Here is an 85,900-nt window from a genome sequence, read left to right on the forward strand (position 1 = left end):
CCTGCTCCGCCACGCCGAACGCCTCACCCAGCCCGGCGTGGCCTCGCTCAACTCCCTGCTGGACCAGCACCCGGACGCCCGGCTGCTGATCACCTACACGCCCGGCGCGCCCGTCGGCCCCTGCCTCCAGCGCCTGCTGGACAAGCTGTCCGCCCGCTCGGTGACCCTTCCGCCCCTACGGGAACGAACCGAGGACATACGGGACCTGCTGCCGGCCCTCACCCCCCGCCCGGCGCCCGGGCAGCCGCCCCTGACCTGGACCCTGGACGCCCTGCGGGCGCTGGAGCGGTACCCCTGGCCGGGCAACGTCACCGAGCTGGCCCATGTCGTCCGGGCCCTGGCCGAGCACCGGCGGGTGACGGGTCCGGTGCCCCGGGCCGAGCTGCCGGACGCCGTCCGGGAGGGGCCGGCCACGCGCCCGCTCAGCCCGATGGAGCACGCCGAGCGCGCCACGATCCTGGAGGCGCTGCGCCGCCACGGCGGCAACAAGGCCCGAACGGCGAGCGCGCTGGGGATCGGCCGGGCGACGCTGTACCGCAAGCTGCGGGAGTACCGGCACTGAGGCACCGGGGACGCACAACAGCTCGGGCGGGCCGAGAAAGATCTCGACCCGCCCGAGCTGATCTGTGTCCGAGGGGGGACTTGAACCCCCACGCCCGATAAAGGGCACTAGCACCTCAAGCTAGCGCGTCTGCCATTCCGCCACCCGGACCAGGTGTCCGCCGCCTTGCCGGGGGTGTTCCCCGCGGCGACATGGACAACAATACCAAGCTTTCGGAGTGCCTTTCACCTGCGTTTCCGTCCGCCTGGCGGGGGTCCGGGACCTCGCGCCCCGATGCCTCTAGGGTCACACCATGAGTGACTGGATGGTTACGCGGAGCGCTTCGGCGGGACGCCGCCCGCGGGCCCTGTCGCCGCTCAGGGAGCATCTGCGCGACACGTTCTGGTTCGCCCCCACCGCGGCGATGGCGGGCGTCTTCGTGGTCTGGGTGGGGGCGAACCTGCTCGACACGGCCGTCGTCGACGCCCTCCGGGAGGACCGGGACTACGAGACGCTCGACGAGCTGCTGCGGTTCGCGGACGACGCGAAGGCCGTGGTGAGCGCGGTCGGCTCGGCGATGATGACCTTCATCGGGGTGGTCTTCAGCATCTCGCTGGTCGCCGTGCAGATGGCGAGCGGGCAGTTCACCCCGCGCGTGGTGCGGCTCTTCGTGCGCAGCCGGATCACCAAGGCGACCTTCGCGGTCTTCCTGGCGACGTTCGTGCTGACCCTGCTGGTCCTGACGAGCTTCGACACGGTCGACGACCCCCGCGCCGTCACGTCGGTACCGCTGGTGCAGTCGGTCCTCACCCTGTGCATGGTCGGGCTGAGTCTGCTGCTCTTCGTGCTGTACGTGAACGCGACCCTGCGGCTGATGCGGATCAGCCATGTGATCGCGCGGATCGCCTCGGAGTCGTTCCGCGTGGCCGCCTCGATGCCCGTGCCGGTGAGCGGCCCGGACGCCGCCGGTCTCGGTCCCGAGACCGCGTGGGTGGCGCACGAGGGCCCGGCGGGGGTACTGCGCGACGTGCACATCGCCCGGCTGGTGCGGGTGGCGCGCAAACACGGGGTGGTGCTGCGGCTGATCCCGCGGATCGGGGACTTCGTGGTGCCCGGGATGCCCGTACTGGCGGTGCACGGCGGGCCGGTCCCGCCCCGCAGGAGGCTGCGCCACGCGATCTCGGTGGGAGTGGAGCGGACCTACCACCAGGATCTCGGTTTCGGACTGCGGCAGTTGTCCGACATCGCGTTGCGCGCCCTGTCGTCCGCGATCAACGATCCGACGACCGCGGTGCAGGCACTGGACCGGATCGTCCAGTTCCTGGCCGCGCTGAGCCGGCGGCCGCTGGACGCCGCCCTGCACCGGGACCGGGCCGGTGCGGTACGGCTGGTGCAGCCCGTGCCGGGGTGGACCGACCTGGTGGATCTCGGGTGCACCGAGGTGCGGCTGTGCGCCGCCGAGAGCCCGCAGGTCTCCCGGCGGATGCTGGCCGGTCTGGACGATCTGCTCCTGCTCGCGCCCCCGGACCGCCGCGAGCCGCTGCTGCGCCATCGCGAACTGCTCCGCCAGGCCGTCGACCTGGCCGCGCCGACCCCGTCGGACCGGGAGTTCGCCCTGCGCCCGGACCGGCAGGGCATCGGCTGAGCGGCGGGTCGGGGCGGGCGGACTCCTCACGAGGGCCGGCCGGACCGAGCCGGGCGGGGAAGATGCCTGGCCCTCGGCTCAAGCCGGACAGCGGGGCAGGCCGGGCAGCGGCGCAAACCGGGTCGGCATTACGAGCACGGCCCGGCGCCGGCCGCGCCCCCCTCCTCAGGGCAGCAACTGGTACTCCGGGAAGTTCCCCGGCAGCCGCTCCCCCTCAGGGCCCCGAGTCACCGCGCGCACCAACAGGTCACCGCCGACGAACGCACCGCGCCAGGACCCGCCGAGCCCGCCGAACAGCTCGTCGCGGTCTCCACGGGAGCGGGGCGTGCCGTGACCGACCTTGAACGCGCGGATCTGCGGGGCGAGACGGTCGTAGGTCGCCCGGTCGTCCGTGGACAGCGTGGCGACCAGCGCACCGTTGGAGGCGTTCATCGCGGCCAGCAACTCCGCCTCCGTGTCGACCAGGACGATCGTGTCGACCGGGCCGAACGGCTCCGCGTGGTGCAGCGGAGAGGACGGGGGCGGATCGAGGAGCGTGACCGGCTGGACGTAGGCGGAGGTGTCCTGGCCGGGCAGGAACCGGGCCTCGTCGGGCGTGGCACGGTGCAGCGGTACGGCACCGCGTTCGATCGCCTCGGCGACCTGGTCGTGCAGTTCCTTCGCCTTGGCCGCGTTGATCACCGGCCCGAAGTCCAGCTGCGGGAACGGGTCGTCCGGCTGCTCCACGGCGAGCGGATGCCCGACCTGAAGCGTGCGCACCGCCGGGAGATACGCCGCGAGGAACGCGTCGAACAGCTTCCGCTGGACGACGAAGCGCGGGTACGCCGTACAACGCTGCTTGCCGTAGTCGAAGAGCTTGGGGATCACCGCGGTCAGGGTGTCCCAGTCCGAGTGGTTCCAGATGCCCCAGGTGTTGAGCCCCTCCTGTTCGAGGACGTGTCGCTTTCCGAGGTCGGCGACGGCCGTGGCGACGGCGGCGCCGGTGTCACGACCGCCGACGAAGGAGACGCAGCCGATCTCGGGCGCCCGCACCAACGCCTGGGACAGCTCGCCTCCGCTGCCGCTGACGAGGGTGACGGGAATTCCCTCGCGGGCGGCGAGGGCGCAGGCCAGGGTCAGGCAGGCGACACCGCCGTCGGTCGGGGTCTTGGCGATGACCGCGTTGCCTGCCAGTGCCTGGACCAGCACTGCGTGAACGAGCACGCTCATCGGGTAGTTCCAGCTGGCGATGTTGGAGACGGGCCCGTCCAGCGAGGAGCGGCCGGCGAGCATGGGTTCGATGCCGTCGACGTACCAGCGGACCCCGTCGATGGCGCGGTCGACGTCCGCCTGGGCGAGCCGCCAGGGCTTGCCGATCTCCCAGACGAGCAGCAGTGCGAGCAGGCCGCGGTGTTCGGCGAGGGCGTCCAGGGTGGCGGCGACGCGGGCCCGGCGCTCCTCCAGGGGGAGGTGCCGCCAGGCGCGGTGCTGGTCGAGTGCCGCGCGGACGGCCCAGTGGGCGGTGGTTCCGTCCAGGCGGGGCGGGCCGGCGATCGGGCTGCCGTCGACGGGGCTGACGGCCGGCAGGACCCGGCCGTCCTCCTGCCAGGCGCCGTTCCAGAGGTTGAGGACCCGGTCGTCACGGAAGGCCTCGGGCGCGACGGCGAGACACCGCCGCCACGCGTCGAGCCAGGACGTGCCGGTCTTGAGGGTGAGGGTGGGTGCCATGGGGTTGCTCCGCTCTCGGTGCACGGTCGGGGGCGGGAAATGCGGGGTGGGTGGCCCGGCGGTCGGGCGGGGGGCCACTGCGGGTGGGCCGGTGAGCGGCCGGGAAATCGACGTGGCTGGCCCGGCGGTCGGCCGGCAACCGGCGCAGGCAGACCGGCTATCGGCCGGGGACACCGACGCGGCTGGCCCGGCGACCGGCCGGCCAACCGGCGCAGCTGGCCCGTTGATCGTCGGCCCGCTGGCTGGCCCGGCGATCGGCCGGAAACCGCGCGGGTAGCTCGACGACCCGCCGAGGACACCCGCACGGCTGGCCCAGTGATCGTCAGCCAACCACCATGGCCGGCCCGGCGATCGGCCGGGAACTGGCACGGGTAAACCGGCGACCGGTCGGCCAACCGGCGCGGCTGGCCCGTTGATCGTCGGCCCGCTGGCTGGCCCGGCGATCGGCCGGAAACCGCGCGGGTAGCTCGGCGACCGCCCGGGGCACCCGCGCGACTGGCCCGGTGATCGTCAGCAACCACCGTGGCCACCCCGGCGATCGGCCAGGAACTGGCACGGGTAAACCGGCGACCGGTCGGCCAACCAGCGCGGCCAAGCTCGGCGACCGGCCGGAACCTGGGCGGCCGGCCCGGCTATCGTCCGTCGAGTCGCGCGAGCACCAACCTCGCCGTCTCCGTAGGAGTACTGCCCACGCTCACCCCGGCCGCCTCCAGCGCCTCCTTCTTCGCGGCGGCCGTACCGGACGAGCCGGACACGATCGCGCCCGCGTGTCCCATGGTCTTGCCCTCGGGTGCGGTGAACCCGGCGATGTAACCGACGACCGGCTTGGTGACGTGCTCGCGGATGTACGCCGCCGCGCGTTCCTCCGCGTCGCCGCCGATCTCCCCGATGAGGACGATCAGTTCGGTGTCGGGGTCGTCCTGGAAGGCGGCGAGGCAGTCGATGTGCGTGGTGCCGACGACGGGATCGCCGCCGATGCCCACGCAGGTGGAGAAGCCGATGTCGCGCAGTTCGTACATGAGCTGGTACGTCAGCGTGCCCGACTTGGAGACCAGCCCGATGCGGCCGGGCTTGGTGATGTCGGCCGGGATGATGCCGGCGTTGGACTGGCCGGGGGTGATCAGGCCGGGGCAGTTGGGGCCGACGATGCGGGTGCCCTTGCCCTGGGCGTAGGCGGTGAAGGCCACGGAGTCGTGGACGGGGATGCCCTCGGTGATGACGACCGCGAGGCCGATGCCGGCGTCGGCGGCTTCGACGACGGCCGCCTTGGCGAAGGCGGGCGGCACGAAGACCACGGTGACGTCCGCCCCGGTGGCGCGCATCCCGTCGGCGACCGTGCCGAAGACGGGCACGGCGCGCTCGTCGAAGTCGACCGTGCGGCCGGCCTTGCGTGGGTTGACGCCGCCGACGACATTCGTGCCGGCCGCGAGCATCCGCCGGGTGTGCTTCATGCCTTCGCCGCCGGTCATGCCCTGGACGAGGACCTTGCTCTCCTTGGTGAGGTAGATGGCCATGGCGTTCCTCTCCTCAGGCCGTGGCGGCGAGTTCGGCGGCACGGGCGGCGGCGCCGTCCATGGTGGTGACCTGCTGCACCAGCGGATGCGCGTGCTCGTCGAGAATGGCCCGGCCCCGGGCCGCGTTGTTGCCGTCGAGGCGCACGACGAGCGGCTTGGTCAACCGGACGGCTTGCAGCGCCCGCACGATGCCGTCGGCGACGGCGTCGCAGGCGGTGATCCCGCCGAAGACGTTGACGAAGACGGACTTCACGGCCGGGTCGGAGAGGATGACCGACAGTCCGTCCGCCATCACCTCGGCACTGGCACCGCCGCCGATGTCGAGGAAGTCGGCCGGTCGCGCGCCGCACCCCGCGACCACGTCGAGGGTCGACATGACGAGGCCGGCGCCGTTGCCGATGATGCCGACCTCGCCGTCGAGCTTGACGTAGTTGAGGCCCTTCGCGGCGGCGGCCGCCTCCAGCGGGTCGTCGTGCCCGGTGTCGTCCGCACCCCAGCGTGCCTGCCGGAAACGGGCGTTGTCGTCAAGAGTGACCTTGCCGTCGAGGGCCAGGATCCGGCCCTCCTTGGTGCGGACGAGCGGGTTCACCTCGACGAGCAGGGCGTCCTCGCGGACCAGGACGTCCCACAGGCGTACGAGGACCTCGACGGCCTGCGGCGGCAGTCCGGCCGCGTCGGCGATCTCGGTGGCCTTGGCCGAGGTCACGCCCTCGGCCGGGTCGACGGGGATACGGACGACCGCCTCCGGCCGCGTGGCGGCGACCGCCTCGATGTCCATGCCGCCCTCGGCCGAGGCGATCGCGAGGAAGCGGCCCGCCGCGCGGTCGAGTACGTAGGACACGTAGAACTCGCTCTCGATGTCCACGGGCTGGGCGAGCATGACCTTTCCGACGGTGTGGCCCTTGATGTCCATGCCGAGGATCTGGCGCGCGGTCAGCTCGGCGGCGGCCGGATCGGCGGCGAGCCTCACCCCACCGGCCTTGCCACGCCCACCGGTCTTCACCTGGGCTTTCACCACGACTCGGCCGCCGAGCCGGCGGGCGATCTCGCGCGCTTCCTTGGGCGAGTCGGTCACCTCGGCCCGCGGGACCGGGATGCCGTGTTCTTCGAAGAGTTCCCTTGCCTGGTGTTCGTACAGGTCCATTTCGGCTCCTGACTGAAAGTGCCGCACGCCCCCTGGACACCACCCACCGGATGCGGGATAACAAGCTTCATACAGTATTCGTCGACTGTATGCAATGTACCGCGAGCCGCTCCAACCCCCTACGAAGGGACAGGACTTCGCCATGCCCGACGACACCCAGGACTTGATTTCCGGTGGTCATCTCGTAGCCAAGGCGCTGAAGGCCGAGGGGGTCGACCGCATCTACACGCTGTGCGGCGGCCACATCATCGACATCTACGACGGCTGCGTCGACGAGGGCATCGAGGTCGTCGACGTACGCCACGAGCAGGTCGCCGCCCACGCCGCCGACGGATACGCCCGCATCACCGGCAAGCCCGGTTGCGCGGTGGTCACCGCGGGACCGGGCACGACCGACGCCGTCACCGGTGTCGCCAACGCCTTCCGCGCGGAGTCACCGATGCTGCTGATCGGCGGTCAGGGGGCGCTCACCCAGCACAAGATGGGGTCGCTCCAGGACCTTCCGCACGTCGACATGATGAACCCCATCACCAAGTTCGCGGCGACCGTGCCCGACACCGCCCGCGCGGCGGACATGGTGTCCATGGCGTTCCGCGAGTGCTACCACGGCGCGCCCGGCCCCTCCTTCCTGGAGATCCCGCGCGACGTACTGGACGCCAAGGTCCCGGCCGCCAAGGCGCGCGTGCCCCAGGAAGGCGCCTACCGCGCCTCGACCCGCTCGGCCGGCGACCCCGAGGCGATCGAGAAGCTCGCCGACCTGCTGGTGCACGCCGAGAAGCCGGCCATCCTGCTCGGCAGCCAGGTGTGGACGACCCGGGGCACCGCGTCGGCCATCGAACTCGTCAGGACCCTCAACATCCCCGCCTACATGAACGGCGCGGGACGCGGCACCCTCCCGCCCGGCGACCCGCACCACTTCCAGCTCTCGCGCCGGTACGCCTTCTCAGGCGCCGACGTCATCGTCATCGTCGGCACACCCTTCGACTTCCGCATGGGCTACGGCAAGCGCCTGTCCCCCGACGCGACCGTCGTGCAGATCGACCTCGACTACCGCACCGTCGGCAAGAACCGCGACATCGACCTCGGCATCGTGGGCGATGCCGGGCTGGTGCTGAAGTCGGTGACCGAGGCGGCCTCCGGGCGCGTCAACGGCGGTGCGTCCCGGCGCAAGGAGTGGCTGGACGAACTGCGGGCGGCCGAGCAGACCGCCCTGGAGAAGCGGCTGCCGAACCTGAAGTCCGATGCCTCACCCATCCACCCCTACCGCCTGGTCAGCGAGATCAACGACTTCCTCACCGAGGACTCCATCTACATCGGCGACGGCGGTGACATCGTCACCTTCTCCGGGCAGGTCGTCCAGCCCAAGTCCCCTGGGCACTGGATGGACCCCGGTCCCCTCGGCACGCTCGGCGTCGGCGTCCCCTTCGTGCTCGCGGCCAAGCAGGCGCGGCCCGACAAGGAGGTCGTCGCGCTCTTCGGCGACGGGGCGTTCTCCCTGACCGGCTGGGACTTCGAGACGCTCGTCCGCTACGACCTCCCGTTCGTCGGCATCGTCGGCAACAACTCCTCCATGAACCAGATCCGCTACGGCCAGGCCGCCAAGTACGGCAAGGACCGCGACCGGGTCGGCAACACCCTCGGCGACGTCCACTACGACAAGTTCGCCCAGATGCTGGGCGGTTACGGCGAGGAGGTCCGCGACCCCGCCGACATCGGCCCGGCCCTGCGGCGCGCCCGTGAGTCCGGCAAGCCGTCGCTGATCAACGTCTGGGTCGACCCCGACGCGTACGCCCCCGGAACCATGAACCAGACCATGTACAAGTGAGGTGCCCCCGATGACCCCTACGTCCACCAAGGCCCTCGAAGGCATCCGCGTCCTGGACATGACGCACGTCCAGTCCGGGCCGTCGGCGACCCAGCTGCTCGCCTGGCTCGGCGCGGACGTCGTCAAGCTGGAGGCGCCGACCGGCGACATCACGCGCAAGCAGTTGCGTGATCTGCCGGACGTCGACTCCCTCTACTTCACGATGCTCAACTGCAACAAGCGGAGCATCACCCTCAACACCAAGACCGAGCGCGGCAAGGAGATCCTCACCGAGCTGATCCGGCGCTCCGACGTCATGGTCGAGAACTTCGGCCCGGGCGCGGTGGACCGGATGGGCTTCACCTGGGACCGCATCCAGGAGATCAATCCACGGATCGTCTATGCCTCCATCAAGGGGTTCGGCGAGGGCCCGTACACCAACTTCAAGGCGTACGAGGTCGTCGCGCAGGCCATGGGCGGGTCGATGTCGACCACCGGTTTCGAGGACGGACCTCCGCTGGCGACGGGGGCCCAGATCGGGGACTCGGGGACGGGTGTGCACGCCGTGGCGGGCATCCTCGCCGCGCTCTTCCAACGGGAGCGCACCGGTCGCGGGCAGCGGGTCAACGTGGCCATGCAGCACGCTGTACTGAATCTGTGCCGGGTGAAGCTGCGGGACCAGCAACGCCTGGCACACGGGCCGCTCGCCGAATATCCCAACGAGGACTTCGGCGACGAGGTTCCCAGGTCCGGGAACGCGTCCGGCGGCGGTCAGCCCGGGTGGGCGGTCAAGTGCGCGCCGGGCGGCCCGAACGACTACGTGTACGTCATCGTGCAGCCCGTCGGCTGGCAGCCCATCAGCGAGCTCATCGGCCGGCCCGAGCTGGCCGCCGACCCCGAGTGGTCGACGCCCGAGGCGCGGCTGCCCAAGCTCGGCAAGATGTTCCAGCTGATCGAGGAGTGGTCCTCCACGCTGCCCAAGTGGGAGGTGCTGGAGCGGCTCAACGCGCACAACATCCCGTGCGGGCCGATCCTGTCCACCCGGGAGATCATCGAGGACCGTTCGCTGGTCGCCAACGAGATGGTCGTCACCGTCCCGCACCCCGAGCGCGGCGACTTCGTGACCGTCGGCAGCCCCCTCAAGCTGTCCGACTCCCCCGTCGAGGTGACCAGTTCACCGCTGCTCGGCGAGCACAACGAAGAGGTCTACGTCGGCGAACTCGGCCTCGGCGACGAGGAAGTGCGCCTGCTCAAGTCGAACGGGGTGATCTGACGTGATGGCGGAAGACCGGGTCCTGCGGGTGCGGTCCCTCCTGGAGGCCGTACGGGCCGAGGGACGGACCGCGCTGACCGCGCCCGAGGGAAAGGTGATCGCCGACGCGTACGGGATCGCCGTACCGGGCGAGGAGCTGGCGACGGACGTCGACGAGGCCGTGGCGTTCGCGGCGCGTTTCGGCGGGCCCGTCGTGATGAAGATCGTCTCGCCGGACATCCTGCACAAGACCGACGCCGGCGGGGTGGTCGTCGGGGTCGAGGGCGCCGCCGACGTACGGGCCGCGTTCCACACGATCATCGACAACGCGCGCGCCTACGACGCCGGTTCCCGTATCTCGGGCGTGCAGGTGCAGGAACTGCTGCCGAAGGGGCAGGAGGTCATCGTCGGGGCGGTCACGGACCCCACGTTCGGGAAGGTGGTCGCCTTCGGGCTCGGCGGGGTGCTCGTCGAGGTGCTGAAGGACGTCACCTTCCGGCTCGCGCCGGTGACCGCCGACGAGGCGCTGTCGATGCTCGACTCGATCCGGTCGGCGGAGATCCTGCGCGGGGTGCGCGGCCAGGCGGGCGTGGACCGGTGGGCCGTCGCCGAGCAGATCCGCCGGGTGTCACAACTCGTCGCGGACTTCCCGGAGATAGCCGAGGTGGACCTCAATCCGGTGATCGCGACGGCGCAGGGGGCCGTCGCGGCCGACATCCGGGTGATCCTCGCCCAGTCGCAGCCCGCGCCGCGCCGGAAGTACTCCCGCGACGAGATCCTCACCTCGATGCGCCGGCTGATGCAGCCGGGCTCGGTCGCCGTGATCGGCGCCTCCAACGAGCAGGGCAAGATCGGCAATTCGGTGATGCGCAACCTCGTGGACGGGGGCTTCGCGGGCGAGATCCACCCGGTGAACCCCAAGGCCGATGACATCCTGGGCCGCAAGGCGTACAAGAGTGTCACGGACGTTCCCGGCGAGGTGGATGTGGCGGTCTTCGCGATCCCCGCCAGGTTCGTGGCCGCCGCCCTGGAGGAGGTGGGTCGCAAGAAGATCCCGAACGCCGTGCTGATTCCCTCCGGGTTCGCCGAGACCGGCGAGCACGAACTCCAGGCGGAGATCGTGGCGATCGCCGAGCGGCACGGCGTACGGCTGCTGGGGCCGAACATCTACGGCTACTACTCGACCTGGCAGGACCTGTGCGCCACGTTCTGCACGCCGTACGACGTCAAGGGCGGGGTGGCGCTGACCTCGCAGTCGGGCGGCATCGGGATGGCCATCCTGGGCTTCGCGCGGACCACCAAGACGGGCGTGTCGGCGATCGTCGGCCTCGGCAACAAGTCGGACCTGGACGAGGACGACCTGCTGACCTGGTTCGGCGAGGACCCGCACACCGACTGCATCGCGATGCACCTGGAGGACCTCAAGGACGGCCGGGCCTTCGTGGAGGCCGCGCGGGCGACCGTGCCGAAGAAGCCGGTGGTCGTGCTGAAGGCCGGCCGGACGGCGGCGGGTGCCAAGGCGGCGGGTTCGCACACCGGCGCCCTCGCCGGTGACGACGCCGTGTACGACGACATCCTGCGCCAGGCCGGGGTGATCCGCGCGCCGGGGCTGAACGACATGCTGGAGTACGCGCGCGCGTTGCCGGTGCTTCCCGCGCCCAAGGGCGACAACGTCGTCATCATCACGGGCGCCGGCGGCAGCGGTGTGCTGCTCTCCGACGCCGTGACGGACAACGGACTGTCGCTGATGGAGATCCCGCCGGACCTGGACGAGGCGTTCCGGAGGTTCATCCCGCCCTTCGGGGCCGCGGGCAACCCGGTGGACATCACCGGGGGCGAGCCGCCGTCGACGTACGAGGCGACGATCCGGCTGGGCCTGGAGGATCCGCGCATCCACGCGCTGGTCCTCGGCTACTGGCACACGATCGTCACTCCTCCCATGGTCTTCGCGGAGCTCACCGCGCGCGTGGTGGCCGAGTTCCGCGAGCGCGGGATCGAAAAGCCGGTGGTCGCGTCGCTGGCGGGGGACGTGGAGGTCGAGGAGGCCTGCCAGTACCTCTTCGAGCGCGGGGTCGTGGCGTACCCGTACACGACCGAGAAGCCGGTGGCCGTGCTCGGCGCGAAGTACCGCTGGGCGCGGGAGGCGGGACGGCTGGGGGGCGGTACATGAGGTGAGTGAGCGGGGGGCCGGCCGACGGTGCGCGTCGGCCGGCCCCGGGACCCGCACGCGCACGAAAGGCATGGGACAGGGGGCGCTGGCCAGATCTTTCGACGCAAGGGGTGCGACACGACATGACAACGACCGATCTGCCCACCACGGTTCCCTACCGGGAGGTCACCGACGCGAACGGTCGCGTCTACCGGCTCGGTGAGACCGACATCGACATCATGGGCCGCAAGCGCAAGTGGATGGTGATCCTGCCCTGGATCGGCATGATGGGCATCTCCTCCGCCGAGTACGCGTTCGCGTCCGCCGAGGACACCCTGCACACGGCGCACAGCTGGAACAGCATGCACATCTTCTGGATGATGACCGTCTGGGTCTTCTTCCAGGCCGCGGTGGCCTTCCCCGCGGGCAAACTGCGTGAGAGCGGAAAACTGCCGGCCCGCTGGGCCATGATGCTCGGCGCGACGGGCACCCTGCTGGGCTACCTGTCCCTCGCCTTCGCGCCGCACGTGGTCTTCGCCTACATCGGCTTCAGCATGTTCAGCGGCATGGGCGCGGGCATGGTGTACGCCACCTGCGTCAACATGGTCGGCAAGTGGTACCCCGAGCGCAAGGGCGGCAAGACGGGCTTCGTCAACGGCGGTTTCGCCTACGGCTCGGTGCCCTTCGTCTTCCTCTTCAACGGCTACATGGACCTGACCAACTTCCGCTGGGTGCTGGTCTCGGTGGGTCTGTTCCTGGCCGGGATGGTCGCGTGCTCCGGCTACTTCTTCAAGGACCCGCCGAAGAACTGGTGGCCCTCGACGATCGACCCGCTGAACCCGCCGGACGACCCGCGCGCCGCCCGCTCCATGCGGATGAACCCGCCGGCGGTGCGCCAGTACTCCCCCAAGGAGGCCTGGAAGACCGGCCGGGTGGCCCTGATGTGGTTCTGCCTGGCCTGTACGTCCGGCGTGAACATCTTCGGTATCGCCTTCCAGGTGGACATCGGCGAGGAGGCCGGATTCGCCGGGGGGATCGTGGCCACGGCCATGTCCCTGAAGGCCGTCGTCAACGGCACCGGCCGCGGCGTCATCGGCTGGCTCTCCGACCTCTACGGCCGCAAGCGGTGCCTGCTCGTGGTCTGCCTCATCCTCGGCCTCGCCCAGTACGGCATCCTCTGGTCGGCCGAGAGCAAGAACCTGACCCTGTTCCTGATCTTCTCCGCGATCTCCGGGTTCGGCGGCGGCGCCATCTTCCCGATGTTCGCCGCGCTCACCGCCGACTACTTCGGTGAGAACAACAACGCGTCCAACTACGGCATGGTCTACAGCGCCAAGCTCGTCTCCGGCCTGGGCGCCGGCATGGGTGCGGTGGTCGTCGGCGCCTGGGGGCACTCCGGTGCCTTCATCCTGGCCGGCTCGATCTCGCTGTTCGCCGGCTGCGTGGCGCTGTTCCTCACCCCGCCGGGACGCGACAAGGAAACGCGCCGCATCTCTCCCAACCCACAACCGCTCGGCGAGGACACAGCCTGACATGACGGCAGATCCGTACGAAGCAAGCACCTCCCCCTTACCCTCCGGCGCCGCACACCGTCCCTACCGCGAGGTGACCGATCCGCACGGCCGCGTCTACCGCGTCGGCGAGACCGACCGCGACATCCTCGGCCACTCCCGCAAGATCATGGTGTATCTGCCGTGGACCGCCATGATGGCCATCAGCGTCTTCGAGTACGCGTACGGCTCCGCGGAGGACACCCTGTCCCACGCGCACGGCTGGACGCAGAGCAACACCTTCTGGATCCTCAGCGTCTGGGTGTTCTTCCAGGCCGGCATCGCCTTCCCGGCGGGCTGGCTGCGGGAGAAGGGCCATCTGTCGGCCCGCTCGGCCATGTACCTCGGGTCGGGACTGTGCCTGCTGGGGTTCCTGGCCCTGTCGCACCTGAGCAACGTGCTGTCGGCCATCCTCGGCTTCGGCGTGGTCGGCGGGATCGGCGCCGGGCTCGTCTACGCCACCTGCATCAACATGGTCGGCAAGTGGTTCCCGGAGCGGCGCGGCGCCCGTACCGGGTTCGTCAACGGAGGGTTCGCGTACGGGTCTCTGCCGTTCATCTTCATCTTCAACTACGGCTTCGACACGACGAACTACCACCGGGTCCTGGACCTCATCGGCTGCTACGTGATGATCGTGGTCGTGGCCTGCGCGTTCTTCTTCAAGGATCCGCCGAAGAACTGGTGGCCGGCGGACATCGACCCGCTGACCTTCTCCGGCGACCGGAAGAACGCCGCGAGCCTGGCCAAGAACCCCCCGGCGGTACGGCAGTACACCCCGAAGGAGGCCCTCCGCACGGGCATGCTGCCGCTGATGTGGATCTCGGTGGTGATGACCGCCGGCGTGTCGATCTTCGGCATCTCCTTCCAGGTCGACTTCGCCAGGGACGTGGGCTTCGGCCCGCTGGTGGCGGCGTCGTCGATGGGCGTGATGGCCGTCGTCAACGGCGTCGGCCGGGGCGTGGTGGGCTGGCTGTCCGACCGGTGGGGCCGCAAGCCGACGCTGGTGTTCGTCATCGTCGTGCTGGGCCTCGCCCAGTTCGGCATCATCTGGGCGGGTGACCTGAAGAGCGAGTGGCTGTTCCTGTTCTTCGCGTTCCTGTCCGGTTTCGGCGGCGGCGCGTTCTACCCGCTGTTCGCGGCGCTCACCCCGGATTACTTCGGGGAGAACTACAACGCCACCAACTACGGGCTGGTCTACAGCGGCAAGCTGATCAGCGGCCTGTTCGGCGGTGGGCTGGGCTCGATGGTGGTCGCGGCCTGGGGCTACAACGGCGCGTACGCGCTCGCCGGGGGCGTGTCGATGCTCGCGGCGGTGGTCGCGCTGCTGCTGCGCCAGCCGGGACGCGCGCCGGCACGGCCGCAGACGGTGGGCTGAGGCCCGGCCCACCCATGAGGAGGCCCCTCCCCGACCGGGGAGGGGCCTCCTCATGTTTGTACGTCCGTCAGCACTTCTCCCTCAGGGAGTGCAGGTGCGCGCTGGAGCGGCGGGCGAACGAGAAGGAGTCGGCCGGGTTGTCGTGCTCGGCCTGCCAGTGGTGGGCCAGACGGTGGCCCCGCAGCCGGGTCACGGCGGAGATGAACCGCCGGTAGTCGATGTCGCCGTCGCCGACGTCCGTCATGCGGTAGCCGTACGGGTTCGACGGGTCGCTCTCGCCGTCCTTGACGTGGAACAGCGGGTAGCGGTCGGGCCGTCGCAGGACGTAGTCCAGCGGCTCGAACGGTGCGGGGGTGCCGTCGGGCCGCTTGGAGAAGCGGAACTGGCCGACGTACGCCCAGTAGATGTCCATCTCCAGGTGGACCAGGTCCGGGTCGGTCTCCTTGAGCAGGAGGTCGTAGAGGCGGACCTTGGGGTTGTCGGTGGCGAAGGAGAACTCCTCGGAGTGGTTGTGCTGGTAGAACTTCATGCCGCGCGCCCTCGCCGCCGCGCCGTAGGTGTTGAAGTCCTCGGCGGCGCGCTTCCAGGCGTCGACGGTCGAGCCGTAGCGGAACGGGCCGGAGGCCGTGCCGATGTGCTTGAGGCCGAGGGCCTGGGCGTCGTCGAGGACCTTGGTGAGGTTCTGGGCGAAGGTGTAGGCGTTCGGGTCGTCGGAGTAGTAGCCGACGTGGCTGCCGATCGGGTTCAGGCCGTGGTCGCGGGCCAGCCGCTTGAGCTGGGCGAGCGTGATGGGGCCGGCCGCCCCCTGGGTGTACCCGGCGAACTCCACCTCGTCGTAGCCGTACCGTTCCAGTTCGGCGAAGACGGGGCCGAAGCCGAGGGTGGAGACCTTGTCGCGCAGGCTGTAGAGCTGGATGCCGAGGCGGCCGGGCGGCAGCACGGGTCGGCCCCGTCCCTTGGTACCGGACGCGGTGGCGGGCGTGGCGCTGCCGTTGGCGGCGGTGGTGGCGGCGTGCGCCGGGGTCGCGGCGCCGAGCAGGGCGGCGGCGGTGGCACCGGCGGCCACACCGAGCATGCCTCGTCTGCTCAGGCGCAGGCCGAGCTCGGGGTCGGGCCGGGAGAAGCGGCTCATGCGGGAACTCCTCGTGATCGCGGGGCGTTGTCAGTGGTGAGTGCTTCACTTGTGACCAGTCGGTGCCGAGGGCTGTGACCTCAGGCGAGACCGGCGAGTCGGAGCAGCAGTGACTTCACATCGGTGGCCGCGACGCGGTCGCCGACAGCACGGGGGGTGGAGCAGATGAGGAGCGGACCGTCGTCGTCGCTCTGCGGAAGGCGGCCGTGGCTGCCTCGAATAGGTGAGGGGTCCAGGGGCACGACCGCCATGCGGTAGCGCAGGCCGAGCTTCTTGCGCGCCAGGGCGGTGGCCGCCTTGACCTTGACGTAGGGGTCGAGGGGATCCATGAAGAGTTCGACCGGGTCGTAGCCGGGTTTGCGGTGGATCTCGACCAGTTGCGCGAAGTCGGGCGCGCGGTCGTCGTCGAGCCAGTAGTAGTACGTGAACCAGGCGTCGGGTTCCGCCACGGCGACGAGTTCGCCCGCGCGCGGATGGTCGAGGTGATGGCTCTTCTTGCCCTCGTCGTCGAGGAGTTGGGCGATGCCGGGCAGGCCGTCGAGTGCCGCTCGTGTGGCGTCGAGGTCCTCGGGGCGGCGCACGTAGACATGGGCGATCTGGTGGTCGGCGACCGCGAAGGCACGGGACGCCATCGGGTCGAGGTACTCCATGCCGTCCTGCGTGTGCACCTCCAGCAGCCCGGCCCGGCGCAGGGCGCGGTTGATGTCGACGTGCCGGTTCACGCGGGTGATGCCGTACTCGGACAGGGCGACGACGGTACGGCCCTCGGCGCGGGCGTCGTCCAGCAGCGGGGCGAGGGCGGCGTCCAGGTCGGTGGCCGCCTTCAGGGAGCGCGGGTCGTCGGGGCCGAAGCGCTGCAGGTCGTAGTCGAGGTGGGGGAGGTAGCAGAGCGTCAGGTCGGGGTGGCGGGTGCGGTTGATGTGGCGGGTCGCGTCGATGATCCACCGGCTGGAGACGAGGTCGGCTCCCGGACCCCAGAAGTGGAAGAGGGGGAATGTGCCGAACCGCTCGGTGAGTTCGTCGTGGAGTGCGGCCGGCCGGGTGTAGCAGTCGGGTTCCTTGCGGCCGTCGGCGTAGTAGACCGGGCGGGGGGTGACGGTGATGTCGGTGTCGGCGCCCATGGCGTACCACCAGCAGATGTTGGCGACGGTGTAGCCGGGGTGGGCGCGGCGGGCGGCGTCCCAGATCTTGTCGCCGGCCACCAGACCGTTGTGCTGGCGCCACAGCAGGACGTCGCCGAGTTCGCGGAAGTACCAGCCGTTGCCGACGATGCCGTGCTCCGAGGGCATGGTGCCGGTGAGGAAGGTGGACTGGGCGGCGCAGGTGACGGCGGGCAGGACGGTCCCGAGCGGGGCGTGGGAGCCGTTTTGGCCCAGCGTCTTGAGGTGGGGCATGTGGTCGAGGAGACGGGGGGTGAGGCCTACGACGTCGAGGACGAGGAGCGGTGTGGGGCGGTCCGTGGTGGCCGGTGGCGGGGAGGCCGGGTCAGCGGCGGCCGGGTCCGGGTGCTCCTTGGGGCCGGTGCTCATGGCAGCTCCTTCAGGCCGAGGTCCGTCAGCAGGTCGCGGGCGAGGGTGAGTTCGGCGGCGATGCCCTCGGCGAGCTGGGCGCGGCCCTTGGGGCGCAGCTCGGGTGGGAGGGCCTGCCAGGTGTAGGTCTCGACCTCCAGGTGGCGGGTGAGCGGGGCCGGGCCGCCGACGAGCCGGGTGAGTGCGGATTTCAGGACCGGGAGGGTGGAGGTGAGGGGCGCGGCGGGGGCCGCGTGCAGCGGGACGTGGAAGTGCGCCCGCCAGGGCGAGGCGTCCGGCAGGGCGTGGTCGGCGAGGGCCTCGTCGAGGTCGTCGGTGGCGCGCAGACCGGCGGCGGTGGCCGTGCGGGTCTGGTGCAGGAAGCGGGGTTCGGCGAAGGCGGCGAGCGCCTCACGCACCTCGGGGAGGTGGGGGTGTTCGGCGTGAAGGGCGGCGGAGAGCTGGGACTTGACGACGGGAACGCGGGCTGTGGTGAGCGCGTCCAGGGCGGTGTGCGGATCTTCGAAGGAGGTGGCGAGATGGCAGGTGTCGACACAGACGCCGATGCGGTCGTGGCCGATCGCGGTGAGCGGGGCGATGGCGTCGTGGGTGGTCTCGACGACGCAGCCCGGCTCCGGTTCCAGGCCGACGCGGATGGAGCGGCCGGTCAGCTCCTCCAGGGCGTCGAGGCGTTCGGCGAGGGCGCGCAGCGCGGTGTGGGCGGTCCGCGCGCGCTCGTCGTCGTACGCGGTGCGCCAGGCGAGGGGCAGGGTGGAGATGGTCCCGTCGGTGACGTCCTCGGGGAGCAGCCCGGCGAGGACACGGGCGAGGGCGGCGGTGTGGTCGAGGCGTTCCGGGTCGGCCCAGTCCGGCTTGTACACGCGGTACTTGACCTCCTCGGCGCCGAAGCCCTCATAGGGGAAGCCGTTGAGGGTGACGACCTCGAGGCCGCGCCGGTCGAGTTCGGTGCGCAGCCCGCGCAGTGCGGCCGGGTCGGTGACGAGGGCGTGGGCGGCGTCCTTGGCGAGCCACAGCCCGATGCCGAGCCGGTCGCGGCCCAGGCGCCGCCGGACGGGTTCGCAGTGGTCGCGGAGCTGGGCAAGGACGCCGTCCAGGGTCTCGGCAGGGTGGACGTTGGTGCAGTAGGCGAGGTGGACGGTGGAGCCGTCGGGGTGGCGGAAGCGCATGACTCACGCCTCCGCGGCGGGGACGCGGACCGGGGCGCCGGGATCCCTCTCCGGCACGTGCGGCTCCTTGGGGACGCCGCGGAGGATGGAGTTGCCCTCGTGGGTGGCCTCCGTGCCCGTGACGTCGAGGCGCAGCCGGCCGCTGAGCCCGTAGAAGGCGACGGGGTTGCGCCACAGCACCTGGTCGACGTCGTCCTCGTCGAAGCCCTCGGCCAGCATCAGGTCCCCGACCTTGCGGGTCTTGAGGGGGTCGCTCTTGCCCCAGTCGGCGGCGGAGTTCACCAGGATCCGCTCGGTTCCGTGGGCACGCAGGATCGCGACCATGCGCGCCTCGTCCATCTTGGTGTCCGGATAGACGGAGAAGCCCAGCCAGCAGCCGCTGTCCCTGGCCTCCTTGACGGTGGTCTCGTTGAGGTGGTCGACCAGGACCCGGTCCGTGGCCAGGGCGGACTCCCGGACGACGTCGAGGGTGCGACGCAGCCCGGCGAGCTTGTCGCGGTGGGGGGTGTGCACGAGGGCCGGCAGGCCGTGGTCGGCGGCGAGCTGGAGCTGCGCGGCGAGGGCGGTGTCCTCGGCGGGGGTCATGGAGTCGTAGCCGATCTCCCCGACCGCCACCACGTTGTCCTTGACGAGATACCGGGGCAGTTCGTCGAGGACGGGCGCGCAGCGCGGGTCGTTCGCCTCCTTGGGGTTGAGGGCGATGGTGCAGTGGTGGGCGATGCCGTACTGGGCGGCGCGGAAGGGCTCCCAGCCCAGGAGGGCGTCGAAGTAGTCACGGAAGGAGGCGGGCGAGGTGCGCGGCTGGCCGAGCCAGAAGGACGGCTCGACGACGGCGCGGACACCGGCGGCGTACATGGCCTCGTAGTCGTCGGTGGTCCGGGAGGTCATGTGGATGTGGGGGTCGAAGATGCGCATCAGGACTCCTTGCCGTGGGGGTGGTCCGGGCCCGGGGCGGGGGTCGCGGACTCGGTCAGGTCCAGGACGCGGTACAGGTCCTCGGGGACGGGCCGGCCGGCGGCGGTGCGCTCGGCGGCGTAGTCGCCCAGCATGCGGGCCAGTTCACCGTCGCCGCGGGCCCGTCGGGGCAGGTCCGCTACGTGGTCGGCGGACACGCCGGTGAACAGGCACTTCAGCACGGCGTGACGCCAGGCATGGGCGTCCAGGTGCCGGGCGGCGTAGGGGCCGACGGCGGCGCTGAGGAGGCGGGTGTCGTTGGTGCGCAGGGCGTCCTCGACGAGCGGGAGCGCGTCCGGGCCGGACACCAGGTGGGGTAGGGCGTGCAGCACGGCTCGGCGTTCGTCGGCGGTGCCCTGGAAGTACACCCGGGTCAGGGCGTCGGTGCCGGCGCGGGCCGCGTCGAGGATGAGCACGCGCGCGGCGTCGGCGTGCGCGGGCCCGCAGTGCCGGCCGGCTTCGGCCAGACGCAGCTCCCACACGGAGATGGGCCCATGGAGGCCGGGATGGGAGGCGGCCTCGTCGAGGGCGTGGTCGAGCCAGGTGCGGGCGGCCGGGTCGAGGTGGGTGGCGAGATGGTGGCGGAGGTCCGTGAGCGAGGGGGTGGGGCTGGTGTCCCGGAGGGAGGTGCGGGGCCGGGTCTCGCTCTGGGCCCGGGCGGTCCGGCCGGGGTCCTGGAGGTGGCGGGCGCTCCGGCTGCTGTCGGTGTGTTCCGTGCTCGCCGCTGGTGTGAAGCGGGGTCGGGTCATCTGGTGCTGCTCCCCTCATGGGTGGTGGAGGGAGCGCCGTGGGGTGGCGCGGCCTGCTGGAGGGCCGGAGCGGGGTGGGGCGGCTCGGCGGCCGCGGTCCGCTCGGCGTGGCGGAGGAACGGGAGGGAGTGTTCCGCGAAGCGGGGGCCGGCGTGGGAGTGACGGGGCAGTTCGACGACGGTCAGGCCCTGGTAGCCGGTGGCGGCGAGGGCCGCCAGGACCGGCGGGAAGTCGATCTCGCCGTCCCCGAAGGGGAGGTGTTCGTGGGCGCCGCGCCGCATGTCCTCGATCTGGACGTGCCGCAGCCAGGGTGCGGCGGCGCGCACGCAGTCGGCCGGCGGGAGGGGTTCGAGGCACTGGCAGTGGCCGATGTCCAGGGTGAGGCCGAGGGGTTCGGGGTCGCCGAGGACGCCGCGCAGCCGGTGGAAGTCGGCCAGGGTGGCCAGGAGGTGGCCCGGCTCGGGTTCGACGGCGAGCGGGATGTCCGCACGGGCGGCGGCGTCCAGGACGGGGGTGAGGGTCTCGGCGAGGCGCTTCCACGCGGTGTCCGTGTCGGTGGCCTCGGGGACGACTCCGCTGAAGCAGTGGACGGCGTGGGCCCCCAGGTCGGCGGCGACCCGGACGGCCCGGACGAGGAGGTCGACGCGGCGGGCCCGGTCGTCGGGGTCCCGGTCCAGCAGGGAGGGCCCGTGCTTGCGGCGCGGGTCGAGTACATAGCGGGCGCCCGTCTCGATCGTGACGCCGAGTCCGAGCGCGTCCAACCGGTGCGCGACATGGCGGGTGCGGGCGGCGAGGTCAGGGGCCAGCGGGTCGAGGTGCATGTGGTCGAGGGTCAGTCCCACCCCGTCGTAGCCGAGGTCGGCGAGGAGGGAGAGCGCGTCGTCGAGCCGGAGATCGGCGAGTCCGTTGGTGCCGTAGCCGAAGCGCAGGGAGGGGAGGGCGCCGGGTGGGGTGGAGGCGGGGTGAGGTGAGGCGGGGTGGGGCGAGGCGGTGGAGTGGGTGCCGGGTGCGGGAGCGCCTCCGGTTCGGCTCTCGGCGGCGCGGGCGGCGGGGATCATGTGACGCTCACCTTCTTCGCGAACCGCGCTCCGAGCGGGGCGAGGGCGGCGACGAGGAGGGCGGACGCCGTGGCCCGGGACCGCGCGGCGAGAGCGGCCTGGAGAGGGACGGTGGCGCGGATGCCGGCGCCGACGGCGTGTTGGGTGAGAGGAGGTGAGGGGTTCAGGGCGGCGTGGAAGCAGGGACGGGCGATCGTGGCGGCGTAGGCGGTTGCCAGGGCCGCGGTGAGCAGTGCTGCCGGCTCCTGCCGGGGATGCCCGGCGGCTCTGGGGCGCGTCGGCCCATGGGCCATGGCCTGCCGATGGTCGGTCGTCGCAGGGCTGGGGTGACGTGTCACCAGCCGGCTCAGCAGCGCGGTCGTCGCGAGGGCCGCCAGGGGAGGCAGGGGCGAGCCGCCCTGCGCCTCCTGGCGGGAGACCGTCGTGACGGCCAGGGTGTGGGTGCCGAGCAGGGCGGCGGAGGGCAGGGCCTTTCGGGTGCGGCCTGCGGTGGCGGCGGCCCCCAGGAGCAGATCGAGACCCCGGGCCGCGCCCATGGCCACGGGTCCGGCGGGCGTGTGCTTCAGACCGAGGTCGTACGCCCACACGGTCACCGCCAGGGGTGTGGCGACGGCCAGGGCCGGGCGGCCCGCGCGGGCGGCCAGGGCCAGTCCGGCCGTGGTGAGGTCGCAGGCCGCCGTGAGGGCGGCGGCGGGGCGGACTCGGCCGGAGGGCAGGGGGCGGTGGGGGCGTTCGACGGCGTCGACGTCCCGATCGGCCCAGTCGTTGAGGGCCATTCCGGCCTCGTACAGGCAGAGGGAGGAGGCGATGGCGTACAGCGTGCGCGAGTTGGGGGGCGTGCCGGTCGCGGCCGCGCCCGCCAGGGCGTCTCCCGGGACGCTGAACAGGGCTGGCAGGCGCAGGAGTTCGGCCCAGGCGCGGCCTCGGTGCGAGCGAGGGGTGCTCGGGCGGGGGGCCGTGTCCACCGTGGTGTCCTCAGGGGAGGTTGTGGACGCCCCGGCGGAGTCTTTGCACGTGCTCCGGCGCAGCGTCACAGGGTGTCTCCTGTCTCCTCGGCGCCCCGGACCGACCGCGTGCGCCTGCCTTCGGCGCTCCTCACCGACTCCGTACGCCTGCGCTCAATGTCCTCCACCGGACCCGCGCCCCTGCCTTCGGCGTCCCGCACCGACCCGTCGCGCCCGTCTTCGGCGTCCTCCACCGGACCCGTGCCCCCGCCCTCGGGGTCCCGCACCGGCCCCGCGCCCCTGCGCTCGGCATCCCCCACCGACCCCGCACCCCTGCCCTCGGCGGCATCCCCCACCGACCCCCTGTCGCTGCCTTCGCCGTCGGTGGCCCCGAGGCTCCGTCCGAACCGGAGCAGCGCCTCGTACTGCTCGGACAGACCCGAGGGGCCCTCCCCCACCGGGTCCTTGAAGTAGAAGCCGAGGGCGTCGAGGGGGCCGGACCGGCCCGTCGCGTGGGCGCGGGCGGTCAGGCGGGCCAGGTCCAGCACCAGGGGTGCCGCGAGCGCCGAGTCACAGCCCTGCCAGATGGTCTGGAGAATCATGCGGGTGCCGAGGAAGCCGTCGAAGGCGATGTGGTCCCAGGCGGTCTTCCAGTCGCCGAGGGCGGGGACGTCGTCGATGTGCACCTCGCCTTCGGGGACGGCGCCGAGGGTGTCGGCGAGGACGCGTTCCTTGCCGGCGTTTTTGGCCGCGGCGGCGGCCGGGTCGGCGAGGGCGGCGCCGTCTCCGCCGCCGAGCAGGTTCGTGCCGGACCAGGCCCGGACGCTCAGCGCCCGCTGGGCGAACATCGGGCCCAGCACGGCCCGCAGCAGGGTCTGTCCGGTCTTGCCGTCCCGGCCGGCGTGCGGCAGGCCGCTGCGTTCGGCCTCACGGGCGGCGACGGGGTGGTGCATGCCTTCGGAGGGGGTGAAGTTGACGTAGGGGCAGCCCGCACGCAGGGCGGCCAGGGCGTAGAGGGTGCTGGCCGGGAGCGGGGCGCCGGGGCCTTCGGAGGCGGGTTCGGTCGAGGCGACGTTCACCACCACGGCCCGCTCCAGTGCGTGGCGGCGGACGAAGTCGCGGATGTCGTGGGCGAAGGCCGCGATCAGGTCGGCCTCGCTCCTGGTGTCCCCGGGTGTGGGACCGCCGGGCCGGATCTCCCGGTCCGCTGCCGCGAGTTCGGCGGTGACGGCGGTGGCGAGGCCGGGGGGAAGGACGCCACCGGCGGTCAGCGTCTCGGCGCGTTTGGGCAGGGGGCAGTCGAGGGTGTCGTGGCCGCCGAAGACGAGGTCGGGCAGGGCGGGCAGGCCGCTGTCGGTGAAGGCGGGGGTCTCGGTCACCATGCCGGTGGGCGGGTGCAGTCCCGCGGTGACGGCGGCGCACCCCGTGACGACGGTGGTGGCGACGGAGCCGCGGGCTCCGATCAGCCACACCCCCACGCGAGGTCGGGGAAGGGACGCGGACATGGGCAGCCTCCTGGTCGTGCGCGAACCCGGGGGGAGGGGGGAGACGGCGGGCGGGGGTCCGGCGTCCCCCGCCCGCCGCCGTTCACTGGCCCTGGACGGGCAGTTCCTTGAGCTGGATGTTGCGGAAGGAGACCTGGTCGTCGGCGCCGTGGTTCTGCAGACCGATGTAGCCGTCGGTCAGGCTCCGCTGGGGGTCCTTGTTGGTGAAGTCGTTGATCTTGACTCCGTTGAGGAACACCTGGAGGCGTTCGCCCTGGACCTTGATCTCGTAGGAGTTCCACTGGCCGGGGGGCCGCAGAACCTGGTCACGGGCCTTGATGTTGGCCGACTTGAAGGAGTAGACGGAGCCCGTGGTGCGGTCGGGCGCGTCCGTGGCGTCGATCTGGATCTCGTAGCCCTTGTTCACCGCGGACCAGGGGTCGTCGGAGGCCGGGAAGCCCACGAAGATCCCGGAGTTGTCGTCGCCCCGCATCTTCCAGTCGAGCTTCAGCGAGTACGACTTGAGCTCCTTGGCCTGGTACCAGAGCAGGCCCATGCCGCCCTCGGACTCCATCACGCCGTCCTTGACGGTGAACTTGCCGGGTCCGGCCTGCTTCCAGCCGTCCAGGGTCTGGCCGTTGAAGATCTTCCGGTAGTCCTTGCTCGGCTTGCAGTCCGCCTTTACCTGGCCGGTGGCGTACCGCAGGCCGCCGAGCAGGTGGGCGCGGAAGGCCTCGTCGGCATAGGACTCCTTGGTGTGGCCGCCGCCGGTGTAGAAGGAGCGGCCGCCGCCGTAGCTCTGGCACCAGGCGATCGGGTGGTCGCCCTTCATGGTGCCGCCCTGGTAGGTGGTCTCGTCCAGGGTGGCCAGGACCTTGGCCTGCTCACGGGGGTTGGTGCGGTAGTTGTACCACTCGTCGGTGCGCTCCCAGGTGTCGCCCAGGTGCGCGGTGGACGGGTGGTCGTGGTCCTCGACGCGGACGGTGGCCTTCTGGATGGCCGGGTGCGAGTGGAAGTAGGCGCCGACGAGGCCGCCGTAGAACTCCCAGTCGTACTCGGTGTCGGCCGCCGCGTGGATGCCCATGTACCCGCCGCCGCCCGCCACATAGTCCTCGAACGCCTTCTGCTGCCCGGCGTCGAGCACGTCGCCGGTGGTGGACAGGAAGGCGACCGCGTCGTACTTGGCGAGGTTGGTGGTGGTGAACTGCCGGGCCTCCTCGGTGGCGTCGACCGTGATGCCGGCCGGGCCGCCGAGCTCCTTCAGGGCGGCGATGCCGGCCGGGATGGAGTCGTGCCGGAAGCCCGCGGTCTTGGAGAACACCAGGACCTTCTTGCCGCCCTTGAACGGCTCCTTGGAGAACTCGAAGTCGTCCACGTCGAACAGCGCGCCCTCGCCGCCCTTGAAGACCAGGTAGATGTCGGTGGTCTTCTTCGGCAGCGACCTCAGCGGCACGTCGACGTTCTGGAAGGTCTCCCAGCCGCCGGTCGGCGGGATGTACGCCGAGCCGTGCAGCGGTCCCTCCGGCGAGCCGGTGCGCAGCTCGACGAAGCCGCCCGCGCCGCCGGAGGAGGCCCGTACGGTCAGCTTCTTCTGCCCGTCGAACCGGTAGGGGGTGAAGGAGATCCAGTCGCCGTCGTTGATGTCGCCGACGGTCTTGCCGCCGTGGGCGCCGGTCTTGTCGATGACGGAGACGCCGGACTGGGTGGTGAAGTGCTCGCCCTGGCGGTGCAGCGGCTGCAGGACGGTGCGGGCGGTGCCGGTGAGCTCCTCCTGGCCGTTGGCGCCGCCGTCGGTGTAACTGGCGCCGACGACACCGTAGATGTTGGCGTTGGGGTCGTGGCCGCCGTCACCGGCGGGCGGCTTCAGGGTGCCCTCGCAGCCCATCTCGCTGGTCAGCTCGTGGGCGTGGGAGTCGTGGCCGAGGCTGTAGGTGACCTTGACCTTGGAACAGTCGACGCTCTCCTCGGGGTCGGTGACCTTCACCTTGAACGGGACGGGCTGTCCGAAGGCGGCCAGGGTGCCGTTGCCCGGGGTCTCGATCGTCACCTTGGGCTCGGTGTTGCCGACCACGATCCGGACGCTGGCGTTTCCCGTGTTGCCCTCGGGGTCCTTGGCGGTGAAGGTGGCGCTGTAGGTGCCGACCTTCTTGTACCGGTGGGTGGGGTTGAGGCCCTCGCCCGTGGTGCCGTCGCCGAAGTCCCAGCTGTAGGTGAGGTTCGGGGAGTCGGCGTCCTTCGCGGAGGCGGTGAACGTCACCTTCAGGCCCGCCGCTCCGGACGTCTTGTCGGCGCTCACCTCGGCGATCGGGGAGAAGCCGTCCTCGGCGTTCTCGATGCGGTACAGCGCGGAGTGCTCGTCGCCCTGGAACCAGGAGACGCCGTAGTCGAGGACGTAGAGCGCGCCGTCGGGGCCGAACTCCATGTCCATGATCTGGGTGCCGGTCCACGGGAAGTCGTTGATCTTCGCGACCGCCCCGTCTTCGGTCTGCTCGATCCGCTTGATCCAGCGGCGGCCGAACTCTCCGGCGAAGAAGTCACCGTCGTAGGCCTCGGGGAACTTCACGCTGGAGTTCAGTTCGGGGTCGTAGCGGTAGACCGGGCCGGCCATCGGGGACTCGGAGCCGCTGCCGAACTCGGGCACGGAGCCGCCGTCGTAGGGGATCCAGGCGGCCTGCGCGGGCGGCAGGTCGACCAGGCCCGTGTTGTGCGGCGAGGTGTTCTTCGGAGCGGCGCAGTCGAACGTCTCGCCGGACTCCTTGGTGGCGAAGTCGTAGTCGACGTAGGGGTCGTTGTCGCCGGTGCAGAACGGCCAGCCGAAGTTGGCGGGCTTGGTCACCTTGGCGAACTCGACCTGTCCGGCCGGTCCGCGCTTGGGGTCGGCGGCGCCCGCGTCGGGGCCGTAGTCGCCGACGTAGACGATACCGGTCTTGTCGTCGACGCTCATCCGGAACGGATTGCGGAAGCCCATCGCGTAGATCTCGGGACGGGTCTTGTCGGTGCCCGGGGCGAAGAGGTTGCCCTCCGGGATCGTGTAGGAGCCGTCCTCCGCGACCTTGATGCGCAGGATCTTGCCGCGCAGGTCGTTGGTGTTGGCCGAGCTGCGGCGGGCGTCGAAGGCCGGGTTGCGGCCCGGCCGGTCGTCGATCGGGGTGTAGCCGTCGGAGGCGAAGGGGTTGGTGTCGTCGCCGGTCGACAGGTACAGGTTGCCGTCCGCGTCGAAGTCGATGTCGCCACCGACGTGGCAGCAGATGCCGCGGGAGGCCGCGACGTCCAGCACCTTCTTCTCACTGGACATGTTCAGCGTGCCGTTGGCGTTCAGGACGAAGCGCGAGAGGCGGTTGACGCCGTCGAACTTCTTGAAGTCGTCGGCGGTTCCGGTCTCGGGGGCGTCGCCCACGGGGGTGTCGAGCGGCGGCGCGTAGTAGAGGTAGATCGCCCGGTTGTTCTTGAAGTCCGGGTCGACGCCGACGCCCTGGAGGCCCTCCTCGTCGTGGTTGTAGACGTCGAGTCGGCCGGCGACCTTGGTGACACCGCCCTGGTCGGTCAGACGCAGTGTGCCGTCGCGTGCGGTGTGCAGGACGCTGCGGTTCGGGAGTACGGCGAGCGACATCGGCTCGCCCGTCTCGGGCGCGCCCTTGGCGAGCGGCACCTGCTGGAACTGCCCTTCGGCGGCTGCCGGTTCGTCGTATCCGGGATGCCCGGGGTGGGCGCCGGCGACGGTGGCGGGGGTACCGACGGCGAGAAGCAGGCCGGTGAACAGGGCGACGGTGGTGCGAAGTCCGCTGCGCCTGGGGGTGCGGGTGCTTCTGGGTCTGGTTCTGTGCACGAGGTCCCTCCGGGAACGGGGTGGCCGTACGGGGTGGGTGCGTGGACGTGCGGTGCGGGCGCCGGGGTGCGACGTCACCCCGGAGGTGTGTGTCCTGGACGCATCCGGCAGGGTGGTCGCGTCCTGGGGAAAGCCGTGGGTCAGCTGTTGAACGCGGCGTCGAAGGACGCGCCGGGCGGATCGAAGTCGAAGCCCTTGAGGCGGGTCAGCGCCTCGGGGGCGCCTTGCAGCCGGTCCATGCCGGCGTCCTCCCACTCGACCGAGATCGGGCCCTGGTAGTCGATGGAGCGCAGCATCCGGAAGACGTCCTCCCAGGGGACGTCTCCGTGCCCGGCGGAGACGAAGTCCCAGCCGCGCCGCGGGTCGCCCCAGGGCAGATGGGAGCCGAGCCGGCCGTTGCGCCCGTCCAGGCGCTTGCGGGCCTCCTTGCAGTCGACGTGGTAGATCCGGTCGCGGAAGTCCCACAGGAAGCCGACCGGGTCGAGGTCCTGCCACACGAAGTGCGAGGGGTCGAAGTTCAGGCCGAACGCCGTGCGGTTCCCGACGGCCTCCAGGGCGCGCTGCGTCGTCCAGTAGTCGTAGGCGATCTCGCTGGGGTGCACCTCGTGCGCGAATCGCACGCCCTCGGCGTCGAAGACGTCCAGGATCGGGTTCCAGCGGTCGGCGAAGTCCTGATAGCCGCGTTCGATCATCGCCTCGGGCGCGGGCGGGAACATGGCGACCAGGTGCCAGATGGCGGAGCCGGTGAAGCCGATGACGGTGTCGACGCCGAAGGCGGCCGCGGCCCGCGCGGTGTCCTTCATGCGCTCGGCGGCCCGCTGCCGGACCCCTTCCGGGTCTCCGTCGCCCCAGATCGCCTCCGGCAGGATCGCCTGGTGGCGTTCGTCGATGATGGCGTCGCAGACGGCCTGACCGGCCAGGTGGTTGGAGATCGCCCAGCACTTCAGGCCGTACTTGTCGAGGAGCTGGTGCCTGGAGTCCACATAGGAGGGATCGCTCAGCGCCTTGTCGACTTCGAAGTGGTCTCCCCAGCAGGCGAGTTCGAGGCCGTCGTAGCCGAAGTCGCGGGCCAGGCGGCAGACCTCCTCCAGTGGCAGGTCCGCCCACTGGCCGGTGAACAGGGTGAAGGTGCGCGGCATCCTCATGGCCTCCTCAGACCGTGATCGGCGTGTAGACGGAGTTCTTCTCGGCGCTCTCCTCGACCGCCGCGAGCACGCGCTGCACCTGGAGCCCGTCGGCGAAGGAGGGTTCGGGGCGGCGGCCCTCGGCGATGGCGTGCACGAGGTCGCGGGCCTGGTGCACGAAGGTGTGCTCGTAGCCGAGGCCGTGACCCGGCGGCCACCAGGCGTCCAGGTAGGGGTGGTCGGGTTCGGTGACGAGGATCCGTCGGAACCCGGCCTCCGCCCCGGGCTCGGTGGCGTCGTGGAAGGACAGCTCGTTGAGGCGCTCCAGGTCGAAGGCGAGCGAGCCGCGCTCCCCGTTGAGTTCGATGCGCAGGGCGTTCTTGCGGCCGGTGGCGTAGCGGGTGGCCTCGAAGGAGGCGAGCGCGCCGGAGGGGAAGCGGGCCGTGAACAGGGCGGCGTCGTCGACGGTGACCTGACCGGTGCCCGCTGAGCTGACGGCGGACAGTCCACTGGTCGCGCCGGTGGGCAGGGGCCGTTCCCGCACGAAGGTCTCCGTCAGCGCCGAGACGCCCGCCAGCGGTTCCCCGACCAGGTACTGCGCCAGGTCGACGATGTGCGCGCCCAGGTCGCCGAGCGAGCCCGAGCCGGCCTGTTCCCTGCGCAGCCGCCAGGTCAGCGGGAACGCCGGGTCGACCAGCCAGTCCTGGAGGTACGTCACGCGCACGTGCCGCAGCCTGCCCAGGCGGCCCTCGGCGACCATGCGGCGGGCCTGGGCGGTGGCGGGCACCCGGCGGTAGTTGAAGCCGACCATCGCCAGCCGGCCGCGGGCGTGGGCCTCCTCGGCGGCCAGTGCCATCGTGGTGGCTTCCTCCACGCTGTTGGCCAGCGGCTTCTCGCACAGCACGTGCTTGCCCGCGGCCAGGGCGGCGAGCGCGATCTCGGCGTGGCTGTCGCCGGGGGTGCAGATGTCGACGAGGTCGACGTCGTCCCGTTCGACGAGGGCCCGCCAGTCGGTCTCGGTGGACTCCCAGCCGTGCCGGTCGGCCGCCGCCCGGACGGCGGTGGCGTCCCGGCCGCAGATCACCGCCTGCACCGGGTTCAGCGGCAGGTCGAAGACGCGGCCCGCGGTGCGCCAGCCCTGGGAGTGGGCGGCGCCCATGAAGGCGTAGCCCACCATCCCGACGCGCAAGGGCGGCTTGCCTTTCTCGGTCCCTTCCGACGGCTGCTGCGGCTGTCCCATACGGGTGTCCTCCTCGTCCTGGTCGGGGTGGCGCACGTGGGGGGTGCGGGGCGGCTCACTTGAAGCCGGTGGACATGTACTGGTCGACGTTGGTCTTGTCGACGACGGCCGAGTAGAGCGTGAGCGACGACGGGATCTCGAACTCGGCGAGGCCGCCGATGCCCTTGCTCTGGCCGAGTGCGCGGGCCAGGTCGATCGCGGAGGCCGCCATGGTCGGCGGGTAGAGCACGGTCGCCTTGAGGACGCCGTCGTCCTGCTTGATGGCCTGGAACGCGGACAGCGCGCCCGCGCCGCCGACCATCAGGAAGTCGTCGCGTCCGGCCTGCTCGATGGCGCGCAGCGCGCCCACGCCCTGGTCGTCGTCGTGGTTCCACAGCGCGTCGAACTTCGACTGCGCCTGGAGCAGCTGGGCCATCTTGGCCTGCCCCGACTCGACGGTGAACTCGGCGGCCTGGCGGGCGACCTTCTTGATGTTGGGGTAGTTCTTCAGGGCGTCGTCGAAGCCCTGGGTGCGCTGCTTGGTGAGCTCCAGGTTGTCCAGGCCCGCGAGTTCGATGACGCGGGCGCCGGACTTGCCCTTGAGCTTCTCGCCGATGTAGTGCCCGGCGTTCAGGCCCATGCCGTAGTTGTCGCCGCCGATCCAGCAGCGGTACGCCTGCGGGGTGTTGAAGATGCGGTCGAGGTTGACGACCGGGATGCCGGCGCGCATCGCCTTCAGGCCGACCTGGGTGAGGGCCTTGCCGTCGGCGGGCAGCACGACCAGCACGTCGACCTTCTTGTTGATGAGGGTCTCGATCTGGCCGATCTGCTGGGCGGTGTCGTTGGAGCCCTCGGTGATCTCCAGGGTGACGTCGGAGTACTTCTCGGCGCGGCTCTTGGCGTTGTCGTTGATGGCGTTCAGCCAGCCGTGGTCGGCCTGCGGTCCGGCGAAGCCGATGGTGACCTGCTTGCCGGGCCTGTCGTCGGCGGCCGGCTGATTGCTGCCGGCCGGCTCGTCCTTCGACTCGGACGGCTCGTTGCTCGTGCACCCCGTGAGGAGGGCACCGGCGGAGACGGCGGCGGCCCCGAAGAGCAGTCCTCTGCGGCTCGTGTTCTCTGGCATGGCGGGGAACCCTTTCCTCAGGTCGTGCTCGCGGTACGGCGCTGGACCAGCACGGCGGCGACGATGATCGCGCCCTTGGCGATCTGCTGGACGTCGCTCTGCAGGTTGTTCAGGGCGAAGATGTTGGTGATCGTGAAGAAGATCAGGACGCCGAGCACGGAGCCGGTGATGGTGCCGCGGCCGCCGGTGAGCAGGGTGCCGCCGATGATCGCGGCGGCGATGGCGTCGAGTTCGTAGAGGTTGCCGTTGGTGTTCTGGCCGGAGCCGGACAGGACGATCAGCAGGAAGGCCGCGATGCCGCAGCACAGCCCGGACAGCAGGTAGAGGTAGAGCCGCTGGCGGCGCACGTCGATGCCGGCGAGCCGGGCCGCCTCCGGGTTGCCTCCGACGGCGACCGTGCGGCGGCCGAAGGTGGTGCGGTTGAGCACCAGCCAGCCGATGACCGTCACCACGGCGAACACCAGGACCAGGGGCGGTACGCCGAGGACGTAGGCGTCGCGCTCCCCCAGGTCCAGGACGGACGGCACGGTGACGATCTGCGTCTTGCCGTCGGTGATCTGCAGGGCGAGTCCGCGGGCGGAGGCCAGCATGGCGAGGGTGGCGATGAACGGCACCATCGAGCCGTAGGCGATGAGCACGCCGTTGACCAGTCCGCAGCCGACTCCGACGACGATCGCCGTGAAGAGGATGCCGGCGAAGCCGTACTCCTGGGTGGCGACGGTGGTCGCCCACACCGAGGCGAGGGCGACGATCGCGCCGACCGACAGGTCGATGCCGCCGGAGATGATGACGAAGGTCATGCCGACGGTGACGACGCCGACCACGGAGGCCTGGGTGAGGACCAGTTGCAGGTTGCGGGTGTCGAGGAACTCGTCGGGCTTGGTGATGCCGCCGACGAGGATCAGCGCGGCGAGCACGCCGAGCAGGGAGAGGGTGCGGACGTCGGTGCGGGCCAGCAGGCCGCGCCAGGCCGGGGGCTGAGCCTCGGGCACCTTGGCGGTGCTGTCCCGCGGCGGGGAGACGGGCTGCGTCATGACGCCGGGCTTCCTTCCATGACCAGGTCGAGTACGCGGTGTTCGTCGAGTTCGCGCGCGGGTGCCGTGTGGACGACACGGCCCTCGCGCAGCACCAGGACGCGGTCGGCGAGGCCGAGCACCTCGGGCACCTCGCTGGAGACCAGCAGCACGGCCAGGCCCTCGTCGGCCAGCCGGCGGATCACCGCGTAGAGCTCGGCGCGGGCACCGACGTCGACGCCGCGGGTGGGTTCGTCGAGCAGCAGCACCTTGCAGCCGCGCAGCAGCCAGCGGGCCAGGACGGCCTTCTGCTGGTTGCCGCCGGACAGGGTGCGCACGGGCACGGACGGGTTGTCCGGCCGCAGCGACAGCTCACGGGTCGCGGCCCGGGCGGCACCCAGTTCGGCGCCCCGGTCGATCCAGCCGCCGCGTGCGAAGCGGGACATGGAGGACACCGACACGTTGCGGGTGACGGACTCCAGCATCAGCAGGGCCTGCGCCTTGCGTTCCTCGGGAGCGAGCCCGAGTCCGGCCCGTACGGCGGCCCGGACACTGCCCGGCTTCAAGGCCCGCCCGCCGACCAGTACTTGACCGGCCGTCGGTTTGCGGGCGCCGTAGACGGTCTCCAGGATCTCGGAGCGGCCCGAGCCGACGAGTCCGGCGAGGCCGACGATCTCGCCGGGCCGCACCTCCAGGTCGAACGGCTCGAACTCCCCGTGCCTGGACAGCCCCTGGACCCTCAGCACCGGCTCGCCGGGCGGCGGGGCGGCGGGGCGGCCGGGGAAGACGTACTCGACGTTGCGGCCCGTCATCAATGCGACGACCTCGCGCGTCGGGGTCGACTTCGCCGGGAGCCCGTTCGCCACGGCCCGGCCGTCCTTCAGGACGGTGACCCGGTCGCCGATGCGGCGGATCTCCTCCAGCCGGTGGGAGATGTAGACGACGGCGACTCCGGCGGCGGTGAGGTCACCGACGATACGGAAGAGGTTGTCCACCTCGTCCGGGTCGAGCGCTGCGGACGGTTCGTCCATCACGATGAGCCGCACGTCGTGGGAGAGCGCCCGGGCCATGGACACGATCTGCTGCTGCGCGGCCGACAGCTCTCCGACGAGCCGGGCCGGATCGATCTCGGGATGACCGAGTCGCTTGAGTATGACCGCCGTTGACGCCCTCGCGGCCTTGCCGCGGACGACGAAGCCGGCGGCGGTCGGCTCGTGCCCGAGGTGGACGTTCTCGGCGACGGAGAGGTGCTCCACCAGGTCGAGTTCCTGGTAGATGGTGGCGATGCCGAGGCGCATGGCGGCGATCGGCGAGCGGAGCGTGACCTCCTCCCCGCGCCAGCGGAGCCGGCCGGTGTCGGGCTGGTGGGCGCCGGCCAGGACTTTGATGAGGGTCGATTTGCCGGCCCCGTTCTGGCCGAGCAGACAGTGCACCTCGCCGGCCTGGACGTCGAGGTCGACGCCGTCGAGGGCCCGGACTCCGGGGAACGACTTGGTGATACGGGACATGCTGAGCAGCGGTGGTTCTGGTGCCATGAGGTCCCCTTGGCGGGCGTGCGGGCCGGTTGCAGGGCAGGGCGAAGCAGAGCGCGGTGCTGGTACGCCGTACTGAACTCAGTGCTTAAGCGGGAGAGAACAGGTGGTCGCTGATGAGCCGGGCCGCGCCGATGACTCCCGCGGTGGGACCCAACTCGCCCAGGACGATGGGCAGGTTGCGGGTCGCCAGCGGCAGCGACTGGCGGTAGACCTGGGTGCGGATCGCGGCGAGCAGGGTGTGGCCGAGGCCGGTCACCCCGCCGCCGATCACCACGAGACCCGGGTTGAAGAAGCTGACCAGGCCGGCGATGACCTGGCCGGTGCGGTTGCCGCCCTCGCGGATCAGATCGAGGGCGGTGGCGTCCCCCGCGGAGGCCGCGGCGGCGACGTCGACGGCGGTGAGGCCGCCGTTCATCTCCAGCCGCGAGGCCAGTTCGGCCGAGCGGCCCTGCTGGGCGGCCTCCAGGGCGTCGCGGGCGAGGGCCGCCCCGCTGAAGTGGGCCTCCAGGCAGCCCCGGTTGCCGCAGGCGCACGGGCGGCCGTCGGGGACGGCCTGGATGTGCCCGATGTCGCCGGCGCTGCCCGTCGTACCGCGGTAGACCTCACCGCCGACGACGATGCCGCAGCCGATGCCGGTGCCGATCTTGACGCAGAGGAAGTCGGCGACGGTGCGGGCGACGCCCGCGTGCTGCTCCCCCATCGCCATGAGGTTCACGTCGTTGTCGACCATGACCGGGCAGCCGAGTTCCTGGCTGAGCGCCTCCCGCACGGGGAAGCCGTCCCAGCCCGGCATGATCGGCGGCGCCACCGGGACGCCCTCGGGGAAGCGGACCGGGCCGGGGACGCCGATGCCGGCGCCGTCGAACCCCTCCGCGAGCCCGGAGGCCCTCAGTTTCGCGGCCATGGCGAGGACCTGCTCGAAGACCGCGACCGGGCCCTCGCGCACGTCCATGGGGTGGTTGAGGTGCCCGAGCGTCTCCAGTTCGGCGTTGGTGACGGCGACGTCGATGGAGGTCGCGCCGATGTCGACGCCCAGGAAGCGCAGTTCGGGGTTGAGCCGGATGTTGTGGGAACGGCGGCCACCGCGCGAGGCGGCGAGTCCGTCGGCCACGACCAGCCCCGTCTCGAGCAGCCGGTCCACCTCCACGGCCAGCTTGGACCGCGAGAGGTCGACCTGATCGCCGAGCTGTGCCCGGGAGTTGGGGCCGCCGTCACGCAACAGCTTGAGCAGCCGGGCCTGGTGGGCGTTCGCGGGTCGTGCGGTCATACGTCTCACGAGCCCCTCCCCGCCTCGATCGGCCTGTGCGCGCCGGTTTTCCGCCACCTCGGTGGCGTGCTTTCGGAGGGAACGTAGCAGTGGCTGCCGGAGGTGGGAAGAAGTCGCGCAGGAATTGCCCCCGACTTCTTCCACTCACAGGACAAAGCCGGGGAGCTGCACCGCGCCACCCGCTCGCCCTGATCCTCGTCGGCGGGAACACCATGGCTCCGAGGCGAACCGCATCGTCCGACGATCGGTCCCTAGCCGATCAGGCGCCGGCGCCAGTCCAGGGGGGTGACGGTGATGGCCCGGCCGGGGTCATGGTCCCACTCGGCGTGGAGACCGACTGCCTCGAGCGCGGCCACGACCTCGTGACCAATGGCCGCGGTGGTCTCCGACGAGCCGTCGAAACCGCCGTACAGGAGCATCAGTCCGTGGCCGGCTGCGGCAGAATCCGTGCACTGGGCGTGGAAGTAGACGAAGCCGCGGGCGTCGGGCCCGCCTTCACCACCGATCTCGGACTGGCCACAGCTACGGCAACAGGTGAAGTTCTCGCGGGCCGTGATACCGGCATCCCGCAGGGCGGTGAACGCGCGGGTCAGCCGCTCGGGGTCCGTCTCGCCCTGCCACGTGGCCTGCTCAGCGACCCGCTCCAGCCACAGCCGGTCGGCCAGCCACTGTGCCTGCTCGCGCGAGACGGGCCGGCGGTCAGCGGTGACCAAGTAGTCCTCGGCGAGCTCGGCCAGTTCGGCGCGAGAGGCGTAGCCGCCGACCAGCACCTGACGGACGCGCTTCTCCAACTCCTCGCGCTCGTCCTCGCCGAGGTCGAGCGGCGGCACCTCCCGGTCGGGGCCCATGTCCAGCAACGACCAAGCCAGACCACCGTCCCATCCGGCCTCCTGGCGTGCCCACCCGGTGAGCGCCGCGATCACGGCCCCGGGCCCGTCGGCCATCGCCTGGAACTGCCGGTCAGCGGCACCGTCGCGGTATTCCAGCGTGTAGTCGCCACCGGCCTCGTGCCACACCTGGGCGAAGACGTCAGGCAGGTCGGGTATCCGCTGGACCACCAGGAACCGGTCACCGTCAGCACCGATCCGCCGGACCAGCCCTCCCAGCTCCTCGGCGGACACACGGACGTGCCGCTCCCGGTTCTCCGTCTTCACCACGATCTCGAGCATGCGCAGACTCTGACATACCCCACTGACTGCGGACCTCCCGGGACCGGCGACGCAGCCGCTGCCGCGACGGCGTCGCCCAGCCCTGAAACCGGGCGGTCTTCCGCCGAGGTGTGACGACAGTGCCCTAGGCGCGTGCCCGCGCGTGGTACGACCGGCGCGTGTGCTCCGTGTGGGCGCGCATCAGTTCGGTGGCGCGCTGTTCGTCCCGGTCGGAGACCGCGGCGATGAGTTCGCGGTGCTCGATCCAGGACTGGTGACCACGGCGGCGGGCCACCGGCGTGTAGTACCAGCGCACCCGCCGGTCGACCTGGGCGGCGAGTTCGGCGAGGACCGCGTTGCCGGCCAGCTCCATGATCTTGGCGTGGAACCGGGCGTTCATGGCGACGGCCCCGTCCACGTCGTCGGCCTCGACGGCGTTCTCGCCCTCCGCGCACAGCGCTTCCAGGGCGGCGATGCCCGCGCTGGTCGCATTGGCCGCCGCGAGCCGGGCCGCCTCGGCCTCCAGGAGCGTACGGACCGTGAGGAGCTGGTCGGCCTCCTCCTCCGTCGGCTCGTGCACGAACGCGCCCTGGGCGGGCCGCAGATCGACCCACCCCTCGGTGTTGAGCCGCTGCAACGCCTCGCGCACCGGCTGCCGGGAGACGCCGAGGTGCCCGGCAAGTTCGCTCTCGACGAGATGCTGGCCGGGCTGGAGCGCACGCGTGGTGATGAGTTCGAGCAGTGCCTCGTAGACACGGTCGCGCAGCGGACCCGGGCGTTCCAGCTTGGGTACCGCCCCCTGGGGCAGGCCTGTCGACAGCATCGCGGTCCCCCTCCTCGGCAGGGCCGTGCAGAGCGCGGCGCGAGCCGGTATCGCCGCAGAGTCAGTATTGATTGTCTTTCGTCTACAGTCTACGGCGCACAACAGCCAGGCTTTCGGGGAGTTGACCGCGTCACATCGCGGTGGTTGCTCAAGGGCAGCGCACGACCTGCCCCGCGTACGAGAGGTTCCCGCCGAAGCCGAACAGCAGCACCGGGTCGCCCGTGGTGAGTGCCCCCCGCTCGACCAGCTTGGAGAAGGCCAGCGGGATGCTCGCGGCCGAGGTGTTGCCGGACTCGGTGACATCGCGGGCCACGACCGCGTTGACGGCGCCGATCTTCTCCGCGAGGGGTTCGATGATGCGCAGGTTCGCCTGGTGCAGCACCACTCCGGCGAGGTCGGCCGGCTCCAGCCCGGCCCGCTCGCAGGCCTTGCGCGCGATGGGCGGCAGCTGCGTGGTGGCCCAGCGGTAGACGCTCTGCCCCTCCTGGGCGAAGCGCGGTGGGGTGCCCTCGATGCGGACCGCGTTGCCCATCTCGGGCACCGAGCCCCACAGCACCGGCCCGATCCCCGGCTCGCCCGCGGCCTCCACCACAGCGGCCCCGGCCCCGTCCCCGACGAGCACACAGGTGGTGCGGTCGCTCCAGTCGGTCACCTCGGACATCTTGTCGGCCCCGATGACCAGCACCCTGCTCGCGCCGCCCGCGCGGACGGCGTGGTCGGCGGTGGCCAGGGCGTGGGTGAAGCCGGCGCACACGACGTTGAGGTCCATGGTGGCGGCCTGCGGGATGCCCAGGCGGGCCGCGACCCTGGCCGCCATGTTGGGCGAGCGGTCGACGGCCGTGGAGGTGGCGACCAGCACCAGGTCGATGTCCGCCGGGGTCAGTCCGGCGGCGGCGAGCGCCTTGGCCGCGGCGTGGGCGGCCAGTTCGTCGACCGGCTCGTCGGGTCCGGCGATGTGACGCGTGCGGATGCCCACCCGGCTCCTGATCCACTCGTCACTGGTGTCCACCAGGCCCGCCAGGTCCTCGTTGGTGAGCACCTGGGCGGGCTGGTAGTGGCCGACGGCGGCGATGCGCGAGCCGTTCATTGGGTGGGTCCCCCTCGTTGCCTTGGGTAGCGGATCCACCAGTCTGATCAGTGACTCACGGGTACGAGGGCAGCCAAGGTGACAGGAAACCGGCGCCGGGGTTGTCAGCTTCGGTCAGGAGCCCGGACGCCCGGACTCCTGACGAACGCCCGCCCGGCGCGGTGCCGCCTACCCGGTGAACAACTGCGTCGCCTTCCGGACGAGCTCGTACAGCCCGTAGGCGAGCGGTACGCCCACCCACACCCAGGCGAGGGTGATCAGCCACCGCCGGTCCGGGCTAGGCGGACTCTGACTGCTGTCGCCGGACATCGGCGGCCTCCTCCGGGGCGGGGACGTGGTGGCGGGGGTCGACGGGCCGGACCAGTTCGTTGGCGACGAGGCCGACGACGAGCAGCCCGATCATGATGACGAAGGACAGCCCGTACAGGGACGCGCCGTGCCGGCCCGCCTCCTCCTGCCGGTCGGCGATCCAGTTGACGATCAGCGGGCCGAGCACCCCGGCCGTGGACCAGGCGGTGAGCAGCCGTCCGTGGATGGCACCGACCTGGTAGGTGCCGAACAGGTCCTTCAGATAGGCGGGGACCGTGGCGAAACCTCCGCCGTAGAAGGAGAGGATGACCAGGGCGCACAGGATGAACAGCGGTTTGGAGGCATCGCCGAACAGGGCGATGAGGGCGTACATCAGGGCGCCGACGCCCAGGTAGAGGCGGTAGATGTTCTTGCGGCCGATGAGGTCGGACGTGGACGACCAGCCGATGCGGCCCGCCATGTTCGCCGCCGACAGCAGCGCGACGAATCCGGCGGCGGCCGTCACCGACACCGGTGTGGAGGTGTCCGCGAAGAAGTCCGTGATCATCGGCGCGGCCTTCTCCAGGATGCCGATGCCGGCGGTGACGTTCATGCAGAGCACGAGCCACAGGAGCCAGAACTGCGGCGTGCGGACGGCCCGGTTCGCGGAGACCTGTGGGCCGGCGAGGACACTCGGCCCGCTCGCCACGGGCTTCTCGTGGCGAGGCACCCGGACCAGCAGCACGCCCAGCAGCATGAACACGGCGTACGACAGCCCGTGCACGAGGAAGGCGAGCGCGATGCCGGAGCTGTCGCCGCCGAACGACTCCAGCATCTGGGCCGACCACGGGGAGGCGATGAGCGCGCCGCCGCCGAAGCCCATGATGGCGATGCCGGTGGCCATGCCCGGCCGGTCGGGGAACCACTTGATGAGCGTGGAGACGGGCGAGATGTAGCCGATGCCGAGGCCGATGCCGCCGACGAAGCCGTAGCCGAGGACGATCAGCCAGTACTGCTCCAGGGACGCGCCCAGCGCGGAGAGCAGGAAGCCGGAGGAGAAGCAGAGCAGCGCGACGGTCATCGCCCAGCGCGGGCCGTTGCGCTCCACGAGCGTGCCGCCGAACGCGGCGGACAGGCCCAGCATGACGATGCCCAGCTGGAAGGGCAGGGCGCTCTGGGTGCCGCTGAGTCCGAGCGCGGACTCGAGGGGTGGTTTGAACACGCTCCAGGCGTAGGCCTGGCCGATGGAGAGGTGTACGGAGAGAGCGGCGGGCGGAACGAGCCAGCGGCTCCAGCCCGGGGGCGCGACTGGGGGACTCATGAACCCCGGACGGTAGGGATCCGCACGGGAGTTGGAAAGACGCGGCGTCGACCGTATGCGGTGAACGGTATCCGGCATGCGCCGAACGGTCGGCGCGCGGACCCTTGCCGCCCCAACCTCCATACTGTAGACAATATTTCGTCGACACAAGCCGTCCGCGCGTCCTACGCCACCCATGGGCGGTGGGACGGCGGCCACCTCCGCGGTATCCCTCAAACCGAACGGAGTGTTCCCGTGAAAGTCGCAGTTCTCGGCGCCGGTGCCATCGGCGCCTACGTCGGCGCCGCGCTCCACCGCGCGGGCGCCGAGGTGCATCTCATCGCCCGTGGACCGCATCTGGCGGCCATGAGGCAGCACGGAGTCCGGGTGCTCAGCCCACGCGGTGACTTCACCGCGCGCCCCCACGCCACCGACGACCCGGCCGAAGTGGGCCCGGTCGACCACGTGTTCCTGGGTCTGAAAGCGAACGCGTACGCGGCGTGCGGGCCGCTGATCGCGCCTTTGCTGCACGAGACGACCTCGGTCGTCGCCGCCCAGAACGGCATCCCCTGGTGGTACTTCCACCGGCACGGCGGCCCGTACGACGGTCATCGTGTCGAGAGTGTCGACCCGGGCGGCGCGGTCAGTGCGGTGCTCGCGCCCGAACGGGCCGTCGGATGCGTGGTCTACGCGGCGACCGAGCTCGAAGGCCCGGGGATCGTGCGGCACTTGGAGGGCACGCGGTTCTCCATCGGGGAGCCCGACCGCAGTCGCTCCGCGCGCTGTCTCGCCTTCAGCGAGGCCATGCAGGCGGGCGGTCTGAAGTGCCCGGTCGAACCGGACCTGCGCAGCGACATCTGGGTCAAGCTGCTCGGCAACATCTCCTTCAACCCGATCAGCGCCCTGGCCCGCGCGACCATGCGGCAGATGTGCCTGCACGGGGGCACCCGCAGGGTCATCGAGATCATGATGACCGAGACGCTGGCGGTCGCCGAGGCCCTCGGCTGCGAGGTCGGGGTCTCCATCGAGCGCCGGCTCGCCGGTGCCGAGCGGGTCGGCGACCACCGCACCTCCACGCTCCAGGACCTGGAGCGCGGCAAGCCGCTCGAACTCGACGTGCTGCTGGCGGCGGTCGTCGAGCTCGCGGAGATCACCGGCGTGCAGGTGCCCACCCTGCGCACCGTGCACGCCATCTCGGACCTGCTCGCGTTGAGGAGCGCCGCATGAGGAAACGCGACCGGACCCCCAAGACCTACACCCGGCTCACCCACCCGCTCGTGAGGGACTCCCGCGACGAGCCGTTCCGGCAGGCCACCTGGGAGGAGGCCCTGGACCGGGCCGCCGCCGGCCTCGGGCGCCACCGCGACGCCTTCGGCATGTTCAGCTGCGCCCGCGCCACCAACGAGATGAACTACGTGGCGCAGAAGTTCGCCCGGGTCGTGATGGGCACCAACAACGTCGACTCCTGCAACCGCACCTGTCACGCCCCGAGCGTGGCGGGCCTGTCGGCGGCGTTCGGCTCGGGCGGCGGGACGTCGTCGTACGAGGAGATCGAGCACACCGACGTCATCGTGATGTGGGGCTCCAACGCCCGGTTCGCGCACCCGATCTTCTTCCAGCACGTGCTGAAGGGGATCAGGAACGGCGCCCGGATGTACGCGGTCGATCCGCGCCGGACGTCGACCGCCGAGTGGGCGGAGAGCTGGATGGGGCTCAACGTCGGCACGGACATCCCGATGGCGCACGCGATCGGCCGCGAGATCATCCACGCCGGGCTCGCGAACGAGGCGTTCATCGCGCGGGCGACCACCGGCTTCGAGGAGTACAAGGCCCTGGTCGAGCCGTGGACGCTGTCGCTCGCCGAGAAGGTGACGGGCGTACCGGCCGCCGCGATCCGCGAGCTGGCGCACGCCTACGCCCGGGCCGAACGGGCCCAGTTGTGCTGGACCCTCGGCATCACCGAGCACCACAACGGCACCGACAACGTCCGCGCGTTGATCAACCTGTCCCTGCTCACCGGGCACGTCGGCCGCTACGGCTCGGGCCTGCAACCCCTGCGCGGGCAGAACAACGTGCAGGGCGGCGGCGACATGGGCGCGATCCCCAACCGGCTGCCCGGGTTCCAGGACATCCTCGACCCGGACGCCCGGCTGAAGTTCGAGTCGGCCTGGGACACCGTGATCCAGCCGCACTACGGCCTGAACCTCACCGAGATGTTCGAGGCGATGGAGGACGGCTCACTCGAGGCCGTCTACTGCATCGGCGAGAACCCGGCCCAGTCGGAGGCCGACAGCGAGCAGGCCGTACGGCGGCTGAAGGCCCTGGACTTCCTGGTCGTGCAGGACATCTTCCTGACGAAGACGGCCGAGCTGGCGGACGTCGTCCTGCCGGCCACCGCCGGCTGGGCGGAGACCGACGGCACCACCACCAACAGCGAGCGGCGCGTCCAGCGCGTCCGCAAGGCCGTCAGCCCGCCCGGCGAGGCCCGCGAGGACATCGACATCATCTGCGACCTCGCGGCCCGCCTCGGCCACGACTGGAAGTACGCCGACGCCGAGAGCGTGTGGAACGAGCTGCGGTCCGTCTCTCCCGACCACTACGGCATGACGTACGAGCGCCTGGAGGAGCACCAGGGCATCCAGTGGCCCTGCCCGAGCACGGACGGCATCGAACCGACCTATCTGCACGGCCGGTTATGGGAGGCCGACCCCGCCCGGCGCGGCCCGCTCGCGCCCTTCGGGATCGTGCAGCACGACCCGCCCGTGGACCTCACCGACGAGCGGTACCCGATCCGGCTCACCACCGGCCGGCGCCTCGACTCGTACAACACCGGCGTGCAGAGCGGCGGTTACGCCTCACCGCTGAGGCGCGGCGAGTTCATCGAGCTGAGCCCGGAGGACGCCGAGCGCTACGGGGTCGTGGTCGGCGAGCACGTCCAGGTGACCTCGCGGCGCGGGTCGGTGACGGCCCCGGTGTGGGTGGACCCCGCGCTGCGGCCCGGGCTCGCCTTCATGACCATGCACTTCCCCGACGAGGTGGACACCAACGCCCTGACGATCGAGGCGAACTGCCCGATCGCGGGGACGGCGGAGTTCAAGGCGTCGGCGATCCGGATCGAGAAGCTGCCCATCGCGACCATCGTGGGGTGAACGTACGTGGACCTGCACTTCGGTGACAGCAAACCGACGGACGAGGAACGGGCGGCCGTCGACGCCCTCCTCGGGCCTCCCGAGTCCTCCTGGGAGGGCGCCGCCCGCGACGAGATGCGCGCTGCCGATCTGAGGTGGGCGCGTGGCGGACGTGAGGCCCGGGACCGCCGCGAGCTGCTGCTGCCGGGGCTGCACGCCGTCAACGACAGGATCGGCTGGATCAGCGAAGGCGCCCTCGACTACCTGTGCCGGCGGCTGACGGTGCCGCCGGCGGACGCCTACGGGGTCGCCACCTTCTACGCCATGTTCTCGGTCAAGCCGCGTCCGGCGACCGTGCTCCACGTGTGCACGGACCTGGCGTGCGCGGCGGCCGGTGCGCCCGAGCTGTGCGCCGGGATCGAGGCGCGGCTGGGCCTCGGCAGCGGGGTGAGTGTCGAGCGCAGCCCGTGCCTCGGCCTGTGCGAACGCGCCCCGGCCGCGCTCGCGATCAAGGCCGGGGACCCCGTCCGTACGGCGGTCTCGGCGCCGGCGACCGTCGAGGAGGCCGTGCTCGCCGCGAGCGCGCCCGACTCGGCGCCCGAGGAACCGCCCGCCGCGCTGGCGGTGCCCCAGGCCGGACAGGACGGTCTGATGCTGCTGCACCGCGTGGGTGTGGTCGACCCCTCGTCCCTCGACGACTACCGCGCCCACGGCGGCTACACGGCCCTGCGCCGGGCCTTCGAGCTGGGCCCGGCCGGGGTCATCCGCGAGGTCACCGACTCGGGCCTGGTCGGGCGCGGCGGCGCCGCCTTCCCCACCGGCCGCAAGTGGCAGGCCACGGCGTCCCAGCCGGACCGTCCGCACTACCTCGTCTGCAACGCCGACGAGTCGGAGCCGGGCACCTTCAAGGACCGGGTTCTCATGGAGGGCGACCCGTACGCGCTCGTCGAGGCCATGACGATCGCCGGGTACGCCACCGGCGCCCACCAGGGCTACCTGTATCTGCGCGGCGAGTACCCGCGCGCGCTGCGCCTGCTGGAGCACGCGCTCACGCAGGCCCGTGCGCGCGGGCTGCTCGGCGACGACGTCCTCGGCCAGGGCTACGCCTTCGACATCGAGATCCGGCGCGGCGCGGGCGCCTACATCTGCGGGGAGGAGACGGCCCTGTTCAACTCCATCGAGGGCTACCGCGGCGAGCCGCGCTCCAAGCCGCCGTTCCCGGTGGAGAAGGGCCTGTTCGGCAAGCCGACGGTCGAGAACAACGTGGAGACGCTGGTCAATGTCCTGCCGGTCCTGACGATGGGCGCCCCGGCGTACGCGGCGATCGGCACGGAGCGCTCCACCGGACCGAAGCTGTTCTGCGTGTCCGGGAGCGTGCGGCGGCCCGGTGTCTACGAGGTGCCGTTCGGGGCGACCCTCGGCGAGCTGCTCGCCCTGGCCGGGGTGCGTGAGGGGCTGCGGGCGGTGCTGCTCGGCGGGGCGGCCGGCGGTTTCGTCCGGGCCGACGAGCTGGACGTGCCGCTCACCTTCGAAGGGACGCGGGAGGCGGGCACGACGCTCGGCTCGGGGGTCGTCATGGCCTTCGACGACAGCGTGCCCCTGCCGCGGTTGCTGCTGCGCATCGCGGAGTTCTTCCGGGACGAGTCGTGCGGGCAGTGCGTGCCGTGCCGGGTCGGGACGGTGCGGCAGGAGGAGGCGCTGCACCGGATCGTGGAGCGCACCGGCGCCGACGCCGCCGGGGACATCGCGCTGCTGCGGGAGGTCGGCCGCGCCATGCGGGACGCCTCCATCTGCGGTCTGGGCCAGACCGCGTGGAACGCCGTGGAATCCGCCATCGACCGTCTGGGAGCGTACGAATGACCGTCACACCGCTGGGGATCCCGCGCCGCATGCTGGAGTTCACCCTCGACGGCGAGGAGGCGCGGGTCCCGGAGGGTTCGACGATCCTCGACGCCTGCCGGGCGGCCGGGAAGGACATCCCCACCCTGTGCGAGGGCGACACGCTGCGGCCGAAGAACGCCTGCCGGGTGTGTGTCGTCGAGGTCGAGGGGGCCCGCACCCTCGTCCCGGCCTGCTCCCGCAAGGCCGAGCCGGGCATGGAGGTGCGCACCGACACCGAGCGCGCCCGGCACAGCCGCAAGGTCGTGCTGGAACTGCTCGCCTCCTCGGTCGACCTGTCGACGACCCCGAAGGTCGCCGGGTGGCTCAAGGAGTACGAGGCGAAGCCGGACCGCTTCGGCCCGGACGCGGCGCGGCTGAACGAGGAGCCGAAGGTCGACAACGACCTGTACGTCCGCGACTACGACAAGTGCATCCTCTGCTACAAGTGCGTCGACGCCTGCGGCGACCAGTGGCAGAACTCGTTCGCGATCTCGGTCGCGGGACGCGGCTTCGGCGCCCGGATCGCGGTGGAGCACGACGCGCCGCTGACCGATTCGGCGTGCGTGTACTGCGGGAACTGCATCGAGGTGTGTCCCACGGGAGCGCTGTCCTTCAAATCCGAGTTCGACATGCGGGCGGCGGGTACCTGGGACGAGTCGCGGCAGACGGCAACGACCACGGTGTGCGCGTACTGCGGAGTGGGCTGCAACCTGACGCTGCACGTACAGGACAATGAGATCGTCAAGGTCACCTCGCCGCACGACAACCCGGTGACCCACGGCAACCTCTGCATCAAGGGCCGCTTCGGCTACCAGCACGTACAGAACCGGGACTGATCAGGACATGGGACGAGTCACGGAACGACGCAAGGTGACCCGCATCCGGGACGGGGCGGTCTCCAGCCGCCCGGACACGCTCGTCGCCGAGGAACCGCTGGAGATCAGGCTGAACGGCAAACCCCTGGCGATCACCATGCGCACCCCCGGCGACGACTTCGCGCTGGCGGCGGGTTTCCTGGTGAGCGAGGGGGTGCTGGCCGGGCAGGAGGACCTGCGGAACATCGTCTACTGCGCCGGGGCGACGGCCGATGGCTCGAACACGTACAACGTGGTCGACGTGCAGACGGCCCCCGGCGTGGTGATCCCCGACATCACGCTGGAGCGCAACGTCTACACCACGTCCTCCTGCGGGCTGTGCGGCAAGGCGTCGCTGGACGCGGTGCGCACCACGGCCCGGTGGCCGATCGCCGACACTCCCCCGGTGCGGGTCTCCCCCGAGCTGCTCGCGACCCTCCCGGACCGGCTGCGCGCGGCCCAGCGGGTCTTCGACCGGACCGGGGGGCTGCACGCGGCGGCCCTGTTCTCCGAAGAGGGCGAGCTGCTGGACGTCCGGGAGGACGTGGGCCGGCACAACGCGGTCGACAAGCTGGTCGGCCGGGCCCTGCAGAACGGGGAGCTGCCGCTGTCCCGGGCGGTCCTTCTGGTGTCGGGCCGGGCCTCCTTCGAGCTGGCGCAGAAGGCCGTGATGGCCGGCATCCCCGTCCTGGCGGCCGTGTCGGCCCCCTCCTCGCTGGCGGTGGACCTCGCCGCCGAGACGGGCCTGACGCTGGTGGGCTTCCTGCGGGGCAGCTCCATGAACGTGTACGCGGGTGAGGACAGGATCGCCCTGCGGGCCGCGGCCGCCCAGGGCTGACCCGGTTCCTCCGCGACACGGCGGCGGGGCCCCGACCGGCGGGGAGCGCCCCCTGCGCCGCAGGGGCCCCGTCTCGGCCTGCCGGGCGCGGCGCCTGGCTAACCGGCCGTGCCGGATATCCGTAGCAGCATCGCCGTGAACTGCTCCCGTTCGGCGGCCGTCAGCGGGGCGAGCAGTTCGTCGTTGGCCGCGCGGGCGGCTTCTTCGCAGCGCTTGAGCAGCCGGGCTCCCCGCGGGGTCAGGGACACCGCGTTCTTGCGGCGGTCCCGGGGGTCCGGCTCGCGCACCACCAGGCCGGCCGACTGAAGGTCGTTGAGCACTCCGACCAGGTCTTTGGGGTCCAGCCCGACACCGCGTCCGAGATCGGCCTGGGCGACGGGTGCCAGGTCGCGGACGGCGGACAGGACGACGTGGTGCCACATCCGCATGTCCTGAGCGGCCAGCGCCTCGGCCACCAGGGCCCGGCCGCGGGCGGCGGCACGGCCGAGCAGCCAGCTGGGCAGGGAGCGGATCGCGGGCAAGGGGGCTTCCGACATGGCCGCAGCCTAACCAAGAAATCATTGGTCCTCCCTATGATCCTCTTATACCGTTGGGCTCCCCAACGGATTCGTTGGGACCACCCATGACCCCGGAGGTGTGATGCGTCGCGTCCGCTACGAATCCCGAGGCGGCCCCCTCTTCCTTGAGGAGGTCCCGGTCCCCGAACCCGGCCCCGGTGAGCTGCTCGTGCGCGCGGAGGCCATCGGCGTGACGCTCCCGGTGGTCCGCAAGGTCACCGAGGCGGCCGAGCCGGGCCCGCTCGGCGGCGAGATCGCCGGTGAGGTCATCGCCGTCGGTGAGGGCGTCACCCGCTTCGGCACCGGCGACCGGGTGACCGGGCTCTGTCCCGGCCACGGCTACGCCGACTTCTCGCTGCTGCACGAGGCCATGACCTCACCGATCCCCGCCGACGCCGGCGCCGTCGACGCGGTCGCCCTGGTCCGCAGCGGCCTGGTCGCGCTGGGCGCCCTGGAGGCGGCCCGCCCCGAGCCGGGCGAGGCGGCCCTGGTCACCGCCGCCGCGAGCGGCGTCGGCCATCTGGCCGTGCAGCTGGCCAGGACGCGTGGCGCCGGACGGGTCGTGGGAGCGGTATCCGACCCGGTCAAGGCCGACTTCGTCCGGACCCTCGGCGCCGACCACGTCATCTCCTACGGTGACGGCAGCTGGGGCACCCCGGTCGACTACGTGCTGGACGCGGTCGGCGGGGAACTGCTCACCCGCGCCCTGCACGCGCTCGTCCCCGAGGGGCGGCTGGTGGCGTACAGCTCGGGCGGCGGCACCATCCAGGCGTACGACCTGCTGGTGGACGCCAAGTCGGTGACCGGCTTCCAGATGGCCCGTATCGCCCGCGGGAAGCCGGAGTTGTACGAGCGGTGGCGCGAGGAACTGTGGCGGCTGTTCGGGGCGGGAGAGCTCCGGCCCGTCGTGCACGGCCGGTTCGCCCTGGAGGACGCGGCCAAGGCACACGCGGAGATCGAGGGGCGGTCCAACCTGGGCAAGGTCGTCCTGATCCCCTGACGCACGATCCTTGTGGGGGATCCGAGAAGCCAAGTACCGTCTGTGGCCCCACAGACGGGACATGGGATGTCCGAATGACCGGATGTCCGTTCCCATGACCCGGTGGTCCAGCCGACAGACGCATGAAGGGCAGGTCGCACCATGCCGTCAAGTCTTCGCGCACGTCTGAGAACCACCCTGACCGCCACGGCCGCCGCCGGAGCGCTGCTCGCCCCCACCGCCCCGGCGCACGGCCAATCCGGCAGCTCCGCAGCGGAGTTCGACCAGCAGGTCCTCTTCAATGCGTCCCAGGACCCGGGGTACGCCTGCTTCCGGATCCCGGCGATCGTGCGCACCACCAGCGGCGCGCTGCTGGCGTTCGCCGAGGGCCGCGTGCTCAACTGCGGCGACGCGGCCGACATCGACATCGTCGTCAAGCGCTCCACCGACGGCGGCCGCACCTGGGGGCCGCTCCAGGTCGTCACCGAGGGCGCGGGCGACACGCACGGCAACCCGGCACCGGTCGTGGACCGCGAGACCGGCCGGATCCTGCTGGCCGAGACGTTCAACACCGGCCGCACGGACGCCGGCAACTGCACTGTCCCCTGCGACCGCACCCCGCATCTGCAGTACAGCGACGACGACGGGCGGACCTGGTCGGAGCCCCGCGACCTGAGCGACGACATCCTGCCCGCCCACTGGAACTCCTGGTACGCGACCGGCCCCGTGCACGGCGTCCAGCTGACCCGCGGCAAGCACGCCGGGCGGCTCGTCCTCGGCGTCAACACCGAGACGTGGAACGGCAGCCGCGTCTCCGCCAACCATGCCGCGCTCGTCGTCAGCGACGACGGCGGCGACACCTGGAAGGTCGGCGCCACGGACAGCTGGCCCATAGCGCAGGAGGGCACGTTCCGGCAGAAGCCGTCCGAGGTGACGCTCACCGAACGCGCGGACGGCGCCCTGCTCGTCAGCGGCCGGGAACAGGACGGCACCGACCTGGGCCACCGCTCCCAGACACTCAGCCTGGACGGCGGGGACAGCTTCGCCACGCCCTTCCGCGCCCTGCCGGACCTGTACACCCCGCAGGTCCAGGGCGCGACCCTGCGCCTGGGCGACCGGATGCTGCTGTCCGCGCCGGCCGACCCCGACCGCCGCCGCACCATGATGGTCCGCTCCTCCTACGACGGCGGGCGCAACTGGGAGAGCGTGGACCGGGGCACGGTCGTCACCACGGACTGGTCCGGCTACTCCGACATGGCGGCGGTCGACCGCACGACGGTGGGCCTGCTGTACGAGGGCGGCGCGGTCGACGCACGCGACGAGATCCGCTTCGCCCGCTTCACCGAGGACTGGCTGAAGCCGCGCCGGGGCGCCGACCCGACCACCCGCGACGCGGCGGCGGGCGCCCCGCCCGCGGCCGTGCTCGGCGGCGCCGGGCGGACGGCCGGTGTCCGAGGCGGCGCGCTCTCCTTCGACGGTTCCGACGACGCCGTACGGCTGCCCTACCGGTCCCGGCTCCCGCTCGGCGAGGGGGACTTCACGGTCTCGCTGCACTTCCGCTACACGGCCACGACCGGCGAGCAGCCCTTCCTGTGGATGGGCGGCATCGGCACCACCCAGCCGCAGATCTGGCTGCGCGGGGAACCGGCGAGCGACCGGGTCCGGGGACTGATCACCACCCGGTCCGGAGCGACGACCGTCACGTCGGCCTCGGTGTCCGCCGACGGCGCCCGCAACGACGGCCGCTGGCACCACCTCGCGCTGCGCCGCGGCGGGGGCGAACTGACCCTCGTCCTCGACGGCGAGGCGATCGGCACCGCGGACGTGCCGGGCTCGGTCAGCCGCAACTCCCCCTTCGGGGTGCACATCGGCCAGCGCATGGACAGCCGGGCGTTCCTCACCGGCGCGATCGACGACGTCCGTGTGTGGAACCGGGCCCTGAGCGACAAGGAGCTGGCCTCCGGCGCCTCGGGCGCGGCCTCCCGGGGCACCGTGCTGTGGCTGCCCATGGACCAGGTGAGCGGCACCCACTAACGTCACGCAACGTGCCGGACGACTCAGGAGCAGCACGAGCACGACAGCGCACGGGAACCGGGATCGGCCTGTTGCTGGTCCTGGTCCTCGGCGCCGCGCTGCTCATCGCCCTGCCGGGCGAGCGCGGTCCGGACGACGACGCCTGTCGCGCCCTCACGGTCGGCTCCTGGAAGGCGGACGACGGCCTCACCGCCGAGTTCGCCCGCTACGGGGACGACGCGAGCCGCGCCGACGACTGGACCGGCGGCGACGGCACCCACTCGGTGCGGCTGCCCGACGGCCGGGTGCTGTGGCTGTTCTCGGACACCTATCTGGGCCGGGTGTACGGGCCGCCCAACCCGCACGGCGAGTCGTACGCCTGGCGGGACACGACCGCGCCCCTGGTGCGCAACTCGGCCGTGCTGATGCGCGACGGACGGCTCGAATCCACCCTGCCCGCCCCGCTGTTCGCCGATCCGGGGCCCGGCCGGTGGCGCTGGCCCGTCGCCGCCCGGGTCGAACCCCGCTCCCCCGGCTCCCCTGAGCAGGTCGTCCGGGTGCTGCTGTGGGTGCGCACGGCGGGGCAGGCCCCCTGGATCTACGGTGTGCCCACCGCCACCGAGGTCGCCACCCTGTCGCTGCCCGGGCTGCGTCTGGAGTCGATCACCGAGGTGTTCGACCAGCGGTCGGTCACCGACCCGTCCCGGCGTGTGCTGTTCGGTACGACACTGGTCGAAGAGGACGGCTGGACGTACGTGTTCGGCGGTGACGACGGCCGGGCCGCCTCCCGCCCCGCCTCGCACGCCTACGCGGCCCGGGTGCCGGCGGGCGGGCTCGCGGATCCGGACGCCTGGCAGTACTGGAGCGGCTCGGCTTGGGTGCCCGGCGCCCGCCCCCGGCCGGTGCTCGGGGACGGGCGGCGCAAGGGCGTGGGGAGCGCGTTCACCGTCGTCCGGGAGGGCGGTACCTATGTGCTGTTCACGATGGCCGCCGGCCCGAAGGGGCTGACGACCGTGGCGTCCTACTGGGCCTGCTCCCCGGCCGGGCCGTGGCACGGTCCGGCGAAGGAGTTCAGCCCGGCGCTGCCGCCGGGGCAGGTGGCCGCCTACAACCCGCAGGCGCATCCGGTGCTGAGCGGCGGGGGACGGCTCGTGCTGAGCTACGACGTCAACTGGCTGGAGACGACGGGCGCCGCCGCGCAGCTCAGCCGGAACGTGTCCCTGTACCGACCGCGGTTCGTGTCGTTGCGGCTGGCTGCGGCGCGCTGACCTCCGCCGCCTCCCGCGCGCGCCGCTTGGCGATCACCGCGCACACGATGAGCTGCAACTGGTGGAAGAGCATCAGCGGCAGCACGGCGAGCGCCGCCTGCGCGCCGAACAGGACGCTCGCCATGGGCAGCCCGGCGGCCAGGGACTTCTTCGAGCCGGCGAACTGGATCGCGATCCGGTCCGCCCGGCCGAAGCCCAGCGCCTTGCCGCCGTACCAGGTGGCGAGCAGCATCACGGCGAGGATCACCGCCTCGACGACGAACAGGCCGCCGAGCCGCGCGGGGCTGACCTGGTGCCAGATGCCCTGGACCATGCCCGCGCTGAACGCGGTGTAGACGACGAGCAGGATCGAGCCTCGGTCCACCAGGGCGAGGACCTTCTTGCGGCGGGTGACGAAGCCGCCGATCCAGCGGCGCAGCAGCTGTCCGGCGAGGAACGGCACCAGCAGTTGCAGCACGATCTTCAGCAGCGAGTCGGCGGAGAAGCCGCCGCCGTCGCCGCCGAGCAGCGAGGCCGCGAGCAGGGGGGTGGCGACGATGCCGACGAGGGAGGAGAAGGACCCCGCGCAGATCGCGGCGGGAACGTTGCCGCGGGCCATCGAGGTGAAGGCGATCGACGACTGGACGGTCGACGGGACGAGCGTGAGGAAGAGCAGGCCCTGGTAGAGCGGGTGGGTCAGGATCACAGGCACCAGCCCGCGGGCCGCGAGCCCGAGCAGCGGGAAGACGGCGAAGGTGCACGCCAGGACCGTGACGTGCAGCCGCCAGTGGCGCAGTCCGTCGAGTGCCTCCCGGGTGGAGAGCCGGGCGCCGTACAGGAAGAACAGGAGGGCGACGGCCGCCGTGGAGGCACCGGAGGCGACGTCCGCGGCCGATCCGCGCGCCGGGAGCAGAGCGGCGAGGCCCACGGTCCCGAGGAGAAGCAGGATGTAGGGGTCGATCGGCATCCGATGCGGCCGGCGCAGGTGTTTCACGATGCTCCACTTGCCTGGTACTTCGGTCGGTCCGGGGCCGGAGCGGCCCCCTTCCATCCTGCTCCCCCGAACGGCGATCGGGAATCCCGTACACCGCTCTCACTGTCATCACGTTTCGCGATAACCTGCGGGGCATGTACGACCCCGCCCATCTGCGCACGTTCCTCTCGGTGGCGCAGACGCTCAGCTTCACGCAGGCCGCGCGGCGGCTCGGACTGCGGCAGTCGACCGTGAGCCAGCACGTGCGGCGGCTGGAGGACGCCACCGGGCGGACGCTGTTCACGCGGGACACCCACTCGGTGGAGCTGACGGAGGACGGCGAGGCCATGCTCGGCTTCGCGCGCCGGATCCTGGAGGTGCACGAGCAGGCGGCGTCCTTCTTCACGGGCACGCGGCTGCGCGGCCGGCTGCGCTTCGGCGCCTCGGAGGACTTCGTGCTCACCCGGCTGCCGGAGATCCTCGAGGGTTTCCGGCACGAGCACCCCGAGGTCGACCTGGAGCTGACGGTGGAGCTGTCGGGCACGCTGCACGAGCAGCTGGCCGCCGGGAAGCTGGACCTCGTCCTGGCCAAGCGGCGGCCCGGGGACCCGCGCGGCGAGCTGGTCCGGCACGACCGGCTGGTGTGGATCGGCGCGGAACGCCTCCGGCTCGACCCCGACCGCCCGGTGCCGCTCATCGTGTACCCGCCGCCGGGCATCACCCGCGCGCTCGCCCTGGAGGCGCTGGAGCGGCAGGGCCGCCCGTGGCGCGTGGTGTGCACCAGCGGCAGCCTCAACGGCCTCGTCGCGGCGGCCCGCGCCGGTCTCGGCGTGATGGCCCATTCCCGCGGCCTCATCCCGCCGGGGCTGGTCCGGGTCCCGGACCGGGCGGGGCTGCCGGAACTGGGCCAGGTCGACTTCGTCCTGGTGCACGGCCGGCGCCGGCCCTCCGCCCAGGGGGCGGCGGACGCCCTCGCGGCGGCGGTCCTCGCGGGCGGCGACCGGCTGCACCGCAGCGAGCGCGAGGGGCTGTGACCTGCCCCGTCCCGCAGCGCCCGACGGAAGCGGAGTGACACTCTCCGCGCCGGGCGCGCTGTGGGAAGGGGACACTTGTGCGGCCCGGACGGATGTATGCCGAACCGTGGCAGGGTCGTACAGATTCGGTGGAGATTACGGCACCGAAACTTACTCAACCGTCAGGTTTGTGTCCGACCCTTCCCCATGTGAGCGTATTTTCCCTCGCCGACCTGCCCGGACCGAAGCCGCGCCCGCCTTCGTACCCCCTCCCGCCCCCTGGCCGGGTGGGGTAGCTTTCACGGCGCTGTGCGGGGCGTCACTCGACAGGAGCGCTGAGGAGCGGGGAGCGGGGTTTGCGCGAGTTCACCAACCCTCCGTTGGCGTTGGCACCTCCGGTGGGCGGTCTGGCCGACGTGGTCTTCGAGCATGCCCAGGAGGACCCGCTGCACATCGCGCTGGGCCGCAAGGACGACTCCGGCCGGTGGCGGGACGTCACCAGCGCCGAGTTCCGCGACGAGGTGCTCGCCCTGGCCAAGGGCCTGCTGGCCAGCGGCATCCGGTTCGGCGACCGGGTCGCGATCATGTCCCGTACGCGCTACGAGTGGACCCTGTTCGACTACGCCCTGTGGACGATCGGCGCCCAGGTCGTCCCGGTCTACCCCACGTCCTCGGCCGAGCAGTGCTTCTGGATGCTGTACGACGCCGAGGTGACGGCCGCGGTGGTGGAGCACGAGGACCACGCCATGACGATCGCCACCGTCATCGACCGGCTGCCCCAGCTGCGCCGGCTGTGGCAGCTCGACTCCGGCGCCGTGCACGAGCTGTACGACATGGGCGCGCACCTCGACGACGAGGTGGTCCACCGCCACCGCCAGGCCGTCACCCCCGACTCGGTCGCCACGATCATCTACACCTCGGGCACCACCGGCCGCCCCAAGGGCTGCGTCATCACGCACGGCAACTTCATGTACGAGGCGGACACCGTCATCGAGCGCTGGGAGCCGGTGTTCCACTCCAAGCGCGGCGACGAGGCGGCGACCCTGCTGTTCCTGCCGCTCGCGCACGTCTTCGGGCGGATGGTCCAGGTCGCCGGCATCCGCGGCAAGGTGAAGTTCGGCCACCAGCCGCAGCTGAACGCGGCGGCCCTACTGCCGGACCTGGCCGCGTTCCGGCCGACGTTCTTCCTGGCCGTGCCGTACATCTTCGAAAAGGTGTTCAACGCGGCCCGCCGCAAGGCGGAGAGGGAGGGCCGCTCCGGCCCCTTCGAGAAGGCCGTCGACATCGCCATCAAGTACGCCGACGCGATGGAGGCCAAGGCCTGGGGCATCGGCCCGGGCCCCTCCGCCGGCCTGCGCATGCAGCACCAGCTGTTCGACAAGCTCGTCTACGCCAAGATCCGCGGAGCGATGGGCGGCCGCATCAAGCACGCCATGTCCGGCGGCTCGGCGATGGACCGCCGGCTCGGACTGTTCTTCGCCGGGGCCGGCGTGCACATCTACGAGGGGTACGGCCTGACGGAGTCGACCGCCGCCGCCACCGCCAACCCGCCCGGGCGCACCCGGTTCGGCACGGTGGGACAGCCCATCCCGGGCATGACCGTGCACATCGCGGACGACGGCGAGATCTGGCTGCGCGGCGAGAACGTCTTCCAGGGGTACCTCAACAACCAGAAGGCCACCGACGAGACGCTGCACGAGGGCTGGCTCGCCACCGGCGACCTCGGCGTACTGGACGAGGACGGCTTCCTCACCATCACCGGCCGCAAGAAGGAGATCCTGGTCACGTCCGGCGGCAAGAGCGTCTCGCCCGGTGTGCTGGAGGAACGGGTCCGGGACCATCCGCTGGTCAACCAGTGCATCGTCGTCGGCAACGACCGCCCGTACATCGCCGCCCTGGTGACCCTGGACCAGGAGGCCGTGGAGCACTGGCTGACGATGCGGAACAAGCCGAGGATGTCCCCGGCGGAGCTGGTGCGCGACGCGGATCTGGAGACGGAGGTGCGGCGCGCGGTGGTCGCCGCCAACACCCTGGTCTCGCAGGCCGAGTCGATCCGCACCTTCCGCATCCTGGCCCAGCCGTTCACCGAGGAGCACGGCCTGCTCACGCCGTCCCTGAAGCTCAAGCGCAAGGCGATCGAGAAGGCGTACGAGAAAGAGGTCGAGGCGCTCTATCGTGCGTGAGCGCCGCCCCACGGGGCAGGTGTGGCTCCGGAATCTCCCGTCAGGAATGCATCACCGCCCGTGATCGTTGACGATGGGAGCACACCTGACCACTTACCGAAGGATCGAGAGCTCGTGAGCAAGGTCCCCCCGATCATCCTGAACAACGGCGTCGAGATGCCCCAGCTGGGCTTCGGCGTCTGGCAGGTGCCGGACGACGAGGCCGAGACGGCCGTCTCGACGGCGCTGGAGGCCGGGTACCGCAGCATCGACACCGCGGCGATCTACGGCAACGAGCAGGGCACCGGCAAGGCCATCGCCTCGTCCGGCATCCCCCGCGAGGAGCTCTTCGTCACCACGAAGCTCTGGAACGCCGACCAGGGATACGACTCCACGCTGCGCGCCTTCGACACGTCGCTGGACAAGCTCGGCCTGGATCACGTCGACCTGTACCTGATCCACTGGCCGACGCCGGAGCGCGATCTGTACGTCGACACCTACAAGGCGTTCGAGAAGCTGCACGCCGACGGCCGGATCCGGGCCATCGGCGTCTCCAACTTCCTGCCCGAGCACCTGGAGCGGCTGATCGGCGAGACGTCGGTGGTCCCGGCGGTCAACCAGATCGAGCTGCACCCCCACCTCCAGCAGCAGGCCTCCCGTGAGTACCACGCAGGGCAGGGCATCGCCACGGAGGCCTGGTCGCCGCTCGGCCAGGGCAAGGGCCTGCTGGAGGTCCCGGCGATCGTGGCCATCGCCCGCAAGCACGAGCGCACCCCGGCCCAGATCGTGCTGCGCTGGCACATCCAGCTGGGCAACGTGGTGATCCCGAAGTCCGTGACGCCGTCGCGGATCAAGGAGAACATCGACGTCTTCGACTTCAGCCTCGACGACGAGGACCTGGCCGCGATCAGCGCCCTGAACGAGGACCGGCGCATCGGCCCGGACCCGGCGGAGTTCAACGGCGCCTGAACCGCACCACCAGCGCCCCGGCCCAAAGCCCCCTCGCGGGGCCCGGGCCGGGGCGCTGTCGTGCTCGGCGTCCCGGACCGCCCCAGCGCCTTGAGGGGGCCGCCCACCGTCGGCCGGACGTCGTCTGCTGCCGAGGCCGAGGTCCTCGGATCAGGCCGGCCGGACCGCCGTGTGCACCGTGTGGGCCTCCAGGACGAACACGTCCGGGCGGCGGTGCAGGCTCGCCTCGTCGTCCGGGTCGAGCAGACGGTCGACGGTCGCGAGGTCCTCGGCGTCCAACCCCTCGGCGAGCTTGTCGCGCATGTGCGCCAGGGACGCCACGACATACGCGCGCGCCCGGTCCGAGGCGGGGGCCGGCAGGTCGAGCAGGAAGCTGTGCGTCCTGGTGTGCTTGAGCCCCGCGGCCGCCAGCAGGCCCGGCCAGTGCTCCGTCTCGGCGACGTGTCCGGGCAGGTCGGTGCGCATCCGGTCGAACCACTGTGCCTCCACCGCGTCGATCCGCGCCTGGAGGCCGGGCCGGCCGATGCCGATGTCACGCGGCAGGAACCGCGGGGGCAGACCGCCCTCCATGAGGGCGAGTGTGCCGCCCGGCGCCAGCCGCCGCGCGAAGGCGGCCAGCGCGGCCCGCTGATCGCCGAGGTGGTGCAGGCTGCGGCTCGCCCAGAGCAGGTCGGCGGGGTATTCCAGTTCGCCGAGCACCTCGGGCAGGTCCCCGGCGAGCGTGCCGAAGCGGTCGGCGACGCCCTGCCGCTCCGCCCGCGCCCGGGCCCGCTCCAGCAGCGCTTCGGAGCCGTCCACCGCCACGATCCGCGCGCCCGGGAACGTCTCCGCGAACAGGCACGCCACGACGCCCGGGCCGCTGCCCGCGTCGACGATCAGGCCCGGCTCGGTCACCTCCTGTGCGAGCCAGCCCAGTGCCCGCTCGTACAGGGAGGCGAAGAGCTCGGCCGAGGACTCCAGCATCGGGCCCATCTCGGCCCAGTCGAGGTCCGTGTGCTCGTGGTGGTGGCCAGGCTTGTGCTCGTGGCCGTGCTGGTGCGCCATGGTGGTCAGCCTCTCGCTCGGATGCGGTCAGCGTGCGCCGACGCACCGATCGGAGGCCACTGCTGTTGCCGGTGCGGCAAATCCGCCGGGGCTGTGGGCCCCGGCGGATCGGCCGGTCCTCACGGACGGGTCACGACAGCGGCGGGTACGCGTTCTGCATCAGCTGCCGGAACTGGGCGGAGAACCAGTGCCCGGACAGCGGCGCGTCCGGCAGGGCTCCGGACATGTTGTTGTTGTTGCGCGGGTTGCCCGTGTAGGTCGGGTCGCACATGCGGTCGAAGCCCTTGCCCTCGTCGTTCGGGACCGCCTTGCTCGCCCCGTCGGACTCACCCGGCGGCTTCATCCACACGTACGCGTCGATCCCCGGCGCGGGGGCGGCCTTCGGTCGCTCCCCGAGACCGGCTCCGGCCTGGTTGCACCAGTTTCCGGTGTTGAGGCGACGGTCGTAGCGCCCGCCGTCGACGTACGTGTCGACGCTGGTCGTCGCGCCCGGTCCGGTGGGTCGTGCGGCGCCGCCCCAACCGTTGCGGGAGGTGTCGATCAGCATGCCGATGTTGGCGTTGAAGCCCGCCGTGACCAGCTGGTTGCGGAAAGCCTGGGCATAGGACAGCTCGTCGACGTAGCGGTTCCAGTCGACCCACTTCGACTCACGGACGGACTTGCCGGCCACGGTGTCGTTGATGGTGAAGTTGTTCTCTTTCAGGGCGCTGTAGTTCGCCGTGTTGGTGATGAAGCCGTGGACGTCGTTCAGCGTGGCGCCCTCGGCGGTCGCCGCCTCCTTCATGATGGCGGCGGTGGGGCCGAAGTTGTCGTCCCAGCCGATCCAGCCGTGGTGCCCGGCGTCGACGTAGTTGTAGACGTTCGGCACGTCGCCGAGCTTGTTCAGCGCGTAGCCGACGCCTTTGACGTAGTTGCCGTTGGCCTTCATCACGTCGCACTGCGGGACGGCCGTCGGGCGGCTGCCGGTGTTGGTGACGAGGTTGGGCAGCGAGTCGATCTCGACGGTGGTGACGATCCGCAGCGAGGCGTACTTCGGGTCGGCGAGGATCGCCTTGATGGGATCGATGTATTCCGTCTTGTAGCGGCCGATCTCGTCGGCCTTCAGCTCGCCGTTGGAGGCGAGGGCGGAGCAGTCCCGTCCGGGCAGGTTGTAGATCACGAACTGGACGACGAGCTCGCCGGAGCCCTTCTGGCGCAGCGCCTCGTCGAGGTGGTCGCGCAGGCCCATCTTTCCGCCGGCGCCGCTGATCGCGGCGATCCGGTCCAGCCAGACACCGGTCGGCTGGTTGGCGACCCGGCTGCCGCCCGGCTCGGCGGCGGCGTTGGCGGACCACTCCGGGTTCACGTACACCTTGGCGCCCTCGTAGGGGTTGTTCACCCGGGTGGACGGGCCGCCCGGGTCCGGCGGATCCGTGGGGCCGCCGGGGCCGCCGTCGACGTTGCAGGTGACGCCGTCGAGGGTGAAGGTCGCCGGGATCGCGTTGCTGCCGCTGTAGCTGCCCTGGAAGCCGAAGCTGACCGAACCGCCGGTCCCCAGCTGCCCGTTGTAGCTCTCGTTGGCGGCGGTGACGGCGGCGCCGCTCTGGCTGAGCTTGGCGTTCCAGCCGCTGGTGACCTTCTGGTCGCCGGCGTACGACCACTTCAGCGACCACGAGGACTTCGCGGCACTGTTGTTGGTGATGGTCACGGCGGCGGTGAAGCCGGTGCCCCACTGGTTCTGGATCTTGTAGTCGACGGTGCAGGGGACGGCGGCGACGCCGGCTGTGCCGGGGTCGACGGCGAAGGCGGTGCCGGTCACACCGCCGACCAGGGCCATGGCGGCCAGTAACGCGGTTCTCGTACGGCTCATGAGTGGGGGTCCCTCTTCCGTTGGGTTCCTTGCGATACCGCAGTTCCGTGGGGGGTTCGTCGGGTGCGGTGAGGTGTCGCGGGCAGGACGGAGCGAGCGCGGCGCCGTTCGCGACCGACGCGGGGGAGCAACTGTCGTGCGCACGCGGGCGTCTCACGCCGGCGGCGGCTCAAAGTACTGAACGCGGGGGGTGTCGCATGAGCGACTCCTTGCAGGTCGGGCGTGCCGTGACGGACGCGTCGACTGATGGAACCGCTCCCACTGGTGCCAAGGAAGGTAGCGCCAAGTGACAGTAAAGAACAGGGGAGCCGCTGACTTTTGCTCAAGGTGGGGCATCGAATCTTTTCGACTCTTCGAGAACCTTGACCGGTACCTGACGGGTCCGCACTATGGGAGCGCTCCCACTGGTTCAAGCCTTGACTTCTCCGAGCCGCAAGGAGGAACCAGCACCATGCATCCCCCACCCCGGAGACGCGGAGCGGTACGGCGGTTGTGGACCGCCGCCCTCGCAGCTCTCGCGCTTCCGTTGACGATGCTCTCCTCGGGGTCGACTCCCGCGCAGGCAGCGCCACTTCAGTGCAGTGTCGACTACAAGACGAACGACTGGGGCTCCGGTTTCACGGTGGACCTGACCCTCACCAACCGCGGCACGGACGTCATCGACGGCTGGACGCTGACCTACGCCTACTCGGGCAACCAGAAGCTGGGCAACGGCTGGAACGGCACCTGGTCGCAGTCCGGCCAGAACATCACCGTGAAGAACGCCGCCCACAACGGGCGCGTCGCCGCGGGTGCCGCCGTCTCCACCGGCGCCCAGTTCTCCTACAGCGGCGCCAACACCGCACCGGCGTCCTTCTCGGTCAACGGCACCCGTTGCACCGGCGCGCACCAGCCGCCGATCACCGTGCTGACCAGCCCGAGCGCGGGCGCCGTCTACACCCAGGGCCAGGCGGTGCCGCTGGCGGCGACCGCCGCCGCCGCGGACAATGCCACGATCAGCAAGGTGGAGTTCTACGACGACACCAAGCTGCTGGGCACCGACACCAGCGCGCCCTACGCGCTCTCCGTCTCCGACCTCGCCGTCGGCGGTCACTCCCTGGTGGCGAAGGCGTACGACAGCATGGGCGCCTCCGCCGACTCCACCCCGGTCGGCATCACCGTCTCCTCGGGTCCGACCGTGGTCGCCTCGCCGGTCCAACTCGGCGTGCAGTCCGGCAAGTCGGGCACCTACGAGGTGAAGCTGTCCAAGCAGCCCGCCTCGAACGTGACGGTGACCTCGGCCCGCGCGAGCGGCAACTCGGGGCTGTCGGTCACGGGCGGCGCCTCGCTGACCTTCACACCGCAGAACTGGAACACCGCGCAGAAGGTGACCGTGACGGCCGCGAGCTCCGGTTCGGGGTCCGCGGTGTTCGAGTCGACGGCCGCGGGCCACGCGAAGGCCTCCGTCACCGTCACCCAGCTGGCGGCGGCGAAGGTCTACGACGCCCGTTTCCTGGAGCTGTACGGGAAGATCACCAACCCGGCGAACGGCTACTTCTCCCCCGAGGGCATTCCCTACCACTCGGTCGAGACGCTGATCGTCGAGGCGCCGGACCACGGCCACGAGACCACCTCGGAGGCGTACAGCTACCTCCTGTGGCTCCAGGCCATGTACGGCAAGGTGACGGGTGACTGGTCGAAGTTCAACGGCGCGTGGGAGCTCATGGAGAAGTACATGATCCCCACCAAGGCCGACCAGCCGACCAACTCCTTCTACAACCCCGCAAAGCCGGCCACCTACGCGCCCGAGCTGGACACGCCGGCCGAGTACCCGGCCAAGCTCGACACCGGTGTCTCGGTCGGATCCGACCCGATCGCGTCCGAGCTGAAGTCGGCCTACGGCACGGACGACGTCTACGGCATGCACTGGCTCCAGGACGTCGACAACGTCTACGGCTTCGGAAACTCGCCGGGCAAGTGCGAGGCGGGTCCGTCGGACACCGGCCCGTCGTACATCAACACCTTCCAGCGCGGTGCGCAGGAGTCGGTGTGGGAGACCGTGCCGCAGCCGACGTGTGACGCCTTCAAGTTCGGCGGCAAGAACGGCTATCTGGACCTGTTCACCGGTGATGCCTCCTACGCCAAGCAGTGGAAGTTCACCAACGCGCCGGACGCCGACGCGCGGGCCGTGCAGGCCGCCTACTGGGCGGACCTGTGGGCGAAGGAGCAGGGCAAGGGCTCGGCCGTCTCCGCGACGGTCGGCAAGGCCGCCAAGATGGGCGACTACCTGCGCTACTCGATGTTCGACAAGTACTTCAAGAAGGTCGGCAACTGCGTCGGTCCCTCGGCCTGCCCCGCGGGCACCGGCAAGGACGCCTCGTTCTACCTGATGTCCTGGTACTACGCCTGGGGCGGCGCCACGGACACGAATGCCGGCTGGGCCTGGCGCATCGGCTCCAGCCACGCCCACGGCGGCTACCAGAACCCCCTCGCCGCCTACGCCCTCGCCAACTACGCGCCGCTGAAGCCCAAGTCGGCGACGGGCGCGGCGGACTGGGCCAAGTCCATGGACCGCCAGCTGGAGTTCTACCGCTGGCTCCAGTCCAGCGAGGGTGCCATCGCCGGCGGCGCGACCAACAGCTGGGCGGGCCGGTACGCGACCCCGCCTTCGGGCAAGTCGACGTTCTACGGCATGTACTACGACGAGGCGCCCGTGTACCACGACCCGCCGTCCAACCAGTGGTTCGGCTTCCAGGCGTGGTCCATGGAGCGGGTCGCCGAGCTGTACCAGCAGACGGGCAACGCGAAGGCCAAGGCGGTCCTCGACAAGTGGGTCGACTGGGCGCTGTCCAAGACCACGTTCAACCCGGACGGCACCTTCCGCATCCCGTCGACGCTCCAGTGGTCGGGCCAGCCCGACACCTGGAACGCCTCCAGCCCCGGCTCCAACAGCGGGCTGCGCGTCACCGTCGCCGACTACACCAACGACGTCGGCGTGGCCGGTTCGTACGCCAAGACCTTGACGTACTACGCGGACCGCTCCGGTGACACGGAGGCGGCGACGGCGGCGAAGAAGCTGCTGGACGGCATGTGGGACAACCACCAGGACGCCCTCGGGATCGCCGTCCCGGAAAGCCGGACCGACTACAACCGGTTCGACGACCCGGTGCACATCCCCAGTGGCTGGACGGGCACGATGCCGAACGGTGACGCGATCAACTCGTCGTCGACGTTCGACTCGATCCGGTCCTTCTACAAGGACGACCCGGCCTGGTCGAAGATCGAGAGCTATCTCGCCGGCGGCGCGGTGCCCTCGTTCACGTACCACCGGTTCTGGGCTCAGGCGGACATCGCCTTGGCCATGGGCGCGTACGCGGAGCTTCTCGAATAGCCCCCGCCGGGCGCTCCGCGGGTGGGCGGGGTCTGGGCCGCGGGTCCGTCGTGACTGGGCCCGCAGCTCCCCTCGCCCCTGAAACAGCAGGTGCGTCCGAAGCTCCGCGTACCTGGCCCCGCACCTGACGCGGGGCCACCACGGCCGGGCGGCTCCCCCCGCACGGGAGCCGCCCGGCCCTCGCACGTTCCCCCTCCCGCGGAAGGAACCCCACCGTGCGAAGAACCCGTATCCTCACGGCCGTGCTGGCGCTGGCGGCCGGTCTGCTCTCGGGTGCCCCCGCCGCGCTGGCCGCCGATCCCCCGGCGACGAAGCTCGCCGCGGACACGTACACCTGGAAGAACGCCCGGATCGACGGCGGTGGCTTCGTCCCCGGCATCGTCTTCAACCGCTCCGAGAAGAACCTGGCCTACGCCCGCACGGACATCGGCGGCGCCTACCGCTGGCAGGAGTCCTCGAAGACCTGGACGCCGCTGCTGGACTCGGTCGGCTGGGACGACTGGGGGCACACGGGCGTCGTCGGCCTCGCCTCCGACTCCGTCGACCCGAACCGGGTGTACGCGGCGGTGGGCACGTACACCAACGACTGGGACCCGAAGAACGGCGCGGTCATGCGCTCCACCGACCGGGGCGCGAGCTGGAAGAAGACCGGCCTGCCGTTCAAGCTGGGCGGGAACATGCCGGGGCGGGGCATGGGCGAGCGGCTGGCCGTGGACCCCAACCGCAACAGCGTGCTGTACCTGGGAGCGCCCAGCGGCAAGGGACTGTGGCGGTCGACGGACTCGGGCGTGACCTGGTCCCAGGTCGCGAACTTCCCCAACGTGGGCAACTACGTGGCCGATCCGAGTGACACCTCCGGCTACTCCAGCGACAACCAGGGCATCGTCTGGGTCACCTTCGACGAGTCCACCGGCACGGCCGGGAACGCCACGAAGACGATCTACGTCGGGGTCGCCGACAAGGACAACGCGGTGTACCGGTCGACGGACGCGGGCGCCACCTGGCAGCGGCTGGCCGGGCAGCCCACCGGCTACCTCGCCCACAAGGGCGTGCTGGACGCGAAGAAGGGCTTCCTCTACCTCGCCTACAGCGACAAGGGCGGCCCGTACGACGGCGGCAAGGGCCGGCTGTGGCGGTACGCGACGGGCACGGGCGCCTGGACGGACATCAGCCCGGTCGCGGAGGCCGACACCTCGTACGGCTTCAGCGGACTGACCGTGGACCGGCAGAAGCCGGGCACGCTGATGGCGACGGCGTACAGCGCCTGGTGGCCCGACACGCAGATCTTCCGTTCCACGGACAGCGGCGCGACCTGGACCAAGGCGTGGGACTACACCTCGTACCCGAACCGCCAGAACCGCTACACGATGGACGTCTCGTCCGCGCCGTGGCTGACCTGGAGCGCGAATCCGCAGCCGCCCGAGCAGACGCCGAAGCTGGGCTGGATGACCGAGGCCCTGGAGATCGACCCGTTCGACTCGAACCGCATGATGTACGGCACGGGTGCGACGATCTACGGCACGGAGAACCTCGGGAACTGGGACAGCGGCGGTACGTTCACCGTCAAGCCGATGGTGCGGGGACTGGAGGAGACGGCGGTCAACGACCTCGCCTCTCCCCCGTCGGGCGCCCCGCTGCTGAGCGCGCTCGGTGACATCGGCGGCTTCCGGCACACGGACCTGACGAAGGTGCCGTCGATGATGTTCACGCAGCCGAACTTCACGACGACGACGAGCCTGGACTTCGCCGAGTCGAACCCGAACACCGTGGTCCGGGTGGGCGACCTGGACTCGGGCCCGCACATCGCCTTCTCGACGGACAACGGGGCCAACTGGTTCGCGGGGACCGACCCTTCGGGCGTGAGCGGCGGCGGCACGGTCGCGTCGGCGGCCGACGGCGGCCGGTTCGTGTGGAGCCCCCGGGGCGCGGGCGTGCACCACACGACCGGCTTCGGCACGTCGTGGCAGGCGTCGGGCGGCATCCCGGCAGGGGCGCTCGTCGAGTCGGACCGCGTCGACCCGAAGACCTTCTACGGCTTCAAGTCCGGGAAGTTCTACGTCAGTACGGACGGCGGGGCGACCTTCAAGGAATCCCCGGCCACCGGTCTGCCGAGCGGTGACAGCGTCCGCTTCAAGGCGCTGCCCGGTGGGAAGGGCGACGTGTGGCTGGCGGGCGGCGACGCCGGCGGGACGTACGGGCTGTGGCACTCCACGGACGGCGGAACGAGCTTCACCAAGCTCTCCGGCGTCGAACAGGCCGACACCATCGGCTTCGGCAAGGCGGCGCCCGGCGCTTCCTACCAGACGCTGTACACCAGCGCGAAGATCGGCGGCGTGCGGGGAATCTTCCGCTCGACGGACAAGGGCGCGAGCTGGACGCGCATCAACGACGACGCCCACCAGTGGGGCTGGACGGGCGCCGCGATCACCGGTGACCCCCGGATCTACGGCCGCGTCTACGTCTCCACGAACGGCCGCGGCGTCATCTACGGCGACAGCGCGGACGGCGGTACGGATCCGGGCCCCGGCCCCGATCCGGCACCGACGGGCACCTGCAAGGTGACGTACAAGATCACCAGCCAGTGGACGGACGGCTTCCAGGCGGACGTCCAGCTCACCAACACCGGGACGAGCGCCTGGAACGGCTGGTCGCTCGGCTGGACCTTCGCCGACGGTCAGAAGCTGAACCAGGCGTGGAACGCCGAGGCCGCGCAGTCGGGTTCGGCGGTGACGGCGAAGAACGTCGGCTGGAACGCCAACGTGGCGGCGGGCTCGTCGGTGGCCTTCGGCTTCACGGCGAACCGGACGGGCGCGAACACGAAACCGGCCGCGTTCACCCTGGGCGGCAAGACCTGCGCGATCGGCTGACCGGACGGTCCGAGGGCGCGTACCAAGAGCCGGAAACGGTACGCGCCCTCTCCGCACACCGGGGCCGATCACGAATCGATCACCTTGCCGACCCCCTGCTTACAATTTCTTCACATCTCTCGCTACGCTCACCCCCCGCGAAACACCTCAGGGGGGTCCATGTCGTACATCCAGCCTCCGCCGCCGCCCGGCTTCGCGCCGCGGCCCTCCCCGCCGACTCCCCCGCCGTCCTGGGCCCGCAAGCGCGTCCTGCTACCCGCGGCCGCCGTCCTCCTCGTCGTCGGCGCGGCCATCGGATCCGCCGGGAGCGGCGGCGACGGCGAGAAGACCGCCGCCGCGCCCCGGCCGACCGTCACCGTCACCGAAAGGGCGCGCACCGACGACAAGGCGGATCCGGCGCCCACGGTGACCGTCACCAGGACCGCCACGGCGAAGGCCAAGGCCGAACCCGAGCCCAAAGCCGAGCCCGAGGCGGACACCGCCGACGACGCCGAGGCCGCCGGCGCCGCCGAGGGCAAGGCGGTGTTCAAGGTGTGGGGCTCCGCCCCCTCCGGTGTCGACATCACCTACGGCAACGACGGCACCAATCTCCAGGGCAAGGGCCTGCCGATGAAGAAGACCCTGACCGTCGAGGACGACGCCCTCTACTACCAGGTGACCGCGCAGCTCATGGGCGGCGGCGACATCCGGTGCTCCCTCACCATCGACGGCCGGACGAAGTCGGGCCGGGCCCAGGGCGGCTACAACATCTGCTCCGCCCAGCTCAACAGCGACTTCAGCGGCGGCTTCAGCTAGACCTCGATGCCGCTGCCCAACGAAAGCCGGGCCGTGGAGTTCACCCCGTCTTCCGGAACGCCCGCAGGCTGAACACCGGGTCGGGGCGGGGCCGGTCCTGGTCGGGGAGGCGGGCGAGCCGGGTGGCGAAGTCGTCGGCGAGCGGATCGCCCGGCGGCAGGGTGACGAACCAGCCGCGGCGCAGGTCGGCGATGGTGCGGCGGGGGCTGCGGCCCTGGCCGTGACCGGTGAAGCGGGTCTGCCCGGCCGGGACGAGACCGTGGGCGGCGGCGCAGGACTCGACGTCCGCCGCCGCGTCCCGGACGGGGCTGGGCGGCCGGGAGGCGAGCACGACATCGATGTCACTGCCCACGTTGTGGGCGGCGGCCTTGTCGACCGTCGTGACGTAGAGGCCACCGGGTCGCAGCACCCGGGCGCACTCGCCGACGATGGTCCGCACCTCGGCGGGCCCGGCGGCCAGGTGCAGCAGCCACACACTGCACACCGCGTCGAACTGCCCGTCGCCAAAGGGCAGTCGGCGGCTGTCGGCGCGTACGACGGCGCCGGGCAGCCGGGTGGAGGCCTGCCGGGCCATCGCGGGGGCGAGGTCGACACCGGTCACCCGCATGGCGGCGCGGGCGGCCGCCAGCCGGCGGGTCACGATGCCGGTTCCGCACGCCACGTCGAGAAGGTCACGCGCAGAGGGAGGCAGCAGGCTCAGCACCGCCTCCGCGGCGGCCGCGGCCCGGGGCTCGCCGCCGCGCGAGGCGTCGTACCGCTCCGCTTCCTTGTCGTAGTCGAGCACCCCGTCAGTGTGCCCCGTGGGCGGGGGCGAGGTCTTCCACCCTGCGGGCGAGCTCGAAGTCCTTCTCGGTGACGGCGCCGCCCGCGCTGTGCGTGTGGACGGCCAGGGAGACGGTGTCGTACCCCAGCGTCAGGTCGGAGTGGTGGTCGAGTTCCTCCTGGACCCCGGCGATGTGCACGACCATCGCCGCCGCCGCGACGTGCGAGCCCAGCCGGTAGGAGCGGATGAGACGGTCCTGGTCGAGGGACCAGCCCGGCAGCTCGGCCAGCCGGTCCTCGATCTCCTTCTGCGACAGCGGTTGCACGGGCATGGGCTGCGCTCCTTGTCCTGCTCCGGGGTCCCGGGGGTGTCCGGGGGCGGGATGGCCGGGATGTTCACTCAGCCTGCCACAGGATCACCGCCGAGACCCTGGCCGGAACGGGTGTGCCTGTCCGGCACGACCGGTTCTCGACTACGGTCCTGACATGACCACTCACGCGTCCACCGCCGAGAAGGGCGTGGGTCCGCTGCTGCGGGCCTGGCGGGAGCAGCGGCGGGTCAGCCAGCTGGAACTGGCCCTGCGCGCGGACTCCTCGGCCCGGCACATCAGCTTCGTCGAGACCGGCCGCTCCCGGCCCAGCGAGGAGATGGTGCTGCGGCTGGCCGAGCACCTGGAGGTCCCCGTGCGGGAGCGCAACGCCCTGCTGCTGGCGGCCGGTTACGCCCCGCGCTACCCGGAGACACCGCTGGACGACCCGGCGCTGGGCGCGCTGCGAGAGGGCATCGAGCGGCTGATCGGCGGCTACGAGCCGTACCCGGCGCTGGTGGTCGACGCGCTGTACGACGTCGTGGCCGCCAATCGGGGGGTCATGGCACTGGTCGACGGTGTCGGCGAGGCCCTGCTGGAGCCGCCGCTGAACGCGATGCGGCTCGCTCTGCACCCCGAAGGCCTGGCTCCCCGCATCCGCAATCTGCGCGCCTGGCGGGGCCATCTGCTGGAGCAGATGGAGCGGCAGATCGCGCTGCACCGCTCGGAGCCGCTGCGGGCGCTGTACGAGGAGGTGGCGGCCTATCCCGTGCCCGAGGCCGATCCGGTGGACGAGCCCTCGGAGCCGGTGCCGTACTTCGCGCTGCCGCTGCGGATCGAGCACGAGGGGCGGACCCTGTCGTTCATCTCCTCGATCGCCACGTTCAACACGCCCATGGACGTGACGGTCGCCGAGCTGGCCATCGAGACCCTGCTTCCGGCCGACCCGGCGACGGCCAAGTACCTTCAGTCCTCCGCGCTCTGACGGCCCTTCAGCGCCGTGTGCTGGAGGACGGCGAACGCGGCCACCACCAGGGCCTGGAGCGCCGTCCACACGGTGCCCGCGGTGCTCGGCGTGAGCCACAGCGCCAGGGCCGCGAGGCTGACCGCCGCCCAGGCGAGGTTGGCCTCCACGACGGCCCGCACCCCGAGCGCCGGGGGGTGCCTGCGGGCGGCCAGCAGGATCACTCCCACGGTGTAGAGGGCGAGGAACGCGCCCAGGGCGCGCAGCAGGGCGGCGTCGACGCCGAGGAACCGTCCGAGCGGGCCGGTCAGCGCCAGGTAGGCGAGCGCGTTGACGCCGGTCACCGCGGCGTCCAGGGCGAGGAAGCGACGGAGCATCGACTGCGGCTCGGAGGTCCGGGCGAGTGCGGCGAGCTGGAACGCGGACATGGGGATCACTCTCCGTCGGGTCGTGGTGCGGCGGCTGGGGCCGGGTCCCGGGCCGGAGTGCGCCGGCCCGGAACCCGGTGCCCTCACGATCCCTTCCGGGCGGCTTCGGGTCGATTACCCGCGGGGTAATGCCCGGGGCCCCTCCCTCCGCTTCCGGCGATCTTCTCGGCGCGAGCCCTGTCACGGTGCCCGCCGGACGTGACAGACTGATCACAGGCTTGGGCACGTTGGGGAGGCGTGGCGTGAGTGAACGACGGGCCGCACCCACGGTGGGCCAGGTGGTCCTGGGCAAGCGGCTGCAAGAGCTGCGCGAGGCCGCGGGTCTCAGCCGTGACGAGGCCGCCCGGGTGCTGCGGGTCGCCCCCGCGACCGTCCGGCGCATGGAGACCGCCGACGTCGCGCTGAAGATCCCCTACGTGCAGATCCTGCTGACCGCCTACGGGGTGGCCGAGGACGAGGTGGCCGCGTTCGTCGACCTCGCCGAGGAGGCCAACCGGCCGGGCTGGTGGCAGCGGTTCCACGACGTGCTGCCGGAGTGGTTCAGCCTGTACGTGAGCCTGGAGGGCGCCGCCCGGATCATCCGGTCCTACGAGCCGCACTTCGTGCCGGGGCTGCTGCAGACCGAGGGGTACGCGCGCGCCGTGCTGGAGGCCGGCACCATCGCGAACGCCGGGCCGGAGGCCATCGAGCGGCATGTGTCGCTGCGCATGGAGCGCCAGCGGCTCCTGGACCGCCCGGACCCGCCGCACCTGTGGGTCATCATGGACGAGACGGTGCTGCGGCGCCCGGTGAGCGTCGACGGCCGGGTGATGCGCGACCAGCTGGACAAGCTGCTGGAGTTCTCCTGCCGCGACCGGGTCACCCTTCAGGTGGCCGAGTTCGCCGACGGCCCCCACCCGGGGACGTACGCACCGTTCTCGCTGTTCCGCTTCGCCGAGCCGGAGCTGCCCGACATGGTCTTCACCGAGTACCTGACCGGCGCGCTGTACCTGGACTCCCGCAAGGAGGTCTCCGCGCATCTGGAGGTGCTGGACCACATGACGGCCGGGGCGGGCTCCGCGCAGCGCACGCAGGAGCTGCTGCGGGAGTACCGCGAGCGCTACTGACCTCCTCGCCCGCCCCGACGTCATGGCACGGGTTCTGACCCGTACGGGCGCCGTCGGCAGGTGTGCTCCCCGGCCCGCCCCTAGCGTCGGGATGACGGGGCCGGCGAGCAAGCGCACGCGAAGGAGGTCCGATGCCCGGATTCGAGGTGCTGTACCAGGCGGCGGCGCTGTGCCTGATGTACCCCGACGACGGCTTCCGCGCCCGGCTGCCGCTGCTGCGTGAAGCCGCGCCGCAGCTGCGGGAGTTCGCCGACCACGCGGCCGTCACCCCGCCGATGGAACTGGCCGCGCACTACGTCGAGGTGTTCGAGTCGGGGCAGGACCACAGCCTGTACCTGAGCGCCTGGCGCGAGGCGGCCCCGGCCCCCTCCGAGGAGATGTACCGCGCGCACGGCCTGGAGACCACCGGCGAGGAACCGCCGGACTTCCTCCCGGCGGTCCTGGAGTGCGCGGCCCGCACCGGCGACACCGAGCTGCTGGCGGAGCACCGCGACGGCCTGGACCGGCTCCGGATGGGACTCACCGACTTCGGCACGCCGTACGCGACGGTGCTGGACGCGGTGTGCGCGACGCTGCCGCCGGCGGCCACGGGACGCTAGGTCGTGTCCGCAAAGTCCCTCCGTCCGCCCGGAGGGCGGGCCCTGCGGCGTCTGGTGCGTGCTCTCGGCGTGCCGGGTGCAGTCCCTCGTACTGGACGTACTTGGGGCTGTGCCCGGTGCGGCGAGTGGGGGTACCCCCTGCTCGAAGAGCTTGGGGGAGCGTGCCAGGCGTCGCGGGGCAGGAGGGACTTTGCGGACACGGCCTAGCCCCCGCCGTCAGCGGTTCAGTCCGGGGCGGTCCCGCGCTTGTCGTCGTGCCGGCCTCCCTGGTCCTTGTCGTCGTCCACGATCTCCGCGTCGACCACGCCCTCCTCGTCCCGCGGGGTGGCCGAGGGTTCCTCGGTGGGCGTCTGCTGGGTCTGGGCGTACATCGCCTGGCCCATCTTCTGGCTGACCGAGGCGAGTTTCTCGACGCCGGCGCGCAGGGCGGCGGTGTCCGCCTGGCGTTCCAGTTGCTCCTTCACCTCGGTGACGGCCGACTCGACCTCGGACTTCGTGTCCGCCGGGATCCGGTCGCCGTTCTCGCGGAGGAAGTTCTCGGTCTGGTAGACGAGTTGCTCCGCCTGGTTGCGGGTCTCGGCGGCCTCGCGGCGCCGCCGGTCCTCCTCGGCGTACTGCTCGGCCTCGCGCATCATGCGGTCGATGTCGTCCTTGGGCAGGGCCGAGCCGCCGGTCACGGTCATCTTCTGCTCCCGGCCGGTCGCCAGGTCCTTCGCGGAGACGTGCATGATGCCGTTGGCGTCGATGTCGAAGGCCACCTCGATCTGCGGCACACCGCGCGGCGCCGGCGGCAGGCCGGTCAGGTCGAAGACGCCGAGCTTCTTGTTGTACGCGGCGATCTCCCGTTCGCCCTGGTAGACCTGGATGCCGACCGAGGGCTGGTTGTCCGCCGCCGTCGTGAAGATCTCCGAACGCCGCGTCGGGATGGTGGTGTTGCGCTCGATGAGCTTGGTCATGATGCCGCCCTTGGTCTCGATGCCCAGGGACAGCGGGGTGACGTCCAGGAGCAGCACGTCCTTGACGTCGCCGCGGATGACGCCCGCCTGGAGCGCGGCGCCCACCGCCACGACCTCGTCGGGGTTGACGCCCTTGTGCGGGTCCTTCCCGGTCAGCTCCTTGACCAGGTCGGTCACCGCGGGCATCCGGGTCGAGCCGCCGACGAGGATCACGTGGTCGATCGCCGAGAGCTTCACACCGGCGTCCTTGACGGCCTGGTGGAACGGGGCCTTGCAGCGGTCCAGCAGATCGGCGGTGAGCTCCTGGAACTGGGCCCGGGTCAGCTTCTCGTCGAGATGCAGGGGTCCCTCGGCGGAGGCCGTGATGTAGGGCAGGTTGATCGTCGTCTCGGTCGAGCTGGACAGCTCGATCTTGGCCCGCTCGGCGCCCTCGCGCAGCCGCTGCACCGCCATCTTGTCGGTTCCGAGGTCGATGCCGTTCTGGCCCTTGAACCGCTTGATCAGGTGGTCGACGACCCGCTGGTCCCAGTCGTCGCCGCCCAGGTGCGTGTCACCGTTGGTGGCCTTCACCTCGATGACACCCTCGCCCATCTCCAGCAGCGACACGTCGAAGGTGCCGCCGCCGAGGTCGAAGACGAGCACCGTCTGGTCGTTCTCCTTGTCCAGGCCGTAAGCGAGGGCCGCGGCCGTCGGCTCGTTGATGATCCGCAACACCTTCAGGCCCGCGACCTCACCGGCCTCCTTGGTCGCCTGCCGCTGGGAGTCGTCGAAGTAGGCGGGCACGGTGATCACGGCGTCGGTGACGTCCTCGCCGAGGTAGGACTCCGCGTCCCGCTTCAGCTTCTGGAGCACCCGCGCGGACAGCTCCTGCGCCCGGTAACGGGTGCCGTCCACATCGCCCTCGGCGGGAAAGCGCCAGTGCGCGTCGCCCATGTAGCGCTTGACCGAGCGGGCGGTGCGCTCCACGTTCGTCACGGCCTGCCGCTTGGCGACCTCCCCGACCAGCACCTCACCGTTCTTGGCGAACGCCACCACCGAGGGCGTGGTCCTGGCCCCCTCCGCGTTGGCGATGACGGTGGGCTCACCGCCCTCCAGCACGGCGACCACCGAGTTCGTGGTTCCGAGGTCGATCCCGACCGCACGTCCCATCGCTGTCCCCTTTCGCCAGGGCGCTCCTCATACTCTCCAGCACAAAACTTGAGTGCGCTGTTGTCAATGCCGCGAGGGGGTGGTCGGTCCGCGCAGGGCCACGGCGTGCCGGGGGCGGTCGGTGACGAGGACGTCGAGGTGCGGGTGGGCGAGGAAGGTGTGCAGGAGGGGGTCGTCGTTGACGGTCCACACCATGGTGAACAGGCCGTGCCGGGTCGCCTGGCGCAGCACACCGGCCCTGGCCAGCCGGTGGTGCACCGCGACGCCGTGTGCCCCGCAGGCCCGGATGCGGCGGACGGGGAACAGCTCGCTCAGGCGGGTGCCGGGCAGCCGGGCCAGGGCCAGCTCCCCGCGGTCGCGCCCGAGGGAGAGGGCGGTGCGCACACCGGGGTGGTCCCGGGTGACGGCGGCGACGGAACGGTCCTCCAGGGTCGTCACGACGAGCCCGTCGGTGCCGAGCAGGGCGACCGCCCGGTCGATCACCTCCCGCTCGTAGCCGGTCTCCTTGAGGTCCAGGTGGGCCACGAGCTTCCCGGCGATCAGCGCCATGACCTCGTCCACGACGGGCACGTCGTATCCGGCCCGCTCGCTCAGCTCGGCGTGCGTCAGCGCGGACAGCGGCGGCCCGGCGGGGCCGACCCGGGCGTCGTGGTGGACGACGAGGACTCCGTCACCCGTGCGGCGGATGTCGAATTCGACATACTCCGCGCCGGAGTGGATCGCGTCCTGGTACGCCTCCCAGGTGGCGGGGCCGGCGTGCTCGGAACCGCCCCGGTGGGCGGAGACGGCGGGGCGGGGTGTCATGATCGTCGGCTCCCTGGGGGCGAGCGGGGAGGCGGCACGGGGGCGAAGGCGTCGTCGGGCGCGGCGAGCAGCGAGCCGGAGCGGGCGCCGGCCCGTCGTTCCTTCCGGACCGGCGGTTCGAGGCGCCTGGTCGATACCCGGGCCGGGGGTGGTGAACCGACGACGACGCGCGGGCCGCCTTCGTGGGGCGGACCCGCGCGGTGCGTGCGGGAGCAGGTCAGGCGAGCTTGGCGGTCAGCGTGATGGGCGTGGCCTTGAGGGCCTGGCTGACCGGGCAGCCGACCTTGGCCTCGTCGGCGGCGGCCTGGAAGGCCGCCTCGTCGATGCCGGGGACGGTGCCCTCGACGGTGAGGTGGATGCCGGTGATGCCCTCGCCCGGCTGGAAGGTGACGTCGGCCGAGGTGATGAGCTTGGTGGGCGGCGTCCCGGCCTTGTTGAGGATGTTGGAGAAGGCCATCGAGAAGCAGCTGGAGTGGGCGGCCGCGATCAGCTCCTCGGGGCTGGTCTTGCCGTTCGCCTCCTGGGCGCGCGAGGCCCACGTGACCGGCTGCTCGCCGATGGCGCCGGAGGAGTCGAAGGTGACGACGCCGTTGCCCTCGAGGAGGTTGCCTTCCCAGACCGTGTGTGCGGAGCGCGTGGTAGCCACGGGTTCTTCCTTTCGCATGCGGACTCGCCTGCGGGCCCGTTTCCGGGCCCTGTGTCCCCCATCCGATCACATTACGGCTCAACTCACGCGCGCGACCTGTCCTCTGCTGTGCGCGGGTCCGGTGGCGGCCCGGTGGACGCCGCCGGATGTCAGGCGGCGTGCTCCTCCTCGGCGGCCTCCAGCGGCACCTGCGGTCCGTTCGTCTCGCGCAGCCAGCGCCGCAGCACCCGGTGCACCTGTTCGGCGCCCACGAGTTCCTCGCCCACGGCGACGGGTGCGGAAAGACCGAGCGGCGACAGCAGGAAGGGCCTGCCCTGGGCGCCGCCGAGGCCGCCGTGGGAGCCGATCTGCTCCTCGAAGGCGAGGACTTCACCGTCGGCCGGGTCGTGGAAGGAGTTGACCATGATGTCGGCGGTGTGCGGGAACGCGTGCGTGCGGCGGACCGCGTCGGCGGCGCCCGGGCCGAACGGGGCGAGCGGGCCCGGGTTGTCGTCGAGGTCGGCCAGCGGGATCTCGGCGCCGTACGCGCCGAGGACGACGCCGCCGTGCTCGTCGCTGCGGACCAGCAGGAAGCCGATGCCGGGGTGGTTGGCGAGGGTCGGCAGCAGCGCGGGGTGGCGGGCGTCGATCTCCTCCTTGCTCATCCGGTGCGGCACGTCCGGGAAGGAGACCAGGCCGAGGTTGCCGGAGGCCAGCACGATCGGCTCCTCGCGGTGCTCGGGGCGGTGCTGGTCACCGGTCTCCGCGACGGGGATGCGCAGGGCGGCGCGGACGGCGGCGCGGGCCTCCGCCCCGCTGCGGGTGCGCTCCGCCTTGCGCGGTACGGGCAGGCCGCAGCCGGCCCGCACCAGGTCGCCGAGCGTGAGGCCGTAGCGGGAGCGGAACGTCTCACCCGGGCTCTGGCCGTGGTCGGACAGCACCACGATCCGGTAGGGGCGCGGGGCGTGCTCGGCGACGTTCTCGATCAGGGCGAGGGAGCGGTCGAGGCTTTCGAGGACCTTCTGCGCGTCGCGGCTCGCCGGGCCGGAGTGGTGGGCGACCTCGTCGTAGGCCACGAGGTCGGCGAAGACGGCCGTGCGGCCGACGAGCATGTCACCCGTCACCGCGGCGACGACGACGTCCCGTTCGACGACGGTCGCGAAGGCCCGCACGAGGGGGTAGAGGCCGCCGCGCGAGACGCGGGGGCGTTGTCTGCGCAGGCGCGCCCGGGTGGACTGGCCGATCTCCCGGCCCACTTCGGCGACGAAGGAGAGCGCGGTGCGCACGGCGTTGGCCGGGTCGGAGAAGTAGGCGAAGTAGCCGGCGCGGGAGCGGTTCTCCCGGCTGCGGCGGCGGGCGGCGATGGACAGCACGAGGGCCTGCTGTTCGGCGCCCCCGCTGAACAGGTTGCCTCGGCTGGCGCCGTCGACGGTGAGCAGCCCGCCGTGCCCCGCGTACTCGACGGCGCGGCGCTGGAGTTCTGCCGCGCTGGTCGGGCGGTTGCAGACGACCACCTCACGGGTGTCCTTCTCGTACCAGCGGAAGGCGGGGACATCGTGGTTGCTGCCGTGCAGGATGCCCAGCTGGCTGGCACCGGTCTGACTGGACCAGTCGGTGCGCCAGGGGGTGAGCCGGTGGCTGGGGCGTCCGCCGTCGCCTATGTCGAGCCAGCGGGCGACGGTGGGCATCAGGCCCTTGCCCACGGCGTCGAGCAGGGTGTCGTGGCCGACGCCGTCGAGCTGCACGAAGACCGTGCCCGGGGTGGCGGGGCAGGGCGGTCCGAAGCGGCGCCTGCGGCGGTCGGAGAGGCGGTACAGCCTGCGGCGGTAGGCGTCGTCGTCCCGTACGGCCAGGGCGGCTCCGGTCGCGGAGGCCACGGCGGACATCACGGCGGCGACCACGACGGCGGTCTCCGGCGCCGCGGCGCCCTGTTCGGCCGGGTTGAGGCGCAGCGCGAGCAAGAGCAGGGCGCCGTTGAGGAAGAACACCAGCAGCCCCAGCACGAGCGCCGGTACGAGGAGCAGCAGCCGGACGAGCAGCGGCCACACCACGGCCGACAGCAGTCCGAACGCCCCGGCGCCCAAGGCCGCCGTGACGGCGATGTCGGTGGCGCTGTCGCCGTCCTCCGAACGGAGCCGGAAGTCCGGGAGGATCCCCGCGAGCACGAGCAGGGTGAGGGTGGAGACCGCCCATACGGCGACGCTCCGCCCGACCCGACTGGCGATCCGCCGCCACCGCACGCCCCGCACCCCGTCACCTCACGTCCCGGCCCGCAGCCGCAGCGGACCCTCCCCGTCAGTGTCTCAACGCCCGGCCGGGTCCTTTCGTCCCCGGGCCGCAGCCCGGCGAGGGACGTCAGCGCCCGTCGTAACCGGCCGTCGGCATCGACAGCCGCCGGTGCACGCACGCCTTCATGGCGGCGTCGTACGCCGGTTCCGCATGCCCCACGGTCTCGACGCGTACACCCCGCCGCGCACACTCGGCGGTGAACTCCTCGACGGAGGCGAGCGCGCTCTCCAGCACCCTCCGGCTGGGCGCGACGAACAGGTCGAGGCCGGGCCGCACGCCGTCCCACAGCGCGCCGTGGTCGGACCGCAGCCCGCGCACCAGTAACTCCCGGCTGACCACGTAGCCGCGTTCGGCCGCCCAGCGGGCGCACATCGCGTGCTGACTGCGGGAGTCGACCAGGAACGGATCGTCGTCCAGTTCCTCCAGCGGCGTCAGACTCGCGATCGCCGTGACCCGCACCGGCACCATGGCGTCCCCCTCACCTCCGGTTTCGCCGCCGACCCTACTCCTGCACGTAGGCTTCGGGGGAGTCGCGCGAAGGAGGCAAAGAAGTGCCGGTGGAGATCACCTGGTGGGGTCACGCCACTTGCACCGTCGAGGACTCGAACGTGCGCGTGCTCACGGATCCCCTGTTCGCGCGCCGGCTCGCGCACCTGCGCCGCCGGCGCGGGGCCCTGCCGCCGCCGGGCGCCCCGCGCGCGGACGTGGCCCTGGTCTCGCATCTGCACGCCGACCATCTGCACGTGCCGTCGCTGATGCGGCTCGCCGAGGGCACGCGTCTGCTCGTGCCCCGGGGCGCGCGCCGGGCGGTGCCCGCACTGCGCAGGCTCACGCACCTGCGGGTGAGCGAGGTGGCCCCGGGCGACGAGATCCCGGTCGGCGACCTCGTCGTACGGGCCGTGCCCGCGCTGCACGACGGGCGGCGGCTGCCGTTCGGGCCGCAGCGCTCCCCCGCCCTCGGCTACGTCATAGCCGGCGAGGCCCGGACGTACTTCGCCGGGGACACCGGGCTGTTCGACGACATGGCCAAGGAGGTCGGGCCGGTCGACGTGGCGCTGCTGCCGGTGGGCGGCTGGGGGCCGTACCTGGGCGAGGGGCACCTGGACGCGGGCCGGGCGGCGCAGGCGCTGGAACGGCTGGCCCCGCGCAGTGCGGTGCCGGTGCACTACGGCACGTACTGGCCGATCGGCATGGACGCCGTGCGCCCCCACGAGTTCCACGCGCCGGGGGACGAGTTCGTCCGGCTGGCGGCCCTGCACGCGCCGGACGTGGCGGTGCACCGGCTCGGGCACGGCGAGAGCGTGCGCTGGGAGGCCGCGCGGTGAACTGGTCCGCGCCCCTGGCGTTCACGCCCCTGTTCGCGGCGTCGGCCGTGACACCGGCGGCCCTGCTCCCGGAGAGCACGCAGCAGGCGATCGGCTATCCGACGCTCTTTGTGCTGGTGCTGGCCGGGGCGCTGGTCCCGGTGATTCCGACGGGGGCGCTGGTGAGTTCGGCGGCGGTGGTCGCCGTGCACCGGACGACGCCGTTCTCGCTGGCGCTGGTGTTCGTGACGGCGTCGCTGGCGGCGTTCCTGGGCGACGCGGCGCTGTACTGGCTGGGGCGGCGCGGGCTGAAGTCGAAGAACGGGTCGCGGTGGCTGGAGGCGCTGCGGTCACGGGCGCCGGAGGACCGGCTGGAGCAGGCTCAGGAGAAGCTCGCCGCGCACGGGGTGGCGGTGCTGGTGCTGTCGCGGCTGGTGCCGGCGGGGCGCATCCCGGTGATGCTGGCCTGTCTGCTGGCGGAGTGGCCGATGCGGAGGTTCTCCCGGGGGAACCTCCCGGCGTGTCTGGCCTGGGCCGTGACGTATCAGCTCATCGGGATCCTCGGGGGGTCGCTGTTCGCCGAGCCGTGGCAGGGAGTGGTGGCGGCGATCGCGCTGACCGTGCTGATCAGCGTGGTGCCGACGGTGGTGCGGCGGGTGCGTGGGCGCCATGGGGGTCATGGTTGATCCCGGGGTGCGGGTGCGTCGTGGTTCTTCGCAGTTCCCCGCGCCCCTGATCTCACCTACAGCACCTTTGACGCGCCCACCGGCATGTCCCACAGGTTCTCCCGGGACAGGCCCGCCTTTTCCCAGGCCGCGCGTACGCGCGTGAGGGGCTCCATGACCGGCTCGGCCGACAGGACGAACGTGGCCCAGTGCATGGGGGCCATCCTGGCCGCGCCCAGGTCCTGCGCCGCGCGCACCGCCTCCTCCGGGTCGCAGTGCACGTCGCGCAGCCACCAGCGGGGGTCGTAGGCGCCGATGGGCAGCAGGGCCAGGTCGATGCCGGGGTAGCGGTGGCCGATGCGGGAGAACCAGTGGCCGTAGCCCGTGTCGCCCGCGAAGTACACGCGCCGGCCGTCCCGGTCGGTGAGGACCCAGCCGCCCCACAGGGTGCGGCAGGTGTCGGTGAGGCTGCGCTTGGACCAGTGGTGGGACGGGACGAAGTCGAAGCGGACGCCGTCCAGTTCGGCGGCCTCCCACCAGTCGAGCTCCGTCACGCGCGTGAACCGGCGGCGGTGGAACCAGCGGGCGAGCCCGGCCGGCACGAACACCGGTGTGTCGCGCGGGAGTCGGCGCAGCGTGGGGGCGTCCAGGTGGTCGTAGTGGTTGTGGCTGATGACGACGGCGTCGACGCGCGGCAGGTCCTCCCAGGGGACGCCCACCGGGGTGATCCGGGCCGGGGTGCCGAGGATGCGGCGGGACCACACCGGGTCGGTGAGGACGGTCAGCCCGCCGATGCGCAGCACCCAACTGGCGTGCCCGGCCCAGGTGACGGCGATGGTGCGGGCGTCGACGCGGGGCAGCGGGGCCGGGGCGTAGGGCAGCCGGGGGATGTCGGCGAGGCCCTCCGGGTCCGGTCTCACCGCGCCTTCCCGGGCGAAGCGGGCCATGGCCTTCAGGCCCGGGAGCGGCGCGGTCAGCCGGTCGTGGAAGCTGCGCGGCCACACCCGCCGCTCCGCCAACGGCCGGGGTTCGGCCAGGGGCGGGGAGGGGGGCGCGAGGGGCGACGGGGACGCGGGCCCGGCGGGCTCCTGGGTGGTCGTGCCGGTGGTCGACTCGGACTGCTGCGTCATCGAGGAGGCTCCCATCGCTGAGCGTCGTCGCGGAGATCGTCGAGGGCCGACTTCAGTCGGATCAACGCGCGGTGCACGTGCGGCAGTTCCAACGGCGTGGGTGAGGTGAGGCATTCCACGCGTTCCGTGTCGGAACCGGCCACCAGCGAACCGGTGGAGAGCCGCACGCGCGGCGCTTCGAGGTCGTCGCCGAAGCGGTGCCCGCCCGGGGCGGGCATCCCGAGGCGTGCGGTGAGGAAGTCCTCCAGTTCCTGGGCGTCCGCGATGCCGTGCACGCTGAGCGCGGGCCGCAGCGGGGCCAGGTCGACGTACAGGTGGCGGCCGGAGCGCGGGGGCCGGGCGAGGGCGCCCGCGGCGACGACAGCGGAGTGCGCCTCGGCGGCCAGGAGCGCATGCAGGCGCACGGCGCCCGCCACGCGCTCCCGCACGGGTTCCGGTTCCCCGAGGGCGTACGCCGCCGCCGTGGCGACGGGCGCGGCGACACGGGCGTCGAGGGCCGTGAGCACGTCGAGCACGCGTGCGTGCAGGCCGTCGCCCTCCTCACCGGCCGGGAAGCGGGCCACGGCGGCCGGCCAGCCGGGCGGGAGCAGGGCGCCGGCCAGGTCGGTGACGACGGTGACCCGGTCGGGCACCATCTCGGCGGGGCTGAGCAGCACGGTGTCGTGCGGGTCGTGCACGGTGTCGCGCCAGGTCTCGTCGCTGACCAGGTGCAGGCCCTCCCCCTGGGCGGCCTCGACGGTCTCGTGCAGCAGTTCGGGCGGGGCGACGGTCGCGGTGGGGTCGTCGGCGACGGACAGCACCAGCAGCCGCGGGTCGCCGCCCTCGGCGCGGACCCGGCGCACGGTCTCCAGCAGCGCGTACGGGTCGGGGACGCCGCCGCTCTCCGGCGGGGTCGGCACCTGGAAGGCGGGACGGCCCAGCAGCCGTGCGTAGGGCGCCCACCAGGCGGCGCAGGGTCTGGGGACGAGGACGTCGCCGCCGAGGGCGGCGGTCAGGGCGAGCAGCAGCGCGGGGGAGCCGGGCGCCGCGGCCACGCGCTCGGGCCGGCAGTGCAGTCCGCGCCGGTCCCAGTAGCCGCAGGCGGCCTCGCGCAGGGCCGGACCGCCGCCGACCGGCTCGTGATCCCCCCGGGACGCGGCGGCGGCGAGCACCGCGGACAGCTCGGGCAGGACCGGCAGTCCGTCCTCGGGGAGCGGCGGCCCGAACCGGACGGGGCCGTGACCTTCCGGGGCAGTCCGCCGCATCCGTACCTCCGCAGTGCCTGGTGCCGCCGTGTCTGTGTCACCCTCGGCGCGTGCGCCGTCCGCTGCCCTGGGCCACCGAGTACCCACTGTGGCGCCGCCCCATGGCCGTCCGCCGGGTTGCGACGATCACAGCATGAGCGGGCCCGGGCCGGGGAAACGGGCCCTTTCCGGACGGTGGGACGGGCCCGGCGGGTCAGCGGTGGGGGTCGGGCTCCCGGTTGCGCAGCCGGTGCACGGCGGCCCCGCAGGCGCCCGCGATGAGCAGTCCGCCCGCGACCATGGCCGGCACGGAGTCGGTGAAGGCACCGCCGTCACCGGCGCGCACCCCGCGCTCGATCACCGCCGCCTCGCATGCCGTGGGGCGCGGTTCGCGGTGGTGCCCGGGTGCGGGGCAGGGCTCGTGGGTGGGGTGGTGCGTGGGCTTGTGCGTCGGCGTGTGGGGCCCGGAGCCGTGCGTCACGGTGAACGTGGCGCTCCACGGCTTGCCCTCGCCGCCGGGGGCGGCCGGGCAGTCACCGTCGACGGTCCACGCGGAGTCCTCCCCCGCGGCGTCCGGATCGCCCTCGAAGTTCTCGGCGGAGGCGATACGGGCCGTGCCCCGGTAGGCGGGGCCGGAGACCTCGTCGTCGTTGCCGGTGACGCGGCGCAGTGCCACCGTGCCCTCGTCGAAGGCCTGCGAGGTGGCGTCGATGGTGTCGGGCGCCGGCCCGCCGGTCGGATCACAGCTGACCGAGACGGTGAGCGTGCCGCCGGGCTGGACCGCGGCGGGACTGACCTCGGCGGCCGGTTCGGCGGACACGGCCGGCGCGAAGCCCACCAGGGCTGAGCCGGCCAGGGCGGCGGCGGACAGGGCGTGCAGGCTGCGGCGCATCGAGGGGACTCCTTCGGTAGTCATACCCCTCTGCCATGACAGCCCGCCCGCACCGGGCCCGCGCGGGGCCGGGCCCCATTAGCGGGACGGCGCCCGCCGTCCGGGTGACGGCGCGGCGGCCGGGCGTCTCAGGCCACGTCCCGCATGACCTGTTCCCGCACCCGGCCGCAGCAGCGGCTGATCAGCCGGGACACGTGCATCTGGGAGATTCCCAGCTCCTCGGCGATCCGGCTCTGCGTCATGTCGCCGAAGAACCTCATGTAGAGAATCGTCCGCTCCCGCTCCGGCAGCGCCGCCAGCCCCGCCTTCACCGACTCGCGGTCGACGACCGTGTCCAGCGCGGCGTCGCAGGAGCCCAGCGCGTCGCTCAGGGAGTATCCGTCCTCGCTGCCGGACAGCTCCGCGTCCAGGGACAGCGCGGAGAAGCTCTCCAGCGCCTCCATGCCGGCCCGGACGTCCTCCTCGCTCAGTTCGGCGTGCTCGGCGATCTCGGCCACGGTGGGGCGGCGGCCGGAGATGGTCTGGGACAGGTCCTGGCCGGCGACCCGGACGCGGTTGCGCAGGTCCTGGACGCGGCGGGGTACGTGCAGGGTCCACATGTGGTCCCGGAAGTGCCGCTTGATCTCGCCGGTGATGGTCGGCACGGCGTAGCTCTCGAAGGCGTTGCCGCGCTCCGGGTCGTACCGGTCGACGGCCTTGACCAGGCCGAGGGCGGCGACCTGGCGCAGGTCCTCGGCGTTCTCGCCGCGGCTGCGGAACCGTCCGGCGAGGCGGTCCGCCATGGGCAGCCAGGCCTCGACGATCTCGTCGCGGAGCGCGTCGCGCTCCGGTCCGGCGGGCGACGCGGCGAGCCTGCGGAAGGCTTCCGCGGTGTCGGGGGCGTCGTCGTGGGGGTGCTGCTTCGCGCTGATTCGGGTCGGCATGATGCGTCGCAATCCCTTGAACATCTGGCGGGCCGGACGGTCACCGTGAAAGCGCATCCGCTGTGGGACAGGGCCTCGGTGGCGGCGCGCGACGCCGCTCCCACGGACGTGCCTCCTGTCCGAAGCACTGTCGGGCGCCTGCCCCCCGCCCCCACCCCCAAACCCGCGGAGGCCGCGTCGGGGCTCGAGCGGGGCCTCAGGGCGAGGGCGCGGGAGTCCCTGCCGGGGCGGGAGAGGAGGTGGCGGCCGCCGCGGGGGACGCGCCGGCCGGTTCGCGCCGGACGGCGTCCTCCTGTGGCAGCAGCAGCTCCTCGTAACGGCCCAATACCAGCACCACACCGAGCATGACCAGCGGGATGAGCACAGCGAGCATCGCCATGACGGGTCCTTCCCCAAAGAGGTGTGGGGGGTGCGATCCGGGTCTCCCGCAGGACATGGCGCAAACCGGTGGGTGACGGCGATCGGGTCCGCGCACCCGGTGTCGGCTCCGGGTGTTCGGGTACGCGGTGCGGGCCCCCGAACGTCTGGAGGGAGACATGCAGCGAGGCAGCGACCGGCTGAGCGTCCACCGGGACGACGAGATGAAGCACGAGCTCCAGGGTCTGCTCAGGTCCGGGCATCCCACTCGCAGTGAGGAGTGGCACGACCCGGAGCCGGCCGCCGAGGACGACCCCGCGGTCGCCCACGGGCCGGTGACGCCGAGCCGTGCGCCGACGTCCCTGGAGTCGGTGCGACTGGAACTGGCCCGGATGCTGGGCCGCAGGGTGTTCCCCGCGGGTCCGCGCGAGCTGACCCGCGAGCTGCGCGGCCACCAGGCGCCCGACGTCTTGGTCGAGGCCCTGGAGGGGCTGCCGCGGCAGGAGCGCTACGGCAATGTCCAGGAACTGGCCCAGGCCCTGGTCCGGGCCCGTGAGACCGGGCCGCAGGAATACGCCTGAGAGGAACCGCGTCGAGGGCATCGCGGTCCGCCGTGTTGCCCTCGCCGGCCCGGACGGGAGGGAAGGCCCAGTGATGGCCGAGTACGTCAAGGACGTGATGACAGCGGGCGTGGTCGCCGTGCGCCCGGACGCCTCGCTCGTCGAGGCGGCGCAGTTGATGCGCACGCAGAACATCGGCGATGTGGTGGTGGCCGAAGGGCAGGACGTGATCGGTGTGCTCACCGATCGTGACATCACGGTGCGGGCCGTCGCCGACGGGGCCGACCCCATGACGGTCAGCGCGCAGACCGTGTGCACGCGGAACCCGGTGACGGTCACGCCGGACGACCGGGTGGCGACCGCCGTGACGCTGATGCGCGAGCATGCGGTGCGACGGCTGCCGGTGGTGGAGAACGGGCTGCCGGTGGGGATCGTGAGCCTCGGCGACGTGGCCGAGGCCGAGGACCCCGCGTCGGCGCTCGCCGACATCAGCCGGGCCGAGCCGGACGCGCGGGGCACCTGAGCAGGCGCGCGAAGACCGAGAGATCCACGACAAGCACGAGAACGAGCGAGGAGCGACGCGGCGCACTGGCGTGCCGCCCGCTCCGGGAAGGACGTTGAGCATCATGCGCATCGCGTTTCTGGTGGCACCGGAGGGCGTCGAGCAGGTCGAGCTGACCGATCCGTGGCAGGCCGCGAAGGACGCGGGACACGAGCCCGTGCTGGTGTCGACGCAGCAGGGCGAGATCCAGGCCTTCAACCACCTCGACAAGGCGGACACGTTCCCCGTGGACGAGGTCGTGGGCGACGCCTCGCCGGACTCCTTCGCAGGTCTGGTGCTGCCGGGCGGCGTCGCCAACCCGGACTTCCTGCGGATGGACGACAAGGCCGTCGCGTTCGTCCGGGACTTCTTCGAGCACGGCCGGCCCGTGGCGGCGATCTGTCACGCGCCGTGGACGCTGGTCGAGGCGGACGTCGTCCGCGGCCGGGAGCTCACCTCCTGGCCGAGCCTGCGGACGGACATCCGCAACGCCGGCGGAACCTGGGTCGACCAGCAGGTCAAGGTCTGCGACCACGGGGCCAACAAGCTGGTCACCAGCCGCAAGCCGGACGATCTGAAGGCGTTCTGCGACACCTTCCTCGAGGTGTTCGCGCAGCAGGCCGGCTGATCACCCGGGGCCGTCCGCGCCGGCCCCGTACCGGCCGGGTCCTCGAAGGGGCTCAGGTGCCGGGGGTCGTGGGAGTCGCCGACTCCCCGCTCCCCCGCTCCCGGGCCCCTTCCCGTGTGCGGCCCGCGGCCACCGGGCGGCGCGGGTTGCGGCGCAGGTACTCGCCCTCCAGCTGTGCCATGCGCTCGTTGTGGACGCGCAGCGCGTCGTTGGAGCCGTACAGCAGCGTGTCGTGGCGCGTGCGGTGGATGGTCTCCAGCTCCTTCATGAGCTGCTGGTCGTCCAGCCGGTCAGGGTCCACTCCGGTCATCGTGTCGCCCCGCTCGTCGTGTTCGTTCATGAGGGCCGGGTACCCGCCCGCGGAGCAGCTGAGCACCACCCCGAGCGGCATCCGGGAGGAACCATGGATCTCGCCTTTCTGCACCCACTGTACGAACACCCCGGACCTTGGGCCTCCGTGTACGTCGACACCTCACGGCACTCGGAGAGCACTGCTCACGAGCGGGGGCTGACGGCCCAGGCGATGGCCGGGGAGCTGTCGGCGCAGGGGGCGGACGAGGCGACCTGCCGGGCGGTACGGGGCGCGATCGAGGATCTGCGGCACTCCTCGGAGCCGCACGGCCGGGCCCTGTTCGCGCGGGACGGCGAGGTCGTCCTCGCCCCGCCGCTGGTCCGTCCCCCGCAGGGCGGCGACTGGGCCGAATGGGGGGCGCTGCCGCGGGTCGCGCCGCTGCTGGAGCTGGCCGGCGAGGACCCGGTGTGCGTGGTGGCGTACGTCGACCGCAGGGGCGCGGACTTCGAGCTGCGCAGCGCGCTGGGCCGCGAGGACGCCGGGAGCGTCGCCGGACGGCGGTGGCCGGTGCACCGGACGAGTTCGGCGGACTGGTCCGAGCGCCATTTCCAACTGCGGGTGGAGAACACCTGGGAACACAACGCGGCGGAGATCGCCGACGCGCTCGCCGTGTGCCAGGAGGAGACCCGGGCCGACCTGCTGATCCTCGTCGGTGACGACCGGGAACGGCGGTCCGTGCGCGAGCGGCTGCCCAAGCGGCTGCACGACCTGGTGGCCGAGGCGCCGCACGGCACCGCCAGCCGGCTGCTGGACGCGGACGTGGAACGGGCCCGGGCCGAGCACGTGGCGCGGCAGGCGGAGGCGGAACTGGAACGCTTCCGCGCCGCCCGCACCCCGGACGACGAGGGCCGGGCCGGGGCCGTCGAGGGTGTGCCCGCGCTGGTCGAGGCGGCCCGGGAACACCGTATCGACGAGCTGCTGATCAGGGTCGACGGGCCCGACGCGCACCGTGAGGTGTGGATCGGCGAGGACCCCGATCAGCTCGCGGTGCGCCGTACGGACCTGAAGGTCCTCGGCGAGCAGCACGCCTGGCCGGCCCGGGCCGACGACGCGCTGATCCGGTCGGCGGTGGCAACGGACGCGCCCGCGCTGTCCGTTTCCGAGCGGGAGGTTCCCGTGGGGGGCCTCGGGGCGCTGCTGCGCTGGAAGTGACGGTGGCCCGCGCCCCGGCCCCGCCGGGTCCTGGCGGGTCCGCTTGGTGCCGGCCTCCCTCGTGCGAGTTCGCGGGGACCGCGGGCACCGCCACCTGGGGGCCGCGGCCCCCAGGTGGGGGTGGCCGCCGCGGGGGCGCGCTCACCAGCGAGTTGGATGATAGTGGCGGGGGGGAGACCGCCGGCGAGGTGGTG

The 85,900-nt window shown here is 71.8% G+C and carries 71 protein-coding genes and 1 tRNA gene (1 of these 72 only partly in view); 30 read left to right on the plus strand and 42 right to left on the minus strand.

Annotated features, from left to right (window positions below):
• Positions 1-562 carry the 3' portion of a helix-turn-helix domain-containing protein gene (locus AB0I06_RS02950; RefSeq protein WP_363116937.1) on the plus strand. The gene continues 1,157 nt to the left of window position 1, outside the view, so the window shows 562 of its 1,719 coding nt (coding positions 1,158-1,719); its start codon lies off the left edge, out of view; its stop codon occupies positions 560-562.
• Between the two features lie 65 nt (positions 563-627).
• On the opposite strand, the gene AB0I06_RS02955 is transcribed toward AB0I06_RS02950, so the two are convergent.
• A tRNA-Leu gene (locus AB0I06_RS02955) sits at positions 628-712 on the minus strand.
• Positions 713-854: 142 nt separating this feature from the next.
• On the opposite strand from AB0I06_RS02955, the gene AB0I06_RS02960 reads away from it, so the two are divergent.
• Positions 855-2,186 (plus strand): DUF2254 domain-containing protein, encoded by a 1,332-nt coding sequence (locus tag AB0I06_RS02960; protein ID WP_363116938.1) that lies wholly within the window; start codon positions 855-857, stop codon positions 2,184-2,186.
• 165 nt (positions 2,187-2,351) lie between these two features.
• On the opposite strand, the gene AB0I06_RS02965 is transcribed toward AB0I06_RS02960, so the two are convergent.
• From AB0I06_RS02965 to sucC, 3 genes are all read right to left on the minus strand, one after another.
• Positions 2,352-3,893: an aldehyde dehydrogenase family protein gene (locus tag AB0I06_RS02965; RefSeq protein WP_363116939.1), complete on the minus strand. Its 1,542-nt coding sequence runs from the start codon at positions 3,891-3,893 to the stop codon at positions 2,352-2,354.
• Positions 3,894-4,525: 632 nt separating this feature from the next.
• Positions 4,526-5,407 carry a succinate--CoA ligase subunit alpha gene (gene sucD / locus AB0I06_RS02970; RefSeq protein ID WP_363116940.1) on the minus strand — a complete coding sequence of 294 codons (882 nt, stop codon included), beginning with the start codon at positions 5,405-5,407 and terminating at the stop codon, positions 4,526-4,528.
• A 13-nt stretch (positions 5,408-5,420) separates the two neighbouring features.
• Positions 5,421-6,551, minus strand: coding sequence for an ADP-forming succinate--CoA ligase subunit beta (gene sucC, locus AB0I06_RS02975; RefSeq protein ID WP_363116941.1), 1,131 nt, complete (start codon positions 6,549-6,551; stop codon positions 5,421-5,423).
• 142 nt (positions 6,552-6,693) lie between these two features.
• On the opposite strand from sucC, the gene AB0I06_RS02980 reads away from it, so the two are divergent.
• The 5 genes from AB0I06_RS02980 (at position 6,694) to AB0I06_RS03000 (ending at position 14,681) form a co-directional block, all read left to right on the plus strand.
• Positions 6,694-8,376: a thiamine pyrophosphate-binding protein gene (locus AB0I06_RS02980; protein WP_363116942.1), complete on the plus strand. Its 1,683-nt coding sequence runs from the start codon at positions 6,694-6,696 to the stop codon at positions 8,374-8,376.
• 10 nt (positions 8,377-8,386) lie between these two features.
• Positions 8,387-9,628, plus strand: a complete 1,242-nt coding sequence (gene frc, locus AB0I06_RS02985; RefSeq protein WP_363116943.1) for a formyl-CoA transferase — start codon at positions 8,387-8,389, stop codon at positions 9,626-9,628.
• Positions 9,629-9,632: 4 nt separating this feature from the next.
• On the plus strand, positions 9,633-11,777 hold the full coding sequence (locus AB0I06_RS02990; RefSeq protein WP_363116944.1) for an acetate--CoA ligase family protein: 2,145 nt from the start codon (positions 9,633-9,635) through the stop codon (positions 11,775-11,777).
• A 122-nt stretch (positions 11,778-11,899) separates the two neighbouring features.
• A complete protein-coding gene (locus AB0I06_RS02995) occupies positions 11,900-13,288 on the plus strand; it encodes an OFA family MFS transporter (RefSeq protein ID WP_363116945.1) in 1,389 nt (462 codons plus the stop codon).
• Position 13,289: 1 nt separating this feature from the next.
• Complete coding sequence (locus tag AB0I06_RS03000; RefSeq protein ID WP_363116946.1) at positions 13,290-14,681, plus strand: OFA family MFS transporter; 1,392 nt, start codon at positions 13,290-13,292, stop codon at positions 14,679-14,681.
• Between the two features lie 67 nt (positions 14,682-14,748).
• Here the strand turns inward: AB0I06_RS03000 and AB0I06_RS03005 are convergent, their stop codons facing one another.
• The 20 genes from AB0I06_RS03005 to AB0I06_RS03100 form a co-directional block, all read right to left on the minus strand.
• A complete protein-coding gene (locus AB0I06_RS03005) occupies positions 14,749-15,813 on the minus strand; it encodes a sugar phosphate isomerase/epimerase (protein ID WP_363116947.1) in 1,065 nt (354 codons plus the stop codon).
• Between the two features lie 80 nt (positions 15,814-15,893).
• Entirely contained in the window at positions 15,894-17,342 is a 1,449-nt protein-coding gene (locus tag AB0I06_RS03010; RefSeq protein ID WP_363116948.1) for a nucleotide pyrophosphatase/phosphodiesterase family protein, read from the minus strand.
• On the minus strand, positions 17,339-18,508 hold the full coding sequence (eboE, locus tag AB0I06_RS03015) for a metabolite traffic protein EboE (protein ID WP_363116949.1): 1,170 nt from the start codon (positions 18,506-18,508) through the stop codon (positions 17,339-17,341). Before eboE ends, AB0I06_RS03010 begins: the two co-directional genes overlap by 4 nt.
• 3 nt (positions 18,509-18,511) lie before the next feature.
• On the minus strand, positions 18,512-19,423 hold the full coding sequence (locus AB0I06_RS03020) for a TatD family hydrolase (protein WP_363116950.1): 912 nt from the start codon (positions 19,421-19,423) through the stop codon (positions 18,512-18,514).
• Positions 19,423-20,211 (minus strand): EboA domain-containing protein, encoded by a 789-nt coding sequence (locus AB0I06_RS03025; protein WP_363116951.1) that lies wholly within the window; start codon positions 20,209-20,211, stop codon positions 19,423-19,425. Before AB0I06_RS03025 ends, AB0I06_RS03020 begins: the two co-directional genes overlap by 1 nt.
• Positions 20,208-21,269 carry a sugar phosphate isomerase/epimerase family protein gene (locus tag AB0I06_RS03030; RefSeq protein WP_363116952.1) on the minus strand — a complete coding sequence of 354 codons (1,062 nt, stop codon included), beginning with the start codon at positions 21,267-21,269 and terminating at the stop codon, positions 20,208-20,210. The genes AB0I06_RS03025 and AB0I06_RS03030 overlap by 4 nt, the downstream gene beginning before the upstream one ends.
• Positions 21,266-22,234 carry an SCO3242 family prenyltransferase gene (locus tag AB0I06_RS03035; protein ID WP_363116953.1) on the minus strand — a complete coding sequence of 323 codons (969 nt, stop codon included), beginning with the start codon at positions 22,232-22,234 and terminating at the stop codon, positions 21,266-21,268. Before AB0I06_RS03035 ends, AB0I06_RS03030 begins: the two co-directional genes overlap by 4 nt.
• A 65-nt stretch (positions 22,235-22,299) precedes the next feature.
• Complete coding sequence (locus AB0I06_RS03040) at positions 22,300-23,718, minus strand: inositol-3-phosphate synthase (protein WP_363116954.1); 1,419 nt, start codon at positions 23,716-23,718, stop codon at positions 22,300-22,302.
• Between the two features lie 82 nt (positions 23,719-23,800).
• Entirely contained in the window at positions 23,801-27,523 is a 3,723-nt protein-coding gene (locus tag AB0I06_RS03045) for a ThuA domain-containing protein (RefSeq protein ID WP_363116955.1), read from the minus strand.
• 140 nt (positions 27,524-27,663) lie between these two features.
• Positions 27,664-28,662, minus strand: a complete 999-nt coding sequence (locus AB0I06_RS03050; protein ID WP_363117030.1) for a sugar phosphate isomerase/epimerase family protein — start codon at positions 28,660-28,662, stop codon at positions 27,664-27,666.
• Positions 28,663-28,675: 13 nt separating this feature from the next.
• Positions 28,676-29,887 carry a Gfo/Idh/MocA family oxidoreductase gene (locus tag AB0I06_RS03055; protein WP_363116956.1) on the minus strand — a complete coding sequence of 404 codons (1,212 nt, stop codon included), beginning with the start codon at positions 29,885-29,887 and terminating at the stop codon, positions 28,676-28,678.
• Positions 29,888-29,942: 55 nt separating this feature from the next.
• A complete protein-coding gene (locus AB0I06_RS03060; protein ID WP_363116957.1) occupies positions 29,943-30,989 on the minus strand; it encodes a substrate-binding domain-containing protein in 1,047 nt (348 codons plus the stop codon).
• 17 nt (positions 30,990-31,006) lie between these two features.
• A complete protein-coding gene (locus AB0I06_RS03065) occupies positions 31,007-32,023 on the minus strand; it encodes an ABC transporter permease (RefSeq protein ID WP_363116958.1) in 1,017 nt (338 codons plus the stop codon).
• On the minus strand, positions 32,020-33,537 hold the full coding sequence (locus tag AB0I06_RS03070; protein WP_363116959.1) for a sugar ABC transporter ATP-binding protein: 1,518 nt from the start codon (positions 33,535-33,537) through the stop codon (positions 32,020-32,022). Before AB0I06_RS03070 ends, AB0I06_RS03065 begins: the two co-directional genes overlap by 4 nt.
• 85 nt (positions 33,538-33,622) lie before the next feature.
• Positions 33,623-34,804, minus strand: a complete 1,182-nt coding sequence (locus tag AB0I06_RS03075; RefSeq protein ID WP_363116960.1) for an ROK family transcriptional regulator — start codon at positions 34,802-34,804, stop codon at positions 33,623-33,625.
• A 251-nt stretch (positions 34,805-35,055) separates the two neighbouring features.
• A complete protein-coding gene (locus AB0I06_RS03080) occupies positions 35,056-35,973 on the minus strand; it encodes a hypothetical protein (RefSeq protein WP_363116961.1) in 918 nt (305 codons plus the stop codon).
• A 124-nt stretch (positions 35,974-36,097) separates the two neighbouring features.
• Positions 36,098-36,775, minus strand: a complete 678-nt coding sequence (locus tag AB0I06_RS03085; RefSeq protein WP_363116962.1) for a GntR family transcriptional regulator — start codon at positions 36,773-36,775, stop codon at positions 36,098-36,100.
• 148 nt (positions 36,776-36,923) lie between these two features.
• Entirely contained in the window at positions 36,924-37,862 is a 939-nt protein-coding gene (locus AB0I06_RS03090; RefSeq protein ID WP_363116963.1) for a beta-ketoacyl-ACP synthase III, read from the minus strand.
• Positions 37,863-38,030: 168 nt separating this feature from the next.
• Complete coding sequence (locus AB0I06_RS03095; protein ID WP_363116964.1) at positions 38,031-38,171, minus strand: hypothetical protein; 141 nt, start codon at positions 38,169-38,171, stop codon at positions 38,031-38,033.
• Entirely contained in the window at positions 38,140-39,471 is a 1,332-nt protein-coding gene (locus AB0I06_RS03100; protein ID WP_363116965.1) for an OFA family MFS transporter, read from the minus strand. Before AB0I06_RS03100 ends, AB0I06_RS03095 begins: the two co-directional genes overlap by 32 nt.
• Positions 39,472-39,705: 234 nt before the next feature.
• Here AB0I06_RS03100 and AB0I06_RS03105 point away from each other — a divergent pair, with 234 nt between their 5' ends.
• From AB0I06_RS03105 to fdhD, 5 genes are read left to right on the plus strand one after another with little or no spacing between them, the layout of a single operon-like run.
• Positions 39,706-40,677, plus strand: coding sequence for a 2-dehydropantoate 2-reductase (locus tag AB0I06_RS03105; RefSeq protein WP_363116966.1), 972 nt, complete (start codon positions 39,706-39,708; stop codon positions 40,675-40,677).
• A complete protein-coding gene (locus AB0I06_RS03110; protein WP_363116967.1) occupies positions 40,674-42,599 on the plus strand; it encodes a molybdopterin-dependent oxidoreductase in 1,926 nt (641 codons plus the stop codon). Before AB0I06_RS03105 ends, AB0I06_RS03110 begins: the two co-directional genes overlap by 4 nt.
• 6 nt (positions 42,600-42,605) lie before the next feature.
• Positions 42,606-44,438 carry an NAD(P)H-dependent oxidoreductase subunit E gene (locus AB0I06_RS03115; protein ID WP_363116968.1) on the plus strand — a complete coding sequence of 611 codons (1,833 nt, stop codon included), beginning with the start codon at positions 42,606-42,608 and terminating at the stop codon, positions 44,436-44,438.
• Positions 44,435-45,295, plus strand: coding sequence for a 2Fe-2S iron-sulfur cluster-binding protein (locus AB0I06_RS03120; RefSeq protein WP_363116969.1), 861 nt, complete (start codon positions 44,435-44,437; stop codon positions 45,293-45,295). Before AB0I06_RS03115 ends, AB0I06_RS03120 begins: the two co-directional genes overlap by 4 nt.
• 7 nt (positions 45,296-45,302) lie before the next feature.
• The gene (gene fdhD / locus AB0I06_RS03125; RefSeq protein ID WP_363116970.1) at positions 45,303-46,151 is read left to right on the plus strand and encodes a formate dehydrogenase accessory sulfurtransferase FdhD; all 849 of its coding nucleotides are present in this window, start codon (positions 45,303-45,305) and stop codon (positions 46,149-46,151) included.
• Between the two features lie 98 nt (positions 46,152-46,249).
• On the opposite strand, the gene AB0I06_RS03130 is transcribed toward fdhD, so the two are convergent.
• A complete protein-coding gene (locus tag AB0I06_RS03130) occupies positions 46,250-46,687 on the minus strand; it encodes a MarR family transcriptional regulator (protein ID WP_363116971.1) in 438 nt (145 codons plus the stop codon).
• 103 nt (positions 46,688-46,790) lie between these two features.
• On the opposite strand from AB0I06_RS03130, the gene AB0I06_RS03135 reads away from it, so the two are divergent.
• From AB0I06_RS03135 to AB0I06_RS03145, 3 genes are all read left to right on the plus strand, one after another.
• A complete protein-coding gene (locus tag AB0I06_RS03135) occupies positions 46,791-47,708 on the plus strand; it encodes a zinc-binding dehydrogenase (protein WP_363116972.1) in 918 nt (305 codons plus the stop codon).
• Between the two features lie 141 nt (positions 47,709-47,849).
• Complete coding sequence (locus tag AB0I06_RS03140) at positions 47,850-49,721, plus strand: sialidase family protein (RefSeq protein ID WP_363116973.1); 1,872 nt, start codon at positions 47,850-47,852, stop codon at positions 49,719-49,721.
• Between the two features lie 11 nt (positions 49,722-49,732).
• Positions 49,733-50,968, plus strand: a complete 1,236-nt coding sequence (locus AB0I06_RS03145; RefSeq protein ID WP_363116974.1) for a DUF4185 domain-containing protein — start codon at positions 49,733-49,735, stop codon at positions 50,966-50,968.
• Here AB0I06_RS03145 and AB0I06_RS03150 read toward each other — a convergent pair.
• Complete coding sequence (locus AB0I06_RS03150; RefSeq protein ID WP_363117031.1) at positions 50,904-51,914, minus strand: bile acid:sodium symporter family protein; 1,011 nt, start codon at positions 51,912-51,914, stop codon at positions 50,904-50,906. The two genes, AB0I06_RS03145 and AB0I06_RS03150, sit on opposite strands and share 65 nt — an antisense overlap.
• 161 nt (positions 51,915-52,075) lie before the next feature.
• Between AB0I06_RS03150 and AB0I06_RS03155 the strand changes: the two genes are divergently transcribed.
• The 3 genes from AB0I06_RS03155 to AB0I06_RS03165 all read left to right on the plus strand — a co-directional run bounded on the left by AB0I06_RS03155 (position 52,076) and on the right by AB0I06_RS03165 (position 56,064).
• Positions 52,076-52,954 (plus strand): LysR substrate-binding domain-containing protein, encoded by an 879-nt coding sequence (locus AB0I06_RS03155; protein WP_363116975.1) that lies wholly within the window; start codon positions 52,076-52,078, stop codon positions 52,952-52,954.
• A gap of 335 nt (positions 52,955-53,289) precedes the next feature.
• Positions 53,290-55,116 (plus strand): AMP-dependent synthetase/ligase, encoded by a 1,827-nt coding sequence (locus tag AB0I06_RS03160; RefSeq protein ID WP_363116976.1) that lies wholly within the window; start codon positions 53,290-53,292, stop codon positions 55,114-55,116.
• Between the two features lie 156 nt (positions 55,117-55,272).
• Positions 55,273-56,064, plus strand: a complete 792-nt coding sequence (locus AB0I06_RS03165) for an aldo/keto reductase (protein ID WP_363117032.1) — start codon at positions 55,273-55,275, stop codon at positions 56,062-56,064.
• 150 nt (positions 56,065-56,214) lie between these two features.
• Here the strand turns inward: AB0I06_RS03165 and AB0I06_RS03170 are convergent, their stop codons facing one another.
• Both AB0I06_RS03170 and AB0I06_RS03175 read right to left on the minus strand, forming a co-directional pair.
• Positions 56,215-57,108, minus strand: a complete 894-nt coding sequence (locus AB0I06_RS03170) for a methyltransferase domain-containing protein (protein WP_363116977.1) — start codon at positions 57,106-57,108, stop codon at positions 56,215-56,217.
• 130 nt (positions 57,109-57,238) lie between these two features.
• The gene (locus tag AB0I06_RS03175) at positions 57,239-58,957 is read right to left on the minus strand and encodes a glycoside hydrolase family 6 protein (RefSeq protein WP_363116978.1); all 1,719 of its coding nucleotides are present in this window, start codon (positions 58,955-58,957) and stop codon (positions 57,239-57,241) included.
• A gap of 451 nt (positions 58,958-59,408) precedes the next feature.
• Between AB0I06_RS03175 and AB0I06_RS03180 the strand changes: the two genes are divergently transcribed.
• From AB0I06_RS03180 to AB0I06_RS03190, 3 genes are all read left to right on the plus strand, one after another.
• Positions 59,409-62,327: a glycoside hydrolase family 48 protein gene (locus tag AB0I06_RS03180; protein WP_363116979.1), complete on the plus strand. Its 2,919-nt coding sequence runs from the start codon at positions 59,409-59,411 to the stop codon at positions 62,325-62,327.
• 215 nt (positions 62,328-62,542) lie between these two features.
• The gene (locus tag AB0I06_RS03185) at positions 62,543-65,194 is read left to right on the plus strand and encodes a cellulose binding domain-containing protein (protein ID WP_363116980.1); all 2,652 of its coding nucleotides are present in this window, start codon (positions 62,543-62,545) and stop codon (positions 65,192-65,194) included.
• Positions 65,195-65,353: 159 nt separating this feature from the next.
• Positions 65,354-65,989 (plus strand): hypothetical protein, encoded by a 636-nt coding sequence (locus tag AB0I06_RS03190; protein WP_363116981.1) that lies wholly within the window; start codon positions 65,354-65,356, stop codon positions 65,987-65,989.
• Between the two features lie 40 nt (positions 65,990-66,029).
• On the opposite strand, the gene AB0I06_RS03195 is transcribed toward AB0I06_RS03190, so the two are convergent.
• Together AB0I06_RS03195 and AB0I06_RS03200 are read right to left on the minus strand one after the other, a co-directional pair.
• Positions 66,030-66,773, minus strand: a complete 744-nt coding sequence (locus AB0I06_RS03195) for a class I SAM-dependent methyltransferase (protein ID WP_363116982.1) — start codon at positions 66,771-66,773, stop codon at positions 66,030-66,032.
• Between the two features lie 4 nt (positions 66,774-66,777).
• Positions 66,778-67,083, minus strand: coding sequence for a 4a-hydroxytetrahydrobiopterin dehydratase (locus AB0I06_RS03200; protein WP_363116983.1), 306 nt, complete (start codon positions 67,081-67,083; stop codon positions 66,778-66,780).
• Positions 67,084-67,237: 154 nt separating this feature from the next.
• On the opposite strand from AB0I06_RS03200, the gene AB0I06_RS03205 reads away from it, so the two are divergent.
• Complete coding sequence (locus AB0I06_RS03205; protein ID WP_363116984.1) at positions 67,238-68,044, plus strand: helix-turn-helix transcriptional regulator; 807 nt, start codon at positions 67,238-67,240, stop codon at positions 68,042-68,044.
• On the opposite strand, the gene AB0I06_RS03210 is transcribed toward AB0I06_RS03205, so the two are convergent.
• Positions 68,026-68,451: a hypothetical protein gene (locus tag AB0I06_RS03210; RefSeq protein ID WP_363116985.1), complete on the minus strand. Its 426-nt coding sequence runs from the start codon at positions 68,449-68,451 to the stop codon at positions 68,026-68,028. The two genes, AB0I06_RS03205 and AB0I06_RS03210, sit on opposite strands and share 19 nt — an antisense overlap.
• A gap of 242 nt (positions 68,452-68,693) precedes the next feature.
• On the opposite strand from AB0I06_RS03210, the gene AB0I06_RS03215 reads away from it, so the two are divergent.
• Positions 68,694-69,557, plus strand: a complete 864-nt coding sequence (locus AB0I06_RS03215; RefSeq protein ID WP_363116986.1) for a helix-turn-helix transcriptional regulator — start codon at positions 68,694-68,696, stop codon at positions 69,555-69,557.
• Positions 69,558-69,688: 131 nt separating this feature from the next.
• Positions 69,689-70,156: a molecular chaperone TorD family protein gene (locus tag AB0I06_RS03220; protein WP_363116987.1), complete on the plus strand. Its 468-nt coding sequence runs from the start codon at positions 69,689-69,691 to the stop codon at positions 70,154-70,156.
• A gap of 224 nt (positions 70,157-70,380) precedes the next feature.
• On the opposite strand, the gene dnaK is transcribed toward AB0I06_RS03220, so the two are convergent.
• The 5 genes from dnaK to AB0I06_RS03245 all read right to left on the minus strand — a co-directional run bounded on the left by dnaK (position 70,381) and on the right by AB0I06_RS03245 (position 76,447).
• A complete protein-coding gene (dnaK, locus tag AB0I06_RS03225) occupies positions 70,381-72,261 on the minus strand; it encodes a molecular chaperone DnaK (RefSeq protein WP_363116988.1) in 1,881 nt (626 codons plus the stop codon).
• Positions 72,262-72,324: 63 nt separating this feature from the next.
• Complete coding sequence (locus AB0I06_RS03230; RefSeq protein ID WP_363116989.1) at positions 72,325-73,065, minus strand: glycerophosphodiester phosphodiesterase family protein; 741 nt, start codon at positions 73,063-73,065, stop codon at positions 72,325-72,327.
• A 217-nt stretch (positions 73,066-73,282) separates the two neighbouring features.
• On the minus strand, positions 73,283-73,711 hold the full coding sequence (locus AB0I06_RS03235; RefSeq protein ID WP_363116990.1) for an OsmC family peroxiredoxin: 429 nt from the start codon (positions 73,709-73,711) through the stop codon (positions 73,283-73,285).
• 149 nt (positions 73,712-73,860) lie between these two features.
• On the minus strand, positions 73,861-75,939 hold the full coding sequence (locus tag AB0I06_RS03240) for a phage holin family protein (RefSeq protein ID WP_363116991.1): 2,079 nt from the start codon (positions 75,937-75,939) through the stop codon (positions 73,861-73,863).
• A 106-nt stretch (positions 75,940-76,045) separates the two neighbouring features.
• On the minus strand, positions 76,046-76,447 hold the full coding sequence (locus AB0I06_RS03245; RefSeq protein ID WP_362245289.1) for a hypothetical protein: 402 nt from the start codon (positions 76,445-76,447) through the stop codon (positions 76,046-76,048).
• Between the two features lie 83 nt (positions 76,448-76,530).
• Between AB0I06_RS03245 and AB0I06_RS03250 the strand changes: the two genes are divergently transcribed.
• Together AB0I06_RS03250 and AB0I06_RS03255 are read left to right on the plus strand one after the other, a co-directional pair.
• Complete coding sequence (locus AB0I06_RS03250; protein WP_363116992.1) at positions 76,531-77,304, plus strand: MBL fold metallo-hydrolase; 774 nt, start codon at positions 76,531-76,533, stop codon at positions 77,302-77,304.
• A 29-nt stretch (positions 77,305-77,333) separates the two neighbouring features.
• Positions 77,334-77,969: a VTT domain-containing protein gene (locus tag AB0I06_RS03255; protein WP_363117033.1), complete on the plus strand. Its 636-nt coding sequence runs from the start codon at positions 77,334-77,336 to the stop codon at positions 77,967-77,969.
• Positions 77,970-78,025: 56 nt separating this feature from the next.
• Here AB0I06_RS03255 and AB0I06_RS03260 read toward each other — a convergent pair whose 3' ends face one another.
• The 5 genes from AB0I06_RS03260 to AB0I06_RS03280 all read right to left on the minus strand — a co-directional run bounded on the left by AB0I06_RS03260 (position 78,026) and on the right by AB0I06_RS03280 (position 82,495).
• A complete protein-coding gene (locus AB0I06_RS03260) occupies positions 78,026-79,078 on the minus strand; it encodes an MBL fold metallo-hydrolase (RefSeq protein ID WP_363116993.1) in 1,053 nt (350 codons plus the stop codon).
• The gene (locus AB0I06_RS03265; RefSeq protein WP_363116994.1) at positions 79,075-80,322 is read right to left on the minus strand and encodes an aminotransferase class I/II-fold pyridoxal phosphate-dependent enzyme; all 1,248 of its coding nucleotides are present in this window, start codon (positions 80,320-80,322) and stop codon (positions 79,075-79,077) included. Before AB0I06_RS03265 ends, AB0I06_RS03260 begins: the two co-directional genes overlap by 4 nt.
• A 193-nt stretch (positions 80,323-80,515) precedes the next feature.
• A complete protein-coding gene (locus tag AB0I06_RS03270; protein WP_363116995.1) occupies positions 80,516-81,193 on the minus strand; it encodes a hypothetical protein in 678 nt (225 codons plus the stop codon).
• Positions 81,194-81,321: 128 nt separating this feature from the next.
• On the minus strand, positions 81,322-82,116 hold the full coding sequence (locus tag AB0I06_RS03275; RefSeq protein WP_363116996.1) for an RNA polymerase sigma factor SigF: 795 nt from the start codon (positions 82,114-82,116) through the stop codon (positions 81,322-81,324).
• Positions 82,117-82,312: 196 nt separating this feature from the next.
• On the minus strand, positions 82,313-82,495 hold the full coding sequence (locus AB0I06_RS03280) for a hypothetical protein (protein WP_363116997.1): 183 nt from the start codon (positions 82,493-82,495) through the stop codon (positions 82,313-82,315).
• A 157-nt stretch (positions 82,496-82,652) separates the two neighbouring features.
• On the opposite strand from AB0I06_RS03280, the gene AB0I06_RS03285 reads away from it, so the two are divergent.
• The 3 genes from AB0I06_RS03285 (at position 82,653) to AB0I06_RS03295 (ending at position 84,202) form a co-directional block, all read left to right on the plus strand.
• Positions 82,653-83,054, plus strand: a complete 402-nt coding sequence (locus tag AB0I06_RS03285) for a DUF2795 domain-containing protein (RefSeq protein ID WP_363116998.1) — start codon at positions 82,653-82,655, stop codon at positions 83,052-83,054.
• 73 nt (positions 83,055-83,127) lie between these two features.
• A complete protein-coding gene (locus tag AB0I06_RS03290) occupies positions 83,128-83,556 on the plus strand; it encodes a CBS domain-containing protein (protein WP_363116999.1) in 429 nt (142 codons plus the stop codon).
• 103 nt (positions 83,557-83,659) lie between these two features.
• Positions 83,660-84,202 carry a type 1 glutamine amidotransferase domain-containing protein gene (locus tag AB0I06_RS03295; RefSeq protein ID WP_363117000.1) on the plus strand — a complete coding sequence of 181 codons (543 nt, stop codon included), beginning with the start codon at positions 83,660-83,662 and terminating at the stop codon, positions 84,200-84,202.
• 52 nt (positions 84,203-84,254) lie between these two features.
• Here AB0I06_RS03295 and AB0I06_RS03300 read toward each other — a convergent pair whose 3' ends face one another.
• Positions 84,255-84,542, minus strand: coding sequence for a DUF6158 family protein (locus AB0I06_RS03300; RefSeq protein ID WP_363117001.1), 288 nt, complete (start codon positions 84,540-84,542; stop codon positions 84,255-84,257).
• A 63-nt stretch (positions 84,543-84,605) separates the two neighbouring features.
• Here AB0I06_RS03300 and AB0I06_RS03305 point away from each other — a divergent pair, with 63 nt between their 5' ends.
• Positions 84,606-85,706 (plus strand): Vms1/Ankzf1 family peptidyl-tRNA hydrolase, encoded by a 1,101-nt coding sequence (locus AB0I06_RS03305; RefSeq protein ID WP_363117002.1) that lies wholly within the window; start codon positions 84,606-84,608, stop codon positions 85,704-85,706.
• Positions 85,707-85,900: the final 194 nt, after the last annotated feature.

Origin of the sequence: Streptomyces sp. NPDC050674 (assembly GCF_040654575.1) — a bacterium.
GTDB lineage: Bacteria > Actinomycetota > Actinomycetes > Streptomycetales > Streptomycetaceae > Streptomyces.

Coding starts and splice junctions, on each gene's coding strand:
- AB0I06_RS02960 (WP_363116938.1), top strand. CDS start 855: ATGAGTGACTGGATGGTTACGCGGAGCGCTTCGGCGGGACGCCGCCCG.
- AB0I06_RS02965 (WP_363116939.1), bottom strand. CDS start 3,893: ATGGCACCCACCCTCACCCTCAAGACCGGCACGTCCTGGCTCGACGCG.
- sucD (WP_363116940.1), bottom strand. CDS start 5,407: ATGGCCATCTACCTCACCAAGGAGAGCAAGGTCCTCGTCCAGGGCATG.
- sucC (WP_363116941.1), bottom strand. CDS start 6,551: ATGGACCTGTACGAACACCAGGCAAGGGAACTCTTCGAAGAACACGGC.
- AB0I06_RS02980 (WP_363116942.1), top strand. CDS start 6,694: ATGCCCGACGACACCCAGGACTTGATTTCCGGTGGTCATCTCGTAGCC.
- frc (WP_363116943.1), top strand. CDS start 8,387: ATGACCCCTACGTCCACCAAGGCCCTCGAAGGCATCCGCGTCCTGGAC.
- AB0I06_RS02990 (WP_363116944.1), top strand. CDS start 9,633: ATGGCGGAAGACCGGGTCCTGCGGGTGCGGTCCCTCCTGGAGGCCGTA.
- AB0I06_RS02995 (WP_363116945.1), top strand. CDS start 11,900: ATGACAACGACCGATCTGCCCACCACGGTTCCCTACCGGGAGGTCACC.
- AB0I06_RS03000 (WP_363116946.1), top strand. CDS start 13,290: ATGACGGCAGATCCGTACGAAGCAAGCACCTCCCCCTTACCCTCCGGC.
- AB0I06_RS03005 (WP_363116947.1), bottom strand. CDS start 15,813: ATGAGCCGCTTCTCCCGGCCCGACCCCGAGCTCGGCCTGCGCCTGAGC.
- AB0I06_RS03010 (WP_363116948.1), bottom strand. CDS start 17,342: ATGAGCACCGGCCCCAAGGAGCACCCGGACCCGGCCGCCGCTGACCCG.
- eboE (WP_363116949.1), bottom strand. CDS start 18,508: ATGCGCTTCCGCCACCCCGACGGCTCCACCGTCCACCTCGCCTACTGC.
- AB0I06_RS03020 (WP_363116950.1), bottom strand. CDS start 19,423: ATGCGCATCTTCGACCCCCACATCCACATGACCTCCCGGACCACCGAC.
- AB0I06_RS03025 (WP_363116951.1), bottom strand. CDS start 20,211: ATGACCCGACCCCGCTTCACACCAGCGGCGAGCACGGAACACACCGAC.
- AB0I06_RS03030 (WP_363116952.1), bottom strand. CDS start 21,269: ATGATCCCCGCCGCCCGCGCCGCCGAGAGCCGAACCGGAGGCGCTCCC.
- AB0I06_RS03040 (WP_363116954.1), bottom strand. CDS start 23,718: ATGTCCGCGTCCCTTCCCCGACCTCGCGTGGGGGTGTGGCTGATCGGA.
- AB0I06_RS03050 (WP_363117030.1), bottom strand. CDS start 28,662: ATGCCGCGCACCTTCACCCTGTTCACCGGCCAGTGGGCGGACCTGCCA.
- AB0I06_RS03055 (WP_363116956.1), bottom strand. CDS start 29,887: ATGGGACAGCCGCAGCAGCCGTCGGAAGGGACCGAGAAAGGCAAGCCG.
- AB0I06_RS03060 (WP_363116957.1), bottom strand. CDS start 30,989: ATGCCAGAGAACACGAGCCGCAGAGGACTGCTCTTCGGGGCCGCCGCC.
- AB0I06_RS03065 (WP_363116958.1), bottom strand. CDS start 32,023: ATGACGCAGCCCGTCTCCCCGCCGCGGGACAGCACCGCCAAGGTGCCC.
- AB0I06_RS03070 (WP_363116959.1), bottom strand. CDS start 33,537: ATGGCACCAGAACCACCGCTGCTCAGCATGTCCCGTATCACCAAGTCG.
- AB0I06_RS03075 (WP_363116960.1), bottom strand. CDS start 34,804: ATGACCGCACGACCCGCGAACGCCCACCAGGCCCGGCTGCTCAAGCTG.
- AB0I06_RS03080 (WP_363116961.1), bottom strand. CDS start 35,973: ATGCTCGAGATCGTGGTGAAGACGGAGAACCGGGAGCGGCACGTCCGT.
- AB0I06_RS03085 (WP_363116962.1), bottom strand. CDS start 36,775: ATGCTGTCGACAGGCCTGCCCCAGGGGGCGGTACCCAAGCTGGAACGC.
- AB0I06_RS03090 (WP_363116963.1), bottom strand. CDS start 37,862: ATGAACGGCTCGCGCATCGCCGCCGTCGGCCACTACCAGCCCGCCCAG.
- AB0I06_RS03095 (WP_363116964.1), bottom strand. CDS start 38,171: ATGTCCGGCGACAGCAGTCAGAGTCCGCCTAGCCCGGACCGGCGGTGG.
- AB0I06_RS03100 (WP_363116965.1), bottom strand. CDS start 39,471: ATGAGTCCCCCAGTCGCGCCCCCGGGCTGGAGCCGCTGGCTCGTTCCG.
- AB0I06_RS03110 (WP_363116967.1), top strand. CDS start 40,674: ATGAGGAAACGCGACCGGACCCCCAAGACCTACACCCGGCTCACCCAC.
- AB0I06_RS03120 (WP_363116969.1), top strand. CDS start 44,435: ATGACCGTCACACCGCTGGGGATCCCGCGCCGCATGCTGGAGTTCACC.
- fdhD (WP_363116970.1), top strand. CDS start 45,303: ATGGGACGAGTCACGGAACGACGCAAGGTGACCCGCATCCGGGACGGG.
- AB0I06_RS03130 (WP_363116971.1), bottom strand. CDS start 46,687: ATGTCGGAAGCCCCCTTGCCCGCGATCCGCTCCCTGCCCAGCTGGCTG.
- AB0I06_RS03135 (WP_363116972.1), top strand. CDS start 46,791: ATGCGTCGCGTCCGCTACGAATCCCGAGGCGGCCCCCTCTTCCTTGAG.
- AB0I06_RS03140 (WP_363116973.1), top strand. CDS start 47,850: ATGCCGTCAAGTCTTCGCGCACGTCTGAGAACCACCCTGACCGCCACG.
- AB0I06_RS03150 (WP_363117031.1), bottom strand. CDS start 51,914: ATGCCGATCGACCCCTACATCCTGCTTCTCCTCGGGACCGTGGGCCTC.
- AB0I06_RS03155 (WP_363116975.1), top strand. CDS start 52,076: ATGTACGACCCCGCCCATCTGCGCACGTTCCTCTCGGTGGCGCAGACG.
- AB0I06_RS03165 (WP_363117032.1), top strand. CDS start 55,273: ATGCCCCAGCTGGGCTTCGGCGTCTGGCAGGTGCCGGACGACGAGGCC.
- AB0I06_RS03170 (WP_363116977.1), bottom strand. CDS start 57,108: ATGGCGCACCAGCACGGCCACGAGCACAAGCCTGGCCACCACCACGAG.
- AB0I06_RS03175 (WP_363116978.1), bottom strand. CDS start 58,957: ATGAGCCGTACGAGAACCGCGTTACTGGCCGCCATGGCCCTGGTCGGC.
- AB0I06_RS03180 (WP_363116979.1), top strand. CDS start 59,409: ATGCATCCCCCACCCCGGAGACGCGGAGCGGTACGGCGGTTGTGGACC.
- AB0I06_RS03190 (WP_363116981.1), top strand. CDS start 65,354: ATGTCGTACATCCAGCCTCCGCCGCCGCCCGGCTTCGCGCCGCGGCCC.
- AB0I06_RS03200 (WP_363116983.1), bottom strand. CDS start 67,083: ATGCCCGTGCAACCGCTGTCGCAGAAGGAGATCGAGGACCGGCTGGCC.
- AB0I06_RS03205 (WP_363116984.1), top strand. CDS start 67,238: ATGACCACTCACGCGTCCACCGCCGAGAAGGGCGTGGGTCCGCTGCTG.
- AB0I06_RS03210 (WP_363116985.1), bottom strand. CDS start 68,451: ATGTCCGCGTTCCAGCTCGCCGCACTCGCCCGGACCTCCGAGCCGCAG.
- AB0I06_RS03220 (WP_363116987.1), top strand. CDS start 69,689: ATGCCCGGATTCGAGGTGCTGTACCAGGCGGCGGCGCTGTGCCTGATG.
- dnaK (WP_363116988.1), bottom strand. CDS start 72,261: ATGGGACGTGCGGTCGGGATCGACCTCGGAACCACGAACTCGGTGGTC.
- AB0I06_RS03230 (WP_363116989.1), bottom strand. CDS start 73,065: ATGACACCCCGCCCCGCCGTCTCCGCCCACCGGGGCGGTTCCGAGCAC.
- AB0I06_RS03245 (WP_362245289.1), bottom strand. CDS start 76,447: ATGGTGCCGGTGCGGGTCACGGCGATCGCGAGTCTGACGCCGCTGGAG.
- AB0I06_RS03260 (WP_363116993.1), bottom strand. CDS start 79,078: ATGACGCAGCAGTCCGAGTCGACCACCGGCACGACCACCCAGGAGCCC.
- AB0I06_RS03265 (WP_363116994.1), bottom strand. CDS start 80,322: ATGCGGCGGACTGCCCCGGAAGGTCACGGCCCCGTCCGGTTCGGGCCG.
- AB0I06_RS03270 (WP_363116995.1), bottom strand. CDS start 81,193: ATGCGCCGCAGCCTGCACGCCCTGTCCGCCGCCGCCCTGGCCGGCTCA.
- AB0I06_RS03275 (WP_363116996.1), bottom strand. CDS start 82,116: ATGCCGACCCGAATCAGCGCGAAGCAGCACCCCCACGACGACGCCCCC.
- AB0I06_RS03280 (WP_363116997.1), bottom strand. CDS start 82,495: ATGGCGATGCTCGCTGTGCTCATCCCGCTGGTCATGCTCGGTGTGGTG.
- AB0I06_RS03285 (WP_363116998.1), top strand. CDS start 82,653: ATGCAGCGAGGCAGCGACCGGCTGAGCGTCCACCGGGACGACGAGATG.
- AB0I06_RS03290 (WP_363116999.1), top strand. CDS start 83,128: ATGGCCGAGTACGTCAAGGACGTGATGACAGCGGGCGTGGTCGCCGTG.
- AB0I06_RS03295 (WP_363117000.1), top strand. CDS start 83,660: ATGCGCATCGCGTTTCTGGTGGCACCGGAGGGCGTCGAGCAGGTCGAG.
- AB0I06_RS03300 (WP_363117001.1), bottom strand. CDS start 84,542: ATGAACGAACACGACGAGCGGGGCGACACGATGACCGGAGTGGACCCT.
- AB0I06_RS03305 (WP_363117002.1), top strand. CDS start 84,606: ATGGATCTCGCCTTTCTGCACCCACTGTACGAACACCCCGGACCTTGG.